Genomic DNA, 113,456 nt, shown 5'->3' on the forward strand with positions numbered 1-113,456 from the left:
GTAAGCTGAATGGCACTCCAGTTTCAACCAAAGGAAGGTTGCGTTCTCATCTGTGACTTCAGGGGCTACGAAATGCCTGAAATGATCAAAGTCAGACCTGTGGTGATCATACGTAAGCATCGCTCAAATAATAAGCTAGTCACGGTGGTTCCATTGAGTACGACGGCCCCAGTGCCGCTCCTCGGCCATCATGTCGAGCTTGAGAGTCATTTGCCAGGCGGCAGCCCGATCTGCTGGGCAAAATGCGACATGGTCGCCACCGTTAGCTTATCTAGACTTGATCGGATCAAGGGTAGAGACCGTAATGGTGTGCGCACTTACAGCAGTCCTTCCCTGGCTGCAGAGGAGGTCACAGCGATCAAAGCAGCGCTTCGGAGCGCGCTTGGCCTGTAAAAATCCTGAACATATTGGCAGTACATACGCCCAATGTGTTTAGCAAACAGTTGCTGATTGCTCAAATTTGCGCAATAATTGAGTCGTTCCCGAAAGGGGCTTGTGAGACTCTAAGGATCCTGGGTAACCAGCAATCGTAGAGCCAGACGGGCATAGAGCGATGACAAGCCAGCCTGTTTGTGAATTGGGGCGCCGAAAGGCGCCCTTTGTCATTTCTGGGAATGACAAACCTTCCTTCTGTCGATCAAGCTCCACCCCCCCCTCTCGCACCTTCCCCCTAGCCTGCTCATCTCTTTTAAGAAATCCTCGTTAGGGAAAAACAGGTCAAGAAAAAAACCACCATAAAATGCACTTATCCCCCTCCCGCCGACGGGCTTTGTGTCTTTTTTTTGTGCAAACCCGGATGTAGTGCAAACGATCCTGCAGCCCAGGCAGACTGTGCGCTTCTGGAGGGGATCGGCCATTGCACAAAATGCAAAGTTTTGAAGGGAAATGCAGCGCGGTTGCACAGCGGCACTCAGGGCGTTCACGGGCGGGGTGATACTGGTAGCCCCGGTTTCATTGGGCGAAAACTTTGAAAACATGGGTTTCGGTGGGTTTTCCAAATCCACAACGCTCATTTCAGGTGAACAAAACGCTTTGGCCAACGTCGATCGAATTGCCGGTCAAAGCTACGGCTTGCGCGAGTTCTGGTGTTTTTAAACGATTTCACATGGTAACGCAGCCAAATATCAGCCCCAGAGATCGTATGCATCATTGAGTGTTACATATTCCTCCCACAGCCTCGCGCCCGTCGAATTGGTCTGTGGGTTACGTGCGCCCAACTTATCGCACGCAAAGCAGCACATCAGAATCCCGATGCAAGCGCTAAGGATGGCTCTAGGGGTGTGATCGAGGATTGGGCGAAACTGAACATGCGGCCCCTTATCGCTCGACTCTATAAGGTAGGCCTCGACCGCTGATAAAGAGGGGTGTGCAGCGTGATGGGACAGGTGTCGATATAAACCATCGTAAGCCGCTAAGGCATCGCCTTTACGAGCAAAATCAAAAAGCTTGATCTCTATTGACGCAGCCTTATCAGCAACAAAATCATTCAGAATTTTTTCGAATGGGACGACACTGGGATATGTATTTTTTCTATTCAAAAGAGCATTTGCGTGGGATTTTCTTGAGGCGCCATCATGGCTTACTAGCTCAGCTGGTGTCACAACACCCTGTGCGAGGGCATTGAGTACAAAGAACGTCTCAATCAGGCTCCTGCAAAGCACCATAGCCTCGATCGTCATGCCCCCTTCAGCCAGGCATATCGCAGCTTGGAAGTGAGATGTGCAGCGCGCAAAAAAGAGGCGGGAGGTCAACTCCAGTCGATCTTCTGTATCAGGTAAAAGCTGAGTGGTATCCACTGCGAGCTTTGAGCAAGCCTTAGCGAAGGCGAAGAGATCGCCATATTTTTCGAGTTGTTCTTCCCTAATGGATGCTGCGCTTTCTCCAGTAAAGCCTTCGTCTTCAAAACTCATTCGTACTCCTAAATCGCGGATCCGCGCTGGATAAATGGGGCAATTCCACCCATAGCCAGAGAAGCCGGGAGTAAGCGCTTTTCTTGAGATTTATTCTTAGGAGCAGGGTGGTTTTTTCAAAAAGAGCGATATCAGCGATATGGTATCGCTAATGGGCCTGGAGGCCCCGGTTTTGCTGGGCTTTCGGTATTACAAGGGAGGGTAATATGAAGCGATATGAAAAGTAATAACTCTGCCAAAGCCCCGGTTTCATTGGGTTTTAAGGAATAGAAATATAGCTTTAAAGAAAGGTAATACTATCGCCTTCCTATCGCTCAGATATCGCTGTTTCCTGAAAACGCTGGAAGCCTTGATCTGCAAGGGCTGTAGCCATTTTTCGAAGGGGATATTACTAATATTACTTTTTTACAGGCCCCCCACGAGTTTTAGGATTGGCACCTATATGGGGGGGGGGGATCAGGCTGTGCGGCTATTCGCGTCAGCTCTCATGAAACGGCCCCCAATACGGCCCCCAGAGGGATGCGGTATGGGATCAACAGAGCTGCAAGCCTTGAAAATAGTGGAGCGGGTGGCGGGAATCGAACCCGCGTGATCAGCTTGGGAAGCTGGAGTAATACCATTATACGACACCCGCTCAGAGCGGCTGACTTTGTACCAGAAGTCGGCCTTGATGAGAAGTTTTATTCTTCAAATGTTTCATTTGTAGCGGTTTTTTCGCCCTGTTGTTTGCTCCGGGCACCCTCACAGGGAAAGTGACGGGTGCTGGGGGTGTGTCGGTTTTAAAAAATCGAGCAGGGCGTTTTTACTGATATGGCTGGCGGATTTGTGTTCCATATCCAGAAAATGCCCGGTGTTTTCCAGGCTGACAAACTGGCTGTTGGCGATCGGTTGCGCAAAGTGCCGGGCATCGCTGGCCACGGTGTATTCGTCCCATTCGCCATTGATAAACAGCACAGGAATTTCAATACCCCGGGCGGCGCTGAGGAAGCATTGCTGGTCGCTGCTGAGGACGTGGTTTATATGAAAGTGCATTTGCGCGTATTCATGTTCGGCCAGGCTGCTGACATGGCGGAAGTTGAAGCGCTTGAACAGCGGCGGCAAATGCTTGCCCAGGGTGTCGTTGACCAGATGGCCGACCTGGGTACCGTTACGCGCTGCCAGGCAATGGCGGCCACGCTCCAGGTAGTCGCGCATGGCTTCGTTGATCAGCGGTGAAAAGGAACTGATCACGGCCTTTTCAATACGCCGTGGCGTGGCTGCCAGTGCGGTCAAAGCTGCCGTACCACCCCATGAAAATGAAAGCAGATAATTGACGTCAAAGTGCTCAATCAGCTCCAGAAGCACCAGGGCTTCCAGTTCCCTTGTCAGCATTTTCTGATGAGGGTTGTGGGGTTTTGATTTGCCCGCGTAGGGCTGATCGTAGAGCACCACGTTCAAATGCGGATGAAGGTTCTTCAGGGTTTGGCCAAAGGAGGCCGTCGTAGCCATCGAGCCGTTGACCAGGATGATGGTGTTTTCTGCCGTATCGCAGCGATAGAACTCAGTGTGAATGCGGTACTGGCCTTGAATGTCGAGCACGGCAATTTCGGGCTTGAGCATGGCGTCAGACTCCAGTGAATCGAGTGTCGGTCTGACTGATGGTGCTCTGTGATTGTTACAGAAAGGGGGCAGGCCCCGTTGCAGGTTAGCTCGCAGGGGCGGGGTGGAACTGCAGAGTTTCCTGCTCGCTCAATGCCCGGTACTCGCCGGGGGTCAGTTGGATGTCGAGCACCAATGGCCCGATACTTTCACGGTGCAGGCGCACCACCTTGTTATTGAAGTAGCCAAACATGCGTTTGACCTGATGGTAGCGACCTTCAACGATGCTCAGGCGCGCGCTGCAAGGGCCAAGCAGTTCCAGTTCGGCGGGCTGCGTGGTCAGGTCTTCAAAAGCGAAATAGACACCCTCACGGAATTTGCTGATATAGGCGTCGGTGATTTCCTGCTCGGTCTCGACGTAATACACCTTGGGCATCTTGGTTTGTGGTTGGGTGACATGGCGCGACCAGTGCCCGTCATTGGTGATCAACATCAGCCCACTGGTGTTGAAGTCCAGCCGGCCTGCGATATGCAGGTCGTGTTTGTCCGGCTCATCCAGCAAGTCGAGCACCGTTGGATGCTCCGCATCCTGGGTGGCGCTTACGCAACCGGTTGGCTTGTGCAGCATGAAGTAACGCGCCGGTTTGCCTGCCTGCAAGACGTGCCCGTCGCGCTCAATCCGGCTGAATGTACGGATTTCATGGCGTGGATCGCAGATGACCTGCCCGTCAACCTGGATGCGCTTCTCTATCAGGAGCAGGCGCACTTGTTGGCGGTTGAACTGGGGCAAGTTACTGAGAAAACGGTCTAAACGCATGGCGATCAATCACAGGAAATTCAGATGTGCATCTTACGTGAGGGCGGGCGCTGGCGCTGGCGGCAATTGGCTTTGTACCTGGGCACAGCGCGGGCAAAGGCATGTCAGGTCGCGCTGTTCAAGTGGCAGGGCGCGGATAACTTCAGGGGCAATGCTCACGCCATAGCACCAGCAGGGCTGTCCCTGGGTCCCGGGGTTTGCCATGGAGCAGTCGTTGCGGGCGCCGCAGGCGGGGCAAATGTCGGGGGTCGTCATGTCGGTGTGTCCGGCAGGTGTTCAGTGGCCCTATGGTAAACCCTGGAGGGGGAGTATGTAACTTAATACTACTGGATAGGTTTTTTGTATGCCGGTGTCCGGAAGTTGCTTGTTCTTTAAATGTGAGTGTTAAAAGTATTCGGGCGTGATTATCGGAAATTGGCTACGAATAACTGCATTGTCAAAAAAGGATGGTTGATTAGTATTGTTCTGGCAGGCAGTTGATGTCTGCCGCTATTAATCATCTTTAATGCATATTGTGCAGGGGTGGCTGTTTATGAAGGTTGTTTGGGTTTTTTTATGCACGCTGTTTTATTCGGTAATATCGTTGGCCAGTGGCTCTGAAAGTTGTCCGGGTGCCGGGAATGTGGCTCTCCGTGCTGGCGTTTACACGGCCCCGGCCAGCAGGGCCGGGGACGAGTGGATCGCAGTATCCAGTGCCGTGACGGCTTCGCAGCTAGAATCGTTTGAGGGTGCTGTTTTTTATCCGGAAAATAATCAGCCAGGCGCTGCAGGGCGGATTGGCTATTGTGAATACAAAGCCCGGGATCGCTCCCGTGTGAATTTGTATTATCGCCAGCGCACTGCAAATGAACATTCAATGCGGCTTGCCAATGTTGAAAACTGGAAGATGATTGAAAGTGGTCTGGGGCTGGTTGTTTATGAGTGCAATGCAGCCAATGCAAGCGCCTGTGCTTTTTCCATTATCGATTAAGCCAGTATTTATATTGTAGCAACGGAGGGGGAGGGGGCAGACATCCACCTGTCTGACACTTTTTGTAAATGGCACTTAATGCCTTTTTTAGGGTCTTAAAGGTGTCGGACAGCGTTGCTGTTTGTCGCCTCCCGGCGTCGCCGGGAGTGCTCTTTCGCGGTCCAGGAGGCCGCCATGTATCGTCGCCTGCTCTCTATTGTTGTCATTGGCTTGTCACTGTCTGCTTGTGTGCCTTACTACTCGGGCAGCACAGGTTATTACCGGTCTGAGGTATATACGGCTCCGGTGCTTTATTACGATGGTGGCTACCGGCCTTATTATGTATATCCGCGCAGCTATTATGCACCGCCTCCACGTTACTATCAGGGGTCACGTTACTACCCGGCGCCCCATGGCTACTATCGGGAACGGGGCTACCGCCCCGGCCACAGACCAGGCTATGGCGCCGGCTCTGGTCATGACTGGGGGTGGCGGGGCCGATAGTGCTGTTGACAACGGGGGCGACCTTTTCTAGTGTCCGCCCCATTGTTTTTCAGGATTTAGCCATGACGCCGGATGACCGTATAAAACTTGAACCTGTATGGAAGCAGGCCTTGCGTGAGGAGTTCGATAAACCTTACATGGCCGAGCTGCGCGAGTTTCTGCGCCAGGAGCATGCGGCCGGAAAAGAGATCTATCCGCCGGGCCCGCTTATTTTCAATGCCCTGAACCTGACGCCGCTGGACAAGATCAAGGTGGTGATTCTCGGGCAGGACCCTTATCACGGTCCGGGTCAGGCACATGGCCTGTGTTTTTCAGTACAGCCCGGTATCCCGACACCACCGTCCCTGGTCAATATCTATAAAGAGCTTAAACGCGACCTGAATATCGACATTGCGCCCCATGGCTGCTTGCAGCACTGGGCAGAGCAGGGCGTTTTGCTGCTCAATACGACGATGACGGTGGAGCGCGCCAATGCCGCTTCCCATGCCAAGAAGGGCTGGGAGCATTTTACTGACCGGATTATTCAGGTGGTCAGCGAGCAGCAACCCAAGCTGGTGTTCCTGCTGTGGGGTGCTCATGCCCAGAGCAAACAGAAACTGATCGATGCGACCAAACATCTGGTGCTGACGTCGGTGCATCCATCGCCGCTATCGGCGTACCGGGGCTTTATAGGCAACGGTCACTTCAGCCGCACCAACAAGTTCCTTGAGCAAAATGGCCTGGCTGCGATCGACTGGAAACTGCCACCGGTTTAAGTCATTGCTCAGCGGTACTAGGCACACCCAGCGTAATAGCCGGTGTGCCAGCACTTGTTGTCAGGAAGGGTTGGCTTGATCCTGGCGAGCCCAATAGCGAAACAGGGGTTCAGCCAAAAACAGCACGAAGATCAGGCGCATCACCTGCAAAGCGGTGACCAGGGGTACTGACAGTTGCAATGTTTCTGCGGTGAGGCTCATTTCTGCAATGCCGCCAGGCATCATCCCCAGGGTCATCGAGCGCAGATCGAGTTGGGTAAGGGCACTCAAGCCCAGCGCGCACAGGCTGGCGATCAACATGGTCAGGGCTGTGCCCAGCAGGGTTTTGCCGATGAACGACGGCGCCCGCCGAAAGAATGCCCGATTGAAATGACAGCCCAGCCCGCTACCAATCAACCACTGCCCCATCTGGCTGCTGCCGTCCGGCAGGCCTATATGCAGATCCCATAAAATACTCACGCCGGCACTGACCAGCAGCGGCCCGAACAACCAAGGGTTTGGCTGGCGCAAGCGTTGCCAGATCCAGGCCAGCAAGGCACCTGCCGGAAACAATAACGCCAGCCAGTAGAAGTTAATCGAGGCAGGCTGTACGGCGGGAGCACCTTCGCCCAGCAGGTACTTGAAGGCTGCCGGAACGCACAGCACAACGGTCAGTACCCGCAGGCTCTGGCCTGCAGCGACGCGGCTCAATACGGCGCCATTGCGTGCGCCGAGGTTGACCATCTCCCCCGAACCACCGGGCATGCTGGAGAAGAACGCGGTGGCGCGATCCTCACCGCTGCGTCGCATCAGCCATATACCGATCACGCTCGACACACTGGTGAGCAGGGCACCTGCCAGGATCAGCCAGAAATGCGCCAGCACCTGCTCCATCACCACTGGGGTGAAATGCAGACCGATACCGATGCCCACAATCCACTGACCGCATTTACGCCCGCCGGGAATCTCGGCCAGTTGCCAGGGTGTCAGGCAGCGCACCAGGATGATCGCCAGCAACGAGCCGACCATCCATGGCAATGGCCAGCCGATCAGGCTGGCGAGGTAGCCGCCAGCCAGGCCGACCAGCGGCGTGCCCCACCAATGCTTGATTTGTGAATCAAGCATTGGCCAGGGCGCGACGTTGGGCGCTGCGCTTGCGCCAGATACGGATTACCGGCAACAGCAGCATGATTGCTGTCAGCACCCAGACGCCCAGAGTGATCGGGCTTGCCCACAGGATCTCGAGCGCACCGTTGGAAATCGACAGGGCGCGCCGCAGGTTCTGTTCCATCAGCCCGCCCAGAATAAACCCCAGCAACACCGGCGACAGCGGGAAATCGAGCTTGCGCAAGATGTAACCGAAGATACCGATACCGATCATCAGGAACAGATCGAACGTGGTGGCATGCACGGCGTAAACGCCGATGGCCGTGATAATCGCGATCACCGGCACCAGCGCCCAGTTAGGCACCGAAAGAATCCGGGTAAAGATGCGGATCATCGGGATATTGAGGATCACCAACATGATGTTGGCAATAAACAATGAGGCAATCAGGCCCCAGACGATATCGGGTTGCTGTTGGAACAGCAGCGGGCCGGGAGTGATGTTGTACAGCGACAGGGCGCCGATCATCACCGCCGTGGTACCGGAACCCGGAACGCCCAGCGTCAGCATCGGCACCAGAGCACCGCAGGCCGAAGCGCCAATGGCGGTTTCAGGTGCAGCCAGACCACGCATGTCGCCCTGGCCAAATTTGCCGGTGGTGCCTGCCAGACGTTTCTCAGTCATATAGGCCACGGCACTGGCCAGTGTGGCCCCGGCCCCGGGGAGCACGCCCATGATGAAACCGAGCAAGCCACAGCGGATGTTCACCACGAACACTGCCGAAGCTTCCTTGAAGTTGAACATCATGCGGCCCGTAGCTTTAACCGCTTCCTGGCCGCGATGGGTTTTTTCCAGCAGCAACAGGATTTCGCTGATGGAGAACAAACCCAGTACCAGAACGACAAACTGAATGCCGTCAGTCAGGTGGATGTTGTCACCGGTGAAACGGTAGACACCGCTGTTGGCATCAATCCCCACACACGACAGAAACAGACCGATAAGTGCGGCGATAAAGGTCTTGAGCGGGCGATCCCCGGCCATGCCGCCCAGGCAGACAATGGCAAATACCATCAGCACAAAATACTCCGCCGGGCCGAAGGCAATTGCCCATTTGGCCAGCAGCGGGGCGAACAGTACCATGCCGCAGGTGGCAATAAAGGCGCCGATGAACGAGCTCCAGGCAGACAGCGAAAGTGCTACGCCCGCCAGGCCTTTGCGGGCCATCGGGTAGCCATCCAGGGTGGTCATCACGGTCGAGGCTTCGCCCGGGATGTTCAGCAGGATCGAGCTGATGCGCCCGCCGTATTCACAGCCCAAATACACCGCCGCCAGCAGGATCAGTGCGGACTCCGGAGGCAGGCCGAGGGCAAAGGCGATCGGGATCAGCAGGGCGACGCCGTTGATCGGGCCCAGGCCCGGCAACAGTCCGACAACGGTACCGATCAATGTGCCGCACAGGGCGGTCACCAGGTTGTACGGGCTTAGTGCGACGCCAAAGCCCTGGCCCAAATAACCAAACGTATCCATATCAGTTCTCCAGAGCTTCGAGCAGGCCGAGCGGCAGTGGAACGTCCATCGCTTTATCAAACAGCAGATAAAGGCCGACGCTCATCAGGCTGACAATCACACAGCTGGGTAGCCAGCGGCCGCCATACAGACGCGCCATCGGAATGCCGATCAGGATGCTGCTGAGGATAAATCCAAGGGGTTCGAACGTACCGGCGAAAATCAGCAGCAGCACCGTGCACAGCACGATCTTGGTCAGGGTTTCGCGGTCCAGCTGCGGGTCTTCTTCGCTGTGGACGACGGGCGTCGGACGAAAAATCATGTAGATCAGCCCCAGGCCCATCAGGCCGAGCATCAGTAGCGGGAAGGCACGCGGGCCGACCGGCTCGTAGGAAAACTGCGCTTGATAGGGCCAGGCCATCAGCGCCAGAGCGGCGCATACCAGCAGCAGCACCGAGGCAAAAATGCGTTGTAAGAGCATGGTTCACTCCTGTACCGGGCCTGCGAAGGCTCACAGCCCGGTCAGCGGTCAGCAGGGATTACTGAATGAGGCCAAATTCCTGGGCCAGAACCTTGTAGTCAGCCACCTGTTTTTTGACGTAGGTGTCCAGCTCCGGGCCGGTCATGGCAAACGGGAATAGCTCGCGCTGATCACGCAGGGTGTTGAACTCTTCGGAGGCCAGCAGTTTGTCGAAAGCGGCTTTCCACCACGCATAATCTTCGTCGCTGACCTTTGGCCCCAGGTAGAAACCGCGCACCACTGGCCAGACAATGTCATAGCCCTGCTCTTTGGCAGTGGGGATGTCTTTCATCTCCGGCTCGTCCAGGCGCTCGTTGGCGAATACCGCCAGCAAACGCATGTCGCCACTCTGGATATGCGGCATGGAGTCGGAAATGTCCGTACTGCCGACCTGAATGTGCCCACCCAGCAAGGCTGTAGCAATTTCGCCACCACCTTCCAGTGCCACGTAACGCAGGTCACGTGGGTTGATCCCGGCGGCCTTGGCGATGAGTGCGGTTTGCATCCAGTCCTGGCTGCCCACGGTGCCGCCTGAACCGATAACGACTTTGCTCGGATCTTTCTTCAGGGCTTGAACCAGATCGTCGAGGTTTTTGTAGGGCGAGTCGTTTTTCACTGCAATGGCCCCGTAGCTGGTGCCGACCGCAGCCAGCCAGCGCACTGCGCCCTCATCGAAACGGCCGAATTTGCCCTGCGCAAGGTTGAGCAGTGAACCGCTGGACCAAGCCACCAGCGTGCCGCCATCGGCAGGGCGCTGGGCAACGACTGCGTTGTAGGCAACGGCGCCTACGCCACCGGGCATGTAGGTCACGCGCATCGGTTTACTGAGCAGTTTTTCGTTGACCAGTGCGCTTTGCGCCAGCTTGCAGGTCAGGTCAAAGCCGCCGCCAGGGGAGGCCGGGGCAATGCATTCGGGGCGTTTGGGTTCAGCCAGCAGTTGGCCAGTGAAGAGCATGCAGCCGGCTGCAAGAGCCAGAGTGCGCAGGGGGAATTTCATATCGTCTCCTCAGGAGCTTTTGTTTTTATAGGGCAGTTTTGGGGTGTGCAAAATCATCGCGACAGAGCGCGGGTAGGGGTGAAATACAGGGATGAAGGGCTTTGGGCTGAAAAGTCAGCATGCAGGTGCTCCATTATTGTTCTTATTGGCGAAAACGCTTCGAGGCGTTTTTCGGACCATCATGCAGTGCATGACGGCGACAGGGATTGCTGTCAGTCTCGCGATGCTAGCCGGCCAACCTTTCGCTAACCTTTCAAAACAGATTCACTGCTTTTAGGCTTCACAGCACTCCTGCCGTCTGTACACTCCGCGCACAAAAGGCTGCGGCCTGGACAAAAAATCGAGGTGAAACCGATGCGTGTGCTTTTGGTCGAGGATCAGCTACAGCTGGCCGAGAGTGTTGCCCAAGCCCTGAAAGGTACAGGCCTGACCGTGGATGTTCTGCATGATGGTGTGGCCGCTGACCTGGCCTTGAGCAGTGAAGAATATGCCGTGGCGATTCTGGATGTAGGTCTGCCGCGCATGGATGGCTTTGAAGTACTGGCGCGTTTACGGGCCCGTGGCAAAACCTTGCCGGTGTTGATGCTGACCGCACGCAGTGACGTCAAGGACCGGGTTCACGGGCTTAATCTGGGGGCCGACGATTACCTGGCCAAGCCGTTTGAACTCACGGAGCTGGAAGCCCGGGTCAAGGCGCTGCTGCGGCGCAGTGTGCTGGGGGGCGAACGGCTGCAGCAATGCGGCGCCCTGGTCTACGACCTCGGAACCCGGCGCTTCACCCTTGGCGATGATCTGCTGGTGCTGACCTCCCGCGAGCAAGCGGTACTCGAAGCGCTGATAGCGCGCCCTGGCAGGGTCATGAGCAAGGAGCAGCTGGCGGCTCAGGTGTTCGGCCTGGACGAGGAAGCAAGCCCGGACGCCATCGAGATTTACATTCACCGCTTGCGCAAAAAACTCGACGGCCAGGCAGTGGCGATCGTGACGTTCAGGGGCCTGGGGTATTTGCTGGAAGGCCGCGATGCTTAAGCTCGACAGCTTGCGCTGGAGCCTGTTGTGGCACCTTACGCTGTTGCTGGTTGTGTTGATGCTGGCGAGCAGCTTGAGTGCTTATTTCAATGGTCGCGAGGCTGCCGATACGGCATATGACCGCACCCTGCTGGCATCGGCACGGACCATTGCCGCCGGCCTGTCGCAGCGTGATGGCAGCCTCAGTGCGGATGTGCCCTACGTTGCCCTTGATACCTTTGCCTACGACAGTGCCGGGCGTATTTACTATCAGGTCAACGATATTCATCAAAAGTTGATTTCTGGCTATGAAAACCTCCCTGCGCCGCCTGCAGGCACGCCGCGTACCGATGATTATCCGGCGTTGGCACGGTTCTATAACGGCACCTATCTGGGCCAGAACGTGCGTGTTGTGAGCTTGCTCAAGGCGGTGACCGAACCCAGCATGAACGGCATGGCGGAAATCCGGGTGGCCGAGACTGATGAAGCGCGGGTGGCAATGGCTCGTAGCTTGATGGCGGACACCTTGTTGCGCCTGGGCATGCTGGGGCTGGGGGCATTGCTGGTTGTGTGGTTCGCCGTAAGCGCGGCACTGCGCCCGCTGGAGCGTTTGCGCAGTGCCGTGGAGGAGCGCGAGATGGATGATCTGCGACCCTTGCCGCTGGTGTCGGTGCAGCGAGAACTACGGCCATTGGTACAGGCACTGAATCATTTTACCGAGCGTTTGCGTGGGCAGTTCGCACGTCAGGCGCAGTTTATTGCTGACGCGGCCCATGAGCTGCGCACGCCTCTGGCGGTCCTCAAGGCCCAGCTTGAACTGGGGTTGCGTGCGAAGGATCCGCAGACATTGCGCCATACCCTCGAGCAAGCGGCCCAGGGCACGGACCGGCTGACCCATTTGGCCAATCAATTGCTGTCGCTGGCGCGCATCGAAAACGGCGCCCGGGCCATTGCCGAAGGCGGTGCACAGTTGCTCGATCTGAGTCAATTGGCCCGGGAGCTGGGTATGGCCATGGCGCCGCTGGCCCATGCGCGGGGTTTTGCCCTGGCGCTTGAAGCCGACCAGCCTGTATGGCTGAAGGGTGAGCCCACGTTGCTGCATGAGCTGCTGAGCAATCTGGTAGACAATGCCATGGCCCACACACCGGTGGGTGGCAATGTGATTTTGCGCGTGACAGCACCCGCAGTACTGGAAGTCGAAGATGATGGTCCGGGCATTCCCCATGAAGATCGCGAACGGGTATTTGAGCGCTTCTACCGACGTAATCAGCAGGTGGCAGGCTCTGGGCTGGGGCTGGCGATTGTGGGTGAAATCTGTCGCGCCCATCTTGCCCAGATCAGTTTGCATGATGGCGCGCAGGGCGGGTTGAAAGTACGGGTGAGTTTTGTTCCGGTCAGTGCAGATCGGTTGTAGCCGCGGGTACATACGGCTGCAACCAGAGGTTCAGATAAACATCCAGCGCGCTTCGTGCAGTTGCTCCTGAAACTTCAGGTCATCAGCCTCCACGTTCAACTTCTTGAAAGCGGGCAGGGCGCTGAGTGCCTCCATGTCCTGATCCATAAACACGGTAGCGATTTGCACCAGATCGATGTAGTCGGTGGCCTTGGTTTGTCGAGAAAAGTCCTGATACAGCCCGGGAATCTTCAACAGCATTTCCGGAAACTCCCAGCCTGCCAGCAGTTTGTCGCCAATCAGCGGGTGAATGCTGTCAATGACGTGGTTAAGGGAAATCGGATCGGAAAGCAGTTCGTTGTGCTCTTCGGCATAAGTCAGGATGGGCAGGACGCCGATCTGATGCACCAGGCCACCCAGTGCCGCCTGGTCAGGCTTGAGCAAGGTATGACGGCGGCACAGGGTGTAGCAGATGCCGGCCACTTCCAGGCTCTGGCGCCATACATCGCGCATTTTCTGCTCGACCACTTCCGAGCGGGCATGGAAGATTTGCTCCATCACCAGACCGATCGCCAGATTGCTGCTGTAGTTGACCCCCAGGCGGGTGATGGCTGTGTGCAGGTCAGTCACCTCGCGAGTGGCGCGCAACATCGGGCTGTTGACCACTTTGATCAACCGCGCTGACAGCGCGGTGTCGCGACCTATGACCTTGCTCAAGTTGCTGACGCTGATTTCAGGGTTTTCCGCTGCCTTGCGAATATTTAACGCTACTTCCGGTAGTGTGGGTAGAACCAGGTCATCTCTATCAATGGCCTTAAGCAAGTCCATTTGGACTCTGTGCGCCAGCATGCTCATTTCTCTAGGTACTGCATTTCAATGTGTGGCAATCAACGCTGGATTTCGCGATCGCGGTCCAGTTGATACGGCAGCTCAAGCAGTGAAAGACCAGGGCCTTGCAGCTCACCCAGGTGAATATCCCCGGATTGCGCAGCATCACTGGTCAGCACGGCCAGCAGTTCAACACCGCTTTCGGCTTTCGCGGCCAGTACCACTTCGCCCACGGAACTGTTGTGGGACGGGGTGAACAAAGGCGTGCCAGGGGCGGGTACGTCATGCCCCGCCTCAAGGGACAAGCGGTAGAGATGGCGTTTGAGTTTGCCCAGGTACTGCATGCGCGCGACAATTTCCTGGCCGGTGTAGCAGCCTTTTTTGAAGCTGACACCGCCTACGGCCTGCAGGTTGATCATTTGCGGAATGAACAACTCACGGGTTTGGGCCATGACCTGGCCAATACCGGCGCGAACCTGGCCCAGCAGCCATTGGTTAAGGTCAGCCTCGGGCAGCTGAGCCTTGAGGTGCTGAACGAGGCTTTCAGTCTGTTCGACAGGGGCCCAGAGTTCCGCGCGGCCTTCAGAGGCGCGAATGGCGATCAGGTCGTTGGCACGAACGACGCTGTCAGTTTCAGCCGGCAGGTTCAAGCCAAGGCTTTGCAGTGCGGCATCCCCGTGGCTCAGGCCAAAGCGTACCCAGTTGGCACTGTCATCGGTCAGTTTGGACTTGGAGAACACGGCGTATTTTTTCAGGTCCGCCAACTGGGGCTCAACCAGTTCGCGGGCCATTGCCAGCAGGCAGCCATTGTCTTGCAGCACAATGCGAAAGCTCGATTGCATGCGGCCTTTTTGCGTGCAACGGGCGCCAAGGCTTGAGCGGGTTTCACTCAAATAGTTGAGGTTGCAGGTCAACTGCCCCTGCAGAAACTTGCTGGCGTCGTTGCCGATCACAGCAAAAATGCCTTCGTGGTTCAGGGTGCAGAAAAAAGCAGAGTCGGCCATGGGTCATCGCAGTTGAATAAGTCTGGAGCACATCATAGAGGTGCGCCTTGCAAATGGGTAGTTCGCAAAGGATGGACGGGACCGACCAAAGCCGTCTGTTCTATGATCGATCGGCCTGTATACTTGCGTTCTATTTGAGGAGCGCTCCATGGTCGAAGATGTTGAACTCAATCGTCTCTACTGGCACAGCCGTCGCGGCATGCTTGAACTTGACGTGTTGCTGGTGCCTTTCGTCAAGGAGGTGTACGCCACCCTTAATGACGTGGACCGCGAATGCTATCGCAAGCTGCTGGAATGTGAAGACCAGGACATGTTTGGCTGGTTTATGGAACGCGCCGAGTCCGAAGACCCGGAGCTGCAGCGCATGGTTCGGATGATTCTGGATCGTGTCCAGCCCAAGTAATCATTTTGAATGCCGCTGGCATGCCTGCGGGCAATTGCTGGCGGCGTATCTTGCAGCCCAGTTGCTGGCGCTGATCTCGATTTGCCTGCTTTCAATACCTGCCTGGGCACAGCTGCTCGGCGCTTTGCTGTGTCTGGCGCACGGGGCCTGGGCGCTGCCACGGCACATCCGCCTTACCCATGGCAGTGCCATTACCCGGTTGCGCCATGATGCCGATGGCTGGCAGTTGTGGAGCCGGGACAAGGGCTGGCAAGCGGTACAGTTGCGCCGCGACAGCCTGGCGCTGCCCTTGGTAGTCATTGTGCGTTTTCGCTTGCCGGGTGAGTGGCGGGTGCGGGCGGTGTGCATCCCGGCCACCGCGCTGGCGCCGGATCAGCACCGGCGCTTGCGCGTGCGCCTGAAGTTCAGTCGGCGTAGGTGGCTGGCACCAGAATAGTGTCCTGGGCCTCGGGCAGCATGTGCGGGTAGTCGAGGGTGTAATGCAAACCCCGTGACTCCTTGCGCGTCATGGCACTGCGGATCATCAGCTCGGCCACTTGCGCCAGGTTGCGCAACTCGATCAGATCGCGGCTGACCTTGTAATTGCTGTAGAACTCGTCAATTTCATCCAGTAGCAGGCGCACCCGGTGTTGGGCCCGTTGCAGGCGCTTGTTGGTGCGCACGATGCCCACGTAGTCCCACATAAAGCGCCGTAGCTCATCCCAGTTGTGGGCGATGATCACGTCTTCATCAGAGTCGGTCACCTGGCTGGCATCCCAGCTCGGCAGTGCCACGGGCGCGGCGATTTCGGGCGCCTGGGCGAGGATGTCGGCCGCTGCCGACTTGGCGTACACAAAGCACTCCAGCAGCGAGTTGCTGGCCATGCGGTTGGCGCCATGCAGGCCGGTGAAGCTGGTTTCGCCAATGGCATACAGGCCCGGTACATCGGTATGACCATGTTCGTCGACCATTACCCCACCACAGGTGTAATGCGCTGCCGGGACCACCGGGATGGCCTGTTTGGTGATGTCGATACCAAATTCCAGGCAGCGCTCATAAACCGTCGGGAAGTGAGCCTTGATAAATGTATCGGATTCATGGCTGATATCCAGGTACACGCAATCGATGCCCAGACGCTTCATTTCATGGTCGATGGCACGGGCGACGATATCCCGCGGTGCCAGTTCGTCCCGCGGGTCGAAGCGGTGCATGAAACGCTCACCGTTGGGCAACTTGAGGTGCGCGCCTTCGCCCCGCAGGGCTTCTGTAATCAGAAAGCTCTTGGCCAGGGGGTGGTACAGGCAAGTGGGGTGGAACTGGTTGAATTCCAGGTTGGCCACGCGGCAGCCCGAACGCCAGGCCATGGCAATGCCATCACCACAGGCGCCGTCGGGGTTGCTGGTGTAGAGATACACCTTGGCCGCGCCGCCAGTAGCCAGGATGGTGAACCGCGAGCCGAAGGTGTCAACTTCGCCTGTGGCACGATCCAGCACATAGGCGCCCAGGCAGCGATCGCCCGGCATGCCCAGCCGGCGCTCGGTAATCAGGTCGACAGCGACGCGCTGTTCGAGCAGTTCGATATTGGGGCGCTGGCGGGCCTGTTCGAGCAATGTCTTGAAAATCGCCGCGCCCGTGGCGTCGGCCGCATGGATGATGCGCCGATGACTGTGCCCGCCTTCACGGGTGAGGTGGAACTCGAAGCCCTGTTGCTCGGGGTCGATAGTGTCATCGCGGGTGAACGGCACACCCTGGTCGATCAGCCACTGGATGGCTTCGCGGCTGTGCTCGACGGTGAAGCGTACCGCGTCTTCATGGCATAGCCCGCCACCGGCATTGAGGGTGTCATCGACATGGGACTGCACCGTATCGGTGTCATCCAGAACAGCGGCGACGCCACCCTGGGCCCAGAACGTTGAACCATTGGCCAGATCGCCCTTGCTAAGCACTGCAATACGCATATGGCTGGGTAACGTGAGCGCAAGGCTCAAACCGGCAGCGCCGCTGCCAATCACCAGCACATCATGTTGAAAATGTTGGCTCATTCTTCTGACATCCGCAAAAAAGCGCCCTCTAGTATATAGAAGGGGGGATCGGCACAATGGCCGGGCCTTTATGGCATTGTGAAATTACAGCGGGCGCAAAGTGTGCCTCAGACTCGCAGGGTCTGCATGTCGATTTGCACAATTAATCTGCGAGTGGTGGCAGGGCTCAGGAATGACTCGAGTTCTGGTACGATTTCGTAGTGCATCTTGGGTGGTTTCGTACGATGGTTTTGAACTTTTCGTATGGCCTGGGGTTCCATAGTGGGCTCTCCTTGATGCAGGGGAACGGCGTCCAAATTGATGCGGGGTTTGTTTTTTCGACTCGACAGCTGAATTTGACGACAAGATTATTGACGCAGCCGGCCAAGCCCGAGCTGCGTTTTCGTGTGTGCCAAATCCGAGCGCGCAGGAAACTTGCCAGGGGGGAGAGAACTTTTGCGAAAAGCCCGAGTCTATGTTTGCAAGCCTGATCAATTAGCAAAGCAATCTTCCTCCCGGTCTTATGAGGAGTATTCATGCTAGCCCAGGAAGAGGATCAGCAGCTGGTCGAGCGCGTACAGCGTGGCGACAAGCGCGCATTCGATCTGCTGGTGTTGAAGTATCAACACAAAATTCTCGGGTTGATCGTGCGTTTTGTGCACGACACCCATGAAGCCCAGGACGTTGCCCAAGAGGCCTTTATCAAGGCCTACCGGGCGCTCGGTAATTTTCGCGGAGACAGCGCCTTTTACACTTGGCTGTATCGCATCGCCATTAATACGGCGAAAAATTACCTGGTGTCACGCGGTCGACGTCCGCCTGACAGTGACGTGAGCTCGGAAGATGCCGAGTTTTACGATGGTGATCATGGTCTCAAGGATCTTGAGTCGCCGGAGCGCGCTTTGCTCCGGGACGAGATCGAGAGCACCGTTCATCGCACTATTCAGCTACTGCCAGAAGATTTGCGTACGGCGTTAACTTTACGTGAATTCGATGGTCTGAGTTATGAGGACATTGCGAGCGTCATGCAATGCCCGGTAGGTACCGTGCGCTCCCGGATTTTCCGCGCCCGGGAAGCCATAGACAAAGCCCTGCAGCCGTTGTTGCAGGAAAACTGAGACAGCGGCGACAGCCAAGAGAGGAACCGCCATGAGTCGTGAAGCCCTGCAGGAATCGCTGTCCGCAGTGATGGATAACGAAGCGGACGAACTGGAACTGCGTCGGGTATTGAATGCCTTCGACGACACACAAACCCGTGACACCTGGTCCCGTTATCAGGTGGCGCGTGCTGTGATGCACAAGGACCTGTTGATTCCGCGCCTGGACATCGCATCTGCCGTTTCGGCCGCGCTGGCCGAAGAACAAACCCCGGCCAAGGTAGTCCGCGGGCCGTGGCGCAGTATTGGTCGTCTGGCCGTAGCCGCGTCGGTAACCGTCGCTGTTCTGGCGGGTGTACGCCTGTACAACCAGGACGACATCGTTGGTAACCAGCTTGCCCAGCAAAACCCGGCTCAAAGCCTGAGTGCGCCGATGGCCAAGGGCCCGGCAGTACTGGCCAACTACAGCGAAAACGCCGACCAGGCCACCGGCCCGATGGCCAACGGTGTGCTGCAAGGTCAGCCAGGCTGGCAGGACCAGCGTTTGCCAGGGTACCTGCGTCAGCACGCAGAGCAAGCCGCATTGAAAGGGGCTGAAAGCCCACTGCCTTATGCTCGTGCTGCGAGCCTGGAAAACCGTTAAGGACCATCATGCGCGTCCTACCCTTGCTACCTCTTCTGCTCAGTGGCTGGTTTGTTGTGCCTGCCCATGCGGATGAAGCCCAGGACTGGCTCAAACGTCTTGGGCAGGCCGAGCAACAGCACAGCTATCAAGGCACTTTCGTTTACGAGCGCAACGGTAGTTTTTCTACCCACAGCATCTGGCACCTTGTGCAGGATGGCAAGGTTCGTGAGCGGTTGATGCAACTCGATGGCCCCGCACAAGAGGTGATTCGAGCAGACGGGCGCACTGAATGTGTCACTGGCAAGCTGGCCCCGCGCCTGGGCGATGTCTCCGCTGTTGCGGCGCGGCAGTTCGATGTACAGAAGCTCAATGATCTGTATACCGTGGCAATGGAAGGCAACTCCAGGGTTGCCGGGCGCCCGGTAGCGGTTATTTCGCTGGCGCCGCGTGATCAGCATCGCTACGGGTTTGAACTGTATCTGGACCGGGAAACCGGTTTGCCTATCAAGTCATTGTTGCTCAATGACAAGGGGCAATTGCTTGAGCGTTACCAGTTCACCACCTTGACCACAACGCCACCGGATGACAGCCAGCTCAGTCCTGCCGCGAAGTGCCAACCTGTTGCCCAGGCGGACGCCGGGGCCAAACTGGGCAGCACAACCCAGGCCTGGCATTCCGACTGGCTGCCTTCCGGTTTCGAGCAAGTCAGCAGCACGGTACACCGTGACCCGCGCACCCGGATCGAAGTCACCAGCCTGCTGTATGACGACGGGCTGACGCGCTTCTCCGTGTTTATCGAGCCGCTGCAGGGGGCTGCGGTGCCTGATGCCCGTGTTCAGCTGGGGCCTACAGCCGCCGTCACACGACACCTGAGCACACCTCAGGGCGACATGATGGCCACTGTGGTGGGTGAAATCCCGATGGGAACTGCGGAGCGGATCGCACTCTCGATGCGTGTCGGCAAAGACGACGCCCAGGCCAAACCATAGGGTTGCACCGACATGGCGGGTGACAATTTTCGATTTGCCATTTTTTTGTCTTTTTATAAAGGTCAGGGCCCTCAAGGGCTCTGGCCTTGTTTGTTTTCCGGGGCCTGAAAAACGGTCTATGCTTTGGACTTGTTTTTTGGTGCCTGTCGCTTAACTCTGCTGTTATTAACGGGAGCTGTATGTCGATGCCTCGATTGAAATCTTATCTACCCATTTTTGCAGCCGTGCTGATGCTCGGGCAGGCAGTGCCGGTCATGGCTGAAGCGCAGCTACCTGACTTCACCCAATTGGTTGAGCAAGCCTCACCGGCCGTGGTGAATATCAGCACTACGCAAAAATTGCCGGAGCGGCGGGTCTCCAGCATGGGTCAAATGCCCGACCTGGAAGGCCTGCCGCCGGGGCTGCGCGAGTTCTTCGAGCGCAGCATGCCACCTGCCGGCAAAGGCGGTCGTCAGCGCGAGGCCCAGTCCCTGGGCTCGGGTTTTATCATCTCTCCCGATGGCTACATCCTGACCAACAACCATGTGGTTGCTGATGCCGATGAAATCATCGTGCGCCTGTCCGATCGTAGCGAGTTGAAAGCCAAGCTGGTGGGCACAGATCCGCGCTCCGACGTGGCCTTGCTCAAGATTGATGGCAAGAACCTGCCAGTGCTGAAACTGGGCAAGTCTCAGGACCTCAAGGCCGGCCAGTGGGTAGTTGCCATCGGTTCGCCGTTTGGCTTTGACCACACCGTGACCCAGGGCATCATCAGTGCCATGGGGCGCAGCCTGCCAAATGAAAGCTATGTGCCGTTTATCCAGACTGACGTGCCGATCAACCCGGGCAACTCGGGTGGTCCGCTTTTCAACCTGGCAGGTGAAGTAGTAGGTATCAACTCGCAGATCTACACCCGTTCGGGCGGCTTTATGGGCGTGTCCTTCGCGATTCCAATCGATGTGGCGATGGACGTGGCCAACCAGCTCAAGGCTGGCGGCAAGGTTAGCCGTGGCTGGTTGGGCGTGGTGATTCAAGAGGTCAACAAGGACCTGGCCGAGTCCTTTGGTCTGGATAAACCTGCCGGTGCACTGGTAGCACAGGTACTGGATGACGGCCCGGCTGCCAAAGGCGGCCTGCAGGTTGGTGACGTGATCCTGAGCATGAACGGTCAGCCGATCGTCATGTCGGCAGATTTGCCGCACCTGGTTGGTGCCCTCAAGGCAGGGAGCAAGGCAACGCTTGAAGTGATTCGTGACGGCAAGCGCAAAACCCTGGACCTGACTGTTGGCGCCATCCCTGATGACGCGAAAGATATCGCTTCGGTTAACGGCGCCGAGCAAAGCAGCAATCGTCTCGGTGTGTCCGTTGCTGACCTGAGTGAAGAGCAGAAGAAGGCCAACGACATCAAGGGCGGTGTGATCATCACTGACGTTCAGGACGGTCCAGCAGCCTTGATTGGCCTGCAGCCTGGTGACGTGATTACCCACCTGAACAATCAGGCAATCACCAATGGCAAGGAGTTCACCGAGATCGCCAAGGCATTGCCGAAGAACCGTTCGGTGTCGATGCGCGTTCTGCGTCAGGGGCGTGCCAGCTTCATCACCTTCAAGCTGGCGGAGTAAGTTAACTGAAGGCTGACCTGGATGGGAGCGAGCCTGTTCGCAACAGCAGTGGCAGTGTTTAACTGACATCTGCGCTGTCTGCTTCGCGAGCAGGCTCGCTCCCACAGGGAGCTAACCGTTATCATCAAGCCCGTATCGCGAGATACGGGCTTTTTTTATTTCTTCTGCTTGGGGATGCGTACCAACTGCGTATTGGAATACATGTCATGCCAGGTGCGGTTTTGCTTGTCGAAGACAGACCAGATAAAACCCAGCCCCAGGCATAGCCATGAGCCAATGGAAACGATAAAGCGCAGCAAGGCTTGCCACAGGCTGATAGCCGTACCATCGGCGTTCTGCACGCGAACCCCCCAGACCTGCATGCCCAGGGTTTGTCCGGAATGGGTCCAGAACTTGGCAAAGAAGCCGAACAGGACAAAAAACAGGATGGTCGACAACAGCGGGTCACCGTCCAGTGCGCCTGCTTCTGACAGCTCACGCATTTTGGCTTCGCCAATAAAGCTCATCATGATCAGCTTGTAGATAAAGGTGGTGACGATCAGCAGGGCGGTACACAGCAGAAAGTCGTAGAACATGGCTGCCAGGCGGCGCCCCAGGCCAACGGTGGGAAAGTCGCCTTGAGGGCTAAGTGGTTGTTTCGACATGGCAGGGTCTCGTGAAGGAAAAAAGCCATCTTACGGAATAACGGCCATAAAAAAGCCTCTGATGTCACCATCAGAGGCTTTTGTGTACGAGATCAGCCTTCGGCTTGAACTTCGTCCGCCTGTAGGCCTTTTTGACCTTGAACCGAGATGAAGGTCACTTTCTGGCCTTCCTTCAGGCTTTTGAAGCCATTGCCCTGTATGGCACGGAAGTGCACAAACAGGTCCGGGCCGTCTTCAGGGGTGATAAAACCAAACCCCTTCTCATCGTTGAACCACTTGACCGTACCGCTCTGACGTTGGGACATTTCTTAATTCCTTGACGCTAACAATTAATGACAGCCTCTTTCAAATGAAAGAGTACTGGTGCTGGGTTGCAGGAAAGTAAGAGACGCAGAACGGGATGTAGCAAACGTTGAGCTACTGCCCAGGTCACGATTCCAGCGACCCATGCAAACACAGTGGGCAAACTCTACGAAACTGTAATTGAAAAAACAAGCCCCTTAAATACGCCGCAGGGCCGCGGTTTTTAATGCACTTGGCGTATGTTAAAAGATCACAGCGTTATAGGATTGTTCAATTATTTTCGTGGGTTAAACACTGTTTTCGCTATCGAAAGTTTGCACTGTTATGTGGCAGTTGCATGACACGTGCGCACCGTGAACATGCAACTGTGTAACTTTTTGTTTAGCCGCGGTAATAACGTTGAGCTACAAACGGCATCTTCGATACTTTCATCGGTACGCGTTTGCCTCGCACGATTGCCCAGACTTCAGTGTCCACAGGCGTGAACGCGATATCCAGATAACCCATCGCCAAAGGCGCGCCCAGTGTCGGGCCAAAGCCGCCGCTGCACACAGTGCCGATCACTATACCTTCGGCATCGACAATTTCTGCGCCTTCACGCACCGGGGTACGCTCCTGCGGCAACAGGCCCACGCGTTTGCGCGCCACACCGTTCTGCTGCTGGGCGAAGATATTTTCGGCGCCCGGGAAACCACCGGCCCGCGGGCCGTCAGCTCGACGGGCCTTGGAGATGGCCCAGAGCAGGCTGGCTTCGATTGGCGTGGTGGTGTCGTTCATGTCGTGGCCGTACAGGCACAGGCCCGCTTCCAGGCGCAGCGAGTCCCGTGCGCCAAGGCCGATGGCCTGAACCTCTGGCTCGGCCAGCAGGCGGCGGGCCAGTTCTTCAGCGCGCGCGGCGGGCACGGAGATCTCGAAGCCGTCTTCACCGGTATAGCCCGAACGGCTGACGTAGCAATCCGCGCCCAGCAAGGTCACCGGGGCAAATTGCATAAAGGTCATGTTTGTCACTTGTGGCGCCAGGCGTTGCAGCACGTTGACCGCAGCCGGCCCTTGCAGGGCCAGCAGGGCGCGCTCTTCAAACAGCGGCTGGATCTGGCAGTGGGCGCTCAAATGCTTGCGCAGGTGGGCCAGGTCCTGATCCTTGCAGGTGGCGTTGACCACCAGAAACAATTCGTCATTGCCCAGATTGGCGACCATCAGGTCATCGAGGATACCGCCCTGTTCGTTGGTGAACATGGCATAACGTTGCATGCCCACCGGCAGGTCGATGATATCGACCGGCACCAGAGCTTCCAGTGCCTTGGCCGCATCGGCGCCGGTCAGACGGATCTGGCCCATGTGCGATACATCGAACAACCCGGCCTGTTCACGGGTGTGCTGGTGTTCTTTCATCACCCCCAGCGGGTACTGCACGGGCATGTCGTAGCCGGCAAACGGAACCATGCGGGCGCCGAGTTCAAGGTGCAGTGCATGCAGCGGGGTTTTAAGCAGTTGTTCGGTGGACATTCGAGACTCCTTGAAAATCAGCACTCAATAATGTTGACAGCCAGACCGCCGCGGGCGGTCTCCTTGTATTTGCTTTTCATGTCGGCGCCGGTCTGGCGCATGGTGCGGATCACCTTGTCGAGCGAGACAAAATGCTGACCATCACCGCGCAGCGCCATACGCACTGCGTTGATGGCCTTGACCGAGCCCATCGCGTTACGTTCTATGCACGGTACTTGCACCAGCCCGCCAATCGGATCGCAGGTCAGGCCGAGGTTGTGCTCCATGCCGATTTCGGCGGCGTTCTCGACTTGCTGTACGTTGCCGCCCAGCACTTCACATAACGCGCCGGCCGCCATTGAGCAGGCCACTCCGACTTCACCCTGGCAGCCAACTTCCGCTCCGGAAATCGAGGCGTTTTCCTTGTACAGAATGCCAATGGCGGCGGCGGTAAGCAGAAAACGGACGACGCCGTCTTCATTGGCGCCGCCGATAAAACGCATGTAGTAATGCAACACGGCCGGGATAATCCCCGCCGCCCCGTTGGTCGGCGCAGTGACCACGCGCCCGCCGTTGGCGTTTTCTTCATTGACAGCCAGGGCATACAGGTTCACCCAGTCCAGTACTGACAATGCATCGCGCAACGCGGCCTCGGGGTTGCTGCACAGCTGACGGTGCAGTGCAGCAGCCCGTCGCTTGACCTTTAGCCCACCGGGCAAAATGCCTTCGTTGCGGCAACCCGCACTCACGCAGTCCTGCATCACTTGCCAGATATTCAGCAAGCCGGCGCGGGTCTCGGCCTCGGGGCGCCAGGCGCTTTCGTTGGCCATCATCACTTCACTGATCGACAGGTCATGAGTGACGCAATGGCGCAATAAATCCTTGGCGGTCTTGAAGGGGTATTGCAGCGGGGTGCTGTCTTCGACGATACGGTCAGCGCCCGCGGCGCCTTCATCCACTACAAAGCCGCCACCGACCGAGTAATACTCGCGGCTGCGGATCTGGATGCCGGCGGCATCCAGAGCCCGAAAAATCATGCCATTGGGGTGATAGGGCAGGGGTTTGCGAATCATCGCCAGGTGCGATTTTTCGTTGAAATCGATGGGGTGTTCGCCCAGCAGGTTCAAGCGCCCGCTGCTGCGAATGGCGGCCAGTCGTTCGGCCACGATTTCAGTGTTGACGGTATCCGGATGCTCGCCTTCAAGCCCCAGTAGCACGGCTTTGTCGCTGCCGTGGCCTTTGCCGGTGGCGCCGAGGGAGCCATAGAGTTCAACTTTTACACAGGCTGTTTGTTGCAGCAGCTCATCACGGCGCAGACCTTCGGCAAAACGCGCAGCAGCACGCATGGGGCCGACGGTATGGGAACTGGAGGGGCCGATGCCAATCTTGAACAGGTCGAACACGCTTAGTGACATAGGGTTCTCCGGTTTCTTATAGGTTTATTGGCAAAAAATAACCTGTAGTCGCTGCCGCAGGCTGCGAAGGGTTGCGAAGCAACCCGTTTTTCTTGAAAACCCTGCGATCCCCATCGCAGCCTTCGGCAGCGACTACAAATTGTGTTTACGCCTCCTGATAGCTCTCGATCGACGGGCACGCACACACCAGGTTGCGGTCGCCAAACACGTTGTCGACGCGACCGACCGGTGGCCAGTACTTGCCTTCGATCAAGGACGCCACCGGGTACACCGCCTGTTCGCGGCTATACGGGTGGGTCCATTCGCCAACCATCTCGGCAGCGGTGTGCGGAGCGTTTTTCAGCGGGTTGTCTTCCTTGTCCAGGCCGCCGCTCTCGACTTCGCGGATTTCTTCGCGGATGCAGATCATGGCCTCACAGAAGCGATCCAGCTCTTCCTTGGACTCGCTTTCGGTCGGTTCGATCATCAGCGTGCCGGCCACCGGGAACGACATGGTCGGAGCATGGAAGCCAAAATCGATCAGGCGCTTGGCTACGTCGTCGACGCTGATGCCGCTGGTTTCCTTGAGCGGGCGCAGGTCGAGGATGCATTCGTGGGCGACCAGGCCGTTGCTGCCCGAGTACAGCACCGGGTAGTGCTCTTCGAGACGGCGGGCAATGTAGTTGGCGTTCAGGATGGCCAGTTGCGATGCACGCTTGAGGCCTTCACCGCCCATCATGCGGATGTACATCCAGGTGATCGGCAGGATGCTGGCGCTGCCAAACGGTGCCGCGCAGACCGCGCCTTCCTTGCGCTCCATTGCCGCGTGCCCTGGCAGGAACGGTGTGAGGTGCGATTTGACGCCAATCGGGCCTACACCCGGGCCGCCACCGCCGTGGGGGATGCAGAAGGTCTTGTGCAGGTTGAGGTGGGACACGTCGCCGCCGAACTTGCCCGGTGCGCACAGGCCGACCATGGCGTTCATGTTGGCGCCGTCGATGTACACCTGGCCGCCGTTGTCATGAATGATGCCGCAGATTTCGCGAATGCCTTCTTCGAAAACACCGTGGGTCGAGGGGTAGGTGATCATCAGCGCGGCGAGGTGGTCGCGGTGCTCGATGGCCTTGGCACGCAGGTCTTCGATATCGACGTTGCCGCGGGCGTCACAGGCGGTGACCACCACACGCATGCCGGCCATGTTGGCGGTGGCCGGGTTGGTGCCGTGGGCCGAGGACGGAATCAGGCAGATATCGCGGCGCTCATCGCCACGGCTCTGGTGGTAGGCACGAATTGCCAGCAAACCGGCGTATTCGCCCTGGGAACCGGCGTTTGGCTGCAGGGAAATGGCATCGTAGCCGGTAGCCGCGCAGAGCATGGCTTCCAGCTCGGTGGTCAGTTGCTGGTAGCCCTGGCTTTGCTCGGCAGGAGCAAACGGGTGCAGGCTGCCGAACTCGGCCCAGGTGACCGGGATCATTTCGCTGGCGGCGTTGAGCTTCATGGTGCACGAGCCCAACGGGATCATGGTGCGATCCAGCGCCAGGTCCTTGTCGGCCAGCTTGCGCAGGTAGCGCATCAGCTCGGTTTCAGAGTGGTAGCGGTTGAACACCGGGTGGCTGAGGATCGGCGACTGGCGCAGCAGGGCGGCGGGCAGGGTGGCCGTTACGCTGGCGGCCAGTGCGTCGAAGTCAGGCAGCGTCTGGCCGTCTGTGGCGAGCAATGCCCAGAGCGCAGTGACGTCGGACTGGCTGCTGGTTTCATCCAGCGACAGGCCCAGGCGCTGGTCGTCGATCACGCGCAGGTTGATGTTCTGCGCATGGGCCTTGGCGTGCAGCGCTGCTGTGTTGGTGCCGGTGTTGAGGGTCAGGGTGTCGAAGAACTGTTCCTGCTCGACCTTCAGCCCCAGATCGCTCAGGCCACGGGCCAGGATCGCGGTCAACTGGTGAGTGCGTTGGGCGATTTGCGTCAGGCCTTTAGGGCCGTGGTACACGGCATACATGCTGGCGATGTTGGCCAGCAGTACTTGTGCGGTACAGATGTTGCTCGTGGCCTTCTCGCGACGGATATGCTGTTCGCGGGTTTGCATGGCCAGGCGCAGTGCCGGCTTGCCGTGACGGTCAACCGAAACACCGACCAAGCGGCCCGGCATGTCGCGCTTGAACGCGTCGCGGGTAGCGAAGTAGGCCGCATGCGGGCCGCCGAAGCCCAGTGGCACGCCAAAGCGCTGCGCGCTGCCGATGGCAACGTCTGCGCCGAACTCGCCCGGCGGGGTCAGCAGGGTCAGGGCCAGCAGGTCGGCGGCTACAGCCACCAGCGCGTTGGCGGCGTGGAAGCGCTCAACCAGTTCGCGATAGTCGAACACGTCACCGTTGCTCGCCGGGTATTGCAGCAGAGCGCCGAAGAAGGCCGACACGTCGGTCAGTTCGCGCTCGTCGGCCACGAACACTTCAATGCCCAGTGGCTCGGCACGGGTGCGCAGCACGTCGAGGGTTTGCGGGTGGCAGTGGCTGGAAGCAAAGAAACGGTGGCTAGTTTTGTTCTTGCTCAGGCGTTTGCAGAAGGTCATGGCTTCGGCAGCGGCGGTGGCTTCGTCGAGCAGCGAGGCGTTGGCAATCGGCAGGCCGCTGAGGTCGCTGATCAGGGTCTGGAAGTTGAGCAGCGCTTCGAGACGGCCCTGGGAGATTTCCGGCTGGTAGGGCGTGTAGGCGGTGTACCAGGCCGGGTTTTCCAGGAGGTTGCGCAGGATCGGCGACGGTGTGTGGCAGTTGTAGTAGCCCTGGCCGATATAGGTTTTGCACAGCTGGTTTTTGGCTGCGATGGCCTTGATCGAAGCCAGGGCGTCGGCTTCGCTTTGACCAGCGGGCAAGTTGAGCACGCTGGTGCCCTTGATGCTTTCCGGGATCACGCTGGCGCTGAGGCCTTCCAGGGAATCAAAGCCCAGAGTGGCGAGCATCGCCTGCTCATCGGCCTGGCGCGGGCCAATGTGGCGCGCGATAAATTCATTGGCAGTGCTGAGATTGATGGTCATGGCTGGGCTCTCAGTTGTCGTCTTGGGCTTTGATCAGGCGGTCGTAGGCGTCCTGATCGAGCAGTTGGCCAACAGCGTTGGCGTCGGCGGGCTTGAAGCGGAAGAACCAGCCTTCGCCCAGCGGGTCTTCGTTGACCAGCTCCGGGCTGCTGTCGAGCGCCGGGTTCACTTCGATCACTTCGCCGTCCAGGGGCATGTACACGCCGCTGGCCGCCTTGACCGACTCAACGGTGGCGGCTTCGGCGCCCTTGTCGTAGGACTGTAGCTCGGGCAGTTGCACAAACACCACGTCACCCAGAGCGTTTTGCGCAAACGCGGTAATCCCCACGGTTACGGTGCCGTCAGCTTCGGCGCGCAGCCATTCGTGGTCTTCTGTAAAACGCAACTCGCTCATGGAAACTCCTCAAGGCCAGACATGTCTGGTGGTCACAGGTAAATGCTCGTGCAGACCGAGCTTATGAGGAGTTCATTGCAAGATGATTGCCAGTTTAAAAATATCCTTATTTATCAATTACTTAAGATTTTATAAGCCGTATTTGAAGAGCAAGGCTGTAGCGAATTCGATACGGCCTGAAGGCCATAAAAAAATCCAAGGGGATCAAAGCCTTGCGTGGCATGGGTAGAGAGGGCGTGTATCGAATTCGTTCCGGTGGAGTGAATTCGATACAAGGCTTGAGTTGCCAATGAGCGGGAGCACAAATTCTGTAGCAGCAACGAAAGCTGCGTTCGGCAGCTGCAAGGTCTGAAGGGAATTTTAACTGTGGGAGCGAGCCTGCTCGCGAACGACTTTCGCGAGCAGGCTCGCTCCCACAGGGAGGGTTGACCGGCAACAGAGTATCTACAGGGTTCTATGTCCGTCAGGCCTTGCCCGGGATGCCGTACTTGCGCAGCCGATGGGCTATGGCGGTGTGACTGGTTTGCAGGCGGCTGGCGAGCTGACGGGTGGAGGGGTAGCTGACGTAGAGCTTCTCCAGCAGCGCTTTCTCGAATGTTTCGACGGCGTGTTCCAGGGTTTCAATTTCGCCGTCGCTCTGGCGTGCCACCGAGGTGCCGGCGATATCCAGGTCGCCAATGTCCACCAGCGAACCCTCGCAGATGGCCGCTGCTCGAAAGATCACGTTCTGCAACTGGCGTACGTTGCCGGGCCAGCGGTTGCCCAGCAGCGCCGGGTAGGTGCCGGGTGCCAGGCGACACGCCGGGCGCTGGATCTGGGTGCAGGCCTGCTGCATGAACGCGCGTGCCAGCAACAAAATATCCTGGCCGCGTTCACGCAGAGGCGGTACTTCGATATTGAGCACGTTCAGACGGTAGAACAGGTCTTCGCGAAAGCTGCCTTCGTTGACCATTTTTTCGAGATTGCGGTGCGTGGCGCTGAGGATGCGCACATTCACCTTGACCTCGCGTTCACCGCCCACCCGGCGAAAGCTGCCGTCATTGAGAAAGCGCAGCAGCTTGGCTTGCAGGTAGGGTGACATTTCGGCTATTTCGTCGAGAAATACCGTGCCGTTGTTGGCCAGTTCCATCAGCCCCGGTTTGCCGCCGCGCTGGGCGCCGGTAAAGGCGCCGGGGGCATAGCCGAACAGTTCGCTTTCAGCCAGGTTCTCCGGGAGCGCAGCGCAGTTGAGGGCCAGAAACGGCGCGGCAAAACGGTCACTGATGGCATGGCAGGCGCGGGCCACCAGCTCTTTGCCGGTGCCGGTCTCACCCTGGATCAGCAACGGTGCGTCGAGCGCCGCTACGCGCTGCGCACGGGCTTTGAGGGTGCGGATGGCAGGCGAGTCGCCGAGCAGGGCATCAAAGCCTTCAGCGTGATCGTGGTGCAGCGCCGCCAGTCGCTCGCCGATCCGGCTTGGCTGGTACAGGGTTAGCAGGGCGCCTGCATCGGTGATCGGTGTGGCGTCGAGCATCAGTGGATGGCCGTTGAGCGTGACCTCGCGCAGTGGCAGGCGAAAGCCGTTTTCCAGCAGCACGTCGAGCAATCCGGGGTCGCTGAACAACTGGCCGATACTCTCGCCGGTCGGCTCATGGCCATACAGTGCCACCAGTGCCGGGTTGGCCAGCAACACGTGGCCTTCGCTGTCGAGTGCCAGTACCGGGTCGGTCATGGCGGCGAGCAAGGCGTCCAGTTGCAGGTGGCGGCGCTGGCCGGGAAGGATGTCGACAACGGTGACCGTCTGTACACCCTTGACGCCGAACAGCGCCTCGCGCAACTCGTCGAGCACTTGCGGGCTGAGGGTGGGCGCGTCGATGTAGACGTTGGGCGGGACCATTTCCACCGCATCCAGATTGAGGTTACGCCCGCCCAGCAACGCCAGGACTTCCTGGGTGATGCCAACACGGTCGATAAAACTGACATGGATACGCATGGGAAAGGCAAACACTTCTGGCCAGCAAGGATGACCAGTATGCCTTGGCGGGGAGCCAAGGCCAAAGATGATGTAGCCGCTTCGCTCCTCAGCGGCTACAGATTTTAGTGTCGGGTCAGTCCAGATGATCAAGCTTGATCGGGTCGCCCGGCTTGTGGTTGAGCTGGGCCATCACGTCGGCGAACATCTTGTCGTAGTAACCGTGCATCGAACGGATGTCAGCGGTTTTTGGAATGCCATGTTTCACGGCAATCTGAAATGCGTCATGGGCAAAGTTGTAGGCCATGTCCTTGGGTAGTGTGAAGGACTCCTTGAACTCCTTCTTGTTGATCTGACCGTGCATGTCGAACTGCATCGACTTGCCTTCCTTGGGATCCTGAACGACCTGGTAATCGATCTTGATGTCATACCCAAAGTCGCTCGGTTGCAGCGGTTCGCGGTGGATATGCAGGTGACCGGGTTCGAACGAGGCCATAGGGGTACTCCTTGGTGCGATGGGAAAAGGGCAGGCCCCAAGACCTGCCCCGGGGTTCAGAAGTAAGTGATACCCGGTTTTTCGGTGCTGACCCGAGTACCGGCCTTACCTTGAACGATTGCTTCGATATCCGCCAGTGCGCCGATCACTGCGGTCTTGCCGGTTTTACGCGCAAACTCGCAAGCAGCTTCAACTTTAGGGCCCATCGAGCCCGAGGCAAAGCCGAGTTTTTCCAGCTCGTCAGGGTGGGCATGGGAGATGCCTTTCTGGGTTGGTTTGCCCCAGTCGATAAAGGCTGCATTCACGTCAGTGGCGATCACCAGCAGGTCGCTGTCCAGCTGCTGGGCCAGCAGCGAGGATGCCAGGTCCTTGTCGATTACCGCTTCGATGCCGCGCAGCTTGCCGTCTTCGCCGTACATGGTGGGGATGCCGCCACCACCTGCGCAGATCACGATGGTGCCTTTTTCCAGCAGCCACTTGATCGGACGAATTTCGAAGATGCGTTTGGGTTTCGGGCTAGGCACCACGCGACGGAACTTGTCGCCGTCCGGAGCAATGCTCCAGCCTTTTTCGGCGGCCAGACTCTTGGCCTCGCTTTCGGTGTAGACCGGGCCGATCGGCTTGGTCGGCTTCTGGAACGCCGGGTCTTTGGGGTCGACTTCAACCTGGGTCAGCAAGGTGGCAAACGCGGCCTCCTGTGGCAGCAGGTTGCCCAGCTCTTGCTCGATCATGTAACCGATCATGCCCTCGGTTTCAGCACCGAGCACATCCAGCGGGTAAGGGGCGACTGCGGTGTAAGCGGCGGCTTGCAGAGACAGCAGGCCGACTTGCGGGCCGTTACCGTGGGCCACGACCAGTTCATTGCCGTGGGCAATGCGGGCGATTTGGGCGGTAGCGGTCTGGATGTTTTCGCGCTGGTTCTCGGCGGTCATGGGCTGGCCGCGACGCAAGAGGGCGTTACCGCCCAGTGCAACGACGATACGCATAGAAGATGTCCTTTTAGAAATTTGAGAGCGCCTTGTGTGGGAGCGAGCCTGCTCGCGAACGAGCTTCGCGAGCAGGCTCGCTCCCACAGTCGTCATGCGTATGCATGACGACTGTGGGACAGGCTTAGATATCAGCCAGTGCTGCGACCAGAATCGCCTTGATGGTGTGCATGCGGTTTTCAGCTTGCTCAAAGGCGATGTTGACCGGGGACTCAAACACTTCTTCGGTCACTTCAATGCCGTTTTTCAGGTTTGGGTGGTGCTCGGCCACGTCTTTGCCGACTTTGGTTTCACAGTTGTGGAACGCAGGCAGACAGTGCATGAACTTCACGCGTGGGTTTTCTGCCGCTTTGATCATGTCGCTGTTGACCTGGTAAGGCAGCAGCAGCTTGATACGGTCGTTCCAGGCTTCAACCGGCTCGCCCATCGATACCCAGACGTCGGTGTGGATAAAGTCCACGCCTTTGACGGCAGCTTTAGGGTCTTCGGTCAGGGTGATTTTGGCACCGCTTTCCTTGGCGAATTCCTGGCACTGCTTAACGAACGACTCTTCTGGCCACAGGCTTTTTGGTGCGGCAATACGCACGTCCATGCCCAGTTTGGCGCCGATCAGCAGCAGCGAGTTACCCATGTTGTTGCGGGCATCGCCCAGGTAGGCGTAGCTGATGTTGTGCAGCGGCTTGTCGCTGTGTTCGCGCATGGTCAGCACGTCGGCGATCATTTGGGTCGGGTGGAACTCAGCGGTCAGGCCGTTGAAAACTGGAACACCTGCGTACTTGGCCAGCTCTTCGACTACGGCTTGTTCAAAACCGCGGTATTCGATGGCATCAAACATGCGGCCCAGAACGCGGGCGGTGTCTTTCATGCTTTCTTTGTGGCCGATTTGCGAAGATACAGGGTCGATATAGGTGACGTGCGCGCCCTGGTCGTGGGCGGCCACTTCGAATGCACAACGGGTACGGGTCGAAGTTTTTTCGAAAATCAGCGCAATGTTTTTGCCTTTCAAGTGCGGCTCTTCAGTACCGGTGTACTTGGCGCGCTTGAGATCGCGGGACAGATCGAGCAGGAAGTGCAACTCACGTGGCGTGTGGTGCACCAGACTCAGAAGGCTGCGGTTTTTCATGTTAAAAGCCATGGTGATCTCCTTGGTTTCGGGTTAACCGGCTTGCACCGGCCCCTTGTAGGGGCCAGGGCAAGCAATCAAATGGGTTACTTAATAGTCGACTGGGTCACGTACGATCGGGCAGGTCATGCAGTGACCGCCGCCACGGCCGCGTCCCAGTTCGGAGGCGCTGATGGTGATGACTTCAACGCCAGCCTTGCGCAGCAGGGTGTTGGTGTAGGTGTTGCGGTCGTAACCGATCACCACGCCAGGCTCCAGAGCCACCACGTTGTTACCGTCATCCCACTGCTCGCGTTCTGCCGCGAACGAATTGCCGCCAGTTTCGACGACACGCAGTTTTTTCACGCCCAGGGCCTTGGCCACCACGTCGAGGAAGTGTCCTTCTTCGCGTCGTACGTCCACGCCGCCTTGTTTCTTGTCGTCCGGGTATACCGAGAACGCAACGATCTGGTTCACGACTTCAGGGAAGATGGTCACCAGGTCGCGGTCGCAGAAGCTGAACACGGTGTCCAGGTGCATCGCAGCGCGGGACTTGGGCATACCGGCCACGATCACCCGTTCAACAGCGCCGTTTTTGAACAGGTTCTGCGCCAGTTGGCCAATGGCCTGACGCGAAGTACGTTCACCCATGCCGATCAGAACCACGCCGTTGCCGATTGGCATCACGTCGCCACCTTCAAGGCTGGCGTTGCCGTGGTCAACGGTCGGGTCGCCGTACCAGATCTGGAAGTCGGCGTTGGTGAATTCAGGGTGGAACTTGTAGATCGCGGTGGTCAGCAAGGTTTCCTGACGACGCGCCGGCCAGTACATAGGGTTCAACGTTACGCCACCGTAGATCCAGCACGTGGTGTCACGGGTGAACTGAGTGTTGGGCAGCGGTGGCAGGATAAAGCTGGTGTGACCGAGGAAGTCACGGAACATCTGGATGGTCTTGCCACCAAAGCTGTCCGGCAGGTCGTCTGCCGACACGCCGCCGATCAGGTACTCGGCAATTTGGCGTGGCTCAAGGCTTTTGAGCCAGGCTTTGACTTCGTTGACCAGGCCCACACCCACCTGATTGGGGGTCACTTTGTGGTCCAGAATCCAGTCCAGGGCTTCCGGGATGGCAACGATATCGGTCAGCAGGTTGTGCATTTCCAGCACATCAATGCCGCGGTCACGCATTTTGGTGACGAAGTCGAAGTGGTCACGCTTGGCCTGGTTGACCCACAGCACGTCATCAAACAGCAACTCATCGCAGTTGCTCGGGGTCAGGCGCTGGTGAGCCAGGCCTGGGGAACACACCATAACCTTATGCAGCTTACCGGCTTCGGAATGCACGCCGTATTTCACTTTTTCCGTGGTCATTACAGTCATCCTCCAAAGTACACAAACAGGTTGTTACAGGGTCAGGAAACCGTCGTAGAGACCATAGGCAGCCACAAGGGCGCCGATCACTACTGCGGCAAAAATCACTTTCTCGATGTTGGTGAATACAGGTTGGCCACTTTCACGCTTGGCCTTGGCGAACAGAATCGCGCCAGGTGCGTACAGCAGGGCCGAGAGCAGCAAGTACTTGAGGCCGCCGGCATAGATCAGCCAGATGGCGTAGATCAGCGCGATACCGCCGATAATCAGGTCTTTCTTGCGTTCTGCCAGGGCGTTCTCGTAAGTCTCGGCACGTACCGCCAGCAGGAAGCCGTAGGCTGCAGACCAGAGGTAAGGCACCAGGATCATCGAGGTCGCCAGGTAGATCAGCGACAGATAAGTACTGGCCGAGAACAGAGTGATGATCAGGAACAGTTGCACCATGGCGTTGGTCAGCCACAGGGCGTTGACCGGTACATGGTTGGCGTTTTCCTTTTTCAGGAAGGCCGGCATGGTGTGGTCCTTGGCTGCCGAGAACATGATCTCTGCGCACAGCAGTACCCAGGAGAGCAGGGCACCCAGCAGCGAGATGATCAAGCCGACGCTGATCAGTACCGCACCCCAGTGACCGACCACATGCTCAAGCACGGCCGCCATCGAAGGGTTTTGCAGTTTTGCCAGTTCAGGCTGAGTCATGATGCCCAGCGACAGCACGTTCACCAGTACCAGCAACAGCAGCACGGTGATAAAGCCGATCACGGTGGCCCGACCCACGTCCGAACGTTTTTCGGCACGGGAAGAGAAGATGCTTGCGCCTTCGATACCGATGAACACCCACACGGTGACCAGCATCATGTTGCGCACCTGGTCCATCACGCTGCCCAGATCCGGGTTTTTCACGCCCCAGATGTCACTGGTGAAGATGTCCAGTTTGAACGCGAAGATGGCAATCAGGATAAACAGAACCAGCGGCACGACCTTGGCAACGGTGGTTACCAGGTTGATGAACGCTGCTTCCTTGATCCCGCGCAGTACCAGGAAATGCACGGCCCAAAGCAGGATTGAGGCGCCGATGATGGCAGCGGGGGTGTTGCCTTCGCCGAAGATCGGGAAGAAGTAACCCAGGGTGCTGAACAGCAATACGAAGTAGCCGACGTTACCCAGCCAGGCGCTGATCCAGTAACCCCAGGCAGACGAGAAACCCATGTAATCGCCAAAGCCCGCCTTGGCGTAGGCATATACGCCGCCGTCCAGGTCAGGTTTGCGATTGGCGAGGGTCTGGAACACAAAAGCGAGGGTCAACATACCGACTGCGGTAATTGCCCAGCCGATCAGGATTGCACCGACATCGGCGCTGGCGGCCATGTTCTGTGGCAGCGAAAAAATCCCGCCGCCAATCATTGAGCCGACTACCAGAGCAACCAACGCACCCAGTCGCAGTTTTCCAGGAGTATCAGACATTTGTAGTGACTCCAATCTAGGAGAAGTGAGGCTTCAAAGTTAAGTCCATTGATATTTAAGCCATTTGACATAGATCAGGGCATTACTACATTCCATTGTTGGTAGAGCGGGGAAGGTCGCGATCACGTATTTTTATGACGCTTCCTGAAAGCCTTACTCCAGAGATGTTTTCAGGTATTAATACATTCGATACCCACGGTGTCGTGGGGATTGAAGCTAGCCAGTATTTCCAGATTTGCAAATGTCATCTTCAAGTTTCATGAACCCCTCCATGAAATTAAATCGTCATCTATATATGAGCGGCTTTTTAGGTTTCAATAGAAAATATGGTTATTAGGGTGGGAGGGCTTATTGCGTGGTTCTATTAAACGTTTGGGCCCTGCATATATTTAGTCAGTGAACGTCTGTAGCCTGATATTGATGAGTTTTAACTAAACAGTACGCAGAGGTGGCGATGTCGCAACAGACGCAAAAGCTTAGGCTCAACGCCCTGATCGCGTTGGTTGTCGGCTCAATGATTGGCGGCGGTATTTTTTCTCTGCCACAAAATATTGCCGAGCATGCTGCCGGCGGGGCCGTACTGATCGGTTGGGCGATCACGGCAGTGGGCATGCTGGCGCTGGCCTTTGTGTTCCAGACCCTGGCCAATCGCAAGCCGGAGTTGGACTCGGGGGTGTATGCCTACGCCAAGGCGGGCTTTGGTGACTACATGGGCTTCTCGTCCGCCTGGGGTTACTGGATCAGCGCCTGGATGGGCAACGTCGGTTACTTCGTATTGCTGTTCAGCACCCTGGGCTATTTTTTCCCGGTTTTTGGTCAGGGCAACACGCCGATTGCCATCGGTTGCGCGTCGCTGCTGCTGTGGGGCGTGCATTTCCTGGTGCTGCGCGGGATCAAGGAAGCGGCATTTATCAACCAGTTGACCACCGTCGCCAAAATCGTCCCGATCGTGATGTTTATCGTGCTAGCCGCCGTGGCGTTCAAGGCCGATATTTTCACCCGGGATTTTTGGGGCACGCAGACCCCGAGCCTGGGCAGCGTGATGGACCAGGTACGCAACATGATGCTGGTCACGGTGTTCGTGTTTATCGGCATTGAGGGGGCCAGTGTGTACTCCGGGCGTGCAGAAAAGCGTTCGGATGTGGGCAAGGCCACGGTTATCGGCTTTCTCGGCGTGCTGGCCTTGCTGGTGCTGGTGAACGTGCTTTCCCTGGGGATCATGAGCCAGCCGGAACTGGCCAGCCTGCAAAACCCGTCGATGGCCGGGGTACTCAAGCATGTGGTGGGGGAGTGGGGCGCGATCCTGATCAGCATCGGGCTGGCAATCTCGCTGCTGGGGGCGCTGCTGTCGTGGGCGCTGCTGTGCGCCGAGATCCTCTATGCCACGGCCCGGGACAACACCATGCCGGCGTTCCTGAAAAAGGAAAACACCAACCATGTGCCGGTCAATGCCCTGTGGCTGACCAACTCGATGATCCAGATTTTCCTGGTGATCACCCTGGTGTCCGCCGGTACTTACACCAGCCTGATCTACCTGGCGTCATCGATGATTCTGGTGCCTTACCTGTGGTCGGCCGCCTATGCGGTGTTGCTGTGCGTGAGGGGCGAGACGTATGAGCGGGCGAGCCGACGGCGGGTCAAGGACCTGGTGGTGGGGGCTGTCGCGCTGATCTATGCGATGTGGCTGTTATATGCGGCGGGGCCCAAGTACCTGCTGCTCTCGGCGCTGCTGTATGCGCCGGGGATTTTCTTCTTTGCCAAGGCCAAGCGCGAGCAGGGTGAGGTGCTGTTCAAACCCTGGGAGAAGATCATATTCGCGATGGTGCTGCTGGCTGCCATGGCGGCAGCTTATGCGCTGTATAGCGGTGCGTTGGCGTTGTAGGTAGGCTGCGAAGGGTTGCGCAGCAACCCGTTTTCTTGAAAACCCTGAGATCCCCTCGCAACCTGCGGCAGCGACTACAGCTGTTTAGACGTCGCAATGGTTGCGGGCATATTCTCAGGCCGCGACCAGATCCACAGGTTGCCCATGCTCATGCCGGCTATCGCCAGAAACACCGGCCAGTTGTGATCCAGCACGTAAAGCATCAGCCCGGCACACAACAGCATGCTGACAGTGGCGCTGATCTTGGCGTTGCGCTTGATGATCTTGCCGTTGCGCCAGTTGCTCAGGATCGGGCCAAATAAACGGTGGTTTTCCAGCCAGGCACTCAGGCGCGGGGAGCTTTTGGTCGCGGCCCAGGCGGCGAGCAAAATAAATTCGGTGGTCGGCAGGCCGGGAATCACAATCGCAATCAGGCCAATGCCCAGGCTTACATAAGCCAGCAAGCCGAACAGGATACGGGCGATTTTCGACGAAGATCGGGTTTGGCGGGTCATAAGCTCAGGACGCATAAAAGGACACCCGGTCAGCCAGCGCTGACCGGGCCTGTCAGCTTAAGCCAGTTCTGGCTGAGCAGCGTAGGCGTGTTCCAGTAATACGGTAAAACGCTCAAAGGCCGCTACTGCACCTTTGTCGAGGTCGGCTTCTTCTTCAGCCGTCAGTTCAAGGCCGTCGAGGGTCTTGATAAAGCTTTTCCAGCCTTCAGCGCGGCCACCGGCAGGTTCGCCAAGGTGACGGGCACCGAAGGTGTCGCTCAGGCCCAGGCCCACGGCACGCTTGATCAGGAACGCAGCGCCCAGCTTGGAGCCTTCGGAAACGAAGATCCAGCCCAGTGCCTCAGCCTTGCTTGGCGAATTGACCGCGCCGGGAACCGGAGCAGGCACTTCGGTGTTGAGGTCGGCCAGGTCGGCCTTGGCTTGCTCGGCACGGCAGCGCTCTGGCAGGTCAGGGACGATTTGTTTCAGAGCCGGGTCGGTGTACAGCGCCTTGAGTTCCGACTGGAACAGGTACTGAGCCACGACAAAACGGGCGAAGTTGGCCACTTCATCAAACGGCTTGTGTGCCTTGACCAGCGCGTCGAGCTTTTGATGCGGCTCGTTGGTGATCTGGTTCAGACGTTGGGAACGCAAGGCCGGACGTGATGCGGAATCAGCAGTGGTCATGAAAATATCCTTGAGAATGAGATGCGCTTTGTAACTAGACGATCAGGAAGACGCATCACAGTAAAAAATCCTCACTGCGCAGGTTAAAAGTCTGAGCAGTGAGAGTGGCTGATCAGATATCCCAGACCAGATTGATCGAGAAGTTGCGACCTGGAGCGGTCAAGCGCTCCATATTGGCCGGGTTCAGCACGCCGGCTTCACCTACGCTGTCGTAGCCGCGCACGTCATCCCAGTTCCAGTATTTCTTGTCGGTCAGGTTGTACAGGCCGGCATTGACGGTGACGTCCTTGGTGACCTTGTAGAAACCGGTCAGGTCGAGCACGCCATAGCCCGGCGACTTGAACTGCTTGCTGGTGCCATCGGGGGCGAAGTAGCTGGTGTCGTCGACCTGATCCTTGCTCTTGACCAGGGTCCAGCTCACCAGGGCGCCGTAGTTCTGCTGCTCGTAGCCCAGGCCCATGACGGCGGTCAGCGGGTTGACGCTGTTGATCGGCTGGCCGGTGTCTTCGTTGCGGCCGTGGGCATAAGCCACCGAACCACGGGTGTAGAGGCCCTGCGGCGCGCCGAAAGCGTCCAGGTTCAAGCGGCCTTTGACCTCGGCACCCTTGATGGTGGCGTGCTTGATGTTGTTGGCCTGGAACTTGAGGTCGTCGTAGCCGGGGGTGATGGCGTCTTCATTGATGAAGTCGCGGTATTTGTTATAGAACACCGCCACGTCGAATGAGCCAGCCTCAAAGTTGCCGCGCAGGCCGGTCTCATAGCTTTTGCTTTTTTCCGGTTCCAGATCCGGGTTCGGCTCTACCGAATAGCCCGCCTGCAGGTTGTCAAAGCGACCATACAACGCTTTGGCGGTTGGAGTGCGGAAGCCCTCGGCGTATTGGCCGTACCAGGTGTAGTTGTCGTTGAACGCGTAAGTCACGCCCAGCTTTGGCGACAGGCGGTGCCAGACTTTGTCGGCATCGCTGACGGTGCCTTTCTGGTCGCTGTTGACGGTGTTGAGGAATTCCTGGGTGATATGCGGCGTCAGCTTGGTGTAGTCGTAGCGCAGGCCCGGCATAAAGGTCCAGTTGTTCCAGCTGATCTGGTCCTGGGCGAACAGGCTGTAGGTGTTGATGGTCGGGTCCGGGAAGTCGCTGGACTTGACCAGATAGTCTTTCGGGCTGTTGGCGCCCACGGCGGTGCAACCATTGCCGACTGCCAGGCAGGTGCCCGAGCCGCTGCGCGAGCCGGTGACTTTCTGGTGCTTGATAGTGGCACCGTAGGTCAGCAGGTGATCGGTGTCAGCAATATGGAAAGCTTTGTCTGCCTGGGCATCCAGTACCCACATTTTTTCTTCGTAGGTGGTGTTGCGCGAACGCATCACATGACGGCTGTAGGGGAAGTAGTCTTCCAGGGTGTTCTGGTCAGTCTTGGCGATCTGGTAGTTGAGGCTCCACTTGAAGTGGTCAGCCACGGCGGTGTCCAGCACCATGCTGTTTTCCAGGCCGAAACGCTCGCGGCTGATGGTGTCCTTGCCGTTGCGCGACAGGTACATGCCCAGCGGCTGGCCGTTGTTGAACGGGCCGCCGACGGCACTTTTTTCATTGATGTCGAGGCGGTCCTTGTACTTCTCATAAGTGAAGCCAAGACGGTCATCATCGTTGTAGTTCCAGCCCAGCTTGGCCAGTACGTTGGTGGTTTTCGTGTCTTCCGGGTTGGCCGCGGTGCGGGACAGGCCGGTGCCGCCATGATCGCCATAGGACTCGGTTTCGTGACCGTCGCGCTGGCTCAGGTGCAACAAACCGTCAAAGTCACCGGAACGACCGGCCACGGTGCCGGATTTCAGCCAGCTGCGATCGGCCGAGCTGTAGCCGGCCTTGAGGCGGGCGCCGACATCCTGGCCCGGCTTGATGATGTCATTGGGGTCGAGGGTGAAGTAGCTAACGGCGCCGCCGATGGCATTGCTGCCGTATAGCACCGACGCCGGGCCACGCAGGATTTCGACGCGTTTGATGATTTCCGGGTCGACGTAGTTGCGCTGGGTCTTGGCGTACGGGCCGTTGAAGAACGAGTTGGGGATCTCGACGCCGTCAACCTGGGTCAGGATCCGGTCGCCGTCGATGCCGCGAATGTTGTAGTTGCTGATGCCGCCACGCTGGCCGGCGCCGCCTACCGAGACACCCGGCTCATAGCGCACCAGGTCCTTGATGGTGTTGACGTTATCGCGGTCCATATCCTGGCGGTCATGGACGGTGATGGTGCTGGGCACCGAGTTCACGTCCTGCTCCTGGCGGGTGGCGCTGATGGTCACTTGTTGCAGGGCCAGGGTGCCGGTGGAGCTGCTGCGCTTTTCCAGCACGATATTGTTGCTGGCCAGTTTGCGATAGCCCAGGTTGGTGCCGATCAACAGGCGGTCCAGGGCTTTTTCCGGGGTAAGCGAGCCGCGTACACCGGGCGAGGACACATTCTGCGCCAGCTCTGCCGGCAGGCCGACCTGCCAGCCGGTGACAGCGCTGAAGTCATTCAGGGCAGAGGCCAGCGGCTGTTGGGAGATCGCAAACTTGTAATTGCCCACGGAGCGGGTCGCCGGCTGCTCATCGGTCGCCGCCAGGACTGGAGCCGCCTGTACACCGGCCAGAAGCATGGCGGCGGTCAACAACGACAACGTGCACTGCTGCAAACCACCCTTGCGGGCGTTGGATGAGGTCCGGCTGTTGAAACGTGTGGGCATTGATAGCGCTCCGTGGTGAACGAATCTTATAGTTGCGAAGCTGACTCAAAATGCGAATCAGTTGCATTGACTACAACGAGACGTATGACCTTAGGCTATCGAGTAAAAAAACCTACTTTTAATTAAGAATTACCAAAGCCGGGAATTCTGAAAGGCTACTTGAGGTGATGTGGGCCAGTGAGCGGACGATATCCAGTGGCTGATCCAGCCGGTAGTTGCCGGTGACTGCCACGTTGGCGAGTTTGTCGTTGTTGTTGACGATCCAGCCAGGGTAGTAGCGGCGCACTTCGTCCAGCACCTTGCCCATCGGGCAGTTTTCAAACACCAGGCGCCCTTGTACCCAGGCCAGGTCGGTCTGCGGGTTGAGCCGGGCGGTCTTGCTGAAGCCGTTGGGGCCAATGCGCACGCTGTTACCGGCCGAGAGGCGCATTTGCGCACCGGCGCTGTTGACCCGTAAATCGACATCACCGCGTTGCACCCGCACCTGCGCTTCACCATTGAGGTAGCTCACGGCGAAGGCGGTGTCGCGCACGCTGACGCGCACGGGGCCGGCGTCGAGAACCAGCGGGAACTCCACGTCGGCGGGAATCTCGAAATACGCTTCGCCTTGATACAGGCGGGCACTGCTCTGGGCGTTGTCCACCTTGCTGGAAAACGCCGAGTTGGTGTTAAGCAGCACTTTTGAGCCGTCTTCGAGTTGCAGGCGCTGGCGTTCGCCGACCACGGTCAGGTGATCGGCTTGCAGGCGTAACGGTACATTGCTGTAGCTGCCGACGCTGATAATCAACACCGCCGCGGTTGCCAGATGCTTCCAGTGCCGCCCGATGCGCCGTAACAGGCTGGGGGCGCGGCGGGTTTGCAGGGTTTGCGCGGCGGCCAAAAGCGGTTCGCCGTTCCAGATCGTGTTGGCCTTGGCAAAGGCCTGGGCGTGGGCAGGGTCGGCATTGAGCCAGCTTTCGAAGGCGCACTTTTGTTCGTCGCTCGCACACTCAAGGGTAATCAGCCAATCCAGTGCCTGATCCATGGCGCTGTCCTGCAGCACGTCGTGCGCCAGTTCTGGCACGGCAGATTTGTGAGTGTCCGTCACGGATGTTCCTTGGCAGTTTCAGAGCGTTCTAACAGGCATCGCCGGTCAAGGTTAAGGGCGATTTAGCTTGTCGGCTACCCCGATGCAGATTGCCATGATCAATTTGAGTTCCTTTTGAACCGTGCTCAAGGAAACGTCAAGCTCTTCGGCGATCTCTTGATAACTGCAGCCATGCAGGCGGCTGAGGATGAAAATCCGTTGTTGGCGGGCGCTTAACTGGCTCAGGCTCACACTCAGGCGCTCCAGTAGTTGCGCTGCTTGATGGGCTTCTTCAGGGGTGCTGAGGGGGGAGGCAACGCCTTCGATGACCTCTGTGGGCACGTCTTCGACCACGGTGCGTGACTGGATGCGCCGGGCGCGCAGGTGGTCAAGTGCCAGATTGCGTGCGGTCTGGAACACAAAGGGCTCAAGGTGCTCGACGGTACGCTCGCTCAAGGCCCGGGCTACGCGCAGGTAAGTTTCCTGCAGCAGATCTTCGGCGGTGCTGTGGTTGTTGACCATCCGCTCCAGCGTGCGCAGCAGGGATACCCGTTGGGTAAGGAAGACTTGATTGAAGTGGGACTGACTCACAGTGCTACCCGACCGATTTTGAGCGAATGATAATGCTTATCATCTGTGCCATTGGTCAAGCGCTGTTTTGAAAAGCCATGAATAACAAAAAACGCTAGCCCCGTGATGAACGCCCCCTGAGCTGTAGCCGCTGAGGAGCGCAGCGAGGCTGCGTTCGGCGGCGAAGCCGTCGTAAACCCGGGTAACCCGTACGTTCAGACACTTCGCAGCTACCGATTTTGCGACCGCTTCGCGCTCGGACGCAGCCTCGTTCTACTCGTCAGCGGCTACAGAGGGATGGTTAAACGCGGCCTTTGAGGTACGCGCTGTAATCCGGGATGCGGTGTTCGTGGGGCTGGCTCATCAACGGGCTGCTGAGCAGGTAGTCGGCGCTGCATTCATTGCACGCCACCGGAATGTTCCACACCGCGGCTACCCGCAGCAGCGCCTTGATGTCCGGGTCGTGGGGTTGTGGCTCAAACGGGTCCCAGAAGAACACCAGCATGTCGACCCGTTGCTCGGCGATCCGCGCTCCCACTTGCTGATCGCCACCCAGCGGGCCGCTGATCATGCTCTCGATCGGCAACCCCAGACGTTGGCCCAGCAGCAGCCCGGTGGTACCGGTGGCGCACAGTTCATGCTGGCTGAGCTGCGCCTTGTGGCGCTCGGCCCAGTCCAGCAAAAAGCCCTTGCAGTGATCATGGGCCACCAGGGCGATGCGCTTGCGCGCCGCCAGGGTGGCCGTGGTGAAGCTGATACCGATCATCGCGTTACTCCGCGTTGTGCAGCGCCAGGCAGTTATCGAGCATGCGGTTGGAGAAGCCCCATTCGTTGTCGTACCAGGCCAGCACTTTAAGCAGCTTGCCGCTGACTTTGGTGTGATTGGCATCGAAGATCGACGACAGCGGGTTGTGGTTGAAGTCGCTCGATACCAGCGGCAGGGTGTTGTAACCCAGTACCTTGGAGTGCTGGCTGGCTTCTTTGAACAGCGCGTTGACTTCAGCTGCGGTGGTTTCGCGCTTGAGTTCAATGGTCAGGTCGACCAGCGACACGTTGATCACCGGCACCCGCACGGCCATGCCGGTGAGCTTGCCGGCGAGTTCTGGCAATACCAGGCCCACGGCTTCGGCTGCGCCGGTTTTGCTCGGGATCATGTTCTGGGTGGCCGAACGTGCGCGGTACGGATCCGAGTGGTAGACGTCGGTCAGGTTCTGGTCATTGGTGTAGGCATGGATGGTGGTCATCAGGCCGTTTTCAATGCCGAATTCGCGGTGCAGGATTTGCGCCACCGGTGCCAGGCAGTTGGTGGTGCAGGAAGCATTGGAAATAATTTGATGGGATTGGCGCAGAATGTCGTGGTTGACACCGTAGACCACCGTCGCATCGGCATTTTTGCCGGGAGCGGAGATAATCACCTTACGGGCGCCAGCGGTAATATGCGCTTGTGCCTTGCTGCGTTCAGTGAACAAACCTGTGCATTCAAACACCACATCGATGTTCAGTGCCGCCCACGGCAGCTCGGCCGGATTGCGAATGGCGGTCACGCTGATGCGGTCACCATTGACGGTCAGGCTTTCCTGATCGTGTTCGACATTGGCATCGAACGTGCCGTGAACCGTGTCGTACTTGAGCAGATGGGCATTGATCGTACTGTCACCCAGATCGTTGATGGCGACGATCTGCAGGTCCTGACGGTAGCCTTGGGTATACAGTGCGCGCAGGACGTTACGGCCGATACGGCCAAAACCATTGATTGCGATTCGTAGAGTCATGGAAAGCGCCTGCCATCGATTTGTTGTTGGAATTACAAGATTATTCGCATAAAAATAGAAAACAAGCCATTTAAGTGGCAATATTTTGTTTTATCTACAACGAGTGACCTGAATCAACGGGTCCGAATGATTGAAGTCGCTCCCCGGAGCCCTTCGGTCAGCATAGGACACGCACAGGTCGCCACATCCGTTAGCCTGGAGTTCAACACATGCATCCCCGCGTTCTTGAAGTCACCGAGCGTCTTATTGCCCGCAGTCGTGCCACCCGCGAGGCGTATCTGGCGCTTATTCGTGGCGCTGCCGGCGACGGCCCGCAACGCGGCAAGCTGCAATGCGCGAACTTCGCCCACGGCGTGGCAGGGTGTGGCACTGAAGATAAAAACAGCCTGCGGATGATGAACGCGGCCAACGTTGCAATTGTTTCGTCATATAACGACATGCTCTCGGCGCATCAGCCGTACGAGCACTTTCCTGAGCAAATCAAAAAAGCGCTGCGTGAGATTGGCTCCGTGGGCCAGTTCGCAGGTGGCACGCCAGCCATGTGTGATGGCGTGACCCAGGGTGAGCCGGGCATGGAACTGAGCCTGCTGAGCCGCGAAGTAATTGCCCTGTCCACGGCTGTGGCGCTGTCGCACAACATGTTCGATGCGGCGCTGATGCTGGGCATTTGCGACAAGATCGTGCCGGGCCTGCTGATGGGCGCACTGCGTTTTGGTCACTTGCCGACCATCTTCGTACCGGGCGGGCCGATGCCGTCGGGCATTTCCAACAAGGAAAAAGCCGACGTGCGCCAGCGCTACGCCGAAGGCAAGGCCAGCCGCGAAGAGCTGCTGGAATCGGAGATGAAGTCCTACCACAGCCCGGGTACCTGCACGTTCTACGGCACCGCCAACACCAACCAGTTGCTGATGGAAGTCATGGGCCTGCATTTGCCGGGTGCCTCTTTCGTCAATCCTTACACGCCATTGCGTGATGCGCTGACTCGCGAAGCCGCCCATCAGGTTACCCGTCTGACCAAGCAAAACGGCGATTTCATGCCGCTGGGCGAGATCGTTGACGAGCGTTCGCTGGTCAATTCCATCGTGGCATTGCACGCCACCGGCGGCTCGACCAACCACACCCTGCACATGCCGGCGATTGCCATGTCGGCGGGTATCCAGCTGACCTGGCAGGACATGGCCGACCTGTCCGAGGTGGTGCCGACTCTGTCCCACGTGTACCCGAACGGCAAGGCCGATATCAACCACTTCCAGGCCGCTGGCGGCATGGCGTTTCTGATTCGCGAACTGCTCGAAGCCGGTCTGCTTCACGAAAACGTCAACACGGTGGCGGGCTATGGCCTGAGCCGTTACACCCGGGAACCGTTCCTGGTGGATGGCGAACTGGTCTGGCGCGAAGGCCCGATTGAAAGCCTCGACGAGTCGATCCTGCGTCCGGTAGCCCGTGCATTTTCTGCCGAGGGTGGCCTGCGGGTGATGGAAGGCAACCTGGGCCGTGGCGTGATGAAAGTCTCGGCAGTCGCGCCGGAGCATCAGATCGTCGAAGCCCCGGCACGGGTGTTCCAGGACCAGCAGCAACTGGCCGATGCGTTCAAGGCCGGCGAGCTGGAGCACGATTTTGTGGCCGTGATGCGTTTTCAGGGGCCGCGTTCCAATGGCATGCCCGAACTGCACAAGATGACGCCTTTTCTGGGTGTGTTGCAGGACCGCGGCTTCAAAGTGGCACTGATTACCGACGGGCGGATGTCAGGCGCATCGGGCAAGATCCCGGCAGCCATTCATGTAAGCCCTGAGGCTTCGATTGGCGGCGCGCTGGCGCGGGTGCAGGACGGCGACATGATTCGCGTGGACGGGGTAAAAGGCACGTTGCAACTGCTGGTGGATGAGGCAGAATTTGCCGCGCGCACCCCGGCTGTCGGCACGCTGGATAATGCAGTTGGCACCGGGCGTGAGTTGTTTGCGTTTATGCGTCAGGCCTTCAGTTCGGCCGAGCAGGGCGCGAGCACCTTTACCTCGTCTCTGGAAAACCTTAAATGAAGCTCGCTCTGGTCGGTGATATTGGCGGTACCAACGCACGTTTTGCGTTGTGGGAAAACGACCAGTTGCATTCGGTCAGTGTGTTGCCCACGGCAGACTTCGCCTGCCCGGAAGATGCCATCAAGCTGTACCTGGACACACTGCAACTGGCTCCGGGCTCTGTAGGCTCGGTATGCCTGTCAGTGGCCGGGCCGGTGAGTGGCGATGAGTTTCGCTTTACCAACAACCATTGGCGCTTGAGCCGTACGGGCTTTTGCCAGGCGCTGCGCATCGACAATCTGCTGCTGATCAACGACTTCAGCGCGATGGCCCTGGGCATGACCCGCCTGCAACCCGAAGACGTACGCCAGGTTTGCCCGGGCATAGTTGACCCGACGCGTCCGGCGGTCGTTATCGGGCCGGGCACCGGGCTGGGGGTGGGCACTTTGCTCAACCTCGGCGAGGGCCAGTTCATGGCCTTGCCAGGGGAGGGCGGGCACGTTGACCTGCCCATGAGCAACCCGCGCGAAGTGCAGTTGTGGCAGCACATCTACAATGAGATCGGCCATGTGAGCGCCGAGAGCATTTTGAGCGGCAGCGGCTTGCCGCGGGTCTATCGGGCGATTTGTGCGGTGGACGGCCATACGCCGGTACTGGACAGTGACCGCGCCATTACCGCGGCTGCTTTGGCGGGCGACCCTGTGGCGCTGCAGGTTCTGGAGCATTTCAGTTGCTGGCTGGGGCGTGTGGCGGGCAACAATGTGCTGACCATTGGCGGGCGTGGCGGGGTGTATATCGTCGGTGGTGTGATTCCGCGCTTTGCCGATATCTTCCTGGCCAGCGGTTTTGCCCGCAGCTTTGCCGACAAGGGCTGCATGAGTGACTACCTCAAAGGCATTCCGGTGTGGCTGGTGACGGCACCGTACCCTGGCCTGATCGGGGCGGGAGTGGCGTTGCAGCAGGCGTTTGGCTGATAGCCGCGCATTTACTGTGGGAGCGGGCTTGCCCGCGATTCAGGCGCTGCGGTCTGTCAGGTAAACCTCTGCGGTTCCATCGCGGGCAAGCCCGCTCCCACAGGGGTTATAACAACAACAAGGAACACCACAGTGACCACACCCGGCAAATCCATTTTGCTGGTCGATGACGACCAGGAAATTCGAGAGCTTCTTGATATCTATCTCACCCGCGCCGGTTTTCAGGTGCGCACCGTGGGCGATGGTGCCGGTTTTCGCGAAGCATTGGACAGCGCGGCGAGTGATCTGCTGATCCTCGATGTCATGCTGCCCGACGAAGATGGTTTCAGCCTGTGCCGCTGGGTGCGTCAGCATCCGCGCTTTGCCCAGATCCCGATCATTATGCTGACCGCCAGTTCCGACGAAGCTGACCGCATCATTGGCCTTGAACTGGGCGCCGACGATTATCTGGGCAAACCCTTCAGCCCCCGTGAACTGCTGGCGCGGATCAAGGCGTTATTGCGCAGGGCGCAATTTGCCGCTCCGGCCTCGGGCAACGAAGTGCTGGCATTTGAAGAGTGGCGGCTGAACACCGTGACCCATCGGCTGTTTCATACTGATGGTGAAGAGGTCATTTTGTCAGGGGCTGACTTCGCCCTGCTCAAGCTGTTCCTGGACAACCCCCAGCAGATCCTCGACCGCGACACCATTGGCAACGCCACGCGCGGGCGTGAGCTGATGCCGCTCGACCGCATCGTCGACATGGCGGTCAGCCGCTTGCGCCAGCGCCTGCGTGACACCGACAAACCACCCCGCTTGATCCGCACCATCCGCGGCAGCGGTTATCAGCTGGCTGCCCAGGTCTCGTCGGGCAATGACCTTTAATTTCCTGCGCAAGTGGCATATGCCCCGCTCGCTACTGGGGCGCATGTTGTTGCTGACCCTGCTCGCCATCCTGCTGGCGCAAACCCTGTCTAGCGCAATCTGGCTGTCGCAGTTGCGTACCACGCAACTCGAAGGCCTGGTCAACAGCGCGCGCAGCATGGCGCACTCGATGAACGCCACCGTCGCCTACCTGCGTTCCCTGCCGCTGGCCTATCGCCCATTGGTGCTGGACCAATTGCGCAGCATGGGCGGTACGCGTTTTGTCGTAAGCCTCAACGACAAGCCGCTGGACATGCAAGTGTTGCCGACCACCCAGCGCAAGCAGGCGGTGCTGGATGCCGTGGATCAGGTGTTGCGCGAGGCCGTGGGGCCCAATGTCGAAATGTCGGTGCAGTTTGTCAGCCCCCAGGATCTGCGTATTTTCAATGCGGGTCTCAAGCTCGATGAGCTGCCGCGCTCCTGGGCGCATTTTGCGTTGACGCTGGAACCTGTCGATCCACCGATCCTGGTGACACAAATTCAGATGGTGCCAGGGGAGTGGCTATACATTGCGTCCTTGCTGCCCCAGCCCTATACCAGCCTTGAAGAAGAAGGGCTGCCGGCCTTGCAGGTGTGGTTTATCGTGCTCAGCAGTATTTTTCTGCTGTTGTTCATCGGCCTGTTGATGCACTGGCAAAGCCGGCCGCTCAAGCGTCTGGCGCGAGCTGCCCGGGACATGTCGCTGGGGGAGGACGAGGTCAAGCCGGTCGAGGTGGGCGGCGGCAGTGAAGTGGTTGAGGTGGCACGTGCGCTCAACACCATGCGCGCCCGCATCAGCCGTTACCTGACCGAGCGCGGCCAGTTGTTCAGTGCCATTTCCCATGATTTGCGCACGCCCATTACCCGCTTGCGCCTGCGGGTCGAGCTGCTCGAAGACGAACAACTGCAATACAAATTCGGCCGTGATCTGGACGAGCTGGAAATGCTGGTCAAAGGGGCGCTGCAATGCGTGAAAGACACTGATATTCACGAAAACATCGAAGCGGTGGATTTGAACCAGTTGCTCGATTGCCTGATCGAGCCTTACCTGCTGCCTCAGGGCAACGGTCGCGTAACGTTGCAGGGCCGGGCTGTCAGACCTTACTACGGCAAGCCGCTGGCGCTACGCCGCTGCATGGGTAACCTGATCGACAATGCGCTCAAGTACGGCCACAACGCGCATTTGCGCATTGAGGACAATGAGCAGGCCTTTGTGCTGACAGTTGATGATGAGGGGCCTGGCGTGCCCGAGCAGCGTCTTGAGCAGGTGTTCGAACCGCACTTTCGCCTGTCCGGGCAGCAGCAGGGCTATGGGCTGGGGTTGGGGATTGCGCGCAGCATCGCCCATAGCCATGGCGGCGAGGTCAGCTTGCAGAACCTGCGTGCCGGCGGTCTGCGGGTTACTTTGCACTTGCCGCGAAATGGCGATTGATCGACAGGCTTGCCTGCTCCGGGCTGATGGGCAGCAGGGGTTCCAGATTGCCGGTTGAGACCTTTGTAATCCCGGTTCCAGGCGGGTGGTTGCTGTTCATCGCGGCGTTGATACGGTTCTCCCGTACACGCCTGCTGGTCTGGCCGAAATGCTGTTGCAGCTTTTCCATGGCCACGTCGTAGGGTTCATCGCACAGCGTCAGCTGCCTCTGACGCTCTTGTAGCGCCAGGTGTTTGGCTTCGTCATCGCCATACCGGTCAACGCGAAAGCTCTTGCTCAGGTTGTAGCCGTGAATGCGGGTTGTCGCACGCCAGTATTCGATCTGGTTGGAGCGGACCCGGTACACCCCCGGATGACCGCTGGTGTTGTGGGGCATAAGGCGCTGGCGGTTTTCATAGGAGAATGCCTGGGGCATTTTCAGCACCAGCTGGTTGCGCATGTTTTCAGCGGCCTCCAGAGCCGCCGCCGGCGTCGCGTAGTTGGCGAAATTGAAACAATGGACATGTATTTTGCCCGAGCGGCGAATGTCCAGTTTCCAGGCGCAGGGGTTACCGTCCGGGTCTTGTAGCTGGCTGATAAGACAGTGATTTTGAGGTGCTGCGCGCTGTTTTGGCATGAGACTCATCTCCTGATGGGGGCCAGCATCCGTTCTAGAACTGTGGCGAAGTGTTGCAGACTCGCTGAAGTTTTTTTCAGGTTCAACGTGGGAAAACGACTTCGGGATGCGTCCTACAGGTAACGCGGAAAATACCTTGCGTGTATTTGGGCGCTGCTTTAATGACCTCAGGAATCTGCAGTCAGATGACGTTGAAATGTCTCGCCGCCATGTCACAGAGTTGTGACATTTTGGCGTCTGTTCGTTACGTGCGGGCTGGCGGTGATGGATACACTCTTTGGCAGCGCAAGCAAAAGACTTGCACAGCTATAACAACAAGAAAGGTCTCGACATGAATTCATTCAATCGCCTCGCCGTTGTCATTTCGCTTGCTACCTTATTTCCCATGACTGCTTATGCGGCTGCTCCTGCCGACTCCAAAGGCACCGTTGAAGTGGTGCACTGGTGGACCTCCGGTGGCGAAGCCAAAGCGGTTGATGTGCTTAAAAAACTGATCGAAAAAGACGGTTACACCTGGCAAGACAGTGCTGTAGCAGGTGGCGGTGGCGCCGCGGCCATGACCGTACTCAAGACCCGCGCAGTATCCGGCAACCCGCCGTCAGCAGCACAAATCAAGGGGCCGGACCTGCAAGAGTGGGGCGCACTCGGCTTGCTGACCAACCTCGATGAGGTGTCCAAGGCCAATAACTGGGACACCCTGCTGTCCAAAACCGTCTCCGACACCATGAAGTACGACGGCCATTACGTGGCGGTACCGGTGAACATTCACCGGGTGAACTGGTTGTGGATCAACCCTGAAGTATTCAAAAAAGCCGGCATCGACAAAGCTCCCACCACCCTTGATGAACTCTTCGCAGCAGGCGACAAGCTCAAGGCCGCCGGTTTTATCCCCCTGGCCCACGGTGGCCAGCCGTGGCAGGACAGCACGGTCTTCGAAGACCTGGTGCTGAGCGTCATGGGCCCTGAAGGCTACAAAAAAGCCTTCGTCGATCTGGATGAAAAAACCCTCACCGGCCCGCAGATGGCTGAAGTGTTCAGCAAGCTGAAAAAGCTCCAGGGCTATATGGACCCGGACGGTACCGGCCAGGACTGGAACCTGGAAGCCGCCAAGGTGATCAACGGCAAGGCCGGCATGCAGATCATGGGTGACTGGGCGAAAAGCGAGTGGGCGGCTGCAGGTAAAAAAGCCGGCACTGATTTCGAGTGCGTACCATTTCCGGGCACCAAAGGCAGTTTTACCTACAACATCGACTCGTTGGCGATGTTCAAACTGTCGGCGAAAAACAACACGCCGGGCAATATCGCCGCGCAAAACGACGTGGCCAAAGTCGCGCTTGAGCCTGAATTCCAGTACGTGTTCAACCAGAACAAAGGCTCGATCCCGGTACGCAGTGACCTGGACATGAGCAAGTTCGACAGCTGTGCCCAGGCCTCGGCCAAAGACTTCGCCGAAGCAGGCACCAGCCACGCTCAACTGCCGAGCATGGCCCACAACATGGCCACTTCGCTGGCGGTGCAGGGCGCGATTTTCGACACTGTGAGCAACTTCATGAGCGACAAGAGTGCTGATCCGGCCACGGCGGGTAAAAAACTGTACTCAGCGATCAAGTCCGCCCAGTAATTCGTTGATCTGACCCGCCACGTTCGCGCGTGGCTCCCCCTTATCCCTGGTTGTGCGGCATCTGCGTGGGCAGATGCCGGCATACCCTGCCGGGAGTATTTCGATGAGTTCCGTGGCTGTGTTCAGCAAGGCCTCGCCGTTCGATGCGTTGCAACGCTGGTTGCCCAAGCTGGTCTTGGCTCCGAGCATGCTGATCGTGTTGGTCGGCTTTTATGGCTACATTTTTTGGACGTTTTTGCTTTCGTTCACCAACTCCAGCTTTATGCCCAGCTACCAATGGGTTGGCCTGCAGCAATACGCCCGCTTGATGGCCAATGACCGCTGGTGGGTCGCGAGCAAAAACCTGGCAGTGTTTGGCGGCATGTTTATCGTCATCAGCCTGGTGATTGGCGTGTTCCTGGCGATACTGCTCGACCAGAGGATCCGCAAGGAAGGCTTTATCCGCACCATTTATCTGTACCCGATGGCGCTGTCGATGATCGTCACCGGTACGGCCTGGAAATGGCTGCTCAATCCGGGCCTGGGGCTGGATAAAATGCTGCGTGACTGGGGCTGGGAAGGTTTTCGCTTTGACTGGCTGCTGGATCAGGATCGGGTGGTGTACTGCCTGGTGATCGCGGCGGTATGGCAGGCCTCGGGGTTTGTCATGGCGATGTTTCTGGCCGGGTTGCGCGGGGTTGATCAGTCGATCATTCGTGCCGCTCAGGTCGACGGCGCAAGTTTGCCGACCATCTACCTGCGCATTGTCCTGCCGAGCCTGCGGCCGGTGTTTTTCAGCGCCTTCATGATCCTTGCGCACATTGCCATCAAGAGCTTCGACCTGGTGTCGGCGATGACTGCCGGTGGCCCGGGTTATTCCTCGGACCTGCCTGCGATGTTCATGTACTCCTTCACCTTCAGCCGTGGGCAAATGGGCATAGGTTCTGCCAGTGCGATCATGATGCTGGGTGCGATTCTGGCCATTCTCGTGCCGTATCTGTATTCCGAGCTGAGGAACAAGCGCCATGATTAATGCTCAGCGTTTTACCTTCAGCCGTGTGGCGATCTACGCCACCCTGATCCTTGCAGCGGCGGTGTATCTGGTGCCGCTGGTGGTGATGCTGCTTACCAGCTTCAAAACCCCGGAAGACATCCGCACCGGCAACCTGCTGAGCTGGCCGCAGGTGATCGACGGTATCGGCTGGATCAAGGCCTGGGACACGGTGGGCGGGTATTTCTGGAACTCGGTGAAAATCACCGTGCCAGCGGTACTGATCTCGACCTTTATCGGCGCCATGAACGGTTATGTCTTGTCGATGTGGCGTTTTCGCGGTTCGCAGCTGTTTTTCGGCCTGTTACTGTTCGGTTGCTTCCTGCCGTTTCAGACCGTATTGCTGCCGGCCTCGTTCACCATCGGCAAACTGGGCCTGGCCAACACCACGACGGGTTTGGTGCTGGTGCACGTGGTCTATGGCCTGGCCTTTACCACGCTGTTTTTCCGCAACTACTACGTGAGCATCCCGGATGCGCTGGTCAAGGCTGCGCGACTGGACGGTGCGGGCTTCTTCACTATTTTCGGGCGGATTTTGCTGCCGATGTCGGTGCCGATCGTCATGGTTTGCCTGATCTGGCAATTCACTCAAATCTGGAACGACTTTCTGTTTGGTGTGGTGTTTGCCAGTGGCGATGCGCAGCCGATTACGGTGGCGCTCAATAACCTGGTCAATACCAGCACCGGCGCCAAGGAATACAACGTCGATATGGCTGCGGCCATGATCGCGGGGCTGCCGACGCTGCTGGTCTACATCTTTGCGGGCAAGTATTTTCTGCGCGGGCTGACGTCCGGCGCGGTCAAGGGGTAAGGCATGGCGACTCTAGAATTACGCAACGTAAATAAAACCTACGGCAAGGGTTTGCCCGACACGCTTAAAAACATCGAACTGAAAATCGATGACGGCGAGTTCCTGATTCTGGTCGGGCCTTCGGGCTGCGGCAAATCGACCCTGATGAACTGTATTGCCGGTCTTGAGACCATCAGTGGCGGGGCGATTCTGGTGGACGATGCCGATATCAGCGGCATGAGCCCCAAGGACCGTGATATCGCCATGGTGTTTCAGTCCTATGCGCTGTACCCGACCATGAGTGTGCGCGACAACATCGCCTTCGGTCTCAAAATCCGCAAGATGAGCGCTGCAGCCATTGATGAAGAGGTGGCGCGGGTGTCCAAGCTGCTGCAAATCGAACACCTGCTGAGCCGCAAGCCCGGCCAGCTGTCCGGTGGCCAGCAACAGCGGGTGGCCATGGGCCGGGCGCTGGCGCGGCGACCGAAGATTTATCTGTTTGACGAGCCGTTGTCCAACCTCGACGCCAAGCTGCGGGTCGAGATGCGTACCGAAATGAAACTGATGCACCAGCGCCTCAAAACCACCACCGTCTACGTTACCCACGACCAGATCGAAGCCATGACCCTGGGCGACAAGGTGGCGGTGATGAAGGACGGCATCATCCAGCAGTTCGGAACCCCGAAGCAGATCTACAACGATCCGGCCAACCTGTTTGTCGCCAGTTTTATCGGTTCACCGCCGATGAACTTCATCCCTCTGCGTTTGCAACGTCGCGACGGCCGTTTGCTGGCCCTGCTCGACAGCGGTCAGGCGCGTTGCGAATTGCCACTCGGCATGCAGGACGCAGGGCTCGAAGACCGTGACGTGATCGTGGGCATCCGCGCCGAGCAGATTGTGCTGGCGCCTGCCGAGGCCAATGGCCTGCCGGTGATTCGCGCAGAGGTGCAGGTTGTCGAACCGACCGGCCCGGACACCCTGGTTTTCGTAACCCTCAACGGCATCAAAGTGTGCTGCCGTATGGCCCCGGATGATGCCCCTGCGGTCGGCCAGAGCCTCAATTTGCAGTTCGATCCCGCCAAAGTGCTACTGTTTGATGCGAATACGGGTGAGCGTCTTGGGGCGATGAGTTCGCCTCAAGCTCAAGGCCGGGCTGATAACGTGGCGCAATTCAAGGGTCGTTAAGTCAACAGGGAGCCTGTTTGCGGGCCTCCTTGAGTTGTGCCGCGTTAAACAAAGCCAATAAGAAGACAACGAGGATTAAAGGGATGACTAACAGAATGACCCGTACCCGTCTGGCCTGCCAGCTATCGGCTATTGTCGCGCTAGGTCTGGGTGCAAGCAGTGTCTACGCTGACGAAGCCTTCAGCGCCGATTCGAAATGGATGACGGGCGACTGGGGTGGTGAGCGTACCAAACTGATCGAACAGGGGATCGACATCAAGGCTGATTACGTCGGAGAAGTGGGTGCCAACCTGCATGGCGGCTACAACGACGACAAGACGGCGCGCTACAGCGACCAGTTTGGTCTGGGCGTGGCCCTGGACCTGCAAAAGCTGTGGGGCTGGGACAATACCCAGGCCAAGATCCAGCTGACCAACCGTAATGGTCAGAATATCTCCAATGACCGTGTCGGTGATCCGCGTGCTGGCACTCTGAGTTCCTCTCAGGAAGTCTATGGCCGTGGCCATATGGTGCGTCTGACCCAATTGTGGATTCAGCACCAGTTCCTCGACGGCAAGCTGGACGTCAAGGCCGGTTACTTCGGCGAAGGCGAAGACTTCAACACCTTCCCGTGTGAATTCCAGAACCTGGCGTTCTGTGGCTCGCAGGTGGGTAACTGGGCCACCAACGTCTGGTACAACTGGCCGGTCAGCCAGGCGGCACTGCGTGTGAAGTACAACATTACACCTGAGCTGTACGCGCAAATCGGTGCGTACAACCAGAACCCGTCGCAACTGGAGCACGGTAACGGCTTCAAACTCAGTGGCAGCGGTACCAAGGGCACCGTGCTGCCGGTTGAACTGGTGTGGTCGCCCAAGGTCAACGACCTCCCGGGCGAATACCGTGTCGGTTACTACAAAAGCACGGCGCCTGCCGATGACGTGAAGGTCAATATCACCAATGATGGTGAGGACTACCGCGTACGTGACAGCAAGCATGGTTACTGGTTTGTCGTGCAGCAGCAACTCACCAGCCACAACGGTGACGCCTCGCGCGGTCTGCATATCGCGGCCAACGCCACCTTCCACGACAAGCAAACCAACATCGTAGACAACTACCAATCGCTGATGTTTGTGTACAAGGGCCCGTTCGATGCCCGGCCCAAGGATGACATCGGTATCGGCGCCGCCCGTATCCATGTTAACGATGATGTGAAGAAAAGCGCCGAGCTGATCAATGCGTCCATCGGTGCCACCGATTACAGTGACCCGCTGTACACGCCGCTGCGTAACACCGAGTACAACTACGAACTCAACTACGGCTTCCACGTGACCAACTGGCTGACGGTGCGTCCAAACCTGCAGTACATCACTCACCCGGGTGGTGTGGACCAGGTAGACAACGCATTGGTGGCCGGACTGAAAATTCAGTCGACGTTCTAAATGCGCTAAGCTCCTTGTTTTTCCAGCGGATAGCCTTGGCTATCCGCTTTTTTTCGGGGCTGCACACCTCGGCGCATGAATTTCAGGACTGCGGCACATGCATGAGCATCCGCTTCACCGTTTTTTCAAATCCAGGCGCGAGCAGCCGGTCTTCCAGTGGGAGCGTTTTCAGCAGCGCGACGTTCTGGTGATCGATCATCCGCATTGCCAGGCGGTGTTCAGTCGTCAGGGCGCGCAGCTGCTGCACTTTCAGCCGACCGGGCAAAAGCCCTGGCTGTGGTGCGCTGCCAAGTGGCCGCAAGTGGGGGCGATCCGCGGTGGGGTGCCGATTTTCTGGCCCTGGTACGGCCGTCATCCCAGTGAAAACGCCTGGCCATCCCATGGCTGGGCGCGCTTGATCGACTGGAAGCTGCTCGACAGCAGCAGCGACGAAGAAGGGGTGACCCTGCACTGGCGTTTGCAACTGTGCGATTGGCAGGTGGATTTGCATGCGCGGCTGGGCGAAGAAATGGAATTGCGCCTGAGCACCGAACATCAGGACGACGAACCTTGTCAGGTGAGCCAGGCGTTGCGCGCTTACTGGCGTATTGGAGATGTTGCTGAGGTAGCGCTGTCCGGGCTGGACGGTGCGCACGGCTACGACCACTTGAACCGAGAGGCTTGCCAGCAGCAGGGTGAGTTACGGGTGGGGGGTGGTTGTCAGCGGGTATTTCAGCATGATGGCGAAATGAAACTTAATGATCACGCCTGGCAACGGGCTTTGAACATCGACACGGGTGAGCAGGGCAGCACGGTGGTCTGGCATCCGGGCAAGCGGCCGTTGCTGGGGGTGAGCTGGAACGAAGTGATGGGCTTTGTGTGTGTGGAGTCCACGAGTGGCGGTACTCATAACCAGGCCCTTGCCCCGGGCGAGCAGGCTCATTTGAGCTTGCAGGCGAGGGCGGGGCTGTGCAGCGTCTGATGGAGCATTATCAAGCGATTGCCTAGTTGAACTCATCGCCTACCGGGTAGCGGCTGGCGTTGAGACTTTCCTTGATTTTGCGCAGGTGTGGCTGGAAGTCCACGCCACGGCGCAACGTCATGCCGGTGGCCAGTACATCCAGTACGGTCAACTGGATGATGCGCGAGGTCATCGGCATATAGATGTCGGTGTCTTCGGGCAGCGGAATATTCAGGCTCAGGGTACTGGCCTTGGCCAGTGGCGAGTTTTCCGCGGTCAGGCCCAGCACCGAGGCACCGTTGGCGCGCGCAATGCGAGCCACTTCCACCAGTTCACGGGTGCGACCGGTGTAGGAAATAATCACGAACAATTCACCGGTATGGGCCACCGAGGCGATCATGCGCTGCATCAGCACGTCGGCGTGAGCGGTGACGGCCAGGTTGAAGCGGAAGAACTTGTGCTGCGCATCCAGTGCTACCGGTGCTGAAGCGCCCAGGCCAAAAAAATGGATCTGCCGGGCCTGGATCAGCAAGTCGACGGCGCGGCTGATAAGGTTGGGGTCCAGTGCCTGGCAGGCACTGTCCAGCGAGGCGATGGCGCTGCCGAAGATTTTTTGTGTATACGCGGCCGGATTATCGTCAGCCTCGACTGCACGGCTCACGTAAGCTGCGCCGCTGGCCAGGCTTTGTGCCAGTTGCAGCTTTAATTCGGGGTAGCCGCTGACGCCAAATGAACGGCAGAAACGGTTGACCGTAGGCTCGCTGACCGATGCCGCCTGCGCCAGCGCGGCGATGCTGAACCGGGTCGCCTGCTGCGGGTTCTGCAAAATGATTTCGGCCACTTTGCGCTCGGCCTTGTTCAGGTCTTCGAGGCGGCCCTTGATCTGTTCGAGTAAATTTCGCACGCGGTCCATTTATGATCCTTGGGTCAGCGATGCAAGAACCGGATTAAAGCGGTTCTGGAAGGTGGCCTATCCTACTGGTGGCCTGAGACGACCACTAGCAGGAATCTGTATTTTGAGAAAATGTTGTGTTTATTACTACATTTTTCCTTGAGTGATACCTTGAAAAAAGGTATTTGTAGCTTAACTTGATAAAAGAACAAACATCATGCCTTCGATTACGGTTGAACCGTGCACCTTTGCCTTGTTCGGCGCCCTTGGCGATCTGGCCTTGCGCAAGCTGTTTCCTGCCTTGTACCAACTGGACCGTGCCGGCCTGCTGCATGCTGACACGCGTATTCTGGCGCTGGCCCGTGAGCCGGGCGACGCCTCCAGGCACCTGGCACATATTGACAGTCAGTTGCGCCAGTATCTGGGCGAAAAGGACATCGAAGTCGAGGCGCTGAACCGCTTCCTGGCTCGCTTGAGCTATCTGCATGTAGATTTTTTCAAGACTGAAGATTACCTCGCGCTGGCTGAACTGGCCGGCACCGAACAGCGCCTGATCGCTTATTTCGCCACGCCGGCGGCAGTGTATGGCGCCATTTGCGAAAACCTGTCCGCCGTCGGTCTGGCTGAAAACACCCGTGTGGTGCTGGAAAAACCCATCGGCTCGGACCTGGAATCCTCGCGCAAGGTCAACGATTCCGTGGCGCAGTTCTTCCCCGAGAACCGCACTTACCGCATCGACCACTACCTGGGCAAGGAAACCGTACAAAACCTGATCGCGCTGCGTTTTGCCAACAGCCTGTTCGAGACCCAGTGGAACCAGCGCTACATCTCCCACGTTGAAATCACCGTGGCCGAGAAAGTCGGCATCGAGGGCCGTTGGGGCTACTTCGACAAGGCTGGCCAACTGCGCGACATGATCCAGAACCACCTGTTGCAGCTGCTTTGCCTGATTGCCATGGACCCGCCGGCGGACCTGTCGGCCGATAGCATTCGCGACGAAAAGGTAAAAGTGCTCAAGGCCCTGGCCCCGATCAGCGCCGAAGGCCTGACCACTCAGGTGGTGCGCGGCCAGTATATTGCCGGTTACAGCGAAGGCCAGTCGGTGCCGGGTTACCTGGAGGAAGAAAATTCCAACACCCAGAGCGACACCGAGACTTTTGTGGCGCTGCGTGCCGATATTCGCAACTGGCGCTGGGCGGGTGTGCCGTTCTACCTGCGCACCGGCAAGCGCATGCCGCAAAAGCTGTCGCAAATTGTTATTCACTTCAAGGAACCGTCGCACTACATCTTCGCCCCGGAGCAGCGCCTGCAGATCGGCAACAAGCTGATCATTCGCCTGCAGCCGGACGAAGGCATTTCCTTGCGGGTGATGACCAAGGACCAGGGCCTGGACAAAGGCATGCAACTGCGCAGTGGCCCGTTGCAGTTGAATTTTTCCGACACTTATCGCAGCACACGGATTCCGGATGCCTACGAGCGTTTGTTGCTCGAAGTCATGCGTGGCAACCAGAACCTGTTTGTACGCAAAGATGAAATTGAAGCGGCATGGAAATGGTGCGACCAGTTGATCGCCGGCTGGAAAAAGTCTGGCGATGCGCCCAAGCCGTACGCGGCGGGCTCCTGGGGACCGATGAGTTCCATTGCACTGATTACGCGGGACGGGAGGTCTTGGTATGGCGATATCTGATTTGAAACTGCCGGAAGGGGTCAACGCGCACACCTTCAAGAACCCGGCGACTATGGCCGAGGGACTGGCAATCAGCGTTGCCGCCCAGTTGAACCAGGCTATCGCCGAGCAGGGTGTTGCCACGCTGGTGGTGTCCGGCGGTCGCAGCCCGGTGGCGTTTTTTGAAAGTCTGGTCAAGCAGCCGGTCGACTGGTCGAAAGTGGTCATCAGCCTGGCCGATGAACGCTGGGTGCCGGTGGAACATGCCGACAGCAATGCCGGCCTGCTGAAAAAGCACTTGCTGCAGGGACCGGCTGCCAAAGCGCGCTTTGTCGGTTTGTACAACGCTGCCGCCACGGTTGAAAGGGCGGCGCTGGAAGCGGATCAGGGGCTGGCCGAGTTGCCGCCGATTGATGTGTTGATCCTCGGCATGGGCGATGACGGGCATACCGCGTCGCTGTTTCCCAACAGTCCGAACCTGAACGAAGCCTTGCAACTCGACAACCCGCGCCGTTGCTGGGCGATGCTGGCACCTACTGTGCCGCACCAGCGCCTGAGCATGAGCCGCAGCCTGTTGGCCAGCGCGAAACACAAGGTGCTGTCGATCCAGGGCCAGTCCAAATTGAACACCCTCAACGAAGCGCTGGGAGGCACTGATGTTGCCGCCTTGCCGATTCGTGCCTTTCTGCAACCTACGTTAGAGATTTACTGGTGCCCATGAGCCAAGGATCAGCTGCCATGACAATAAAAACTGCGAACGTATCGATGGCGGAAAAAGTCGCCCTGATCGACCAACTGTGTGCCCAAGCACGAATTCTGCCGGTGATTACCATCGCACGTAAGCAGGACATCCTGCCGTTGGCCGATGCGCTGGCAGCCGGTGGTCTGACGGCGCTGGAAGTCACCCTGCGTTCCGAGTTCGGCCTTGAGGCGATCCGTGTGTTGCGTGATCAGCGGCCTGAACTGGTCACCGGTGCTGGCACCGTGCTGGACCGTCACATGCTGGCGGCGGCCGAAGAGGCCGGTTCGCAATTTATTGTCACGCCGGGCATTACCCGTGACTTGCTTGAGGCCAGTGTTGCCAGCGACATTCCGCTGCTGCCGGGCATCAGCAATGCCTCCGGGATCATGGAAGGCTATGGCTTGGGTTACCGTCGTTTCAAACTGTTCCCGGCAGAAGTCAGTGGTGGCGTGGCGGCTATCAAGGCGCTGGGTGGGCCTTTTGGCGAAGTGAAATTCTGCCCGACCGGCGGTGTAGGCCCGGCGAATATCCGCAACTACATGGCGTTGAAAAACGTGATGTGCGTGGGCGGCAGCTGGATGCTGGACAGTGAATGGATCAAGAACGGCGACTGGGCCCGGATCCAGGAATGCACCGCCGAGGCGCTTGCCTTGCTGGATTGATGTTTTAGTGACGAATTTGTTGTGTGTTCTACGGTTTTTGGTGCGCTTGGTCGGCGCACCTTTTTTTTGCCCGGATTTTAACTGCGACCCTCACCCCAGCCCACTCCCAGAGGGAGAGGGAGCTGATTGTCGGTGTCCTTGAAATCGCGTGCGATCAGTCCCCTCTCCCTTTGGGAGAGGGTCAGGGTGAGGGGCTTTTAGCCTTCAGCCAATTCCCGCAGCGCCCGCACCAACTGATTGATGTCTTCCACCGTAGTGGCAAACCCCACGGTAATGCGTATACAACTGCCACACGCCGAGCCATTACGCGCCACGGTGAACAGGTTGTAATCCTTGAGCAGGCGTTCAACCATCGGCTGCTGATCCTGCACATGGGTTAAGCGTAGTGATGTGATCGCGCAGTACAGCCGCGGATCATCATTGACCAGGACTTCAATACCCTCGATCTTGCGCGCCTCGCTGACCCACAGGTTTCGCAGGTAGTTGAGCCGGGCCCCCTTGCCTCGGGCGCCACCCATTTCATGGTGTTCCTGCAGCACCTTGGTCAGAGTCAGCCAGGCGGGGATGTTGACGGTGCCATAAACGGCGCGGTTGCGAACATCCGGCTCGGGGTAGCGCTCGTTGCCCATATCGGGGTCGATATCGCCCAGGCGTTGCGGATCGATATACATCAGGCCCAGGGTCAGCGGCGCGCCAATCCATTTGTGCAGGTTGAAACCGGCAAAGGCCACGCCCAGTGCCGGCAGGTCCAGTTCGATCTGCCCCAGGGCATGGGCACCATCGAGAATCACATCCACCCCATGCTCTTTTGCCGCCGCAACAATCGCCTCTACGGGCATGACCAGGCCGGTGCGATGGGTTACGTGGGTGAGCGCCATCAGCTTGATCCGCGGGTTACGTTCAAACGCCTGGCGATAGCTGTCCACCAGGCTTTCAAAGGTGGCGGGGTGCGTGTGGGTAATTTCGATGATTTCAAGGCCGCGTTGGCGTGCTACCCCACGCATGGCGTACTCGACGCTGTGGTATTCCAGATCGCTGATCAGCAGTTGATCACCCGCTTGCAGGCCGTTGTAGTTGCGGATCAATGATTGCAGACCGTCTGACGCACAAAAGGTCAGTGCCAGGCCGGCAGGGGCTACACCGAGCAGTCCGGCCAGCGAATCGCGAATTTCCAAGCCCTGGGTAGTATCGAAGTGCTGGCGCACAGGCACCGAGTTGTTGCGGTTGATGAAGTCGATATTGCGCTGGTAGTCCTGTGCCACTTCGCGAGTCATACGCCCGAAGTAGCCGTTTTCCAGGTTGATCGGCCCTGCAGCTACGTCGTAGCGCTCGGCGATGGCGTGCCAGAAGTGTTCGTCGCGGGCGTTGTCTTCAATCCTTGGCATGGGGCAACTCTATTAATGGCGGGGTTTGGGTTTTGAGTGTTTGGCGCGTAATGGGTCGAGCAGGTCCGACAGGCCGTTGTGATCGATCTCTTGCATCAGGGCCAGCAAGCCGCCCAGCTCTCCGTGGGGGAACCCCTCGCGGGCAAACCAGTTCAGGTACTGGCCAGGCAGGTCGGCAATGATTCGGCCTTTGTATTTGCCGAAGGGCATTTCACGGGTCACCAGCAGTTCGAGTTTTTCGGGGTTCATGCACAGGCCTTCTAATGCGTTAAAGCATGGGATGAAAATACAGGCAATTTGCATGAAGGCCAATTGACAGATCATGCATATAAACCGGATACAGTTTTTTCGTTATTTATTAAGTTGCTGATTTATAAGGATTTTATTTAATTCTAAAACTGGCACGAGCCCTGCAATCTCTATTGCACGATCCTCAACCTTGTAAGGAATTGAACAATGACTGATCTCAATAAAGAAGCCATTAGCGTCCTGAACGATTTGATCGAAACCAGCAAAGACGGTCAGGAAGGGTTTAAATCCTGCGCCGAAGATATCAAACACCCGGAGCTCAAGGCGTTGTTTGCCAAGCGTTCAGCTGAATGTGCAGCCGCAGCTGCCGAACTGCAGGCTCAGGTGCGTGCCCTGGGAGGCGACCCGGAAACCAGCACCAGCGTGGCAGGTGACTTGCACCGCCGTTGGGTGGACGTCAAATCGGTGTTTACCGGCAAGGACGAAGAAGCGGTGCTCAACGAAGCCGAGCGCGGTGAAGACCATGCGCTGAAGGCTTATAAAGAAGCGCTGGAGAAAATCAGCAAGCACAACCTGGTGGGTATTCGTGATCTGGTTGAGCGTCAGTATCACGGCGTGCAACGTAACCACGATCAGGTCAAGGCACTGCGCAATCAGGCCCGTGCCCGTGCGTGATTAGCTTGAAGCTGTAGTTTCAAAATGTGGGAGCGAGCCTGCTCGCGATGCAATCAACCCGGTTGATCAGAATGATCGGGATGCTGCTATCGCGAGCAGGCTCGCTCCCATTTTGCGTTTAGCCAATGCTGATCGCTGGCAATACCGGCAGGGTTACGGTCTGCTGCTTGCGCGGGGCGATGATTTCAGCCTCGCCATCCACCACGATTTCGTCGCGTTGGTTGAATACGCGAGTAGCAATACGCACGCGGAACTTGGGCAGCTTTTCCAGGATCTCCAGGCGCACGGTCAGGGTGTCACCGATTTTTACCGGCTTTTGAAAGCTCATTTGCTGGCCGACATAAATGGTGCCCGGGCCAGGCAGTTCGCAAGCCACGGCGGCACTGATCAGCGCGCCGCTGAACATGCCATGGGCAATCCGTTCTTTGAACATGGTCGCGGCAGCGAACTCAGGGTCAAGGTGCACCGGGTTGTGGTCGCCGGACATGGCCGCAAAAAGCTGAATGTCACGCTCTCCGACGGTTTTGCTGTAGCTGGCAGTCTGGCCGACTTCGAGGGCTTCGTACGGGGTGTTGGTAACCTGAGTCATCTAGCGCATGTCCTGTGACGAGTGTTTGGTTTTAAAGCTATGATTTTAAAAGCTTTTTAATTAAAAAGTGTGTTTTGCTCATTCGCTTCGCGCAGGCCGTGTGTGGCTCAAAGCCTGATTGAGCCAGGCAATTACATCTGCCATGACTTCGTCGCGATTGGTTTCGTTGAAGAGTTCGTGCCGCGCCTGCGGGTACACATTCAGTTGTAACTGACGATTGCCGGCACTTCGCAAAGCGTTGGCCAGATCAATGAGACGCTTGCCTTCACTCACCGGATCACATTCGCCACCCATTATCAGTAAAGGCAGGCCCGGATCGATCTGAGCGAGATTGGACGCTTTGCTGATTTGCTGCAACCCGCCAAGCAGGTCGATCCACAGTTGGTTGGTACAGCGAAAGCCGCACAAGGGGTCGCTGGCGTAGGCATCGACCTGCGCTGGATCACGGCTGAGCCAGTCATACGCCGTGCGATTGGGCTTGAAGGCCTTATTGAACGAACCGAACGACAGCCACTCGATCAGCGCGCTACGGCCCTTGGCCCCCTGGCGCCAGCGCTCGAAGCGGGCGATCAGGCTGGCCGCACGATAGAGTGCCACCGGCTGGAAGTTGGAGGCGCTGAGTATCGCCCCTTGCAGGCTGGCACCGTGATGCATGAGGTATGCCTGCGCGATATAGCTGCCCATGCTGTGGCCAAGCAGAAAAATCGGCACGCCGGGATGGCTCTGGCTGATATGCCGGCTCAGGCTGGCCACGTCGCTGACCACCGTGCACCAGCCATCGTTGTCGGCAAAGTAGCCCAGGGTGCCACGCTCGGCTGTTTTGCCGTGGCCGCGCTGGTCATGGGCATACAGGGCAAAACCGGCAGCACACAGCGTCTGGCCCAGGTAGGCATAACGGCCACTGTGTTCGGCCATGCCATGAGCCAGCAGCACAACAGCCCTGGGCGTGCCGTCTCCCAGCCACTGGTTGACGAAAAGACCACTGCGATCATTCGCATCCAGCCAGAAAGTCTCAGGGGTCATGGCATTTCCTTTAATTGTTGTCGTAGCAGTGTATCGCGCATTTGCGTGGCAGCCAGTTAACAGGCGCCACGCAGTAATAAGATTCAAGATGTAAATGGCGAAGATCGCTGTATTTGCCTACAACTTGATAACTGTTACCGTCCACAAGCTCTGCTTTTATTAGACAAGAGACGAGGGCAGACACATTCAGGTACGAGGATAAAAACAATGCAACCTGATTTCTGGAATGACAAACGTCCTGCCGGTGTACCGCTGGATATCGATATGACGGCCTTCAAGTCGGTCGTTGACGTGTTTGAACGCTCCTGCAAGAAATTCGCGGATCGCCCGGCTTTCAGCAACCTGGGTGTGACCATCACCTATGCAGAGCTTGAGCGTCACAGTGCCGCGTTTGCCGGTTATCTGCAGGAGTACACCGATCTCAAACCGGGTGACCGGATCGCCGTACAAATGCCCAATACCCTGCAATATCCGATTGCCGTGTTCGGCGCGATGCGTGCCGGGCTGATTGTGGTCAACACCAACCCGCTTTACACCTCGCGCGAGATGCGTCATCAGTTCAAGAGTGCCGGCATTCGTGCACTGGTGTACCTGAACATGTTCGGCAAGCGCGTACAGGAAGTGCTGCAAGACACTGAAATCGACTACCTGATCGAAGCCAGAATGGGCGATATGATGCCCGCGGCCAAAGGCTGGATCACCAATCTGGTGGTCGACAAGGTGAAAAAACTGGTGCCTGCCTATCAGTTACCCCAGGCCATTTCCTTCAAGAGCGTTTTGCGCCGGGGTGCGGGGCAGGTGATCCGCCCACTGGCGACTTCCCTGGATGACACCGCAGTGCTGCAATACACCGGCGGCACCACCGGCTTGCCAAAAGGCGCGATGCTCACCCATGGCAATCTGATCGCCAACATGCAACAGCTGCGTGCCTGCCTGTCCCAGCATGGCCCGGATGGTCAGCCGATGCTCAAGGACGGTCGCGAGATCATGATCGGCCCATTGCCGCTCTACCATATCTATGCATTTACCGCTAATTGCATGGGGATGATGGTCACGGGCAACCATAACGTGCTGATCACCAATCCGCGCGACATCAAAGGGTTTATCAAGGAGCTCAAAAACTGGAAATTTACCTGTTTCCTGGGCCTTAACACCTTGTTTGTTGCGCTCATGGATCACCCTGACTTCAAGACCGTGGATTTCTCCGGGCTCAAAATTACCAACTCTGGCGGCACAGCACTGGTCAAGGCTACGGCAGAGCGTTGGGAAAAACTCACGGGGTGCCGGATTGTCGAAGGTTACGGCCTTACTGAAACCTCCCCGGTGGCCAGTGCGAACCCTTGCGGTTCACTGGCAAGACTGGGGACGGTGGGCATGCCGGTTCCCGGTACGGCCATGAAGGTGATCAGCGACGAAGGTGTCGAACTGGGTCTGGGCGAGCGCGGCGAGCTATGCGTCAAGGGCCCGCAAGTGATGAAGGGCTACTGGCAAAACCCCGAGGCCACGGCCGAGGTGCTGGACGCCGAGGGCTGGTTCAAGACCGGTGATGTCGCCGTGATTGACCCGGACGGGTTTGTCCGCATCGTCGACCGCAAGAAAGACCTGATTATCGTCTCGGGCTTTAATGTCTACCCCAACGAAATCGAAGACATCGTGATGGCGCACCCTAAAGTGGCCAATTGCGCGGTTATCGGCGTGCCTGATGAGCGCACTGGCGAGGCAGTCAAACTGTTTGTGGTGCCGCGAGCAGGCGGGGTGACCGTTGAGGAGCTCAAGGCCTACTGCAAGGAAAATTTCACCGGTTACAAGGTACCCAAGCAGATTGTATTGCGTGACTCCTTGCCTATGACGCCGGTGGGCAAAATCCTGCGGCGGGAGTTACGCGATCCCGCCTGATTCGTTCATCGTGGCGACAGACGCTCGGAGGCCGAAAGGCCTCGGGCGTTTTTTTATGTCTATGATAATGCTCTGGAATGCCCGGTATAGAGGGTTCTTGTAGATAATAGAGTATTTGCACTAATGATGACTTTGGATTGTCCTACAGTCAGGAATGTGACTCTAAACACGCTTGCAGGCTCTAGGCGGCCTTTGGCAAAGCTGCTACTCTCGGCGCGCTTTGTGACTTCAGGGTAAGAGCAAGTCAGAGCTTTCCATTATAAAAATCAAATAAATAAGAACCGCACCCGATGCGGTGAAGAATTCGCGACGCTGAGGAGTGGGCTTCCATGATTGAAGGCTTTTGGAAGGATAAGTACCCAGCTGGGATTGCTGCTGAGATCAATCCTGATGAATACCCAAATATTCAGACGGTACTGCGGGAATCTTGCCAGCGTTTCGCCGACAAACCGGCGTTCAGTAACCTCGGCAAAACCATTACCTACGGTGAGCTCTACGAGCAGTCGGGCGCGTTTGCCGCCTGGTTGCAGCAGCACACCGACCTGCAGCCGGGCGATCGTATCGCCGTGCAGTTGCCCAACCTGTTGCAATACCCGATTGCTGTGTTCGGAGCCATCCGCGCCGGTTTGATCGTGGTCAACACCAACCCGCTGTACACCGCGCGGGAAATGGAACACCAATTCAAGGATTCCGGGGCCAAGGCGCTGGTGTGCCTGGCGAACATGGCGCATCTGGCCGAAAAGGTCGTGCCGCAGACTTCGGTCAAGTATGTGATCGTCACCGAAGTGGCTGACATGCTGTCGCCATTCAAGCGTGTGCTGATCAATAGCGTCATCAAGTACGTGAAAAAGATGGTCCCGGCTTATCACTTGCCGCAGGCCGTAAAGTTCAACGATGTGCTGAGCAAAGGTCAGGGCCAGCCGGTCAAGGAAGCCAGCCCGGTGAGCAGTGATGTTGCCGTGCTGCAATACACCGGCGGCACTACCGGTGTCGCCAAGGGTGCAATGCTCACCCATCGCAACCTGATCGCCAACATGTTGCAGTGCAAGGCGCTGATGGCTTCCAACCTGGAAGAGGGTTGTGAAATCCTGATTACGCCACTGCCGCTGTACCACATCTACGCCTTTACCTTTCATTGCATGGCGATGATGTTGCTCGGTAACCACAACGTGCTGATCAGCAACCCGCGTGATTTGCCGGCGATGGTCAAAGAACTGTCCAAGTGGAAATTCAGCGGTTTTGTCGGCCTCAACACCCTGTTTGTGGCGCTGTGCAACAACGAGGCATTCCGCAAGCTGGACTTTTCGGCACTCAAGGTGACGCTGTCGGGTGGCATGGCCTTGCAACTGTCGGTGGCCGAGCGCTGGAAGACCGTGACTGGTTGCCCGATCTGCGAAGGTTACGGCATGACCGAAACCAGCCCTGTGGCCACGGTCAACCCGGCTCAGAGCATTCAGATCGGCACCATTGGCATTCCGGTGCCTTCGACCCTGTGCAAGGTCATCGACGATGCCGGCGAAGAGCTGCCGCTGGGTGAAGTCGGCGAGCTGTGCATCAAGGGCCCGCAAGTCATGAAAGGCTACTGGGAGCGTCCTGACGCTACCGCCGAGATCATGGACAGCGAAGGGTGGTTGAAATCCGGTGATATCGCAGTGATTCAGCCTGATGGCTACATGCGTATCGTTGATCGCAAAAAAGACATGATTCTGGTGTCGGGTTTCAATGTGTACCCCAACGAACTGGAAGACGTGATGGCTTCTTTGCCGGGCGTATTGCAGTGCGCGGCAATTGGTATCCCTGACGAGAAGACCGGTGAGTTGATCAAGGTGTTCATTGTGGTCAAGCCGGGCATGACGCTGACCAAGGATGAGGTCATGACGCACATGCGGGCCAATTTGACGGCCTACAAGGCGCCGAAGTTTGTCGAGTTCCGCGACAGCTTGCCGACTACCAACGTAGGCAAGATCCTGCGTCGTGAGTTGCGCGACGAAGAACTGAAAAAGCTGGGTCTCAAGAAGTAACAGGCCCGGATACGAAAAAGCCCCGCATTGCGGGGCTTTTTCGTTTACTTGTGTGGGAGCGAGCCTGCTCGCGAAAAAATTCAGTACCTGAAATTTTCGCGAGCAGGCTCGCTCCCACGGTTTATTTCTGCAAGAACTGAGCGAAGTTGACACCAGTACCTGTCGGACGTACGTCCTGTAGGTAGGAGTCCTTGTCCGCACTCAACTCAAGGCTCATGGTCGGCGTACGCTTGTGCGTCGCACGTACTACCATGCCTTCGCGTTTTTCACGCAGGAATGCAGTGGTTACCTTCAAGTGCAGCAGCTCGTCGGTGCTTGGGGTGTGCAGCAGCAGATGCACCCATTCGTACTGGCCCACAGCCAGGCGAGCCAGCGGAATATCGAACCACCAGATATTCTTGTTGGTGTTCAGTGCGGCGAAATGGCAGTTGTTGACGCCGAGTACCGCGCCGCCGAGTTCCTGGTTTCTGCGGGCAATAGCCAGCTTTTTATCGAGTTTCATAACCTTCCTACAATTGCGGATCTTCAGCGCCATAGCCTGAATACGTCGCGTATTCTCGGGGGTTAGCGGGTAAACATAAAGCCTAACCTGCGCTGATCGACGAAATGATGGGCAGAAAATAAATGAAACTCGATGCTGGGCCACAGGGTCAATGTTGGGTTGGCCTTTTTACGAGTTTGGCGATCCGGTGTTTTCAAAGTCGCCAATTGGGCTACTTTTAGGTAAAACCCTTCGCTTGGAGGCGTGTTGACCTCATTAACGATGCGGCGAAAGGAGACGCTATGTTATTCCCGGGCTTGAACGGCCTGCCTTTGGGCAAAGTCTTGATCCGAACGGTCAAGGAATTTATCGACGATGAAATGTCGACCTACGCCTCGGCGCTGGCCTATCAAATGCTGTTTTCGTTATTCCCGTTCATTCTGTTCCTGATCGCATTGATCGGCTTTTTGCATCTGCCTGACTTCTTCACCTGGCTGCGCCTGCAGTCCGAGCTGGTATTGCCGCCGCAGGCACTGGAACAGGTCAATCCGGTTATCGACCAGTTGCAGCAATCCAAGGGCGGACTGCTCTCGGTGGGTATCGTGATTGCTCTGTGGACGGCTTCGGCGGGTGTACGGCTGATGATGAGTGCGATGAATGCCGCCTATGACGTGGTTGAAGGACGGCCCATCTGGAAGCGTTTTCCGCTATCGATTTTCTACACCATCGGCATTGCCGGCATGCTGCTGGTCGCCGCCGCACTGATGGTGCTCGGGCCGCAAGTCATGAGCTGGCTCGCGGGGCAGGTGGGGCTTGAAGACTTTGTCGTGACGCTGTGGACCATCCTGCGCTGGCCGGCGATTATTTTGCTGATGATGGTGGCCGTGGCATTGATGTATTACGTCATGCCCGATGTGGAGCAGAAATTTCGCTTTATTACGCCGGGCTCGGTGTTGGCCGTGGTGGTCTGGATCGTGGCGTCTTTGGGTTTTGCTTTTTATGTCAAAACCTTCGCAGACTACAACGCCATGTATGGCAGTATCGGTGCAATCATCGTGCTGTTACTGTACTTCTACATTTCATCGGCGGTGTTGTTACTGGGTGCTGAAATGAATGCCGTGATCGAACATATGTCGGCTGAAGGCAAGAACCCGGGTGAGAAAACATTCGACGAGGCCGACGACCCTGATCCCAAGCAACATGTCTCCGGCCTTGGGCGCGACCATTCCATTAAAGCTACTTCAGATGAAGCCTGACCATGATTCGTGAAATCCTGAAAATGGGCGATGAGCGTCTATTGCGCGTAGCCCAGCCGGTACCGGCTGAAATGTTCGACACTCCTGAGCTCTGGCAACTGCTCGACGACATGTTGCAGACCATGGAGCACGCGGGTGGCGTGGGTCTGGCAGCGCCGCAGATCGGCGTTGACCTGCAATTGGTGGTCTTTGGTTTTGAGCACAGCGAGCGCTACCCGGATGCCGAGGCCGTGCCGCAGACCATCCTGATCAACCCCCTGATCACTCCCTTGAGCCCGGCGCTTGAGGAAGACTGGGAGGGCTGCTTGTCAGTACCGGGCCTGCGCGGCGTCGTAGAGCGCTTTCACAAGATCCGTTACGAAGGTTTCACCCCCAAAGGTGAGCCAGTCGTACGGGTTGCAGAGGGGTTTCATGCGCGGGTTGTGCAGCATGAGTGCGATCACTTGATCGGTCGTCTGTATCCCTCCCGGATCAAGGACTTCAGCAAATTCGGTTTTATTGAGGTGCTGTTTCCTGATCTGGAGCCTGGCACGAAGGAGTAAGGCCCATCGCTATCATCGCTTTGTTGCGTTGATAGCGAACCAGCCGCTCGTGCAGGGCGTGGGGCAACTCTACGTCCAGGCTGAACCCGAGTTTTTCATAGAAATTTTGCAACTGCGGGTCGCAGAACAACCAGACCGGGCCATCGCAGGCGGCGACTGCCTGGCTGACCAGTGCCCGGGCGATCCCTTGGCCGCGTAGCCCTGGCGCGACAAACAACCCGGTCAGCCAGTGGCCGTGTGCTATCGGCCGCAAACATAAGCCTGCAACAATCTCCTCCTGACGGGCCACCCATAATTGCGCATCCCTGACCGCCTTCATCGATGATTGATGTGCGCGATAAAACTTGTTCATCAATGGCCATAAAACCGCTTCAAGCGGGGCGTAAATAATGGCAGTCATAAGTCCACAGGCTCAAGGAAGGGGTACGTAGTATAAATAACCAAAAGACAAATTTCTGCGGGTTGGCTGAATAGTGTGAGTGAACTGTATTCGAAATTAAAACGTACATACTCGCATTCATTTTTGAATAACCTACTTTAAATGAAAGTTCACCACGGATCAGTGCTATACCTCAGTTAACAATCCTGATTGCTGGAGTGCATAACATGTCTAAAGGTATGGATTCAAAAAAAGCAGCGAAGAAAAAGCCCGCTAAAACGGCCGATGAAAAACGCGCTGATAAAAAGGCCAAGAAAACTGACGTCGGGTTGTTTGGCCATTAAGTAGACTTTCGCAGGGGCTCGCTCGTCGGGGCCCTGCCACTTTTAAATTCGGCATCATCCATTTGGTGAATTGTTAAAGCGTGGGCGTTCCGTCGCAGGTTGATGGCCATTTGCTTGCGCGCGTGATTTGGCTAGCTATGCTCCATGTTTACGGGGCCGTGGCCATAAGCGCTCAAACCCTTGAAGTGCGTACAGCTCTAACGTTAAGAGTGATAAACCCAGCTGACCGGCTGCGTCTTGAAACTTTTGAATTATCAATAGACAGCACCTCCAGGGATTGAGCCATGTTTGATTCGCATCGCAAAGCCGACCTGCTCGAAAATCAACGTCTTAGCGGCTCATTAAATGACATGGCCGCCAAAGTGCAGGCCATCAGCCGGTCCATGGCAATCATTGAGTTCGCCCCTGACGGCACTATCCTGGATGCCAATGAGAATTTTTGCCGGGTGGTGGGTTATTCCGTTGATGAAATTCGCGGCAAGCACCATCGACTATTTTGCGAAGCGGCTTACGTCAAATCCACTGAGTACAACAATTTTTGGCGGGATCTGGCACGTGGCGAACCCTTGAGCGGCACTTTTTCACGGCTCGACAAGGTCGGGCGTGAGGTGTGGCTTGAAGCCAGCTACATGCCCATCGTCGACGCAGAGCAGCACGTTGTGCGTGTGATCAAGGTGGCTTCGGATGTCACCGATCGGATCAATAAAGAGCATGAAACACAGAGCATCGTGAATGCCCTGAGCCGGTCTATGGCAGTGATCGAATTTTCGCCGGACGGGCGGGTGATCAATGCCAACCAGAACTTCCTCGACACCATGCATTACTCGCTGAGCGAAATTGTCGGCCAGCATCACGGCATGTTCTGTCGTCGTACTGAGGCCGAGTCAGCCAGCTATAAGGCTTTCTGGGCCTCGCTCAATCGCGGCGAATACCATTCCAGACGGTTTGAGCGGGTCGACAAGTACGGGCACACGGTTTTTCTCGAGGCGTCCTACAACCCGATTTTCGATGCCAAGGGGCGGCTGTACAAAGTGGTGAAATTCGCCAGTGACATCACAGCCCAAGTCACTAACTTGCAGACCGCAGCCGAATCGGCCCACAGCACTTCAGTACAAAACGATGCTTGTGCGCAGAAAGGTTCGCAAGTGGTTCAACAAACCGTGCAAATCATCGAAGCCATTTCCAAAGACCTTAATGAAGCAGCGCAGAGCATTGATGCGGTGAGCAAGCAGTCGGACAGTATCGGCAAGATCGTACAGACCATTCGCGGCATTGCGGATCAAACCAATTTACTGGCGTTAAACGCCGCGATCGAGGCAGCGCGGGCGGGGGAGCACGGGCGCGGCTTTGCAGTGGTGGCGGATGAGGTCAGAAGCCTGGCCGCGCGCACCAGTGCGGCCACCCTGGAAATTGTCGAAGTGGTGCGCAAAAACCATGATCTGTCGCTGAGTGCGGTGACCAGCATGCAGTCGAGCCTGAGTCGCACGGGGCTTGGAGTTGAGCTGGCCAATGAGGCAGGGGAGGCGATTCTGGAAATCCAGCAAGGCTCCAGGCATGTGGTGGATGCCATCAGCCAGTTCAATTCGACGCTGCAACTGCATTAAGGCCGCTATTTGTAGTCGCTGACGAGGCACGAGGCTGCGATTAATCCAGGGGCTGCTGCGCAGCCCATCGCAGCCTCGTGCCTCGTCAGCGACTACAAAGGGTGATCGGGCTTTAACTGCTCTCGCGCACCATCAACTCAAAGCCCATGTCCTGCACCGGGTTGGCAACTTTATTGCCCGCCATTAGTGTCAGCATCTGCTCGGCTGCCCGACGGCCAATGGCCTCCCGAGGAGTACGAATACTGCTCAGGCGCGGCACCATAAACTCCGAAGACGGCAGATCGTTAAAGCCCAGTACGGCTATTTGTTCCGGGATTTTTATGCCGATACGTGACGCCTCCAGCAAGGCGCCCTGGGCAAGGTCGTCGTTGCCGAAAAAGATCGCATCCACTTGTGGATGGCTGGCGAGCAATTGCAGGAACAGTTCACCCCCCAGGCCGACCGAAGAGGGGCGGGGGGTCAGCACTTCAAGTTCCGGGTTGTACAAACCGGCTTGCTGCAAGGCGCGGCGATAACCCTCGCCACGCAGCAGCGTGCGCTGATCGAGTTGGGCACCAATATAAGCCAGGCGCCGGCGGCCACGGGAGATCAAGTGCCGGGCCGCTGTTTCGCCGGCCTGGAGTTGCGAAAAGCCGACGCAGTTCAAGCCTTCGGCCGCATCCAGCTCCATCATGTACACGCAAGGTACATTGCTGGTCTCGATCATCCGCCGCGAACTTTCGGAACGGTCAAAGCCGGTCAGCAACAAGCCGCGAGGTTGGTAGGACATATAATTGCGCAGCAGGTTTTCTTCTTCATCGCGCGAGTAGTGAAAGTTACCGATAAGGACTTCAAAGCCCCGAGGACGCAGTACGTCATGGATGGCTTCGAGGGTGTCGATAAACAACAGGTTGGACAACGAAGGCACCAGTACCACGACTGAATGGCTCTGCGCCGAAGCAAGCGCACGGGCGGCCGGGTTGACCACGTAGTTGAGTTCGTCGGCGGCAATGCGCACCTTTTCTACGAGCTCGGTGGCGACGCTGCTGATGCCGCGCAAGGCGCGTGAAGCCGTGATGGGGCTGACCCCCGCAAGGCGGGCAACTTCGTTAAGGGTAGGGCGACCCGTGGTTCGGGTGTTTTTATCGTTTTTAGAGGTGGTCATCAGGGCGGCTTGCCAAACAAAAAACAAGTCACTAAGGTAGCGCTGTCCTGTCGGACCCGCAATTGCCTGATTGCGTGTAAATCAGTTACCCCAGCTTTGTATGTCGAGAGCGTCTCCGCGTCTCCCCATAAAAATGAGAAATAGACGTCGGTAGCCTAAGCTTTGTGCTTTGCTTTCAAGTATTGAACGCATGGACAAAGACAGCGCTGTCTACGGACTGAGGTGTTTCATGAGTCAACCTATCACTGCTCTGGTCATCATGGGTGTTGCCGGCTGCGGCAAATCCAGCGTTAGCCAGGCACTGTGCCAGCTCAATGGCGCGACCCCGATTGAAGGCGATGCTTTTCACCCGGCGGCCAACATTGCCAAGATGAGTGCCGGCATCCCCCTGACCGATGAAGATCGTGCCGGCTGGCTTGACAGCCTGTGCGATGAATTGCGTCGTGCGGTTGCCAGTGGTCAGCGCCCGGTGCTGACCTGTTCGGCACTCAAACTGCGTTATCGCGAGCGTTTGCGCAGTGCGGTAGACGGTCTGGGCTTTGTGTTTCTGGAGCTGACCCCTGAGGTGGCGGCTGCCCGGGTGGCCGATCGTCCGGGGCATTTCATGCCCAAGACGCTGATCGACAGCCAGTTCGCTGCACTTGAATCACCGACCAATGAATCTTTGGTGCTGACATTAAATGCAGCCCAGATGAACGTTAAGCAATTAGCAAGCGCCGCCCGAGACTGGTGGTGCGAGCAGACGGTAATGGCAACTTCATGATGTTGTTTCAAACAGATAGCGCTATCTGCCTCGGCTGTAGCGGCACCCCCGTACTTGATAACAACAAAAAGGCAGGAGACGCCCCATGCTAGGCATGTCCCACAATACGTTTCTGCTGCTTGATGCAGTGGTGACCATTATCGGGCTGATCGTTTTGATCACCCGATTCAAGTTGCACCCCTTTATTGCGTTGATCATTGCCTCGGCGTTTCTGGGCCTGACTGCCGGCATGCCTGCCAACCTGATCATCAAGTCGTTCCAGGACGGCTTTGGCGGCGTGCTGGGCTTTGTCGGGATCATCCTGGCGCTGGGCACCATGCTTGGCAAAATGATGGCCGACTCCGGGGGGGCAGACCAGATCGCCCGCACCCTGATCCGTGCCTTCGGCAAGGAAAAGGTCCAGTGGGCAATGATGTTTGCCGCCTTCCTGGTCGGTATTCCGTTGTTTTTCGAAATCGGCTTTGTGCTGCTGATCCCGTTGGTGTTTATCGTTGCGCGCCGTACCGGCGTGTCGATCATTAAAATCGGCATCCCGCTGCTCGCCGGTTTGTCGGCTGTTCACGGGCTGGTACCGCCTCACCCGGGCCCGCTGCTGGCCATTGGCGTGTTTGGTGCTGATATCGGCAAGACCATTTTGTACGGCCTGATCGTTGCGCTGCCTACCGCGATAATTGCCGGGCCGATTTACGGCACGTTTATCGCCAAGTACATCCCGGGTCATGCTTCCCAGGAGTTGATGGACCAACTGGCCAGCGAGCCGGAATCCAGCACGCTGCCGAGCTTTTCCATCACTCTGGTCACCGTGCTGTTGCCGGTGTTCCTGATGTTGCTCAAAACCTTTGCAGACGTTGCGTTGCCTGATGGCAACTTCTTCCGTGTATGGATGGACATGATCGGTCACCCGATCAGCGCGCTGTTGCTGGCATTGTTGCTGGCGCTGTACACCTTCGGTGCCCGCCAGGGGATCGACTCCAAGCGCATCCTCAAACTGCTCGACGCAAGCCTGGCCCCCACCGCAGCGATCATTCTGATCATTGGCGCGGGCGGCGGTTTCAAGCAGATGCTGGTAGCCAGCGGTGTGGGTGACGTGATCGGCCATATGGCGGTGAACGCGCAAATCTCGCCAATCCTGCTGGCCTGGCTGGTGGCGGCGGTGATTCGTATCGCAACAGGGTCGGCGACCGTGGCGACCATTACCGGGGCGGGGATTGTGTTGCCGGTGGTGGATTTGATTCCGGGTGTGAACCGCGAGTTGCTGGTGCTGGCGACCGGCGCAGGCTCGTTGATCCTGTCTCACGTTAACGATGCGGGTTTCTGGCTGGTCAAGCAGTACTTCAACATGACCGTGGCTGAAACCTTCAAGACCTGGACCGCGATGGAAACCATCCTGTCGATTGTCGGCTTGATCTTTATTCTGCTGCTGTCGTTGGTGGTCTAAGCGTCCCCAAACCTGTGGGAGCGGGCTTGCTCGCGATGGGCGCAACGCGGTGTATCTGTTGCACCGCTGCGATCCAGTCGCGAGCAAGCCCGCTCCCACACCGGTTTAAGGCTTAGCCAGCGTTAAAGCCATCAGCGCGGAACATGGCGCGAATCCCACGCAGCGCCTGACGAATGCGATCCTGATTTTCAATCAGGGCAAAGCGCACATGGTCGTCACCATATTCACCAAATCCTACCCCCGGCGAAACACAGACCTTGGCATCCGCCAGCAGCTTCTTGGCGAACTCCAGTGAGCCCAGGTGGGCGTAGTGCTCGGGAATCTTGGCCCAGATATACATCGAAGCTTTTGGGTTTTCGACCATCCAGCCCAGCTCGTGCAGCCCCTTGACGATCACGTTGCGGCGCTGGCGGTACTGCTCGGCAATATCCTTGACGCACTGCTGGTCGCCCTCAAGCGCCGCAATCGCCGCCACTTGCAGCGGGGTGAAAGTGCCGTAGTCGTGGTAGCTCTTGATCCGTGCCAGGGCATTGACCAACTCAGGGTTGCCCACCATAAAACCGATACGCCAGCCGGCCATGTTGTAGCTTTTGGACAGGGTGAAGAACTCCACCGCGATGTCCTTGGCGCCAGGCACTTGCATGATCGAAGGTGCTTTCCAGCCGTCATAGACGATATCGGCGTAGGCCAGGTCATGCACCACCAGCACATCGTATTGTTTGGCCAGGGCCACCACACGCTCAAAGAAATCCAGCTCGACACACTGTGCCGTAGGGTTGGACGGGAAGCCCAGGATCATCATTTTTGGCTTGGGGATCGAGCCCCGGATGGCTTTTTCCAGCTCGGCAAAAAAGTCCACACCGGGAACCAGAGGCACCGAACGCACCTGGGCACCGGCAATCACTGCACCGTAGATGTGAATCGGGTAGCTGGGGTTGGGCACCAGTACGGTGTCGCCCTGATCCAGGGTGGCGAGCATCAAGTGCGCCAGGCCTTCCTTGGAGCCGATGGTGACAATGGCTTCGTGCTCGGGATCGATCTCAACGTTATAGCGGTCGGCATACCAATGAGAAATTGCCCGGCGCAGGCGCGGAATGCCACGCGAAGTCGAGTAGCCGTGAGTGTCTTCACGCTGTGCGACGGTGCAAAGTTTTTCAACGATATGCGGCGGCGTCGGGCCGTCAGGGTTGCCCATGCTGAAGTCGATGATGTCTTCGCCACGACGTCGGGCGGCCATCTTCAGTTCAGCCGTGATGTTGAAAACGTAAGGGGGGAGTCGATCTATGCGCGCAAAGCGTCGCGGCGAACCTTGGTCTGCCATGTGTGCCTCTAGTACGTAAGCGCCCGGAACCGTCCGAGCGACGTTGACCACTGCGGTGGTCTGGAGGGAACAATACGGGCGGTGATGGCCGTTTGTCTAGATGGCCCCAGGGCCTATTTTCTCGCTAATCCGTCTTGCATGTAGTTTTGTTCCTATACTCAGCAGCTAGGTTTCCTACTTACTCCATCGAGCATGCCCCATGGACCAACTAAAAAAGTTCGAACTGTCAGCGCCGAGATTTGCCAAAGGCCAGTTTCAATTGATCGCGGGTTTGGGTGGCCGTTTTACTCAGGATACTGCTGATCAAATCCCGCTGTTATGGGACAAGTTCATTCCCGAGATCGGTAAAGTTCCAAGTCAAATTGGCGAGGAAACCTACGGTGTTTGCTGTAATCCAGATGGCGAGGGCGGCTTTGAATACATAGCGGGTGTGGCCATCAGCAAACTGGATGACCTGCCCGAACGTTATCGCTGGATTGAGCTGCAAGAGCAAACGTATGCGATTTTTGAGCATCACGGGGCGCTGGATACGCTTGCCCAAACCTTTCAGGCAATCTGGAAAGATTGGTTGCCAAACTCGGGTTACGAAGCCGCCGATGCACCCGAGTTCGAACGCTATAGCGCAGACTTCAACCCGGACACCGGCAAGGGGCTGGAGATCTGGCTGCCGGTCAAAAAGCCTGCTTAACCGGCCTGCAGTTGCACAGGTGGTATCGGCTTGAGCGACAGCACCAGGCGTCGTTCGCCACGATAAGCTTCGCCTTGCTCGACCCAGCCCTGGCTCAGATAAAAAGCCAGTGCGCTGGTGTTGAACGGGCTGACTGAAAGCATCAACTGGTCAATCTCGGGCCAGAACTGATCAATCGCCTGCGGCAGCTCGCGCAAACAGGCCTTGCCCAATCCCTGGCCCTGAGCCCGGCTGTCCACTTGCAGTGCATGCAGGGTGGCGCTGCCTACAGCAGCCCAATGAGCCAGCAGCGGCTCGCGCTTGAGGAGCAAAAAGGCTACCGGCACCTCGTCAACGAGCAGTACCAACCCTTTAATACCCGCGTGGGGGCGGGTGGGCAGCGAGTGCAGGGCCGAATCGATGGTGCCGCAAAAAGCAATCTGCTCTGGGCGAACCTCAATCTGGCGCAGTTGCCCGCACTGGCGGGGGGTCAGGTCTTCGTAAGCGCAGAGACGGGTGTTCATGTCGGAGTTCTGTCGAGGCGTAATAGGGGGCAACTGACGGGCAGTGTCAGTTGCCGCTGAACAGCTCGTCAGTTTCTACCCATCCAGGGGTCAAATACAGATTATTCGTGTGTCAGCGCCCGGAGCCGGACTTGCGGCGCAGATTGGGCAGCAACATGCCGACGCTTTTTTGATAGTCCCGGTACTTGTCACCAAACAGCTCCACCAGATCTTTTTCCTCCAGTTGGGTGCCGATCAGAATGTAAATCGTGCTGGTCAGTGCAAACACCAGGTGGCCGACGCTCATCTCGGGCGTTACCCAGAAGGCGATCAAGAATCCCAGATACAACGGGTGACGTACGAGCTTGTAGAGGGCGGGGGTTCTGAATGCGTTGTTTACTGGTTTTGGTGGGTGCAGTGTGTCAAAGGGCTGTTTGACGCCAAACAATTCGAAGTGGCTGATCATGAAAGAGGCCAGCAGCACCAGCCCCCAGCCAAGCCAGAACAGTGTGACAAGCACCCCCGCAAGCACGGGCGACTGTACGCTCCAGACACTGATATCGATCGGCTGCCACAGCCAGCACATCAGCGCCAGCACGACACTGGATGCCAGGACATAAGTGGCACGTTCAATGACCGGCGGGATGACTCTGCACCACCTGCGCTTGAAACTTTTGCGCGCCATGATGCTGTGTTGCAGTGCGAATACGGTGATTAGCAGCACATCGACCACAAGCGCCAAGGGCCATGCCAGGCCAGGTCCTGAATCGACACTTTTCGGGACGACGACATTCCCCAGAAAACCCATCAGGTAAACAAATGTCAGTAGAAAAAACACATAGCTGAACAGACTGTAAAGCAGCGCTGCGAGTTTGGTTGTACGGCTGGTTGAACGCGGTATCAGCTCAATTTTGGTGTGCATGAACGACTCCTTTCGAACATGGCGAAATTGCAACTTAAACGTCTACAGCGAGTACCTTAGCCCCGATACGGCAAATGGCCAGCGTCGCGGTCGGGCGGTCAAAAGATGTCACCTCACATACCAAACAACGGCGTCAGAGCATCAGGGCTGCGCCATGCTGAAGGTGAAGACCGTGCCCTGGGTGTGGTCCGAGGCGACTTCCAGCAGGCCGCCGTGGGACAGGGCGATCTGGCTGGCAATGTACAGTCCAAGACCAAGGCCGGCTTGCGGCGTATCGGTGGACGGGCGTGAATAAGGTTTGAACAAGTGCGGCAGTTGTTCAGCCGGGATAGGCCTGCCCTGATTGTAGACCCTGAGGGTGAACACCCCGTTGATAACCCGGGCTGAGACACGCACGGCCCCGCCGGGGCAGCCATGGGTGATGGCATTGGTCAGCAGGTTGGAGAGCAGTTGGGCCAGGCGGCCGCTGTCACAGCGAAGGCCATCAAGTGGCCCGATCTCTGAGTCGATGGAGCGCTGCGAGTGCACGCTTTGCAGTTCCGAAATGACATGGCTGAAGATCTTGTCTAGGTCGGGGCACTCGCATAGCGTCAGCGGGATGCCGCTGCCGAGCCGTCCACGGGCAAAGTCCATAACGTCTTCGACCAGTTGCGAGGCACGGTTGCCGCAGCTCAGGATGTGCTGCACCAGCACATCGGTGGGTGGGCTGGGATGCACGCGTAACAAACGCTCTGCGGCTGTGGTGATGGCAAATAACGGATTGCGCAGGTCATGGCCGATTACGGCAATAAACTGTTCGCGCAATTCTGCGGTTTCGCGCTCTTGCACCAACGCGGTTTCTGTACGCTGCAGGTTTTCTTCGGTGTCGATTTGCAGCGACAGCAGGCGTGCGAAGGACTCCATTGTGGACTGGATCGTGCTGTTCCTGAGATTTGCAGGCTCGGGGTCGAGTGCGCACAAAGTACCGAAAAAGCTGCCGTCAGTGCGCCATATCGGGATCGTGATGTAACTTTCGAAGCTATAGATCTTCGGTGTGTGATGGTGCTGGTAGAGCGGGTCGGCACTGGCATTATCGATGATGATCGGCAGGTGCGAGTTCATGCTTTCAAAGCACAGGGTACTGACCAGATCCAGCTCGCCACCGGGTTGCAAACCGAAGCCCAGTTTGTCGAGAACCGCGCAGGCGGTCCAGGTGGTTTGAGTTACACGGGCCACGGCGGCAAAGCGCATGCCGGTCATTTCTGTAACCACCTGCAAGATTGCAGGTACGGCACTGATCCGGTTAATCGTCGCGATATCGTCAGCCGTGCCCTGCGCCATGGTAAATGCTCGTGCTCAAAAAGGTGATTCTAGCCAGAACACTTGCACGTGGCACACCTTCATCTGCTATTTAAATCACTATTAAAATTTTACAACGAAAAGGCCGCGCCATTCATAGAGAGTGGCGCGGCCTTTTAATTCAACTAACTCAGGTATCTTGTTTGTCTTGCAGAACTTCGGCAGTTTTTGCGTCGAGGTCTACGTCCCACTTGATGCCTTTGGTATCGCGCAGTTCCACTTCGTAAACCAGCTTGCCGTAGGCGTGATCAAGCTCGGTATCGAGAATGGTGGCGCCGGGGTGTTTGGCCAGCGCAGCTTGATTCAAGGTTTCAAACGAGGTGATCTCACCCGATTTGAGCAGGCCCGGGATATGGTCCGGGCGTACATCGGCCTGGGCAATACCGGCGGTCAGAGCCAGGGCAACAGTGGCGAATACTACGTTAAGTGGTTTCATGTTTAGTCCCTTTGGGTTGATCTGTTCAAGTGGCTTCAGATTAACCGGCGCAACTTAACTCACCCTTAATTTTCGCCCTGTTACTGGCCTGAAGGTTCAATAGCCATTGTTCTCCAGCAGTTGGCTGACGCTTTGTGCTGACGGGCGCTGGTAGAACTTGAGCAATTCGCTGGTGCGGTTGGTAAAAATACCGTCGGCCCCTGCATCCATTGCCTTCTTGAAGTCCACGGGTTCATCCAGAGTGTAGGCGTGCACCAGCATGCCTCTGTCGTGGGTCACCGTGTTCATCCACGGCTGGATCAGGTCGGCGTAACTCTGCTCGCCGCCGTGGGTCAGTGCCGCTGACGGGCCCGTACCAATGGCGCCGCTGGCTTTGGCAAAGTCGATCCAGTTGATGAACTCGGCTTTGTCCTTGGGATGCTGTTTGGCATAGTAAGCGGCTTTGTCCTTCTCGCCCGAGTCAGCGAAGCTCAGGCTGGTTTCAGGAGTGATTGAGCCTTCACCTACCCACAGCAGGAGGATTTTTGGCGTGTCGGGCATTTCTTTTTGCAGCAGCTCAAGGCTGTTTTTATCGAATGTTTGCAAAATCACCCGGCCCTTGCCCTGGCCGACCTGCAGATTTGCCTTTGCCCCTGTCGCAGGCGCAAGCCAGTCGCGTTCGCTCAATTTGTTTTTCAGGTCGTGCTCGATGCCCGGGAACTGCGCAGGTTCTTTGGTTTCGATGTACAGCCCTGGCGTGTGATTAGGGTTGGCCTGGGCAATATCGATGATCTCGTCCAGGGTCAGAATGGGTAATCCAACATAGGCAGGGCGTGCGCGGTCGGGGTAAGCCTGGTTGAACCAGCTGCCGGCATCCAGGGTTTTAAGCTCCGCCAGGGTAAAGGCGCTGGCCGGGCTGTCCTTGCGCTCCGGGAACTTTTTGGCCACATCAGTGGTGCGTAACAGGCTGTTGTCGTGCAGGGCAAATAGAACGCCGTCCTTGCTGCGCTGCAGGTCCATCTCCAGATAGTCAGCGCCCAGGTCTCGGGCGAGGGTGTAGGCGGCAGCGGTTGATTCCGGGGCATCGAAGGACGCACCGCGATGTGCAATGACTGCCGGGTGGGGGATGCCGTGAGCGCTGGCCAGTGCGGCCTCGGTGGTACTCGTTGCGCTGTAGGCCGGTGCACTGCCCATGCCTAGAATCAGACTCAGCAACAGGGCGCTTTTGCCGAAAGTATCAGGCATTGGTTGCGTTCCTTTCAGTCAGAAAAACAGAGGATGTTTTTTAGCGGTTATTCTTGAGGATGTGCAGTACTCTTGGCCACATCAACGCCCCCGGCAGAGGGGCAAACAATTGAACTTGCGTGTAAACCACCGTCCCAGAGCCTTTCAGGCTTATCAGTGAGGTTTACCATGCGTATCACTTCGCAACTCATCTGCCAGGCCGCCGACCTACTTAACGGCTTTGTTGGTTTCAATCGTAAGACAGGCCAGCACATTGTCCGTTTCAGCGAGGATTCGTTTGGAATGGATGTCGCCGATGACAACATCACGCCCACCAGCGAATTTGTCTGGCATGCCTGCGGCGCCGACACCATGACCCTCAAGCGCGAGTTGATTCAGTTGTTGCTGGATCAGAATATCGATGATCGTTTGAACATCACCGAACCCCTGCGGGTGTATATGCAGCGTCAGGACGTGCCCGAAATTTCGGCCGTGCGCCGTTGCATCAGCTGATTACGCGCTGTTGCTAGGGCACTTTGCGGACGAAGTGCTGGTGCATTTCTGAGGTCAGGCTTTCAATCCGTTCGGTCAGTTGCTTGGTCATTTCAGTCAGCCGGGTATTTTGTTGCAGCAGCGTAATGATCTGTTCCGTGGTTTGCGCCGCGGCAGCCTGGCGCTCGGCATTGGCTACGGCCAGCGCTTCCCGGTGCTGGGCGTCTGCATCGGCCTGCGCCTTGTCGCGTGCGGCTTGACGAGTTTGTGCGAGCAAAATCAGGGGCGCCGCATAGGCCGATTGCAGGCTGAAGGCGAGATTGAGCAGGATGAAGGGGTAAATATCAAAGTGCGTCACGCCAAATATGTTCAGGCATACCCATATCACCACGATCAGGGTTTGTGCGCCGAGGAAGGCAGGTGTGCCAAAGAATCGGGCGAAGGCCTCTGCTTTCAAGGCAAAACGATCGCTGCCGAAGGTTGGAGCCAAATGCTCATAGGCCCGATGAAAGCGCAGGTGGTCGACTTTCCTTGATGGGGCTTTAGCGTCGAGGTGTTTTTTTTCAGATGCCATGGGTGTTCCCCTTCATCTCAGATGAGTAACGGGCTACTCCGGACTGTTGCTCAAGGCTGCTTCTGAAAGTGTATCTGCGGCACCGATGCTGACTTTGTTGCGGCCGGTATTTTTTGCGATATACAGCGCTTTATCGGCTTCATTCAGCCAACTTGATGCGTTCTGGTACTCGGGCCGGCAAGCGGCCAGTCCGATACTCAGGCTTACACAGACTCGCAATTCAGGGTCATCGGCGTGCTGGTAATTACCAAACACCTGGCGCAGGCGCTCCATAATCTCCCGAGCCTGAGCCAGCGAACGGTTGGGCAGGATGACGCAAAACTCATCGCCGCCGTAGCGCCCGGCAAGGTCTTCGGTGCGCAGGTTTTCCTTGAGTTCATGGCTGAGCCTGCGCAACACACTGTCCCCGACGATATGCCCGTAGGTGTCGTTGATCTGCTTGAAGTGGTCGATATCAATCAATGCCAGAGTGGCAGGCATGTGGCTATCCTGACTTTGCTGGAAGCACAGTTGCAGCAGGTCTTTCCATGAACCGTGATTGAGCAGCCCGGTCAGGCTGTCGGTGCGGCTGAGGGTACTCAAGGCGCGCTTGTGTTCGGCCAGTTTAATCGCCAGTCGATAGCTGACCATGCCCACGGCAAAAGGGTAGAGCGTCAGCATGGGCAGGCATGCATAGATCTGCAGGGCGGTGGTGTCCGGATTGAAGGCGATCCCCAGCAGCAACCATGACAGCACTGCGCCGGTAAACTGTGCCAGCGCACCACGGATCAGCATCTTCTGACCGCCTGCAGCCACGTTGTTCATCATCATCATCGACAGGATGGTGACGGTCGGCAGCGGGTTGAACTGCATGCTTGCCGCCCAAAAACCGCCCCACACAGAGTCCAGCAGCATGTTGCGACGCTCGGCCTGAAACGGATAAGCGGAGCGGGTCGACAACACAAAGGCCAGATGTGGCCAGATAAAGCCGTTGAACAACAACAGGCCCCATATCCAGAGGGGCACATTGAGGGGGTAGAGAGCGGCCATTACGCTGAAGCTGCCAATGCCCAAGCCAATGGTTCGCGGCGCGTATATGCGCTTGGCAAACGACAGCCCTTTGCCTCTTTTATTGTCCATGGTTATCTGCGCAAGATGTTTGGGCTTGATGTTCCGGTACCTTTCGGTACCGCAGAGCCGATTGTTGGTTGGCTGGCACGCATTGTCGAGAATACATCGCCTAAATTGCATAAAATTTTGACCGGCAATGGCCCCGGGCTAACGCTATCAGGTCAAGTGTGGACCAACTGCGCTGGCTGTGTGATGTCGGTACCGCGCTCATTGAATGATGGTCGACCTGTATTGAGCCGAAAGCAGGGCAATAATCAAATTTTTACTGGAGCCTTCAGATCATGGCACTCGACTCACGCAGTGCTGAGCGGCCTAAATCCGCTGAGCGTTTTCAGGGCGCATTTCGAAATTCGGGTGCCAGGCCGTCTTCCAGCTTAGGCAAGACCTTGGGTATTTTTTGGAAAATGCTTTTTCAAAAGCCTGCCAGCACACGGCCAGCAGGCGTTATACCGGTCAAGGCGCTGACCCGAGAGCAATTGGACCAGGCGCCGGATTTCAGCGTGTATCGATTGGGCCATTCAACCTTGCTGCTCAAGCTCAAAGGTAAATACTGGCTGACCGACCCGGTTTACGCTGAGCGCGCTTCACCTTTTCAGTGGGCTGGCCCCAAGCGTTTTCATGCACCGCCAATAAGCCTCGATGAACTTCCATCTCTAGAGGCGGTAATTCTTTCCCACAACCACTACGATCACCTGGATCAAGGAACCGTATTGCAACTGGCGGCCAAAACGCAGCAGTTTTTGGCGCCATTGGGCGTAGGCGATTTATTGGTCAAATGGGGAGTGCCCACCAGCAAGGTTCAGCAACTGGACTGGTGGCAGGACACCCATCTTTCAGGCATCCGCTTTATCGCTACCCCCTCACAGCACTTTTCGGGCCGTGGCCTGTTTGACCACAATCAAACGCTTTGGGCGTCCTGGGTATTGATCATTGATGATGTGCGGATCTTCTTCAGTGGCGACTCGGGTTATTTCGACGGTTTCAAGTTGATCGGCGAGCAATTTGGGCCATTTGATCTGACCTTGATGGAGACGGGGGCCTACAACGTTGATTGGCCAGATGTACACATGCAGCCCGAACACAGCCTGCAAGCGCACATCGACCTCAATGGTCGCTGGTTGTTGCCTATTCACAACGGCACCTTTGATCTGGCTTTCCATGCCTGGTCAGAGCCGTTTGACCGCATTGTGGCATTGGCAGCGCAGCGCAATGTGCTCATTACAACGCCACAAATGGGTGAGGCTTTCAATCTGTTAACGCCTCACCCGGGCCGTGCCTGGTGGCTTGAGGTAGAAACTGCGGGGCAATAGGGCTGAGTTTCACTCGATCAGAGCAAAATCTTCGCGCCCCATCGGATCTGGTGTTGTACCGCGAACATTGCCCCCGCGCCCGGGGGTAAAGCCGGGAAAGAACACCAGGCCTTGCGCTTCAAGGCTGTAGGCCAGGGCCAGCCGGGTAACGTCGCGCACGGGGGCTTGTGCTTCGAAGCGTTCAATTGCCGATACTGAAACCCCCGACTGCTCGCTCAAATACTCGCGATTCCAGCCCAGCATTTCGCGGGCCTGCGCGCAGTGCTGCGGGGTAAATTGATTGATGACGATGCGTTCAAACGTACTGCGCGTGGCTGAATGAGGCATGGGTTTCTCCAGGGCTGAGTCAGTGCTTGAAAATATACTGTGTTTTTATACAGCTATTTTAGCTCTGGAACAAATTCATTTCTTGATCACTGCCGAGGGGGCAGCATGCCGGTTAGAGATCCGTGAGCTACCAGGGCTCAGCTTGAAGAGGATCTATGGCAGGCGGATTCCGAGAAGATAAATGGCAATGTCGACGCATAAAAAAAGGGCCAACATTGTTGGCCCTTTTTTACTTTCTAAGCATGGCTTGGATCAAGCCCGCGTATCAATCCCAGCTCAGCGCGCCGCCGGTCTGGTACTCAATAACCCGCGTTTCGAAGAAGTTTTTCTCTTTCTTCAAGTCCATGATTTCGCTCATCCATGGGAACGGGTTGGTGGTGCCCGGGTATTCTTCTTTCAGGCCGATTTGCGACAGGCGGCGGTTGGCGATGAACTTGAGGTAGTCTTCCATCATCGCTGCGTTCATGCCCAATACGCCGCGTGGCATGGTGTCACGTGCGTATTCGATTTCCAGCTGAGTGCCTTGCAGAATCATCTGCGAAGCTTCTTCCTTCATTTCAGCGTCCCACAAGTGCGGGTTTTCGATTTTGATCTGGTTGATCACGTCGATGCCGAAGTTCAGGTGCATGGATTCGTCGCGCAGGATGTACTGGAACTGCTCGGCAACCCCGGTCATTTTGTTGCGACGACCCATCGACAGGATCTGCGTAAAGCCGCAGTAGAAGAAAATGCCTTCCAGGACGCAGTAGTACGCGATCAGGTTGCGCAGCAGTTCTTTGTCGGTTTCGACAGTACCGGTTTCGAACTTCGGATCAGAGATCGAACGGGTGTATTTCAGGCCCCAGGTGGCTTTTTTGGCGACCGACGGGATCTCGTGGTACATGTTGAAGATCTCGCCTTCATCCATGGCCAGCGATTCGATGCAGTACTGGTAGGCGTGGGTGTGGATCGCTTCTTCGAAGGCCTGGCGCAGGATGTACTGGCGGCACTCCGGGTTGGTGATCAGACGGTAAACAGCCAGTACCAGGTTGTTGGCTACCAGGGAGTCGGCTGTCGAGAAGAAACCCAGGTTGCGCATCACGATGCGGCGTTCGTCGTCGGTCAGGCCTTCCGGGTTTTTCCAGAGGGCGATGTCGGCGGTCATGTTGACTTCTTGCGGCATCCAGTGGTTTGCGCAACCGTCCAGGTATTTCTGCCACGCCCAGTCGTACTTGAACGGCACGAGCTGGTTAAGGTCGGCGCGGCAGTTGATCATCATCTTTTCGTCAACCGCAACACGGGCGGAAGCGCCTTCGAGCTCGGCCAGACCTTCAGCGATGTCGAGGTTGTCCAGCGCGGCCTTGGCGCGAATGATCGCAGCCGAGTCGCTAGCCGTGACTGCACGGGCTTCTTGGGCAGCTACGCCGCCAGCGGCGTCGAGGCGGTCCATGTTGGCTTCGGTTGCGTGGCCTGCGTTGGCGCCTTTAACAGCGACTTCGCCTTCGTCTTCTTTGTCGAATTCGTCCCAGCTCAGCATGACGTGTCGTCTCCTGCGTGAGGGCCTGATAGCCGCGTGAAAACACTGATGGTTTGGTTTTTACGCGGCCATAGGCCACTTGGATCTAAGAAATGTTGCTTGCAGTAGCGTTGTGCTCACGCAAAAACATGAATGTGTACGTTGGCTTGTACCGCTGTCGCTCAGGGGAGGAGGTCGTGCCTGCACTCACCCTGGGCCTTGGGGCCGTAACAGCGTGGTTTTATAGCCCGTGAAGGGGATATGCCAAGCCTTTTTGATGGCCGCAGTATAAGGCTTTTGCACAAGGTATTTCAGCCAGTTTTTTTTTCAGGGGATGCGACGAAACGCCCTAAATTTGTCCTGGGCTTAGGCATGGCTGCGGCTGAGCGAGGGTTTGCCGGAGCAGAAGTTTTTTTGTCATAGGTCGGGGCGACCAAATGACCTGTGGCATGAGCGGGGATTAGCGGGGATTTGTAGCAGGGCAGACCACGCCCGGAAGATGCCGGGCGTCGGGTCGAAGCGGTGTTAGCTGAGGCGATGGCCGTTGGTGCGATCATAACCGTCTTCGGCAAAACTGGCCGAGCGGGTGTTGTCGTAGCCGTCTTCGGCAAAATTGGCCGAGCGGGTACTGTTGTAGCCATCTTCAGCAAAAGTGGCGGCGTGAGTGCGGTCATAACCGTCGGCGGCAAAGACAGAGCTGGACAGAACGGACAAACTCAAAGCCACAATCAATAAACGTTTCATTAAATAATTCCCGAGCGATACGAGCGCAGGCGGGCAACTTTTCAACGTTATATAAGTCAGGTTGGAAGTTGCAATTAAGCGCCGCGTTGGTTCGCTTAAATAAGTGAGTTGATTACAACTGGAATAAATCGCAGGTCGTTAATCAACCGTTGGAGCAGCCGTTGCCCATCACGCGGTATTCAAGGGTGTGCTGCTTGCCTTGCGAGTCTTCGTAGACCATCTGGGCCGGTACAACTTCGCAGACGCTGGGGATTTCGCTCATGGAAATCACTTTGGCGATGTCCAGTTCGGACGAGTAGGAATACTGTTCTACGGCAGGTTGCGAGTGCGCAGCGGGTGTGTTCACTTCATCAGCCATGGCGGTCAGACACACACTGCTCAAGGCCAGAACTAACAACGCTTTCATTTCAGATTTACCTGTTTTCGGTCGAGTGGGGTCACACAGCCCTTGTGAGGCTGTGTGTGAAACTGAGTATTTAAGAGCGACTAAACTTGCCTTCGTGGGGGCTGTAACTTGGGTTAATCGCGGTGCCTTGGTTGGCGAGATGAATTTTAGGCCTGTGCCGTGCGGGCATATAGAGGGGGTTTTGATAAAGACTGTTGACAGTTTCTGCAACAATCGTCGAAAACAGGGCTCATTTGTGACGTTTACAAGGCCCGTGGCGAGCAGCAAATCGCTGTAAGTACTGTGCTTGAGCCTTGCGCAGAAAAACCATGGGTTTTCTGCGTGTTTCTTACTACCAACGTCGAATGGATCTCACGGCTTGGCCCGGCTAAAACAGGGTCATAAAACAACAACTACAAGCATTGAGGTATGAAACATGAGTGCCGCTTCCCTGTATCCCGTACGCCCTGAAGTCGCTGCCAATACGCTGACTGACGAGGCGACCTACAAGGCGATGTACCAGCAGTCCGTCGTCAACCCGGATGGCTTCTGGCGCGAACAAGCAAAGCGCCTCGACTGGATCAAGCCTTTTACCACCGTCAAACAGACCTCTTTCGACGATCACCATGTCGATATCAAATGGTTCGCGGACGGCACGCTCAACGTTTCCTACAACTGCCTGGACCGTCACCTTGCCGAGCGCGGCGATCAGGTGGCCATCATTTGGGAAGGGGATGACCCTTCCGAGCAACGCAACATTACCTACCGTGAACTGCACGAAGAGGTGTGCAAGCTGGCCAACGCCTTGCGCGGTCAGGATGTGCACCGCGGTGACGTTGTCACTATTTATATGCCGATGGTGCCAGAGGCCGTGGTCGCCATGTTGGCGTGTACCCGGATCGGCGCAATCCACTCGGTCGTGTTCGGCGGGTTCTCGCCAGAGGCGCTGGCCGGCAGGATCATCGACTGCAAATCCAAGGTGGTGATCACCGCCGATGAAGGCGTGCGTGGCGGCAAGCGCACCGCGCTCAAGGCCAATGTCGATGTGGCGCTGACCAACCCGGATACCTCCAGCGTACAGAAGATCATCGTGTTCAAGCGCACCGGCGGCGACATCGCCTGGTACAAGCACCGCGATATCTGGTACCACGACCTGATGGCCGTGGCCTCGACTCACTGTGCGCCTAAAGAAATGGGCGCTGAGGAAGCCCTGTTCATCCTTTATACCTCCGGCTCTACCGGCAAGCCCAAAGGTGTGCAGCACACCACGGGCGGTTACCTGCTCTATGCAGCGTTGACCCACGAGCGCGTGTTCGACTACCGCCCGGGTGAGGTGTACTGGTGCACGGCGGACGTCGGCTGGGTGACCGGTCACACTTATATCGTCTACGGGCCGCTGGCCAACGGCGCGACCACCGTGCTGTTCGAGGGCGTGCCGAACTACCCGGACATTACCCGGGTGTCGAAAATCGTCGACAAGCACAAGGTCAATATTCTCTACACCGCGCCTACAGCCATTCGCGCCATGATGGCCGAAGGTCAGGCTGCAGTTAAGGATGCCGATGGCTCCAGCTTGCGCCTGCTGGGTTCGGTGGGTGAGCCGATCAACCCGGAGGCCTGGAACTGGTACTACACAACCGTCGGCAAAGAGCGTTGCCCGATTGTGGATACCTGGTGGCAGACTGAAACCGGTGCTTGCATGATGAGCCCGCTGCCGGGGGCGCATGCCCTCAAGCCAGGCTCTGCGGCACGTCCGTTCTTTGGTGTGGTGCCGGGGTTGGTGGATAACCTGGGCAACCTTATCGAAGGGGCTGCTGAAGGTAACCTGGTGATTCTGGATTCCTGGCCAGGGCAGGCGCGGACTTTGTATGGCGATCACGACCGCTTCGTCGATACCTACTTCAAGACCTTCCGTGGCATGTACTTTACCGGTGACGGCGCGCGCCGTGACGAAGACGGTTACTACTGGATCACTGGCCGTGTGGATGACGTGCTTAACGTGTCCGGTCACCGGATGGGTACCGCTGAAATCGAGAGCGCCATGGTGGCTCACCCTAAAGTCGCTGAAGCTGCAGTGGTCGGCGTACCGCACGACATCAAGGGGCAGGGGATTTATGTGTATGTCACCCTCAACGGTGGCGAAGAGCCAAGTGAGGCGTTGCGCCTTGAGTTGAAAAACTGGGTGCGCAAGGAGATCGGTCCGATTGCCTCGCCGGATGTCATCCAGTGGGCGCCGGGCCTGCCGAAAACTCGCTCGGGCAAAATCATGCGCCGTATCCTGCGCAAGATTGCTACCGGCGAATACGATGGCCTGGGTGATATTTCTACCCTGGCCGACCCGGGTGTGGTGCAACACCTGATTGATACCCATAAAGGTATGAAGGTCGCCTGACGCGGCTGGAATCCCATCGAGCCCCGTCCGGTTTTGCCTGGCGGGGCTTTTTTATGGTGGCCCGCTCCCACAGGGTGCATTTAGGGCCGGCAAGACAATTGCTACTGTGTGTGCAGGCGGGCGGTGTTACCGAATGTGTAACCGGCTGCTCCAAGGTGGGGCTTTACGATACCCAAAGCACCGTTTTAGAGCCCTTTTTGGCCCCTGAATAAATAAGATGAAACGCTGCACTTGCCGGAATAGAAGGGTTTGCGAATAATAGGCCCGCTATTTGCAACTCACATAGGTTCTATGTCTTTTGCTCTTGCATAAATATGAAGAGCTGTCAATGACTGGAGTCGCTTTTTTCGATGCATCTGTAATTTGTTGTCGCATTGAAGAAATAACGGCTTGAAGCCTGTCGTTAGAATGCCGATCACTCGCTCGTCGTTGTTGTGCTGATCACAGTGCAACGCCAGTAGGACGTGGCGCCGCATTCCCGGTTTAACTTCCGCATATTGGGCTCAGGCTCACTCTGCTTTTATTGCCTTTACCGATGGAGTCCTAAGATGAAGAAACTCGTGCTTCTTGGCGCCCTGGCACTGTCCGTGCTGTCCCTGCAGGCTTTTGCTGCTGATAAACCTCTGAAAATTGGTATTGAAGCGGCTTACCCTCCGTTTGCTTCCAAAGCCCCGGATGGCAGTATCGTGGGTTTTGACTACGACATCGGTAATGCACTGTGTGAGCAGATGCAGGTCAAGTGCGTGTGGGTCGAGCAAGAATTTGATGGCCTGATCCCTGCGCTTAAAGTGCGTAAAATCGACGCGATCCTGTCTTCGATGTCCATTACCGAAGACCGCAAGAAGTCGGTTGATTTCACCAACAAGTACTACCTGACCCCAGCTCGCCTGGTGATGAAGGAAGGTACTGTGGTCAGCGACAGCCTTGATGAACTCAAAGGCAAGAAAATTGGCGTACAGCGCGGTTCGATTCACGACCGTTTCGCCAAGGAAGTTCTGGCGCCTAAAGGTGCAGTCGTAGTGCCTTACGGTTCGCAGAACGAAATCTACCTGGACGTGGAAGCGGGTCGTCTTGACGGCACCGTTGCTGATGCCACCCTGCTGGAAGACGGTTTCCTGAAAACTCCGGCTGGCAAAGGCTACGCATTCGCCGGCCCGGCCTTCACCGACGTCAAGTACTTTGGTGATGGCGTGGGTATTGCGGTACGCAAGGGTGATGCCCTGAAAGACAAGATCAACGCTGCTATCACGGGTATTCGTGAAAACGGCAAGTACAAGCAAATCCAGGACAAGTACTTCAACTTCGATATTTACGGTCAGTAATACATCGCAGCAGTACGTCTGAATGGCGCAAGCGACAGGATCTCTGAAGTTTGCGCCATTTTTTATTCCCTATTTTCGAGCTATTTTTTAGAGGGCCGGAATCATGTTGAAAGGCTACGGGGCTGTCATCCTCGATGGCGCTTGGCTGACGCTTCAGCTCGCCTTGTCGTCCATGGCCCTGGCCATTGTTCTAGGTCTGATCGGTGTTTCGTTGCGCTTGTCGCCGGTACGTTGGCTGGCTTGGATGGGCGATCTGTATTCAACGGTAATCCGCGGGATTCCCGACCTTGTGCTGATTTTGCTGATTTTTTACGGCGGTCAGGACTTGCTCAATCGCGTGGCGCCGATGCTGGGCTACGACGATTACATTGACTTGAACCCGTTGGCGGCCGGTATCGGCACCCTGGGCTTCATTTTTGGTGCTTACCTGTCCGAGACCTTTCGTGGCGCGTTCATGGCCATCCCCAAGGGGCAGGCTGAAGCCGGCATGGCTTATGGTATGAGTCCGTTTCAGGTGTTTTTCCGGGTGTTGGTGCCGCAGATGATTCGCCTGGCGATCCCTGGCTTTACCAATAACTGGCTGGTGTTGACCAAGGCTACCGCGCTGATTTCGGTGGTCGGCCTGCAAGACATGATGTTCAAGGCCAAGCAGGCGGCTGATGCCACCCGCGAGCCGTTCACCTTCTTCCTGGCCGTAGCGGCGATGTACCTGGTGCTGACCAGTGTTTCGCTGCTGGCATTGCGACAACTTGAGAAGCGCTACTCGGTAGGCGTTAGGGCGGCTGAGCTATGATCTTTGACTACAACGTCATTTGGGCCAGCATGCCGCTGTACCTGAGCGGGCTGCTGGAAACCGTGAAGCTACTGGGTATTTCGCTGTTTTTTGGCTTGCTGGCTGCCGTGCCGCTGGGTTTGATGCGGGTCTCCAAACAGGCCTGGGTCAACTTTCCGGCCTGGCTGTTCACCTACGTGATTCGTGGCACGCCGATGCTGGTGCAGCTGTTCTTGATCTACTACGGGCTGGCCCAGTTTGAAGTCATTCGTGACAGCTTCATGTGGCCGTTGTTGTCCAGCGCTACCTTCTGCGCTTGTCTGGCATTTGCCATCAACACCAGCGCCTATACTGCCGAAATTATTGCCGGTAGCTTGCGGGCCACACCTAACGGCGAGATCGAAGCTGCCAAGGCGATGGGCATGTCGCGCTCCAAAATGTACCGTCGCATTTTGCTGCCATCGGCCATGCGCCGGGCGTTGCCGCAATACAGCAACGAAGTGATCATGATGTTGCAGACCACCAGTCTGGCCTCCATTGTGACCCTGATCGACATCACCGGTGCTGCACGCACCGTCAATGCCCAGTACTACTTGCCGTTTGAGGCCTACATCACCGCCGGTGCTTTCTACCTGTGCCTGACGTTCATTCTGGTGCGCCTGTTCAAACTGGCCGAGCGCCGCTGGCTGGGCTATATGGCCCCGCGCAAGGCCTGAATCATGGAACGAATCGATCACCTGCTGCCCTGGAGCAGCCTGGGTTCCGAGCGCCACTTGACGGTCTTTCGTTTCGGCGCGGGTGAGCGCAAGGCCTATATCCAGGCCAGCTTGCATGCTGACGAACTGCCGGGCATGCGTTGTGCCTGGGAGCTGAAGAAGCGCCTGGGTGAACTTGAAGCCCGTGGCGCCTTGAACGGTGTGATCGAGCTGGTCCCCGTGGCCAACCCGCTGGGGTTGGGGCAACTGCTGCAGGGCAGTCACCAGGGGCGTTTCGAGTTTGGCAGCGGCAAGAATTTCAACCGTGATTTCGTCGAGTTGAGTGAGCCGGTAGCGCAACTGCTGGCGGGATGCCTGGGTGATGACCCGCATGCCAATACCCGGCTGATTCGCCAGGCCATGCTCGATGTGCTGGCCGCGTTGCCTGCGGCTACCAGTCAACTGCAAGGCATGCAGCGTGTGTTGCTCAGCCATGCCTGTGACGCGGATATCGTACTGGATCTGCACTGCGAGACCGATGCCGCGCTGCATATGTACGCCTTGCCACAGCATTGGCCGCAGTGGCGGTCACTGGCTGCGCAGCTGGATGTGCGGGTTGGCTTGCTGGCCGAAGACTCGGGCGGTAGCTCATTCGATGAGGCCTGCTCTGTGCCCTGGTTGCGCTTGCAGCGCCAGTTTGGCGATGCGCAGATTCCGCTGGCTTGCATGGCGACCACCCTGGAGCTGGGTGGGCAGGCCGATACCGGGCGCTCGCAGGCACAGGCGTATGCTGAAGGCATTCTGGCGTTTCTGGCCGAGCAGGGCTTGATCACGGGTGACTGGCCTGCCGCGCAGCATGAAGCGTGCGAAGGCATGCCGTTTGAAGGTACTGAATTGTTGTTTGCACCGCACCCCGGTGTGGTGAGTTTTTTATGTCCGGTGGGCGCCTGGGTTGAACCCGGCGAGCCGCTGTTTGAAGTGATTGATCCTTTATCTGACCGGGTCAGTACGGTATGCGCGGGCACCGCCGGCGTGCTATTTGCCGTTGAGCGGCTGCGTTATGCCCAACCCGGTTTCTGGCTGGCTAAAGTGGCGGGGCGCAAGCCTTTGCGTCACGGGCGCTTGCTCAACGACTGACTGTTTTTGTGAGAACCGACAGCATGTACAAACTTGAAGTCCAAGACCTGCATAAACGCTATGGCAGTCATGAAGTGCTCAAAGGCGTTTCACTGGCCGCCAAGGCGGGCGATGTGATCAGTATCATCGGTTCCAGTGGTTCCGGCAAAAGTACCTTTTTGCGTTGCATCAACCTGCTTGAGCAGCCTCATGCGGGCAAAATCCTGCTCAACGGCGAAGAGCTCAAGCTGATTGCCAACAAAGACGGCGCGCTCAAGGCCGCAGATCCCAAGCAACTGCAACGCATGCGCTCGCGCCTGTCGATGGTGTTCCAGCATTTCAACCTGTGGTCACATATGACCGCGCTGGAAAACATCATGGAAGCGCCGGTGCATGTGCTGGGCATGTCCAAGGCTGAAGCCCGTGACAAGGCTGAGCATTACCTGCAAAAAGTCGGCGTGTCGCACCGCAAGGATGCTTACCCGGGGCATATGTCCGGCGGCGAGCAGCAGCGCGTGGCAATTGCCCGTGCGTTGGCGATGGAGCCGGAAGTCATGCTGTTTGACGAACCGACCTCGGCCCTTGACCCTGAGCTGGTGGGCGATGTGCTCAAGGTGATGCAGGATCTGGCCCAGGAAGGCCGTACCATGGTGGTGGTGACCCACGAAATGGGCTTTGCCCGCGAAGTGTCGAACCAATTGGTGTTCCTGCACAAAGGGATTGTCGAAGAAAGCGGTGACCCGCGCGAAGTGCTGGTTAACCCGCAGTGCGAGCGGTTGCAGCAGTTTCTGTCGGGCAGCTTGAAATAACTGCCATTTTAAGACTGCCGCTGTGCACCAAAATAGGTCATGCTCCGCATCCCGCGCAGTTGGCCCAGGCCAGGTGCACAGGTTTTATTCCCGTTTTCGTTCCGGATAGCACGCCATGACCGCCCATCGAATTGGTTTCCTCATTTGGCCCAGCACCAAAGCCTTGACCCTGGCGCTGGCCGAGGAAGCGTTGCGTGTTGCCCAGCGCGTGCATCCTGAAGTCGTCTACGAGTTGTTGTTCCTGCAGGCCGAGGCGCCGCTCGAAGGCGCCTGGCAATTGCCGGGTGAGCCCTGGAACGGCAAGCTTGAAGGGTGTCAAAAGCTGTTTTTGCTGGCGGATGAGCCTCCGGCCGCCCTGGCGCCGGCCCTGAGCAGTGCGCTCAAACAACTGGTGCGTGCAGGCTGTGTGATTGGCGGGTTGTCGGCCGGGGTGTATCCGCTGGCGCAATTAGGTTTGCTCGATGGTTATCGTGCTGCAGTGCATTGGCGCTGGCAGGACGATTTTGCCGAGCGTTTCCCCAAGGTGATTGCCACCAGTCACTTGTTCGACTGGGACCGTGATCGTCTGAGCGCGTGTGGCGGTTTGTCGGTGCTCGATTTATTGCTGGCTGTTCTGGCTCGCGATCACGGTGCTGAACTGGCTGGCGCGGTTTCCGAAGAGCTGGTGGTGGAGCGCATCCGCGAAGGTGGCGAACGCCAGCGTATTCCTCTGCAAAACCGTCTTGGCTCCAGCCATCCCAAGCTGACGCAGGCTGTGCTGCTGATGGAGGCCAATATTGAAGAGCCCCTGACCACCGACGAAATCGCCCAGCATGTGTGCGTGTCCCGTCGCCAGCTGGAGCGCATCTTCAAGCAGTATCTCAATCGCGTACCCAGCCAGTACTACCTGGAACTGCGCCTGAACAAGGCGCGGCAGATGCTGATGCAAACCAGCAAGTCGATCATCCAGATCGGCTTGTCCTGTGGCTTCTCTTCGGGGCCGCATTTCTCCAGTGCCTACCGCAATTTCTTTGGCGCGACCCCCCGTGAAGACCGCAACCAGCGCCGCAGCAGCAGCCCGTTCGAATTGTCGTCGGCACCCGCCGAGCGTGGCTGAAATCAGCCTGTCCCTTCTTGCTGTGCAAACCTGCATGACTTGCCGTTATGGCAATGCTCATGCTTTTGCGGCAAATCAGCGGCCTGCAGTGCTGCCGTAAACACGCCCCAGCGTTTAAACTGCGCCTTTGTGACGGAATATGTCGCATTGTCGTAAGCCTTTGTAAATCGTGGTTTGGCGCTATAAGAAGTTGTCGCTTGGCGGCAAGGCGAGCCCCCGATGTGTCCCTACAATCCCCCCATCGCTCGCCAGTTTAGGCAGGCGTTCCTCTTCAGGAGACTCCGATGTCCGTTGAGCAAGCCCCGGTGCAACGCGCCGATTTCGATCAGGTCATGGTTCCCAACTACGCACCTGCGGCCTTTATTCCTGTGCGTGGCGCCGGTTCCCGAGTATGGGACCAGGCGGGTCGAGAGCTGATCGACTTCGCGGGTGGCATTGCCGTTAACGTTCTGGGCCATGCGCATCCGGCATTGGTCGGTGCCTTGACTGAGCAGGCGAATACCCTCTGGCATGTGTCCAACGTGTTCACCAACGAGCCGGCCCTGCGCCTGGCCAAAAAGCTGGTGGATTCGACCTTCGCCGAGCGCGTGTTCTTCTGCAACTCGGGTGCCGAAGCCAACGAAGCCGCCTTCAAGCTGGCCCGTCGTGTGGCGCATGACCGTTTCGGCAGCGAGAAGTACGAAATCATCGCCGCGCTCAACAGCTTCCACGGCCGCACGCTGTTCACCGTCAATGTGGGCGGGCAGTCGAAGTACTCCGACGGTTTCGGGCCGAAAATCACCGGCATTACCCATGTCCCGTTCAACGATCTTGCCGCGCTGAAAGCGGCGATCTCGGACAAGACGTGTGCCGTGGTGCTGGAGCCGATCCAGGGCGAAGGCGGCGTGCTGCCGGCTGAGCAGGCTTACCTGCAGGGCGCCCGCGAATTGTGCGACCAACACAATGCGCTGCTGGTGTTTGACGAAGTGCAAACCGGCATGGGCCGTACCGGCGAGCTGTTTGCCTACATGCATTACGGCGTGACCCCGGACATCCTGACCAGCGCCAAGAGCCTGGGCGGCGGTTTCCCGATCGCAGCCATGCTGACCACCGAAGCGTTGGCCAAGCATCTGGTTGTTGGCACCCACGGCACCACGTATGGCGGCAACCCGCTGGCGTGCGCAGTCGGCAATGCGGTGATTGATGTGATCAACACCCCTGAAGTGCTGGCTGGCGTCAAAACCAAACACGATCAGTTCAAAACCCGCCTTGAGCAGATCGGCCAGCAATACGGCCTGTTCACTGAAGTGCGTGGCATGGGCCTGTTGCTGGGTTGTGTGTTGAGTGATGCCTGGAAAGGCCGCGCCAAAGACATTTTCAATGCTGCGGAAAAAGAAAATCTGATGATTCTGCAGGCCGGCCCCGACGTTGTGCGTTTTGCGCCAAGCCTGGTGGTTGAAGAGGCCGATATCGAAGAAGGTCTGAACCGCTTCGAACGTGCCGTGAAAAATCTGACGCAAGCCTGAGTGTGACCTCGACGCCCGGGTTGCCGGGTGTCGAACCGAATTTTATGTGCCGGGCCAGGCTCAATGCACAGGGCTTTCAATGTGCGAGCGGGCTAGCCCGCCCCCACAGTTGAACTCCCGGGTGTACTCGACTGTTCGGCACATCCCCTCTATGTAATTCAAGGATTAAGGAGTGACACCATGCTGGTGATGCGCCCTGCGCAAATGGCTGATCTGGGCGAAGTACAGCGTCTGGCTGCGGACAGCCCGATTGGTGTCACTTCATTGCCGGACGATATCGAACGCCTGCGCGACAAGATCGCCGCGTCCGAAACCTCGTTCGCTGCCGAAGTGAGTTTCAATGGCGAAGAAAGCTATTTTTTCGTCCTTGAGGACACCACTGCCGGCAAGCTGGTGGGGTGTTCGGCGATAGTGGCCTCGGCCGGTTACTCGGAGCCGTTCTACAGCTTCCGTAACGAGACTTTCGTGCATGCCTCCCGCGAGCTGAAGATCCACAACAAAATCCACGTCCTGTCGCAGTGCCATGACCTGACCGGTAACAGCCTGCTGACCAGTTTTTATGTGGTCCCGGAACTGGTGGGCTCGGCCTGGTCCGAACTCAACTCCCGTGGCCGCCTGCTGTTTGTGGCCAACCACCCGGAGCGTTTTGCCGATTCCGTGGTGACCGAGATCGTTGGCTACAGCGATGAAAATGGCGACTCGCCGTTCTGGGACGCCATTGGCCGCAACTTCTTCGACTTGAACTATGCCGCCGCCGAGCGTCTGTGCGGGCTCAAGAGCCGTACCTTCCTCGCCGAGCTGATGCCCCATTACCCGATTTACGTGCCGCTGCTGCCAGACACCGCCCAGGAGGCAATGGGTCAGGTACATCCGCGCGCGCAGATCACCTTCGACATCCTGATGCGCGAAGGCTTCGAAACCGATCACTACATCGATATTTTCGACGGTGGCCCGACCCTGCATGCACGGGTTTCGGGTATCCGCTCAATCGCCCAGAGCCGCGTGGTCCCGGTCAAGATCGGCACGTTGAGCAAGGGCGGTGGTCGTCAATACCTGGTGGCCAATGCCCAGTTGCAGGATTACCGCGCAGTACTGCTGGAGCTGGATTGGGCGCCGGGCAAGCCGGTCACGCTGGATCTGGAAGCGGCCGAAGCACTCGGTGTTGGCGAAGGTGCCAGCGTGCGAGTGGTAGCGGTTTAACGCGTTTGAGCGAGTTTCGCGGGGGTCGTCAGCGAGCCCCGTCCAAGGAGATAGCATGATCGTTCGTCCTGTACGCAACAGCGATTTACCGGCCCTGATTGAGCTGGCACGCAGCACCGGCACCGGCCTGACCACCTTGCCGGCCAACGAAGAGCGCTTGCTGCACCGGGTGACCTGGGCCGAGAAAACCTTCCGTGGCGAAGCCGAGCGCGGTGATGCGGACTACCTGTTCGTGCTCGAAAACGACGATGGCAAGGTGGTGGGTATTTCCGCCATTGCCGGTGCCGTGGGCTTGCGTGAGCCCTGGTACAACTTCCGTGTGGGCCTGACGGTCAGCGCCTCACAGGAACTGAATATTTACCGCGAAATCCCGACCCTGTTTCTGGCCAACGACCTGACCGGCAACTCCGAGCTGTGCTCGTTGTTCCTGAGTGCCGATTACCGTACCGGGCTCAATGGCCGCATGCTGGCCAAGGCGCGGATGCTGTTTATCGCCGAGTTCCCGGAGCTGTTTGGCAACAAGATCATTGCCGAAATGCGCGGCATGTCCGATGAAAACGGCCGCTCGCCGTTCTGGGAAAGCCTGGGCCGACACTTCTTCAAAATGGAGTTCAGCCAGGCTGACTACCTCACAGGCGTGGGTAACAAGGCCTTTATCGCTGAACTGATGCCCAAGTTTCCGGTGTACACCTGCTTCTTGTCCGAAGATGCCCGAGCGGTAATCGGCAAGGTGCATACCCACACCGAGCCGGCCTTGAACATGCTCAAAAGCGAAGGTTTCAGCTATCAGGGTTACGTTGATATTTTTGACGCAGGCCCGGCAGTTGAGTGTGAAACCAGCAAGATCCGCGCAGTGCGCGACAGCGAAGCGCTGGTGCTGGCTATCGGTACGCCGGGTGACGACGCCACGCCTTACCTGATGCACAACCGCAAACGCGAAGATTGCCGCATCACGGCCGCTCCGGCGCGCCTGGCTGCAGGCACACTGGTGGTCGATCCGTTGACTGCCAAACGCCTGCAACTGAGCGCGGGCGACCAAGTGCGCGCTGTTGCGTTGTCTGCCCAGCCAGTTGCCCCACGGGAGTCGAAATAATGAGTACGTTGTTTATCGCGGGCACCTGGCAGGACGGGCAGGGCGAGGCCTTTGAGTCGCTGAATCCGGTTACCCAGCAAGTGCTGTGGGCTGGCAAGGGCGCCGATGCCGGGCAAGTGGATGCTGCCGTCAAGGCTGCCCGCCAGGCTTTCCCGCAGTGGGCCAAACAGACATTTGAACAGCGCCTGAGCGTGCTCGAAGCCTTTGCCGCAAGCCTTAAAAATCACGCTGATGAACTGTCGCGCTGCATTGGTGAAGAAACCGGCAAGCCGCTCTGGGAGTCGGCTACCGAAGTCACCAGCATGATCAACAAAGTGGCGATCTCGGTGCAAAGCTACCGCGAGCGCACGGGCGAAAAAAGCGGCCCATTGGGCGATGCCACGGCTGTTTTGCGCCACAAGCCCCACGGTGTGGTGGCGGTTTTCGGCCCGTACAACTTCCCTGGCCATTTGCCCAACGGGCATATTGTCCCGGCGTTGCTGGCCGGTAACAGTGTGGTGTTCAAACCGAGCGAACTGACCCCTAAAGTCGCCGAGCTGACGGTCAAGTGCTGGATCGAAGCCGGGCTGCCGGCCGGTGTGCTGAACCTGCTGCAAGGTGCCCGTGAAACCGGTATCGCGCTGGCAGCGCACGCGGGTATCGACGGCTTGTTCTTCACCGGCTCCAGCCGCACCGGTAATGCCCTGCACCAGCAGTTTGCCGGGCGTCCGGACAAGATCCTGGCCCTTGAAATGGGTGGCAACAACCCGCTGGTGGTCGACCAGGTCGAGGATCTGGATGCGGCGGTGTACACCATCATCCAGTCGGCCTTTATTTCCGCCGGGCAGCGCTGCACCTGTGCCCGCCGTTTGCTGGTGCCGCAAGGCGCCTGGGGCGACAGCCTGCTGACGCGTCTGGTCGAGGTCAGCCAGAGCATTGAAGTGGGCGCATTTGATCAGCAGCCGGCGCCGTTCATGGGCTCGGTGATTTCCCTGGGTGCCGCACGTGCCTTGATGGATGCCCAGGAGGTGTTGTTGGGTTCGGGTGCCGTGGCCTTGCTGGAAATGCATCAGCCTGACAGCAATGCGGCCTTGCTGGCGCCGGGCATTATCGATGTGACAGCGGTCAGCGAGCGTTCGGATGAAGAGCTGTTCGGGCCACTGCTGCAAGTAATTCGCTACGCCGACTTTGACGCGGCCATTGCCGAGGCCAACAATACCGCGTTTGGTCTGGCGGCAGGTTTGCTGTCTGACTCCGAGGCGCGTTATCAGCAGTTCTGGCTTGAGAGCCGTGCCGGTATCGTCAACTGGAACAAGCAACTGACCGGTGCTGCCAGCAGTGCGCCGTTTGGTGGTATCGGGGCCTCGGGCAATCATCGCGCCAGTGCTTATTATGCGGCGGACTATTGCGCGTACCCGGTGGCATCCCTTGAAACGCCGACGCTGGTCTTGCCTGCAGCGCTGACCCCGGGCGTGCGGATGTCGTAACGCTTAGCTCATCCCTGTAGGAGCGAGCCTGCTCGCGAATGGCCTTTAAGGCTTTCGCGAGCAGGCTCGCTCCCACAGGTGTTGTATGACTTATAACCGTTTTCCGGAGCCTCGCTGATGAAGTCCTTTGAAGTCAATTTTGACGGTTTAGTGGGGCCGACCCATAACTACGGCGGTTTATCGTTTGGTAACGTCGCTTCCCAGAGCAACAGCCAGCAGGCTTCCAACCCCAAGGAAGCCGCGCTGCAAGGCCTGGAAAAAATGAAAGCGCTGATGGACATGGGTTTTGTCCAGGGCGTGCTGGCACCACAAGAGCGCCCTGACGTGGCAGCCTTGCGCAGTCTGGGCTTTGCCGGTACTGACGCTCAGGTTATCGAGCGCGCCGCCAAAGAGGCCATGCCGTTACTGGTCGCCAGTTGCTCTGCCTCAAGCATGTGGGTAGCCAATGCGGCCACGGTCAGCCCCAGTGCCGACACCGCTGACGGTCGCGTGCACTTCACCGCTGCCAACCTCAATTGCAAATACCATCGCAGCATCGAGCACCCGACCACCAGTCGCGTGCTGGGCGCGATGTTTGCCGACCAGCAGCATTTTTCCCACCACGCGGCGTTGCCGGCAGTGGCGCAGTTTGGCGATGAGGGTGCGGCCAACCACACGCGTTTTTGCCGGGATTATGGCGAGGCGGGTGTCGAGTTTTTCGTGTTCGGGCGCAGCGCCTTCGATAGCCGTTACCCGGCGCCGCAAAAATACCCGGCGCGCCAGACCCTGGAAGCTTCGCAAGCGGTGGCTCGTCTGCACGGTCTGAGCGAAGAGGGCGTGGTGTTTGCCCAGCAAAATCCGGCAGTCATCGACCAGGGTGTGTTCCACAACGACGTGATTGCCGTGGGTAATGGCGAGTTGTTGTTCCATCACCAGGATGCCTTCCTCAATACCGAGCAAATGCTGGCCGAGCTGCATGGCAAGCTGGCGGCCCGTGGTGCCAACTTCCAGTCGATCAGCGTGCCCCGCGATCAAGTGACCGTTGAAGATGCGGTGCGCTCGTACCTGTTCAACAGCCAGTTGCTGAGCCGTGCCGATGGTTCGATGTTGTTGATCGTACCGCAAGAGTGCCGTGCCAACTCGCGTGTCTGGCAGTACCTGCAAGGGCTGACGGCCGCTGGCGGGCCGATCCGTGAGGTCAAGGTCTTTGACCTCAAGCAGAGCATGCAGAACGGCGGTGGCCCTGCGTGCCTGCGCCTGCGGGTCGCGCTCAATGAAACCGAGCTGGCGGCGGTCAACCCCGGTGTGATTATGACCCCGGGGCTGTACGACACCCTGACGGCCTGGGTGAACAAACATTATCGTGATGCTCTGCGCGAAAGTGACCTGGCTGATCCACAATTGCTGCTTGAATGCCGTACGGCATTGGATGAACTGACGCAAATCCTTAAACTGGGCGCGGTTTACCCATTCCAGATCAATTGAATGGCTGCGTGCCTGGGCGATAGTTAACGTCGGGCACGCACCTTCAACCCAATGAGAGCGAAAAAATGACTGATACCCTGAAGCTGATTCTCGAAGACACCGATGGCACCCAGCTGGAAACTTCCTGCACCCGCGTTGCTGTCATGTGGCAGGGCAAGGAATTGTGGATCCAGCAAGACGGCCGTGGCCAGTTGCTGATCGGTGTAGACGTTGAAGAAGGCGATGCTGAATACGCCAACCTGCTGCTGCGTCCGTTAGCGACTAACCTCGTGAGCTTGCAGCTGGAAATGGAACCGGCTGATCTGAGCGATGATGAAGACGGTCACGTGCACGGTCCAGACTGCAACCACTGATAAGGAAGTTCTATGCTCGCTCTCGGCAAACTGCTTGAACTGACCCTGGCCGGACGTGAACCGGCCGAGAAAACTCAACTGACTGTCGACGGCGTGCGGATGCGCTGGCTGACCGAAGGCGCGCTTGAAGTGCGCCCGCCCGAAGCTCGTGACAACGGCATGGATCTGTTGTTGTCAGCCGGCATCCATGGCAATGAAACAGCGCCGATCGAGTTGCTTGATCGCCTGTTGCAGGCCATCGCGCGGGGCGTTATCAAGCCTCGCGCACGAATTCTGTTCTTGTTTGGCAACCCCGGTGCCATGCGTACCGGCGCGCGGTTTGTCGAAGAAGACCTCAACCGGCTGTTCAGCGGTCGACACGAAAGCAGCAGCGGCCCCGAAGCCCTGCGCGCCTGTGAGCTTGAGCATCTGGCCGAAACCTTTTTCAGCCTGCCTGAGCGCATCCGTCTGCACTACGACTTGCACACCGCCATTCGCGGTTCGAAGATCGAGCAGTTTGCGTTGTATCCCTATAAAGAAGGCCGCGCCCACTCGCGCGCTGAGCTGTCGCGCTTGCGTGCGGCCGGGATGGAAGCGGTGTTGTTGCAAAACAAGCCCTCCATTGTCTTCAGCGCCTATACCTACGATCAACTGGGCGCCGAGGCGTTTACCCTTGAACTGGGCAAGGCCAGGCCTTTCGGGCAGAACGGCGGGGTCAATGTCGAGCGTCTTGAGCTGCGTTTGCAGCAGATGATTGAAGGTACAGAGCCACCGCTGGCGGATGACTCGCTTGAAGGGTTGCAGTTGTTCAGCGTGGCCCGCGAAGTGATCAAGCACAGCGATGCGTTTATCCTGCACTTGCCTGCCGATGTCGAAAACTTCTGCGAGTTGCCCAAGGGTTATTTGCTGGCGCAAGACGCTCACAAGACCCGCTGGGTTATCGAAGAAGAGGGCGCGCGGATCATCTTTCCCAACCCCAAAGTCAAAAATGGCCTGCGCGCCGGGATGATTATCGAGCCGGCAACCCTGGCCTGAGCGGGTTAATCATCTGAGTAGTAGATGTAGGTTTTGCGCAGCGCCAGCCCCAGCTCTTCGAGCATGCCATTTTCACTGTACGGCGACGGGTTGGTGAGAAGGGCAGGGGTTGCAGGGTCTTTGTCGAAGTCAAAGGGCTCGGTGCTGCAAGGCAAGCCAGTGGCCTGCAGTTCCTCATTGCTCACCAGTGGCGCTTGCTTGGTTGCGCGGCGCCCGTCCGGGCTTGAGCCCATAAAACGCGTGCCTGTGACAAAGTTGTAGGCGTGACAAAGCTCGTGGTACAGAGCGGTAAGCGGTAAGGCTCCGGGAAGTGAATGTGTCGGGTTGTAATACACCGTCCCGCCGAAATCGGGCAGGCCTGCCATCCCCACCTGGATATAAGACCGGCCATCACCCAGATTGGGTATGTAGAGACCGTTATTTACATATTTCAGCTCGGCGATAGTGATGGGCTTTTGGCTTTTGCGAATGCTTTTTGTCAGTTCGCGCAGCAACTGGCTGCCGCTGCCGGAGCCAAGCAATAGCTTGAGGTCATCCTGGACCCTGTCGATAAACGTTTCGCTGCCTTGAATAATCAGCCCTGATTCCGACAGGGGTTCAGGGCTGACAATAAATGCGTTTGCAGGCTTTTTATGCGGGATGATCCTGCCTTTAGAAATAGTGGCGGGCTCGCTGTCAGTGAAGACTTTGTCGCTGTCCTTTAGTTCGTTGAGGATATCCTGGCCCTGACTGCCATAGATCACATTGGAGCCCGCACCGGCGGTGATCAGGTCATCGCCGTCGCCCCCGCATACAATACTGTGGCCCTGGCCGCCGACGGTTACATCGTCACCTTCGCCCGCGTGGATAAAGGCCATGCCGGCTCCGCCGCGGAAAAAATCTGCGCCCCTGCCCGTATAGGCAACCGTTGTGCCCGAGCCATTGGCATTGACGATGTCATTGCCATCGCCGGTATCGACATGGCTGGCGCCATCACGGGTCATCACGATGTCATCACCGGTACCGGTCAATACTGTCACTTTGCCGCTGCCGGTAACGACTGTGTCATTGCCCGGGCCGGTTTCAATATGAAAGGTGTTCTTCAGGGTGTCTGCGATATAGACCGTATCGTTGCCATGCAAGGTGTGAATTTCGATGATCTGTTTAGCGCTTGCAGGTTTTATCCGGTAACGCTCGTGGTTCAGGTCAAGCAGGAGAGAGTCGTTGTCGCCCCGGGTAACGAAGATCGATGCCCGCGCCGCCGAGGCGCGGAATACCAGGCGGTCAATGGGTCGGGGGTACAGCACACCTTCAGTGACATAGCGCACGAGGGTGGCGTTAGCGCCAATATGAAGAATGCTTTGCGTGGTGGTTTCAGTGACATGGGGCAGGGGGCGTGAAACCTTGGTTTCGGTTCTTTCTGGCGCAGCCTGGGCGCCGCCGTCAAATTCGAATTGATGAGGGGCTGGCTGAGGGCCAGTCGTCACAGGAGGAGGCGTGGGGCACATAAGTGATACTCCGAAGCGTCAGTTTCAATGTCATTGGTGGCTGGGCACCTGTGCTGACGATTGAAACGCCTGGATGGCTTATGTGTGCTTTACATAGTTATGGCGTAAGCCGCGGCTGGCCCCAAATGTGCGCCAGCCGCGGTGTAAGATATTACACTGCGCGTTTTTGCTGGATGTCCAGGCGCTTGATATTGCGGATTTTCTGCAGTGTGTCAACGCACGTTCTGGCAGCTTCCTGGCCCTTGTGAACGAAGTGCTCAAAGAAAAACTTCTGATGCTCTTCACCGGCGTGGAAGTGGTGCGGGGTCAGGCTGACGGAGAACACTGGCACTTCGGTTTCCAGTTGCACTTGCATCAGGCCGCTGACGACCGACTGGGCAACAAAATCGTGACGGTAGATGCCGCCATCCACGACCAGTGCGGCGCCGACAATGCCGGCGTAACGACCGGTTTTGGCCAGCAGTTTTGCGTGCAGCGGGATCTCGAACGCGCCGCCGACTTCGAAGAAATCGATGTCGCTTTCCTGATAGCCCAGCACCAGCATTTCGGCCAGGAAGCCCTTGCGGCTCTGGTCGACAATCTCTTTGTGCCAGGAAGCCTGGATAAACGCGACACGTTCGTTGTGGTGAATAGCTGTAGGTTGCATGTTCAGATTCCTGTTTGTGTGAAAAACAGGGCATATGAATCGAATGGGATTAAAGGGTGCGTTCAGGTGGGCAGCGCACGGCCATACGGCATCGCCACTTGCCCACCTGGTTGACGGCCCTTTGGCGCCAATCCCGTTCTCTCTTCATCCGGACTATGACCGTCGGCCCCGGGATCACACCGGGTCTGCTGACCTTGGTTGATTCCTGGCCTAAGCTCAGGAATGTGCCAAGCGCTCGCGGGCTATGCGCTTTGCGCGCAATTACCGCCGGTGGGGAGTCGCACCCCGCCCTGAGAACGTTGCCGCCAGCCTTTCTGGCGACGGGCATTTTGTATCACAATTTTTTCGCAGATGCATGGCTGCTTTTTGCTAATAGCTATCAATTTTTTTGCTGTGTTACCTGCAGATTCCTGGATCAACCCTTGAATATGGCTAATCCTGTGCGTACTGCACTTGTTTGAAAGGGAATACCCCGATTAGCATCCAGAGATGATCACTTATTGTTGAGGCCGCTCCCATGACTGTTATCGATCTTCGTAGTGACACCGTGACCCAGCCCAGCATCGGCATGCGCGAGGCCATGGCGAATGCGCCGATGGGCGACGATGTGTATGGCGAAGATCCCTCGGTGAACAAGCTGGAGTCCGAGCTGGCATTGCGCCTGGGTTTTGCCCGGGCGCTGTTCGTGCCCACTGGCACCATGAGCAATTTGCTGGCCCTGATGGCGCATTGCGGGCGTGGTGATGAATATATTGTCGGCCAGCAGGCACATACTTATAAGTATGAGGGCGGCGGGGCGGCTGTTCTGGGCTCCATCCAGCCGCAGCCGCTGGAAGTTCAGGCCGACGGCTCGCTGGATCTGGGCCAGGTTGCAGCCGCGATCAAGCCGGATGACTTTCACTTTGCCCGCACCCGCCTGCTCGCGCTGGAAAACACCATGCAGGGCAAGGTGCTGCCGACCGAGTACCTGGCTGCAGCCAGTCGCCTGACCCGTGAGCACGGCCTGGCGCTGCATCTTGATGGTGCGCGGCTGTACAACGCGGCGGTCAAGCTGGGGGTTGATGCCGGTGATATCACCCGGCACTTCGACTCTGTATCGGTTTGCCTGTCCAAGGGCCTGGGCGCGCCCGTGGGCTCGGTGCTGTGCGGCACCGCCGATTTGATCGCCAAGGCCCGGCGCCTGCGCAAGATGGTCGGTGGCGGCATGCGCCAGGCCGGCCAACTGGCGGCTGCCGGGCTGTATGCGCTGGATCATCAGGTCGAGCGTCTGGCTGATGACCATGCCAATGCCCAGTTGCTGGCCGAGGGCCTGCGCGCTGCCGGTTATGCGGTTGAGCCGGTGCAGACCAATATGGTTTACGTTCAGGTGGATGAGCGTGCCGAAGCGCTCAAGGCCTATGCGGCCGAGCAGGGGATCAGGCTCAGTGCGGCGCCGCGCCTGAGAATGGTGACGCACATGGATGTCAGTCGCAGCCAGATCGAGCAGGTAATAGCCGTTTTTGCCGAGTTTTCCCGCCAATAAGCTTTCAATCCGTCCAATTGCTTGTCGCTATCGTATAAACACGCTGTACCCGGGGCGAAGGGCCGATATAATGCGGCCCTTTGCGAGTCGCACTGTCGATTGACGTGATTTACTTGCCTCTGGCCGCAGCCTCCGTGGAAGAACCTATGAAAAGCGCAGAAATCCGTGAAGCCTTCCTTCGCTTCTTCGAGGAGCAAGGTCACACCCGTGTCCCTTCCAGCTCCTTGGTCCCTAATAACGACCCGACCCTGCTGTTCACCAACGCGGGGATGAACCAGTTCAAGGACTGTTTCCTGGGTCAAGAAAAACGTGCCTACACCCGGGCGACCAGCAGCCAGAAGTGCGTGCGGGCCGGCGGCAAGAACAGCGACCTGGAAAACGTCGGTTACACCGCCCGTCACCACACCTTCTTTGAAATGCTTGGCAACTTCAGCTTTGGCGATTACTTCAAGAAAGATGCGATCAACTTCGCCTGGACCTTCCTGACTGGCGTATTGCAGCTGCCTAAAGACAAGCTGTGGGTGACCGTCTACGCCAGCGATGACGAAGCCTATGACATCTGGACCAAAGACGTCGGCGTACCTGCCGAGCGCATGATCCGTATCGGTGACAACAAGGGCGCGCCTTACGCATCCGACAACTTCTGGACCATGGGCGATACCGGTCCGTGCGGTCCGTGCACCGAGATTTTCTACGATCACGGCCCTGAAATCTGGGGTGGCCCGCCGGGCTCGCCAGATGAAGACGGTGACCGTTACATCGAAATCTGGAACAACGTATTCATGCAGTTCAACCGCACCGCCGATGGCGTGTTGCATCCGTTGCCAGCGCCGTCGGTAGACACTGGCATGGGCCTGGAGCGGATCAGTGCGGTGATGCAGCACGTCAACTCCAACTACGATATCGACCTGTTCCAGAGCCTGCTGACTGCAGCTGCCGACGCAATTGGCTGCGCCAACGAAGGCCAGGCCTCGCTCAAGGTAGTGGCTGACCATATCCGTTCATGCAGCTTCCTGATCGCTGATGGTGTGCTGCCGTCGAACGAAGGTCGCGGTTATGTACTGCGTCGCATCATTCGTCGCGCCTGCCGTCACGGCAACAAGCTGGGCGCCACCGGCAATTTCTTCTACAAGATCGTCGCGGCCCTGGTTGCCGAAATGGGCGAAAGCTTCCCGGAGCTGGTGCGCGAGCAGGCCAATATCGAGCGTGTACTCAAGGCCGAAGAAGAGCAGTTCTCCAAGACCCTGGAGCAGGGCCTGAAAATCCTCGAACTGGACCTGGCTGACCTCAAGGGCACCGTGGTACCTGGCGACGTAGTGTTCAAGCTCTACGACACCTACGGCTTCCCGATGGACCTGACCGCCGACATCGCCCGCGAGCGCAACCTGACCGTGGACGAAGAAGGCTTCGAGCGCGAGATGGAAGCCCAGCGCGTGCGCGCACGTTCGGCCAGTTCCTTTGGTCTGGACTACAACACTCTGGTCAAAGTCGATGTGCCGACCGAGTTCATCGGTTACAGCGCCACCCGGGCCTCGGCCAAAATCGTTGCCCTGTACAAAGACGGGCAGTCGGTTGCCAGCCTGAATGAAGGCGACGAGGGCGTGGTGATTCTCGACCAGACCCCGTTTTATGCCGAGTCCGGCGGCCAGGTCGGTGATTGCGGTTATCTGCAAGCTGGCGCTGCGCGCTTTGACGTGCGTGAGACCACCAAAACCGGCGGTGCTTTCCTGCATCACGGTGTGGTTGCCGCGGGCGGCCTGAAAGTGGGCGAAACCGTTGATGCCCAGGTGGATGCCGATGTGCGTCACGCCACGGCGCTGAACCATTCGGCCACACACTTGCTGCACGCAGCCTTGCGTCAGGTGCTGGGCGAACACGTTCAGCAGAAGGGTTCTCTGGTAGACAGCCAGCGCATGCGTTTCGACTTCAGCCACTTTGAAGCGATCAAGCCTGAGCAGATCAAGGCGCTGGAAGATATCGTCAACGCCGAGATTCGTAAGAACACCCCGGTCGAAACCGAAGAAACCGACATCGAAACCGCCAAGCAAAAAGGCGCCATGGCGCTGTTTGGCGAGAAGTATGGCGACAGCGTGCGCGTGCTGAGCATGGGTGGTGATTTCTCGGTTGAGCTGTGTGGCGGTATCCACGCCAAGCGCACCGGTGACATCGGACTGATGAAGATCATCAGCGAAGGCGGCGTGGCTTCGGGTATTCGTCGTATTGAAGCCGTGACCGGCGCAGCCGCACTGGCTTACCTGAATGCTGCCGAAGAGCAGCTCAAGGAAGCTGCCAGCCTGGTCAAGGGTTCGCGCGAGAATCTGGTCGACAAACTGTCGGCTGTGCTCGAACGTAACCGCCAGCTGGAAAAACAGCTTGAGCAATTGCAGGCCAAGGCTGCAAGTGCTGCCGGTGATGACCTGTCATCGTCGGCAGTGGACGTAAAAGGCGTGAAAGTGTTGACCGCTCGCCTGGACGGTCAAGATGGCAAGGCGCTTCTGGCGCTGGTAGATCAGCTGAAGAACAAGCTCGGTCGTGCAGTGATCCTGCTCGGCAGTGTCCACGAAGACAAGGTTGTACTGGTTGCAGGCGTGACCAAAGACCTGACTGGCCAACTCAAAGCCGGTGATTTGATGAAGCAGGCTGCTGCGGCAGTGGGCGGGAAGGGCGGTGGTCGTCCGGACATGGC

104 protein-coding genes, 1 tRNA gene, 2 pseudogenes and 1 riboswitch (1 of these 108 only partly in view) are annotated in these 113,456 nt (G+C 57.7%); of the genes and pseudogenes, 53 read left to right on the forward strand and 54 right to left on the reverse strand.

The window, feature by feature from the left end; all coding sequences use genetic code 11:
* Window positions 1-9 precede the first annotated feature (9 nt).
* Entirely contained in the window at window positions 10-393 is a 384-nt protein-coding gene (locus tag CJU81_RS02750; protein WP_095035407.1) for a type II toxin-antitoxin system PemK/MazF family toxin, read from the forward strand.
* Window positions 394-1,124: 731 nt separating this feature from the next.
* Here the strand turns inward: CJU81_RS02750 and CJU81_RS02760 are convergent.
* The 5 genes from CJU81_RS02760 to CJU81_RS02780 form a co-directional block, all read right to left on the reverse strand.
* A complete protein-coding gene (locus CJU81_RS02760) occupies window positions 1,125-1,910 on the reverse strand; it encodes a DUF5677 domain-containing protein (RefSeq protein WP_095035409.1) in 786 nt (261 codons plus the stop codon).
* Window positions 1,911-2,470: 560 nt separating this feature from the next.
* A tRNA-Gly gene (locus CJU81_RS02765) sits at window positions 2,471-2,544 on the reverse strand.
* Window positions 2,545-2,651: 107 nt separating this feature from the next.
* A complete protein-coding gene (locus CJU81_RS02770; RefSeq protein WP_095035410.1) occupies window positions 2,652-3,509 on the reverse strand; it encodes an alpha/beta fold hydrolase in 858 nt (285 codons plus the stop codon).
* An 85-nt stretch (window positions 3,510-3,594) separates the two neighbouring features.
* The gene (locus CJU81_RS02775) at window positions 3,595-4,305 is read right to left on the reverse strand and encodes a pseudouridine synthase (protein ID WP_095035411.1); all 711 of its coding nucleotides are present in this window, start codon (window positions 4,303-4,305) and stop codon (window positions 3,595-3,597) included.
* Window positions 4,306-4,338: 33 nt separating this feature from the next.
* Complete coding sequence (locus CJU81_RS02780; RefSeq protein WP_095035412.1) at window positions 4,339-4,560, reverse strand: cysteine-rich CWC family protein; 222 nt, start codon at window positions 4,558-4,560, stop codon at window positions 4,339-4,341.
* Between the two features lie 277 nt (window positions 4,561-4,837).
* Between CJU81_RS02780 and CJU81_RS02785 the strand changes: the two genes are divergently transcribed.
* Together CJU81_RS02785 and ung are read left to right on the forward strand one after the other, a co-directional pair.
* Window positions 4,838-5,275: a DUF3757 domain-containing protein gene (locus tag CJU81_RS02785; RefSeq protein WP_176464786.1), complete on the forward strand. Its 438-nt coding sequence runs from the start codon at window positions 4,838-4,840 to the stop codon at window positions 5,273-5,275.
* Window positions 5,276-5,820: 545 nt separating this feature from the next.
* The gene (ung, locus tag CJU81_RS02795; protein WP_095001347.1) at window positions 5,821-6,513 is read left to right on the forward strand and encodes a uracil-DNA glycosylase; all 693 of its coding nucleotides are present in this window, start codon (window positions 5,821-5,823) and stop codon (window positions 6,511-6,513) included.
* Window positions 6,514-6,573: 60 nt separating this feature from the next.
* Here ung and CJU81_RS02800 read toward each other — a convergent pair whose 3' ends face one another.
* From CJU81_RS02800 to CJU81_RS02815, 4 genes are read right to left on the reverse strand one after another with little or no spacing between them, the layout of a single operon-like run.
* Window positions 6,574-7,617 (reverse strand): AbrB family transcriptional regulator, encoded by a 1,044-nt coding sequence (locus tag CJU81_RS02800; RefSeq protein WP_095035415.1) that lies wholly within the window; start codon window positions 7,615-7,617, stop codon window positions 6,574-6,576.
* On the reverse strand, window positions 7,610-9,124 hold the full coding sequence (locus CJU81_RS02805) for a tripartite tricarboxylate transporter permease (RefSeq protein ID WP_095035416.1): 1,515 nt from the start codon (window positions 9,122-9,124) through the stop codon (window positions 7,610-7,612). Before CJU81_RS02805 ends, CJU81_RS02800 begins: the two co-directional genes overlap by 8 nt.
* A 1-nt stretch (window position 9,125) precedes the next feature.
* On the reverse strand, window positions 9,126-9,584 hold the full coding sequence (locus tag CJU81_RS02810) for a tripartite tricarboxylate transporter TctB family protein (protein ID WP_095029898.1): 459 nt from the start codon (window positions 9,582-9,584) through the stop codon (window positions 9,126-9,128).
* Window positions 9,585-9,642: 58 nt separating this feature from the next.
* Window positions 9,643-10,620 (reverse strand): Bug family tripartite tricarboxylate transporter substrate binding protein, encoded by a 978-nt coding sequence (locus CJU81_RS02815; RefSeq protein WP_095035417.1) that lies wholly within the window; start codon window positions 10,618-10,620, stop codon window positions 9,643-9,645.
* Between the two features lie 354 nt (window positions 10,621-10,974).
* Between CJU81_RS02815 and CJU81_RS02820 the strand changes: the two genes are divergently transcribed.
* Both CJU81_RS02820 and CJU81_RS02825 read left to right on the forward strand, forming a co-directional pair.
* Window positions 10,975-11,646 (forward strand): response regulator, encoded by a 672-nt coding sequence (locus tag CJU81_RS02820; protein ID WP_095035418.1) that lies wholly within the window; start codon window positions 10,975-10,977, stop codon window positions 11,644-11,646.
* Window positions 11,639-13,039 carry a sensor histidine kinase gene (locus CJU81_RS02825; RefSeq protein WP_095035419.1) on the forward strand — a complete coding sequence of 467 codons (1,401 nt, stop codon included), beginning with the start codon at window positions 11,639-11,641 and terminating at the stop codon, window positions 13,037-13,039. Before CJU81_RS02820 ends, CJU81_RS02825 begins: the two co-directional genes overlap by 8 nt.
* Window positions 13,040-13,069: 30 nt before the next feature.
* Here the strand turns inward: CJU81_RS02825 and CJU81_RS02830 are convergent, their stop codons facing one another.
* Window positions 13,070-13,873 (reverse strand): HDOD domain-containing protein, encoded by an 804-nt coding sequence (locus CJU81_RS02830; protein WP_095035420.1) that lies wholly within the window; start codon window positions 13,871-13,873, stop codon window positions 13,070-13,072.
* 32 nt (window positions 13,874-13,905) lie between these two features.
* Window positions 13,906-14,850, reverse strand: coding sequence for a CAF17-like 4Fe-4S cluster assembly/insertion protein YgfZ (gene ygfZ, locus CJU81_RS02835; protein ID WP_095035421.1), 945 nt, complete (start codon window positions 14,848-14,850; stop codon window positions 13,906-13,908).
* Window positions 14,851-14,998: 148 nt separating this feature from the next.
* Between ygfZ and CJU81_RS02840 the strand changes: the two genes are divergently transcribed.
* Together CJU81_RS02840 and CJU81_RS02845 are read left to right on the forward strand one after the other, a co-directional pair.
* Window positions 14,999-15,253 carry an FAD assembly factor SdhE gene (locus tag CJU81_RS02840; RefSeq protein WP_003440597.1) on the forward strand — a complete coding sequence of 85 codons (255 nt, stop codon included), beginning with the start codon at window positions 14,999-15,001 and terminating at the stop codon, window positions 15,251-15,253.
* The gene (locus tag CJU81_RS02845; RefSeq protein WP_095035422.1) at window positions 15,237-15,689 is read left to right on the forward strand and encodes a protein YgfX; all 453 of its coding nucleotides are present in this window, start codon (window positions 15,237-15,239) and stop codon (window positions 15,687-15,689) included. The genes CJU81_RS02840 and CJU81_RS02845 overlap by 17 nt, the downstream gene beginning before the upstream one ends.
* On the opposite strand, the gene nadB is transcribed toward CJU81_RS02845, so the two are convergent.
* Window positions 15,658-17,274 carry an L-aspartate oxidase gene (gene nadB, locus CJU81_RS02850; RefSeq protein WP_095035423.1) on the reverse strand — a complete coding sequence of 539 codons (1,617 nt, stop codon included), beginning with the start codon at window positions 17,272-17,274 and terminating at the stop codon, window positions 15,658-15,660. The two genes, CJU81_RS02845 and nadB, sit on opposite strands and share 32 nt — an antisense overlap.
* 515 nt (window positions 17,275-17,789) lie before the next feature.
* On the opposite strand from nadB, the gene rpoE reads away from it, so the two are divergent.
* The 4 genes from rpoE (at window position 17,790) to CJU81_RS02870 (ending at window position 21,565) form a co-directional block, all read left to right on the forward strand.
* Window positions 17,790-18,371 carry an RNA polymerase sigma factor RpoE gene (gene rpoE / locus CJU81_RS02855; RefSeq protein WP_048359852.1) on the forward strand — a complete coding sequence of 194 codons (582 nt, stop codon included), beginning with the start codon at window positions 17,790-17,792 and terminating at the stop codon, window positions 18,369-18,371.
* A gap of 31 nt (window positions 18,372-18,402) precedes the next feature.
* On the forward strand, window positions 18,403-18,993 hold the full coding sequence (locus CJU81_RS02860; RefSeq protein ID WP_095035424.1) for a sigma-E factor negative regulatory protein: 591 nt from the start codon (window positions 18,403-18,405) through the stop codon (window positions 18,991-18,993).
* A gap of 8 nt (window positions 18,994-19,001) precedes the next feature.
* Window positions 19,002-19,964 (forward strand): MucB/RseB C-terminal domain-containing protein, encoded by a 963-nt coding sequence (locus CJU81_RS02865; protein ID WP_095035425.1) that lies wholly within the window; start codon window positions 19,002-19,004, stop codon window positions 19,962-19,964.
* A gap of 179 nt (window positions 19,965-20,143) precedes the next feature.
* Window positions 20,144-21,565 carry a DegQ family serine endoprotease gene (locus tag CJU81_RS02870; protein ID WP_095035426.1) on the forward strand — a complete coding sequence of 474 codons (1,422 nt, stop codon included), beginning with the start codon at window positions 20,144-20,146 and terminating at the stop codon, window positions 21,563-21,565.
* Window positions 21,566-21,720: 155 nt separating this feature from the next.
* On the opposite strand, the gene CJU81_RS02875 is transcribed toward CJU81_RS02870, so the two are convergent.
* The 12 genes from CJU81_RS02875 to arcD (CJU81_RS02930) all read right to left on the reverse strand — a co-directional run bounded on the left by CJU81_RS02875 (window position 21,721) and on the right by arcD (CJU81_RS02930) (window position 36,174).
* A complete protein-coding gene (locus CJU81_RS02875; protein ID WP_095035427.1) occupies window positions 21,721-22,209 on the reverse strand; it encodes an RDD family protein in 489 nt (162 codons plus the stop codon).
* Between the two features lie 92 nt (window positions 22,210-22,301).
* Entirely contained in the window at window positions 22,302-22,514 is a 213-nt protein-coding gene (locus CJU81_RS02880; protein WP_095035428.1) for a cold-shock protein, read from the reverse strand.
* Window positions 22,515-22,893: 379 nt separating this feature from the next.
* Window positions 22,894-24,018, reverse strand: a complete 1,125-nt coding sequence (gcvT, locus tag CJU81_RS02885; protein WP_095035429.1) for a glycine cleavage system aminomethyltransferase GcvT — start codon at window positions 24,016-24,018, stop codon at window positions 22,894-22,896.
* Between the two features lie 17 nt (window positions 24,019-24,035).
* Complete coding sequence (locus CJU81_RS02890) at window positions 24,036-25,412, reverse strand: L-serine ammonia-lyase (RefSeq protein ID WP_095035430.1); 1,377 nt, start codon at window positions 25,410-25,412, stop codon at window positions 24,036-24,038.
* 145 nt (window positions 25,413-25,557) lie between these two features.
* Complete coding sequence (gcvP, locus tag CJU81_RS02895) at window positions 25,558-28,416, reverse strand: aminomethyl-transferring glycine dehydrogenase (protein ID WP_095035431.1); 2,859 nt, start codon at window positions 28,414-28,416, stop codon at window positions 25,558-25,560.
* Window positions 28,417-28,426: 10 nt separating this feature from the next.
* The gene (gene gcvH / locus CJU81_RS02900) at window positions 28,427-28,810 is read right to left on the reverse strand and encodes a glycine cleavage system protein GcvH (RefSeq protein WP_095035432.1); all 384 of its coding nucleotides are present in this window, start codon (window positions 28,808-28,810) and stop codon (window positions 28,427-28,429) included.
* A 463-nt stretch (window positions 28,811-29,273) separates the two neighbouring features.
* Entirely contained in the window at window positions 29,274-30,782 is a 1,509-nt protein-coding gene (locus CJU81_RS02905; protein ID WP_095035563.1) for a sigma-54-dependent transcriptional regulator, read from the reverse strand.
* A gap of 115 nt (window positions 30,783-30,897) precedes the next feature.
* On the reverse strand, window positions 30,898-31,257 hold the full coding sequence (locus CJU81_RS02910; protein ID WP_095001374.1) for a DUF5064 family protein: 360 nt from the start codon (window positions 31,255-31,257) through the stop codon (window positions 30,898-30,900).
* 56 nt (window positions 31,258-31,313) lie between these two features.
* Window positions 31,314-32,243, reverse strand: coding sequence for a carbamate kinase (gene arcC / locus CJU81_RS02915; protein ID WP_016782058.1), 930 nt, complete (start codon window positions 32,241-32,243; stop codon window positions 31,314-31,316).
* A 124-nt stretch (window positions 32,244-32,367) separates the two neighbouring features.
* On the reverse strand, window positions 32,368-33,378 hold the full coding sequence (locus tag CJU81_RS02920; protein ID WP_095035433.1) for an ornithine carbamoyltransferase: 1,011 nt from the start codon (window positions 33,376-33,378) through the stop codon (window positions 32,368-32,370).
* A 78-nt stretch (window positions 33,379-33,456) separates the two neighbouring features.
* Window positions 33,457-34,713 (reverse strand): arginine deiminase, encoded by a 1,257-nt coding sequence (gene arcA, locus CJU81_RS02925; protein WP_095035434.1) that lies wholly within the window; start codon window positions 34,711-34,713, stop codon window positions 33,457-33,459.
* 33 nt (window positions 34,714-34,746) lie between these two features.
* Complete coding sequence (arcD, locus tag CJU81_RS02930; RefSeq protein ID WP_095035435.1) at window positions 34,747-36,174, reverse strand: arginine-ornithine antiporter; 1,428 nt, start codon at window positions 36,172-36,174, stop codon at window positions 34,747-34,749.
* Window positions 36,175-36,628: 454 nt separating this feature from the next.
* On the opposite strand from arcD (CJU81_RS02930), the gene arcD (CJU81_RS02935) reads away from it, so the two are divergent.
* On the forward strand, window positions 36,629-38,056 hold the full coding sequence (gene arcD / locus CJU81_RS02935) for an arginine-ornithine antiporter (protein ID WP_095035436.1): 1,428 nt from the start codon (window positions 36,629-36,631) through the stop codon (window positions 38,054-38,056).
* A gap of 74 nt (window positions 38,057-38,130) precedes the next feature.
* On the opposite strand, the gene CJU81_RS02940 is transcribed toward arcD (CJU81_RS02935), so the two are convergent.
* From CJU81_RS02940 to gap, 7 genes are all read right to left on the reverse strand, one after another.
* Window positions 38,131-38,550, reverse strand: coding sequence for a YbaN family protein (locus tag CJU81_RS02940; RefSeq protein ID WP_095035564.1), 420 nt, complete (start codon window positions 38,548-38,550; stop codon window positions 38,131-38,133).
* 57 nt (window positions 38,551-38,607) lie between these two features.
* Window positions 38,608-39,216 carry a biliverdin-producing heme oxygenase gene (locus CJU81_RS02945; RefSeq protein ID WP_095035437.1) on the reverse strand — a complete coding sequence of 203 codons (609 nt, stop codon included), beginning with the start codon at window positions 39,214-39,216 and terminating at the stop codon, window positions 38,608-38,610.
* Between the two features lie 112 nt (window positions 39,217-39,328).
* Window positions 39,329-41,926 carry a TonB-dependent receptor gene (locus tag CJU81_RS02950; protein WP_095035438.1) on the reverse strand — a complete coding sequence of 866 codons (2,598 nt, stop codon included), beginning with the start codon at window positions 41,924-41,926 and terminating at the stop codon, window positions 39,329-39,331.
* A gap of 118 nt (window positions 41,927-42,044) precedes the next feature.
* On the reverse strand, window positions 42,045-43,013 hold the full coding sequence (locus CJU81_RS02955) for a FecR family protein (protein WP_095035439.1): 969 nt from the start codon (window positions 43,011-43,013) through the stop codon (window positions 42,045-42,047).
* A 51-nt stretch (window positions 43,014-43,064) separates the two neighbouring features.
* A complete protein-coding gene (locus CJU81_RS02960) occupies window positions 43,065-43,583 on the reverse strand; it encodes an RNA polymerase sigma factor (protein ID WP_095035440.1) in 519 nt (172 codons plus the stop codon).
* A 280-nt stretch (window positions 43,584-43,863) separates the two neighbouring features.
* On the reverse strand, window positions 43,864-44,328 hold the full coding sequence (locus CJU81_RS02965; RefSeq protein WP_095035441.1) for a methylglyoxal synthase: 465 nt from the start codon (window positions 44,326-44,328) through the stop codon (window positions 43,864-43,866).
* Window positions 44,329-44,332: 4 nt separating this feature from the next.
* Complete coding sequence (gene gap, locus CJU81_RS02970; RefSeq protein ID WP_086798440.1) at window positions 44,333-45,334, reverse strand: type I glyceraldehyde-3-phosphate dehydrogenase; 1,002 nt, start codon at window positions 45,332-45,334, stop codon at window positions 44,333-44,335.
* A 209-nt stretch (window positions 45,335-45,543) separates the two neighbouring features.
* On the opposite strand from gap, the gene edd reads away from it, so the two are divergent.
* From edd to CJU81_RS02990, 4 genes are all read left to right on the forward strand, one after another.
* Window positions 45,544-47,370, forward strand: coding sequence for a phosphogluconate dehydratase (edd, locus tag CJU81_RS02975; RefSeq protein WP_088377970.1), 1,827 nt, complete (start codon window positions 45,544-45,546; stop codon window positions 47,368-47,370).
* Complete coding sequence (locus CJU81_RS02980; RefSeq protein WP_095035442.1) at window positions 47,367-48,323, forward strand: glucokinase; 957 nt, start codon at window positions 47,367-47,369, stop codon at window positions 48,321-48,323. The genes edd and CJU81_RS02980 overlap by 4 nt, the downstream gene beginning before the upstream one ends.
* 132 nt (window positions 48,324-48,455) lie before the next feature.
* On the forward strand, window positions 48,456-49,187 hold the full coding sequence (locus CJU81_RS02985; protein WP_095035443.1) for a response regulator: 732 nt from the start codon (window positions 48,456-48,458) through the stop codon (window positions 49,185-49,187).
* Window positions 49,177-50,637 (forward strand): HAMP domain-containing sensor histidine kinase, encoded by a 1,461-nt coding sequence (locus CJU81_RS02990; protein ID WP_095035444.1) that lies wholly within the window; start codon window positions 49,177-49,179, stop codon window positions 50,635-50,637. The genes CJU81_RS02985 and CJU81_RS02990 overlap by 11 nt, the downstream gene beginning before the upstream one ends.
* Here the strand turns inward: CJU81_RS02990 and CJU81_RS02995 are convergent.
* The gene (locus CJU81_RS02995) at window positions 50,606-51,253 is read right to left on the reverse strand and encodes an AP2 domain-containing protein (protein WP_095035445.1); all 648 of its coding nucleotides are present in this window, start codon (window positions 51,251-51,253) and stop codon (window positions 50,606-50,608) included. The two genes, CJU81_RS02990 and CJU81_RS02995, sit on opposite strands and share 32 nt — an antisense overlap.
* 331 nt (window positions 51,254-51,584) lie before the next feature.
* On the opposite strand from CJU81_RS02995, the gene CJU81_RS03000 reads away from it, so the two are divergent.
* The 6 genes from CJU81_RS03000 to CJU81_RS03025 all read left to right on the forward strand — a co-directional run bounded on the left by CJU81_RS03000 (window position 51,585) and on the right by CJU81_RS03025 (window position 58,261).
* Window positions 51,585-52,874 (forward strand): ABC transporter substrate-binding protein, encoded by a 1,290-nt coding sequence (locus CJU81_RS03000; protein ID WP_095029950.1) that lies wholly within the window; start codon window positions 51,585-51,587, stop codon window positions 52,872-52,874.
* Between the two features lie 103 nt (window positions 52,875-52,977).
* Window positions 52,978-53,886 (forward strand): carbohydrate ABC transporter permease, encoded by a 909-nt coding sequence (locus tag CJU81_RS03005; RefSeq protein ID WP_095029868.1) that lies wholly within the window; start codon window positions 52,978-52,980, stop codon window positions 53,884-53,886.
* Entirely contained in the window at window positions 53,879-54,715 is an 837-nt protein-coding gene (locus CJU81_RS03010) for a carbohydrate ABC transporter permease (RefSeq protein WP_095003274.1), read from the forward strand. The genes CJU81_RS03005 and CJU81_RS03010 overlap by 8 nt, the downstream gene beginning before the upstream one ends.
* A 3-nt stretch (window positions 54,716-54,718) precedes the next feature.
* Window positions 54,719-55,879 (forward strand): ABC transporter ATP-binding protein, encoded by a 1,161-nt coding sequence (locus CJU81_RS03015; protein ID WP_095029867.1) that lies wholly within the window; start codon window positions 54,719-54,721, stop codon window positions 55,877-55,879.
* A gap of 83 nt (window positions 55,880-55,962) precedes the next feature.
* Window positions 55,963-57,300, forward strand: coding sequence for a carbohydrate porin (locus CJU81_RS03020; RefSeq protein ID WP_095035446.1), 1,338 nt, complete (start codon window positions 55,963-55,965; stop codon window positions 57,298-57,300).
* Between the two features lie 97 nt (window positions 57,301-57,397).
* Window positions 57,398-58,261, forward strand: coding sequence for a D-hexose-6-phosphate mutarotase (locus tag CJU81_RS03025; RefSeq protein ID WP_095035447.1), 864 nt, complete (start codon window positions 57,398-57,400; stop codon window positions 58,259-58,261).
* A gap of 22 nt (window positions 58,262-58,283) precedes the next feature.
* On the opposite strand, the gene CJU81_RS03030 is transcribed toward CJU81_RS03025, so the two are convergent.
* Complete coding sequence (locus CJU81_RS03030) at window positions 58,284-59,144, reverse strand: MurR/RpiR family transcriptional regulator (protein ID WP_169845242.1); 861 nt, start codon at window positions 59,142-59,144, stop codon at window positions 58,284-58,286.
* 205 nt (window positions 59,145-59,349) lie between these two features.
* On the opposite strand from CJU81_RS03030, the gene zwf reads away from it, so the two are divergent.
* Genes zwf through CJU81_RS03045 form a run of 3 tightly spaced genes read left to right on the forward strand, consistent with a single transcriptional unit; the run spans window position 59,350 to window position 62,202 of the window.
* Window positions 59,350-60,819, forward strand: a complete 1,470-nt coding sequence (gene zwf, locus CJU81_RS03035; RefSeq protein WP_095035448.1) for a glucose-6-phosphate dehydrogenase — start codon at window positions 59,350-59,352, stop codon at window positions 60,817-60,819.
* The gene (gene pgl / locus CJU81_RS03040) at window positions 60,806-61,519 is read left to right on the forward strand and encodes a 6-phosphogluconolactonase (RefSeq protein ID WP_095035449.1); all 714 of its coding nucleotides are present in this window, start codon (window positions 60,806-60,808) and stop codon (window positions 61,517-61,519) included. Before zwf ends, pgl begins: the two co-directional genes overlap by 14 nt.
* Window positions 61,516-62,202 carry a bifunctional 4-hydroxy-2-oxoglutarate aldolase/2-dehydro-3-deoxy-phosphogluconate aldolase gene (locus tag CJU81_RS03045; protein WP_176464674.1) on the forward strand — a complete coding sequence of 229 codons (687 nt, stop codon included), beginning with the start codon at window positions 61,516-61,518 and terminating at the stop codon, window positions 62,200-62,202. Before pgl ends, CJU81_RS03045 begins: the two co-directional genes overlap by 4 nt.
* Window positions 62,203-62,399: 197 nt before the next feature.
* On the opposite strand, the gene CJU81_RS03050 is transcribed toward CJU81_RS03045, so the two are convergent.
* Together CJU81_RS03050 and CJU81_RS03055 are read right to left on the reverse strand one after the other, a co-directional pair.
* Window positions 62,400-63,587, reverse strand: a complete 1,188-nt coding sequence (locus CJU81_RS03050) for an aminotransferase class V-fold PLP-dependent enzyme (RefSeq protein WP_095035450.1) — start codon at window positions 63,585-63,587, stop codon at window positions 62,400-62,402.
* Between the two features lie 12 nt (window positions 63,588-63,599).
* A complete protein-coding gene (locus tag CJU81_RS03055; RefSeq protein WP_016782086.1) occupies window positions 63,600-63,836 on the reverse strand; it encodes a DUF3820 family protein in 237 nt (78 codons plus the stop codon).
* 207 nt (window positions 63,837-64,043) lie between these two features.
* Here CJU81_RS03055 and CJU81_RS03060 point away from each other — a divergent pair, with 207 nt between their 5' ends.
* Window positions 64,044-64,511: a PA2169 family four-helix-bundle protein gene (locus CJU81_RS03060; protein WP_095029858.1), complete on the forward strand. Its 468-nt coding sequence runs from the start codon at window positions 64,044-64,046 to the stop codon at window positions 64,509-64,511.
* Between the two features lie 118 nt (window positions 64,512-64,629).
* Here CJU81_RS03060 and CJU81_RS03065 read toward each other — a convergent pair whose 3' ends face one another.
* Together CJU81_RS03065 and CJU81_RS03070 are read right to left on the reverse strand one after the other, a co-directional pair.
* Window positions 64,630-65,100, reverse strand: coding sequence for a MaoC family dehydratase (locus CJU81_RS03065; protein ID WP_019829146.1), 471 nt, complete (start codon window positions 65,098-65,100; stop codon window positions 64,630-64,632).
* 78 nt (window positions 65,101-65,178) lie between these two features.
* Window positions 65,179-66,123, reverse strand: coding sequence for an alpha/beta hydrolase (locus CJU81_RS03070; RefSeq protein ID WP_095035451.1), 945 nt, complete (start codon window positions 66,121-66,123; stop codon window positions 65,179-65,181).
* 207 nt (window positions 66,124-66,330) lie between these two features.
* On the opposite strand from CJU81_RS03070, the gene fadD2 reads away from it, so the two are divergent.
* Window positions 66,331-68,019, forward strand: a complete 1,689-nt coding sequence (gene fadD2, locus CJU81_RS03075; protein ID WP_095035452.1) for a long-chain-fatty-acid--CoA ligase FadD2 — start codon at window positions 66,331-66,333, stop codon at window positions 68,017-68,019.
* A gap of 329 nt (window positions 68,020-68,348) precedes the next feature.
* Window positions 68,349-70,040 (forward strand): long-chain-fatty-acid--CoA ligase FadD1, encoded by a 1,692-nt coding sequence (gene fadD1, locus CJU81_RS03080; RefSeq protein ID WP_095035453.1) that lies wholly within the window; start codon window positions 68,349-68,351, stop codon window positions 70,038-70,040.
* A gap of 121 nt (window positions 70,041-70,161) precedes the next feature.
* Here the strand turns inward: fadD1 and CJU81_RS03085 are convergent, their stop codons facing one another.
* On the reverse strand, window positions 70,162-70,542 hold the full coding sequence (locus CJU81_RS03085; RefSeq protein ID WP_016782092.1) for a hypothetical protein: 381 nt from the start codon (window positions 70,540-70,542) through the stop codon (window positions 70,162-70,164).
* A gap of 281 nt (window positions 70,543-70,823) precedes the next feature.
* On the opposite strand from CJU81_RS03085, the gene CJU81_RS03090 reads away from it, so the two are divergent.
* Both CJU81_RS03090 and def read left to right on the forward strand, forming a co-directional pair.
* Window positions 70,824-71,777 (forward strand): YihY/virulence factor BrkB family protein, encoded by a 954-nt coding sequence (locus CJU81_RS03090; RefSeq protein WP_088377956.1) that lies wholly within the window; start codon window positions 70,824-70,826, stop codon window positions 71,775-71,777.
* Window positions 71,778-71,779: 2 nt separating this feature from the next.
* Window positions 71,780-72,319, forward strand: a complete 540-nt coding sequence (def, locus tag CJU81_RS03095) for a peptide deformylase (RefSeq protein ID WP_088377955.1) — start codon at window positions 71,780-71,782, stop codon at window positions 72,317-72,319.
* Here def and CJU81_RS03100 read toward each other — a convergent pair.
* Window positions 72,273-72,719 (reverse strand): GNAT family N-acetyltransferase, encoded by a 447-nt coding sequence (locus CJU81_RS03100; protein ID WP_095035454.1) that lies wholly within the window; start codon window positions 72,717-72,719, stop codon window positions 72,273-72,275. The genes def and CJU81_RS03100 overlap by 47 nt on opposite strands.
* Window positions 72,720-73,425: 706 nt before the next feature.
* Between CJU81_RS03100 and CJU81_RS24415 the strand changes: the two are divergent.
* Together CJU81_RS24415 and CJU81_RS24420 are read left to right on the forward strand one after the other, a co-directional pair.
* Window positions 73,426-74,097: pseudogene (locus CJU81_RS24415) on the forward strand (PAS domain-containing protein); the annotation flags it as partial.
* A 120-nt stretch (window positions 74,098-74,217) separates the two neighbouring features.
* Window positions 74,218-74,646, forward strand: a pseudogene (locus CJU81_RS24420) (methyl-accepting chemotaxis protein); the annotation flags it as partial.
* Window positions 74,647-74,758: 112 nt separating this feature from the next.
* On the opposite strand, the gene CJU81_RS03110 reads toward CJU81_RS24420, so the two are convergent.
* Entirely contained in the window at window positions 74,759-75,790 is a 1,032-nt protein-coding gene (locus CJU81_RS03110; RefSeq protein ID WP_095029949.1) for a LacI family DNA-binding transcriptional regulator, read from the reverse strand.
* Window positions 75,791-76,019: 229 nt separating this feature from the next.
* On the opposite strand from CJU81_RS03110, the gene CJU81_RS03115 reads away from it, so the two are divergent.
* Both CJU81_RS03115 and CJU81_RS03120 read left to right on the forward strand, forming a co-directional pair.
* A complete protein-coding gene (locus CJU81_RS03115) occupies window positions 76,020-76,553 on the forward strand; it encodes a gluconokinase (protein WP_095003258.1) in 534 nt (177 codons plus the stop codon).
* 85 nt (window positions 76,554-76,638) lie between these two features.
* Window positions 76,639-77,991: a GntP family permease gene (locus CJU81_RS03120; protein WP_095029848.1), complete on the forward strand. Its 1,353-nt coding sequence runs from the start codon at window positions 76,639-76,641 to the stop codon at window positions 77,989-77,991.
* A gap of 112 nt (window positions 77,992-78,103) precedes the next feature.
* Here the strand turns inward: CJU81_RS03120 and alaC are convergent, their stop codons facing one another.
* Window positions 78,104-79,312, reverse strand: coding sequence for an alanine transaminase (alaC, locus tag CJU81_RS03125; RefSeq protein ID WP_095035456.1), 1,209 nt, complete (start codon window positions 79,310-79,312; stop codon window positions 78,104-78,106).
* A 199-nt stretch (window positions 79,313-79,511) separates the two neighbouring features.
* Between alaC and CJU81_RS03130 the strand changes: the two genes are divergently transcribed.
* Window positions 79,512-80,000 (forward strand): GyrI-like domain-containing protein, encoded by a 489-nt coding sequence (locus CJU81_RS03130; RefSeq protein ID WP_095029846.1) that lies wholly within the window; start codon window positions 79,512-79,514, stop codon window positions 79,998-80,000.
* Here the strand turns inward: CJU81_RS03130 and CJU81_RS03135 are convergent.
* The 5 genes from CJU81_RS03135 to CJU81_RS03155 form a co-directional block, all read right to left on the reverse strand.
* Complete coding sequence (locus CJU81_RS03135) at window positions 79,997-80,503, reverse strand: GNAT family N-acetyltransferase (protein ID WP_095035457.1); 507 nt, start codon at window positions 80,501-80,503, stop codon at window positions 79,997-79,999. The two genes, CJU81_RS03130 and CJU81_RS03135, sit on opposite strands and share 4 nt — an antisense overlap.
* 112 nt (window positions 80,504-80,615) lie before the next feature.
* A complete protein-coding gene (mddA, locus tag CJU81_RS03140; RefSeq protein WP_095035458.1) occupies window positions 80,616-81,404 on the reverse strand; it encodes a methanethiol S-methyltransferase in 789 nt (262 codons plus the stop codon).
* A gap of 141 nt (window positions 81,405-81,545) precedes the next feature.
* Window positions 81,546-82,724: a GAF domain-containing sensor histidine kinase gene (locus tag CJU81_RS03145; protein ID WP_095035459.1), complete on the reverse strand. Its 1,179-nt coding sequence runs from the start codon at window positions 82,722-82,724 to the stop codon at window positions 81,546-81,548.
* Window positions 82,725-82,872: 148 nt separating this feature from the next.
* Window positions 82,873-83,178 (reverse strand): PepSY domain-containing protein, encoded by a 306-nt coding sequence (locus tag CJU81_RS03150; protein WP_095029842.1) that lies wholly within the window; start codon window positions 83,176-83,178, stop codon window positions 82,873-82,875.
* A 96-nt stretch (window positions 83,179-83,274) separates the two neighbouring features.
* Complete coding sequence (locus tag CJU81_RS03155; RefSeq protein ID WP_095035460.1) at window positions 83,275-84,402, reverse strand: glycerophosphodiester phosphodiesterase; 1,128 nt, start codon at window positions 84,400-84,402, stop codon at window positions 83,275-83,277.
* Between the two features lie 168 nt (window positions 84,403-84,570).
* On the opposite strand from CJU81_RS03155, the gene CJU81_RS03160 reads away from it, so the two are divergent.
* Entirely contained in the window at window positions 84,571-84,894 is a 324-nt protein-coding gene (locus tag CJU81_RS03160; RefSeq protein WP_095035461.1) for a DUF2025 family protein, read from the forward strand.
* Between the two features lie 13 nt (window positions 84,895-84,907).
* Here the strand turns inward: CJU81_RS03160 and CJU81_RS03165 are convergent, their stop codons facing one another.
* On the reverse strand, window positions 84,908-85,447 hold the full coding sequence (locus tag CJU81_RS03165) for a DUF1003 domain-containing protein (protein ID WP_095035462.1): 540 nt from the start codon (window positions 85,445-85,447) through the stop codon (window positions 84,908-84,910).
* Between the two features lie 33 nt (window positions 85,448-85,480).
* Entirely contained in the window at window positions 85,481-86,566 is a 1,086-nt protein-coding gene (locus CJU81_RS03170; RefSeq protein ID WP_095035463.1) for a diguanylate cyclase, read from the reverse strand.
* A 272-nt stretch (window positions 86,567-86,838) separates the two neighbouring features.
* Between CJU81_RS03170 and CJU81_RS03175 the strand changes: the two genes are divergently transcribed.
* Window positions 86,839-87,867, forward strand: a complete 1,029-nt coding sequence (locus CJU81_RS03175; protein WP_095035464.1) for an MBL fold metallo-hydrolase — start codon at window positions 86,839-86,841, stop codon at window positions 87,865-87,867.
* Window positions 87,868-87,876: 9 nt separating this feature from the next.
* Here the strand turns inward: CJU81_RS03175 and CJU81_RS03180 are convergent, their stop codons facing one another.
* The 4 genes from CJU81_RS03180 to CJU81_RS03195 all read right to left on the reverse strand — a co-directional run bounded on the left by CJU81_RS03180 (window position 87,877) and on the right by CJU81_RS03195 (window position 90,839).
* The gene (locus CJU81_RS03180; RefSeq protein ID WP_095035465.1) at window positions 87,877-88,194 is read right to left on the reverse strand and encodes a helix-turn-helix domain-containing protein; all 318 of its coding nucleotides are present in this window, start codon (window positions 88,192-88,194) and stop codon (window positions 87,877-87,879) included.
* Window positions 88,195-88,459: 265 nt separating this feature from the next.
* On the reverse strand, window positions 88,460-89,710 hold the full coding sequence (locus CJU81_RS03185; RefSeq protein WP_095035466.1) for a ribonucleotide-diphosphate reductase subunit beta: 1,251 nt from the start codon (window positions 89,708-89,710) through the stop codon (window positions 88,460-88,462).
* 504 nt (window positions 89,711-90,214) lie between these two features.
* A complete protein-coding gene (locus CJU81_RS03190; protein ID WP_095035467.1) occupies window positions 90,215-90,433 on the reverse strand; it encodes a heme utilization protein in 219 nt (72 codons plus the stop codon).
* A gap of 142 nt (window positions 90,434-90,575) precedes the next feature.
* On the reverse strand, window positions 90,576-90,839 hold the full coding sequence (locus CJU81_RS03195; protein WP_016782120.1) for a DUF2790 domain-containing protein: 264 nt from the start codon (window positions 90,837-90,839) through the stop codon (window positions 90,576-90,578).
* Window positions 90,840-91,254: 415 nt separating this feature from the next.
* Between CJU81_RS03195 and acs the strand changes: the two genes are divergently transcribed.
* The 14 genes from acs (at window position 91,255) to astE (ending at window position 107,115) form a co-directional block, all read left to right on the forward strand.
* Window positions 91,255-93,210 (forward strand): acetate--CoA ligase, encoded by a 1,956-nt coding sequence (gene acs / locus CJU81_RS03200; RefSeq protein WP_095031209.1) that lies wholly within the window; start codon window positions 91,255-91,257, stop codon window positions 93,208-93,210.
* A 548-nt stretch (window positions 93,211-93,758) separates the two neighbouring features.
* Window positions 93,759-94,532, forward strand: a complete 774-nt coding sequence (locus CJU81_RS03205; RefSeq protein ID WP_095035468.1) for an ABC transporter substrate-binding protein — start codon at window positions 93,759-93,761, stop codon at window positions 94,530-94,532.
* A gap of 103 nt (window positions 94,533-94,635) precedes the next feature.
* Window positions 94,636-95,325 carry an ABC transporter permease gene (locus CJU81_RS03210; RefSeq protein WP_016782123.1) on the forward strand — a complete coding sequence of 230 codons (690 nt, stop codon included), beginning with the start codon at window positions 94,636-94,638 and terminating at the stop codon, window positions 95,323-95,325.
* Window positions 95,322-96,020 (forward strand): ABC transporter permease, encoded by a 699-nt coding sequence (locus tag CJU81_RS03215; protein ID WP_016782124.1) that lies wholly within the window; start codon window positions 95,322-95,324, stop codon window positions 96,018-96,020. Before CJU81_RS03210 ends, CJU81_RS03215 begins: the two co-directional genes overlap by 4 nt.
* A 3-nt stretch (window positions 96,021-96,023) precedes the next feature.
* Window positions 96,024-97,136: a succinylglutamate desuccinylase/aspartoacylase family protein gene (locus CJU81_RS03220; protein ID WP_095035469.1), complete on the forward strand. Its 1,113-nt coding sequence runs from the start codon at window positions 96,024-96,026 to the stop codon at window positions 97,134-97,136.
* A gap of 23 nt (window positions 97,137-97,159) precedes the next feature.
* Window positions 97,160-97,924: an ABC transporter ATP-binding protein gene (locus CJU81_RS03225; RefSeq protein WP_095003237.1), complete on the forward strand. Its 765-nt coding sequence runs from the start codon at window positions 97,160-97,162 to the stop codon at window positions 97,922-97,924.
* Between the two features lie 115 nt (window positions 97,925-98,039).
* On the forward strand, window positions 98,040-99,020 hold the full coding sequence (argR, locus tag CJU81_RS03230) for a transcriptional regulator ArgR (RefSeq protein ID WP_016782127.1): 981 nt from the start codon (window positions 98,040-98,042) through the stop codon (window positions 99,018-99,020).
* Window positions 99,021-99,304: 284 nt separating this feature from the next.
* Window positions 99,305-100,525 (forward strand): aspartate aminotransferase family protein, encoded by a 1,221-nt coding sequence (locus tag CJU81_RS03235; protein ID WP_095035470.1) that lies wholly within the window; start codon window positions 99,305-99,307, stop codon window positions 100,523-100,525.
* A gap of 180 nt (window positions 100,526-100,705) precedes the next feature.
* Window positions 100,706-101,725: an arginine/ornithine succinyltransferase subunit alpha gene (gene aruF, locus CJU81_RS03240; RefSeq protein WP_095031205.1), complete on the forward strand. Its 1,020-nt coding sequence runs from the start codon at window positions 100,706-100,708 to the stop codon at window positions 101,723-101,725.
* A 55-nt stretch (window positions 101,726-101,780) separates the two neighbouring features.
* Window positions 101,781-102,818, forward strand: a complete 1,038-nt coding sequence (gene astA / locus CJU81_RS03245; RefSeq protein WP_016782130.1) for an arginine N-succinyltransferase — start codon at window positions 101,781-101,783, stop codon at window positions 102,816-102,818.
* Window positions 102,815-104,284 (forward strand): succinylglutamate-semialdehyde dehydrogenase, encoded by a 1,470-nt coding sequence (gene astD / locus CJU81_RS03250; protein WP_176464792.1) that lies wholly within the window; start codon window positions 102,815-102,817, stop codon window positions 104,282-104,284. Before astA ends, astD begins: the two co-directional genes overlap by 4 nt.
* A gap of 117 nt (window positions 104,285-104,401) precedes the next feature.
* Window positions 104,402-105,748 (forward strand): N-succinylarginine dihydrolase, encoded by a 1,347-nt coding sequence (gene astB / locus CJU81_RS03255; protein WP_095035472.1) that lies wholly within the window; start codon window positions 104,402-104,404, stop codon window positions 105,746-105,748.
* 65 nt (window positions 105,749-105,813) lie between these two features.
* Window positions 105,814-106,101 (forward strand): topoisomerase II, encoded by a 288-nt coding sequence (locus tag CJU81_RS03260; protein WP_095035473.1) that lies wholly within the window; start codon window positions 105,814-105,816, stop codon window positions 106,099-106,101.
* Between the two features lie 12 nt (window positions 106,102-106,113).
* Window positions 106,114-107,115, forward strand: a complete 1,002-nt coding sequence (gene astE / locus CJU81_RS03265; RefSeq protein WP_095035474.1) for a succinylglutamate desuccinylase — start codon at window positions 106,114-106,116, stop codon at window positions 107,113-107,115.
* Between the two features lie 5 nt (window positions 107,116-107,120).
* Here the strand turns inward: astE and CJU81_RS03270 are convergent, their stop codons facing one another.
* Window positions 107,121-108,581, reverse strand: coding sequence for a M91 family zinc metallopeptidase (locus tag CJU81_RS03270; RefSeq protein WP_176464787.1), 1,461 nt, complete (start codon window positions 108,579-108,581; stop codon window positions 107,121-107,123).
* Window positions 108,582-108,753: 172 nt separating this feature from the next.
* Entirely contained in the window at window positions 108,754-109,248 is a 495-nt protein-coding gene (locus CJU81_RS03275) for a 6,7-dimethyl-8-ribityllumazine synthase (protein WP_095035476.1), read from the reverse strand.
* A 131-nt stretch (window positions 109,249-109,379) separates the two neighbouring features.
* Window positions 109,380-109,550, reverse strand: a riboswitch (FMN riboswitch).
* 215 nt (window positions 109,551-109,765) lie between these two features.
* On the opposite strand from CJU81_RS03275, the gene ltaE reads away from it, so the two are divergent.
* Together ltaE and alaS are read left to right on the forward strand one after the other, a co-directional pair.
* Window positions 109,766-110,770 carry a low-specificity L-threonine aldolase gene (gene ltaE, locus CJU81_RS03280; RefSeq protein WP_095035477.1) on the forward strand — a complete coding sequence of 335 codons (1,005 nt, stop codon included), beginning with the start codon at window positions 109,766-109,768 and terminating at the stop codon, window positions 110,768-110,770.
* 146 nt (window positions 110,771-110,916) lie between these two features.
* Window positions 110,917-113,456: the 5' portion of an alanine--tRNA ligase gene (alaS, locus tag CJU81_RS03285; RefSeq protein ID WP_095035478.1), read on the forward strand. Its footprint extends 79 nt past the window's final position; 2,540 of the gene's 2,619 nt are visible here — the first part of the coding sequence; its start codon is at window positions 110,917-110,919; its stop codon lies beyond the right edge, outside the window.

Source organism: Pseudomonas fragi (assembly GCF_002269505.1).
In the GTDB taxonomy this organism is placed as follows: domain Bacteria; phylum Pseudomonadota; class Gammaproteobacteria; order Pseudomonadales; family Pseudomonadaceae; genus Aquipseudomonas; species Aquipseudomonas fragi_D.

Bases quoted from the DNA above. Each gene is read 5' to 3' on its own strand.
- nadB (WP_095035423.1), bottom strand. From the start codon at position 17,274: ATGAGCCAACATTTTCAACATGATGTGCTGGTGATTGGCAGCGGCGCT.
- CJU81_RS02805 (WP_095035416.1), bottom strand. From the start codon at position 9,124: ATGGATACGTTTGGTTATTTGGGCCAGGGCTTTGGCGTCGCACTAAGC.
- CJU81_RS02750 (WP_095035407.1), top strand. From the start codon at position 10: ATGGCACTCCAGTTTCAACCAAAGGAAGGTTGCGTTCTCATCTGTGAC.
- CJU81_RS02840 (WP_003440597.1), top strand. From the start codon at position 14,999: ATGGTCGAAGATGTTGAACTCAATCGTCTCTACTGGCACAGCCGTCGC.
- CJU81_RS02800 (WP_095035415.1), bottom strand. From the start codon at position 7,617: ATGCTTGATTCACAAATCAAGCATTGGTGGGGCACGCCGCTGGTCGGC.
- CJU81_RS02825 (WP_095035419.1), top strand. From the start codon at position 11,639: ATGCTTAAGCTCGACAGCTTGCGCTGGAGCCTGTTGTGGCACCTTACG.
- gap (WP_086798440.1), bottom strand. From the start codon at position 45,334: ATGACTCTACGAATCGCAATCAATGGTTTTGGCCGTATCGGCCGTAAC.
- CJU81_RS03260 (WP_095035473.1), top strand. From the start codon at position 105,814: ATGACTGATACCCTGAAGCTGATTCTCGAAGACACCGATGGCACCCAG.
- CJU81_RS03000 (WP_095029950.1), top strand. From the start codon at position 51,585: ATGAATTCATTCAATCGCCTCGCCGTTGTCATTTCGCTTGCTACCTTA.
- CJU81_RS03275 (WP_095035476.1), bottom strand. From the start codon at position 109,248: ATGCAACCTACAGCTATTCACCACAACGAACGTGTCGCGTTTATCCAG.
- ung (WP_095001347.1), top strand. From the start codon at position 5,821: ATGACGCCGGATGACCGTATAAAACTTGAACCTGTATGGAAGCAGGCC.
- CJU81_RS03115 (WP_095003258.1), top strand. From the start codon at position 76,020: ATGAGTCAACCTATCACTGCTCTGGTCATCATGGGTGTTGCCGGCTGC.
- CJU81_RS02880 (WP_095035428.1), bottom strand. From the start codon at position 22,514: ATGTCCCAACGTCAGAGCGGTACGGTCAAGTGGTTCAACGATGAGAAG.
- CJU81_RS03135 (WP_095035457.1), bottom strand. From the start codon at position 80,503: ATGAACACCCGTCTCTGCGCTTACGAAGACCTGACCCCCCGCCAGTGC.
- CJU81_RS03185 (WP_095035466.1), bottom strand. From the start codon at position 89,710: ATGCTGAGCTGGGACGAATTCGACAAAGAAGACGAAGGCGAAGTCGCT.
- CJU81_RS03110 (WP_095029949.1), bottom strand. From the start codon at position 75,790: ATGACCACCTCTAAAAACGATAAAAACACCCGAACCACGGGTCGCCCT.
- CJU81_RS02950 (WP_095035438.1), bottom strand. From the start codon at position 41,926: ATGCCCACACGTTTCAACAGCCGGACCTCATCCAACGCCCGCAAGGGT.
- CJU81_RS03175 (WP_095035464.1), top strand. From the start codon at position 86,839: ATGGCACTCGACTCACGCAGTGCTGAGCGGCCTAAATCCGCTGAGCGT.
- CJU81_RS02940 (WP_095035564.1), bottom strand. From the start codon at position 38,550: ATGACCCGCCAAACCCGATCTTCGTCGAAAATCGCCCGTATCCTGTTC.
- CJU81_RS02810 (WP_095029898.1), bottom strand. From the start codon at position 9,584: ATGCTCTTACAACGCATTTTTGCCTCGGTGCTGCTGCTGGTATGCGCC.
- CJU81_RS02785 (WP_176464786.1), top strand. From the start codon at position 4,838: ATGAAGGTTGTTTGGGTTTTTTTATGCACGCTGTTTTATTCGGTAATA.
- edd (WP_088377970.1), top strand. From the start codon at position 45,544: ATGCATCCCCGCGTTCTTGAAGTCACCGAGCGTCTTATTGCCCGCAGT.
- astB (WP_095035472.1), top strand. From the start codon at position 104,402: ATGAAGTCCTTTGAAGTCAATTTTGACGGTTTAGTGGGGCCGACCCAT.
- CJU81_RS02965 (WP_095035441.1), bottom strand. From the start codon at position 44,328: ATGATCGGTATCAGCTTCACCACGGCCACCCTGGCGGCGCGCAAGCGC.
- CJU81_RS02875 (WP_095035427.1), bottom strand. From the start codon at position 22,209: ATGTCGAAACAACCACTTAGCCCTCAAGGCGACTTTCCCACCGTTGGC.
- ltaE (WP_095035477.1), top strand. From the start codon at position 109,766: ATGACTGTTATCGATCTTCGTAGTGACACCGTGACCCAGCCCAGCATC.
- CJU81_RS03020 (WP_095035446.1), top strand. From the start codon at position 55,963: ATGACTAACAGAATGACCCGTACCCGTCTGGCCTGCCAGCTATCGGCT.
- CJU81_RS03195 (WP_016782120.1), bottom strand. From the start codon at position 90,839: ATGAAAGCGTTGTTAGTTCTGGCCTTGAGCAGTGTGTGTCTGACCGCC.
- argR (WP_016782127.1), top strand. From the start codon at position 98,040: ATGACCGCCCATCGAATTGGTTTCCTCATTTGGCCCAGCACCAAAGCC.
- CJU81_RS02945 (WP_095035437.1), bottom strand. From the start codon at position 39,216: ATGACCACTGCTGATTCCGCATCACGTCCGGCCTTGCGTTCCCAACGT.
- CJU81_RS02865 (WP_095035425.1), top strand. From the start codon at position 19,002: ATGCGCGTCCTACCCTTGCTACCTCTTCTGCTCAGTGGCTGGTTTGTT.
- CJU81_RS02905 (WP_095035563.1), bottom strand. From the start codon at position 30,782: ATGCGTATCCATGTCAGTTTTATCGACCGTGTTGGCATCACCCAGGAA.
- CJU81_RS03100 (WP_095035454.1), bottom strand. From the start codon at position 72,719: ATGACTGCCATTATTTACGCCCCGCTTGAAGCGGTTTTATGGCCATTG.
- CJU81_RS03160 (WP_095035461.1), top strand. From the start codon at position 84,571: ATGCGTATCACTTCGCAACTCATCTGCCAGGCCGCCGACCTACTTAAC.
- CJU81_RS03085 (WP_016782092.1), bottom strand. From the start codon at position 70,542: ATGAAACTCGATAAAAAGCTGGCTATTGCCCGCAGAAACCAGGAACTC.
- arcA (WP_095035434.1), bottom strand. From the start codon at position 34,713: ATGACCACGGAAAAAGTGAAATACGGCGTGCATTCCGAAGCCGGTAAG.
- CJU81_RS03045 (WP_176464674.1), top strand. From the start codon at position 61,516: ATGAGCCAAGGATCAGCTGCCATGACAATAAAAACTGCGAACGTATCG.
- CJU81_RS03010 (WP_095003274.1), top strand. From the start codon at position 53,879: ATGATTAATGCTCAGCGTTTTACCTTCAGCCGTGTGGCGATCTACGCC.
- CJU81_RS03235 (WP_095035470.1), top strand. From the start codon at position 99,305: ATGTCCGTTGAGCAAGCCCCGGTGCAACGCGCCGATTTCGATCAGGTC.
- CJU81_RS03060 (WP_095029858.1), top strand. From the start codon at position 64,044: ATGACTGATCTCAATAAAGAAGCCATTAGCGTCCTGAACGATTTGATC.
- CJU81_RS02910 (WP_095001374.1), bottom strand. From the start codon at position 31,257: ATGGCCTCGTTCGAACCCGGTCACCTGCATATCCACCGCGAACCGCTG.
- fadD2 (WP_095035452.1), top strand. From the start codon at position 66,331: ATGCAACCTGATTTCTGGAATGACAAACGTCCTGCCGGTGTACCGCTG.
- CJU81_RS03055 (WP_016782086.1), bottom strand. From the start codon at position 63,836: ATGAACCCCGAAAAACTCGAACTGCTGGTGACCCGTGAAATGCCCTTC.
- def (WP_088377955.1), top strand. From the start codon at position 71,780: ATGATTCGTGAAATCCTGAAAATGGGCGATGAGCGTCTATTGCGCGTA.
- arcD (WP_095035436.1), top strand. From the start codon at position 36,629: ATGTCGCAACAGACGCAAAAGCTTAGGCTCAACGCCCTGATCGCGTTG.
- CJU81_RS03130 (WP_095029846.1), top strand. From the start codon at position 79,512: ATGGACCAACTAAAAAAGTTCGAACTGTCAGCGCCGAGATTTGCCAAA.
- CJU81_RS02890 (WP_095035430.1), bottom strand. From the start codon at position 25,412: ATGTCACTAAGCGTGTTCGACCTGTTCAAGATTGGCATCGGCCCCTCC.
- CJU81_RS03225 (WP_095003237.1), top strand. From the start codon at position 97,160: ATGTACAAACTTGAAGTCCAAGACCTGCATAAACGCTATGGCAGTCAT.
- arcD (WP_095035435.1), bottom strand. From the start codon at position 36,174: ATGTCTGATACTCCTGGAAAACTGCGACTGGGTGCGTTGGTTGCTCTG.
- pgl (WP_095035449.1), top strand. From the start codon at position 60,806: ATGGCGATATCTGATTTGAAACTGCCGGAAGGGGTCAACGCGCACACC.
- CJU81_RS03090 (WP_088377956.1), top strand. From the start codon at position 70,824: ATGTTATTCCCGGGCTTGAACGGCCTGCCTTTGGGCAAAGTCTTGATC.
- CJU81_RS02870 (WP_095035426.1), top strand. From the start codon at position 20,144: ATGTCGATGCCTCGATTGAAATCTTATCTACCCATTTTTGCAGCCGTG.
- acs (WP_095031209.1), top strand. From the start codon at position 91,255: ATGAGTGCCGCTTCCCTGTATCCCGTACGCCCTGAAGTCGCTGCCAAT.
- rpoE (WP_048359852.1), top strand. From the start codon at position 17,790: ATGCTAGCCCAGGAAGAGGATCAGCAGCTGGTCGAGCGCGTACAGCGT.
- CJU81_RS02995 (WP_095035445.1), bottom strand. From the start codon at position 51,253: ATGCCAAAACAGCGCGCAGCACCTCAAAATCACTGTCTTATCAGCCAG.
- CJU81_RS02775 (WP_095035411.1), bottom strand. From the start codon at position 4,305: ATGCGTTTAGACCGTTTTCTCAGTAACTTGCCCCAGTTCAACCGCCAA.
- CJU81_RS03210 (WP_016782123.1), top strand. From the start codon at position 94,636: ATGTTGAAAGGCTACGGGGCTGTCATCCTCGATGGCGCTTGGCTGACG.
- astA (WP_016782130.1), top strand. From the start codon at position 101,781: ATGATCGTTCGTCCTGTACGCAACAGCGATTTACCGGCCCTGATTGAG.
- CJU81_RS03070 (WP_095035451.1), bottom strand. From the start codon at position 66,123: ATGACCCCTGAGACTTTCTGGCTGGATGCGAATGATCGCAGTGGTCTT.
- aruF (WP_095031205.1), top strand. From the start codon at position 100,706: ATGCTGGTGATGCGCCCTGCGCAAATGGCTGATCTGGGCGAAGTACAG.
- CJU81_RS03155 (WP_095035460.1), bottom strand. From the start codon at position 84,402: ATGCCTGATACTTTCGGCAAAAGCGCCCTGTTGCTGAGTCTGATTCTA.
- CJU81_RS03215 (WP_016782124.1), top strand. From the start codon at position 95,322: ATGATCTTTGACTACAACGTCATTTGGGCCAGCATGCCGCTGTACCTG.
- ygfZ (WP_095035421.1), bottom strand. From the start codon at position 14,850: ATGGCCGACTCTGCTTTTTTCTGCACCCTGAACCACGAAGGCATTTTT.
- CJU81_RS02830 (WP_095035420.1), bottom strand. From the start codon at position 13,873: ATGAGCATGCTGGCGCACAGAGTCCAAATGGACTTGCTTAAGGCCATT.
- fadD1 (WP_095035453.1), top strand. From the start codon at position 68,349: ATGATTGAAGGCTTTTGGAAGGATAAGTACCCAGCTGGGATTGCTGCT.
- arcC (WP_016782058.1), bottom strand. From the start codon at position 32,243: ATGCGTATCGTCGTTGCACTGGGCGGTAACGCCCTCTTGCGTCGCGGC.
- zwf (WP_095035448.1), top strand. From the start codon at position 59,350: ATGCCTTCGATTACGGTTGAACCGTGCACCTTTGCCTTGTTCGGCGCC.
- gcvP (WP_095035431.1), bottom strand. From the start codon at position 28,416: ATGACCATCAATCTCAGCACTGCCAATGAATTTATCGCGCGCCACATT.
- CJU81_RS03190 (WP_095035467.1), bottom strand. From the start codon at position 90,433: ATGAAACGTTTATTGATTGTGGCTTTGAGTTTGTCCGTTCTGTCCAGC.
- CJU81_RS03015 (WP_095029867.1), top strand. From the start codon at position 54,719: ATGGCGACTCTAGAATTACGCAACGTAAATAAAACCTACGGCAAGGGT.
- alaC (WP_095035456.1), bottom strand. From the start codon at position 79,312: ATGGCAGACCAAGGTTCGCCGCGACGCTTTGCGCGCATAGATCGACTC.
- mddA (WP_095035458.1), bottom strand. From the start codon at position 81,404: ATGCACACCAAAATTGAGCTGATACCGCGTTCAACCAGCCGTACAACC.
- gcvH (WP_095035432.1), bottom strand. From the start codon at position 28,810: ATGAGCGAGTTGCGTTTTACAGAAGACCACGAATGGCTGCGCGCCGAA.
- CJU81_RS02920 (WP_095035433.1), bottom strand. From the start codon at position 33,378: ATGGCTTTTAACATGAAAAACCGCAGCCTTCTGAGTCTGGTGCACCAC.
- CJU81_RS03170 (WP_095035463.1), bottom strand. From the start codon at position 86,566: ATGGACAATAAAAGAGGCAAAGGGCTGTCGTTTGCCAAGCGCATATAC.
- CJU81_RS02820 (WP_095035418.1), top strand. From the start codon at position 10,975: ATGCGTGTGCTTTTGGTCGAGGATCAGCTACAGCTGGCCGAGAGTGTT.
- CJU81_RS02780 (WP_095035412.1), bottom strand. From the start codon at position 4,560: ATGACGACCCCCGACATTTGCCCCGCCTGCGGCGCCCGCAACGACTGC.
- CJU81_RS03120 (WP_095029848.1), top strand. From the start codon at position 76,639: ATGCTAGGCATGTCCCACAATACGTTTCTGCTGCTTGATGCAGTGGTG.
- CJU81_RS03005 (WP_095029868.1), top strand. From the start codon at position 52,978: ATGAGTTCCGTGGCTGTGTTCAGCAAGGCCTCGCCGTTCGATGCGTTG.
- CJU81_RS02815 (WP_095035417.1), bottom strand. From the start codon at position 10,620: ATGAAATTCCCCCTGCGCACTCTGGCTCTTGCAGCCGGCTGCATGCTC.
- gcvT (WP_095035429.1), bottom strand. From the start codon at position 24,018: ATGTCCACCGAACAACTGCTTAAAACCCCGCTGCATGCACTGCACCTT.
- CJU81_RS03025 (WP_095035447.1), top strand. From the start codon at position 57,398: ATGCATGAGCATCCGCTTCACCGTTTTTTCAAATCCAGGCGCGAGCAG.
- CJU81_RS03205 (WP_095035468.1), top strand. From the start codon at position 93,759: ATGAAGAAACTCGTGCTTCTTGGCGCCCTGGCACTGTCCGTGCTGTCC.
- CJU81_RS02990 (WP_095035444.1), top strand. From the start codon at position 49,177: ATGACCTTTAATTTCCTGCGCAAGTGGCATATGCCCCGCTCGCTACTG.
- CJU81_RS03065 (WP_019829146.1), bottom strand. From the start codon at position 65,100: ATGACTCAGGTTACCAACACCCCGTACGAAGCCCTCGAAGTCGGCCAG.
- CJU81_RS03050 (WP_095035450.1), bottom strand. From the start codon at position 63,587: ATGCCAAGGATTGAAGACAACGCCCGCGACGAACACTTCTGGCACGCC.
- CJU81_RS03150 (WP_095029842.1), bottom strand. From the start codon at position 83,178: ATGAAACCACTTAACGTAGTATTCGCCACTGTTGCCCTGGCTCTGACC.
- CJU81_RS02860 (WP_095035424.1), top strand. From the start codon at position 18,403: ATGAGTCGTGAAGCCCTGCAGGAATCGCTGTCCGCAGTGATGGATAAC.
- CJU81_RS02980 (WP_095035442.1), top strand. From the start codon at position 47,367: ATGAAGCTCGCTCTGGTCGGTGATATTGGCGGTACCAACGCACGTTTT.
- CJU81_RS03220 (WP_095035469.1), top strand. From the start codon at position 96,024: ATGGAACGAATCGATCACCTGCTGCCCTGGAGCAGCCTGGGTTCCGAG.
- astE (WP_095035474.1), top strand. From the start codon at position 106,114: ATGCTCGCTCTCGGCAAACTGCTTGAACTGACCCTGGCCGGACGTGAA.
- CJU81_RS02760 (WP_095035409.1), bottom strand. From the start codon at position 1,910: ATGAGTTTTGAAGACGAAGGCTTTACTGGAGAAAGCGCAGCATCCATT.
- CJU81_RS03165 (WP_095035462.1), bottom strand. From the start codon at position 85,447: ATGGCATCTGAAAAAAAACACCTCGACGCTAAAGCCCCATCAAGGAAA.
- CJU81_RS03145 (WP_095035459.1), bottom strand. From the start codon at position 82,724: ATGGCGCAGGGCACGGCTGACGATATCGCGACGATTAACCGGATCAGT.
- CJU81_RS02770 (WP_095035410.1), bottom strand. From the start codon at position 3,509: ATGCTCAAGCCCGAAATTGCCGTGCTCGACATTCAAGGCCAGTACCGC.
- CJU81_RS03180 (WP_095035465.1), bottom strand. From the start codon at position 88,194: ATGCCTCATTCAGCCACGCGCAGTACGTTTGAACGCATCGTCATCAAT.